The sequence below is a fragment of the Variovorax sp. YR216 genome (genome assembly GCF_900107745.1).
In the GTDB taxonomy this organism is placed as follows: domain Bacteria; phylum Pseudomonadota; class Gammaproteobacteria; order Burkholderiales; family Burkholderiaceae_C; genus Variovorax.
Map to the genome: position 1 here is coordinate 1 of NZ_FNRO01000007.1, position 110675 is coordinate 110675.

Below are 110675 nucleotides of genomic sequence, written 5' to 3' on the forward strand. Positions count from 1 at the left end.
ACGGCGAAGTCGGTCACCCCGGCCACGCATTGAACCGTCTGGGTGATCGCGAGGATGTTGCGGGTGCCCACCGAGCCGTCCGGGTTGCGAAAGCCCTCGAAGGTGAAGCCTTCCAGAGGTGGCATCTCCGGTGGTTTGACGGTGGAGATCGGCAGGCCTTCGAGCTCGCGCGCGGCGGGCATCTTCAAGAGGCGCTCGTGCACCCAGCTGCCGGCCGCGATGTGCTTGAGCGCGTAGCCGATGGTGACGTTGTAGCGGCGCACTTCGCCGCCTTCGGGGATGTCGACCAATGCGACCTTGTGGGCCTGGGGGACCTTCTCGCGCAGGGTCAGGCCCGAGGGAAAGACGGTGCCCGCGGGCAGGCCGCCGTCGTTGGCCACGATCGCGACGTTGTCGCGCTCGTGCATGGTGATGTACAGGGGCGGGCGGGAGAGCATTTCAGCCATGACTCGACATTCAGGCGCGCTTGCCGACTTCGGCTTCTTCGCGTGTCCAGCCTCTGGCCTGCTCACTCAGGCTCAACCCCAGGCCGGGGCGCGTTGGCACCAGCATGCGGCCGTTGCCGATCTCCAGTCGCTCGTTGAAGAGCGGCTCGAGCCAGTCGAAGTGCTCGACCCAGGGCTCGGTGGGATAGACGGCAGCAAGATGCACATGCAGCTCCATCGCGAAGTGCGGACCGAGGCTCAAGCCCGCATGCTCTGCCTGAGCCGCGATCTTCAGGAATGGCGTGATGCCGCCCACGCGCGGTGCATCGGGCATCAGGTAGTCGGCGGCGCGATGGCGGATCAGCTCGCCATGCTCCGCCGCGCTGGTCAGCATCTCGCCGGTGGCGATCGGGGTGTCGAACTGCGACGCGAGCGCGGCATGGCCTTCGAAGTCGTAGGCGTCGAGCGGCTCTTCGATCCAGACGAGGTTGAACTGCTCGAAGATGCGGCACATGCGCTGCGCGGTCGGGCGGTCCCACTGCTGGTTCGCATCGACCATGAGCGGCATGTCGTCGCCGAGGTGCTTGCGCACCGCTTCCACGCGCTTGATGTCCAGCGCGCGATCGGGTTGGCCCACCTTGAGCTTGATGCCGCCGATGCCGCGCTCGCGAGATGCCGCCGCGTTGACCAGCAACTGGTCGAGCGGCGTGTGAAGGAAGCCGCCCGAGGTGTTGTAGCACTGGACCGAATCGCGCTGCGAGCCAAGCAGCTTCGACAGCGACAACCCGGCGCGCCGCGCCTTGAGGTCATAGAGCGCCACGTCGAACGCGCCGATGGCCTGCACCGCCATGCCGCTGCGGCCGACCGATGCACCGGCCCAGCACAGCTTGGTCCACAGCTTGGAGATGTCGCTGGGGTCTTCGCCAATCAGCGCCGGAGCGATTTCCTTGGCATGCGCGAACTGGCCCGGACCGCCGGCCCGCTTGGAGTAGCTGAAGCCCAGGCCGCGATGGCCGTCCTTGGTTTCGATCTCGGCGAAGAGCATCGCGATCTCGGTCATCGGCTTCTGCCGGCCGGTGAGCACCTTGGCATCGCTGATCGGATTGGCAAGCGGCAAATAGCACGACGAGATGCGGACCCAGGTGATGCTGTCGCTGGCGGAGGAGGGTGTAGGGCTGGTCATGTGCAACTGCTTTCGATGTCGGTTTGCCCCTGGCTGAGAACCCGCGCGGCTGATTCCAGAAACCCCGCGGAACCGGCTTTGCCGGGCCGCCGGGGTTGCCCCCGGTGAGGGGGTGGAGAGCGACACGAAGTGCGCGAGCCTGGGGGAGAGTCAATCAATCGTTATCTTTCCGGTCTCGATCACCTTCTTCCAGCGCGCGTATTCCTTCTGCTGAAACTCGGCGAACTGCGCCGGCGTGTTGGCGACCATCTCGAAGCCGATCGAGGTGAACTGGTCCTTGACCTTCGGATCGTTGAGCGCCTCGACGAAGGCGGCATTGGCCTTGTCACGCAGCGCGGGCGGCAATCCCTTGGGCGCGACGATGGCCTGCCACGATGCGACCTCGACGTTCTTGACGCCCGCTTCGGCGAGGGTCGGCACGTCAGGCAGCACGGGCGAGCGCTTGGGGCTGGTGACGGCGAGCGCGCGCATCTTGCCGCTCTTGATGTACTGCATGACCGAGTTGATGTTCTGGAACGAGGCGTTGACCTGTCCGCCCATCAGGTCGGTGTGCGCCGGCGAGCCGCCCTTGTAGGGCACATGGATGCCGGTGGTGCCGGTCTGTTGCCAGAAAAGCTCGGCCGTCAGATGGTCGCTGGAGCCGTTGCCGGCTGATGCGAAGGTCATCTTGCCGGGGTTGGCCTTGAGGTAGGCGATCACGTCGGCCACGCTCTTGTGCGGCGAATCGGCCGGCACCACGAGGACGTTGGGCGAGGCCACGGCGACCGTGATGAGGTCGAAGTCCTTGAGCGGGTCGTACAGAAGTCCTTTCATCAGGTGCGGCACGATGACCAGGGGGCCGAGCGACGTCACGAGAAACGTTGCTCCGTCGGGTGGCGCGCGCTTGACGAAGGTGGCGCCAATGGTGCCTGTGGCGCCGGCCTTGTTGTCGACGAGGAACGATTGCTTGAGCTTTTCCGTGAGGCGCGGGCTGATGGCGCGTGCCACCTGGTCGGTCGAGCCGCCAGGCGGGAAGGGCACGACCAGCGTCACCGCTTTGTCGGGCCAGTTCTGGGCGCCGGCGGCGAACGCCGCGAGACCGAGGGCGATGGCGGCGAAGCATTTCTTCATGGGGTGTCTCCTTGGTTGGGGTGATTCTTAAGCAATTGATAACGTTGTCATTTTGGGATGCACTTCGTCGTCGCAAAAAGGCTGTTTGAAGGATTCATCCAGTTTGCGAGAATGATAGCGTTGTCATTTCTTATGGTCAACGGAGGAGTTCCCGCGGGTTTTCCCTCTGCACAGCGCTTCTGGTATCGTTGTCATGACCATCCGCCGCGCCCCGCATGAATCCCGCTTCCTCCCCCAAGCCGGCCACGCTGCACGACGTGGCGAAGGCCGCCGGTGTTTCGCTGATCACCGCCTCGCGCGCGCTCGGCAATCCTGGCGTGGTGTCCAAAGCGACCATCGAGAAGGTGCAAGCAGCGGTGGAGGCGACCGGCTACATCCCGAACCGCCTCGCGGGCGGCCTCAAGTCGAAGCGAAGCCTCATGGTGGGCGGCATCGTGCCGGCGCTGTCGGTGGCGCAGTTCCTGCCGACCCTGCAGGCGTTGACCACCGAACTCGCGGCGGCGGGCTATCAGTTGATCCTTGGGCAGACCTCCTACGACGCGGCGCAGGAAGAATCGGTGCTCGACGCAATGATCGGCCGGCAGCCTGACGGCATCTTCATGACCGGCCTGGTGCAGTCGCAGAAGGCGAGGGACCGGCTGCGGCGATCGGGCATCCCCGTCGTCGAATCGTGGGACCTGAGCGACCGCCCTGTGGACATGCTCGTGGGTTTCTCGCACGTCAAGGTCGGCAGCGCGGTCGGCGGCTACTTTCTCGGCAAGGGGTGGAAACGCATCGGCATCGCAAGCGGCGATGACCACCGCGCGCGCATGCGGCGCGACGGGTTCCAGACCACGCTCGGCCGCGAGGTGCCGACGGTTTTCGTGCCGGCGCCCAGCAGCCTCGAACTGGGCCGCCGCGCGCTTGGCGAACTTCTGAAGAAGGAGCCCAAACTTCAGGCGGTCTGCTGCAGTTCGGACCAACTCGCCCATGGGGTGATTGTCGAAGCGCTCGCGCGAGGCTTGCGCGTTCCTCGGGACCTTGCGGTCTGCGGCTTCGGCAATGCGGATTTCGGCGCGCACACCGTTCCGTCGATCTCCACGGTGCATGTGGATGGCGCCGAGATCGGTCGTCTCGCCGCCCGCCTGATCGTCGCTCGCTGCAAGGGGGAGGTGATCGATCAGCCGGTCATCGATGTCGGCTTCCGCATGATCGAGCGGCAATCGACCGCCACTTAGCTTCGACCGGGCTCCTGAGGCCCCTTGGAGGCACGCCGCCGTTCGCGGCCATTGACCAGGTGGCCGCGCATCGCGGCGCGGGCGGCTTCGACGTCTTGCTGCGCGATCGCGTCGTAGATTCCGAGGTGCTCGTGGCGCACCTGGTCGCCCAACGCTTCGCTAGCTCCCTCTTCGTTCCCGTCTGCCGTCTTGAGGAACGCGGTCGGAACACAGGTCGGCCCCAGCGCCTCCAGCACGGCCGCGAAATGCGGGCTGTGCGAGGCACGTGCGATTTCGAGATGGAACTGATAGTCGGGCAGGGCAGTATCCATGTCTTGGTCCATCGCGGCCTCGATGGCGTCGAGCGCGCTCTTGATGGCCGCGAGGTCGCTCGTGTCTCGACGCTGCGCCGCGAGCGCCGCCGCCTCGGTTTCGAGGCCGATGCGCAGTTCGATGAGCGCAATCGCCTGCGCGAGGCTGTCGTCCGGGCTGCTGTCCACGTGAAAGGGTTTCGCGCGCGACGCCCCAACCACGAAGGTGCCCACGCCGCGCTGCGGCCGCACCATGCCTGCGGCCTGCAACTTCGAGAGCGCTTCGCGCACCACGGTCCGACTCACGCCGAACTCCTGCATGATCGCCGCCTCGGTCGGCAGCTTGTCGCCCGGGCGCAGCGGGCCGATCCTCATCCGCTTGCTCAGTTCGTCGACGACATCGGCGCTCAGGCTGCGCGCCCGGCGCCGTTCAATGGTTTGCATAGGAAACTCCCGGTATCTCGATGGGGTGCGCATCGCTATTGAGCGGTCCGTACCGAACGCCTGCGAGACGGTGTCTTCGGCGTGTCGTTGCGATGGACTGGACGTGCAGCGACGTTGTGCGTTTGCACGACTGCGGTTTCTTCGTTCGTGTTTGGATTGACTCCCACATACCGACCTCTTGGTCGAATGACCTGCGGCGCGCTCAGTTGTTCGAGGCTGTGTGCCAGCAGTCCGATGCTTCGCGCAGTCGCTTGCAGGCCGAATGCCGAATCCTGAGGAAGCCGCATCCGCGCCACGAGTGCGGCAAGCGCCAGATCGATGTTTGGTTTCAATCCGGTGAGCGCCTGCGCCTTCTCGATGAAACGCGAGATCGCTTCTGGCGGTTCGAACATCGCAAACAGCGCCGCTGCCCTGGGGTCGCCTTCCGGGTATATGTGGTGACCGAAACCCGGAAGGGGCAGGCCGGTGGAGAGGTAGTGGCCCAGTACTGCGTCCTCTCCGAGGCGCTCCACTTCGCCAAAGAGGGCGCGCACTCTGCCGGACGCATCGCCGTGCAGCGGACCCGATAGCGTTGTCAGCCCAGCCAGAAGACAAGCCGCCAGCGAAGCGCCGGTCGATGCGGCGATTCGAGCCACGAAAGCCGAGCTTGTCAGCTCATGGTCGACCATCAACACCATGGCGACCCGCAGTACTTCCGCGACTCGCGCGGGCTGTCGCCAGCCCGTGGCGAAGCGCCGGTGCAAGGGCTGCGTGCCCGGCTGCGCGCCGAACGCGCAAGCGACATGCCCCACCAGGTCCTCGGCTTCTTCATGCAGCACGCGGGTCATGCGGCCGCTCGTCGAATGACTGACTGCGGCGAGCGCACCAAGTGAAGTGAACGCAGCGGACCGCCCGGCCTGCGGCGGGCGCGTGGCGCCGGCGGCGGTGAAGTCCACTGGCTTCTCGGCGGCCCAGAGCAGTTGAGCGGCTTCTTCGAGGGTGGCTGACTGCGCGAGTTGCACTGCATCGTGGCCTCGATAGAACACCCGACCCCGGTAGAAGGTGCTCAGGGCTGTGGGAATGCTGGGCTCAGTCCCGTAGAGCGTGTTCGTTGCCACCGTCTCGCGCTTGCGGCCAGCCTGCTTGCGCCTGGACAAGGCTTCGACATCCTCGGCGCGGTACAGGCTGCGTCGCGAGTCTGCCGGGTCAGGCATGACCTCCAACTTGCCTCGGCTCACGTAGGCGTAAAGCGTCTGGGGCCGCACATCCAGCTGGCGGCACGCGTCGTCCATCGAGATCCAGGTTGCCATCACGGGTTGAATTTAATTGAAATTATGTTGATTTTAATGATCAAGATTGTCATGTTGATCAACTAAACACACACTCCTGCTCGATGAAAGCCAAGATCCTTCAACTCAATCCAATATTGGTTCCGTCCGTCAACGAACGCCTGGCCACGCTGTACGACGTCCATCGACTCTTCGAGATCGATGACAAACAAGCCTGGCTCGATGCGAATGTCGACAGCATCGAGGCCGTCATCACCGGAGGGCACACAGGAGTCTCCAGGGCCATGCTGGAGAAGATGCCCGCGCTCAAGGTGGTGGCGATCAACGGCGTGGGAACCGACGCCGTGGACCTTGGGTACTGCAGAGCGCGCGGCCTGCCGGTCACGGCCACGTTGGGCGCGCTGACGGAAGATGTGGCCGATCTGGCGATCGGCCTGCTCATCGCGGCCTGCCGCAACCTGTGCGCGGGCGATCGCTTCGTGCGCGACGGGAACTGGCCCGCCAATCCGCAGCCGAGCGCGCTCCCTCTGGCACGTCGTTTCAGCGGCATGCGTGTGGGCATCGTCGGCATGGGCCGTGTTGGCCGTGCCGTGGCGCAGCGCGCCATCGCATTCGGCTGCACCATCAGCTACACCGATCTGCAGCGCATGGGCGATGTGCCACACCGCTTCCTGCCCGGGTTGATTGACCTGGCTCGAGAAGTGGATGCGCTGGTGCTCTGCGCTGCAGCAGACAAGGCTGAGAGCATCGTGAACGCAGCCGTGCTGGACGCCTTGGGTCCGCGCGGATTCCTTGTGAACGTGGCGCGGGGCCGCCTGGTCGATGAGGTTGCGCTTTCCCGCGTGGTCGCCGCAGGAGGCATTGCCGGCGCGGCCCTGGACGTCTTCGTCGATGAGCCGAACGTACCGCTCGAATTGCGTGAGTCCGGTCGCACCACGCTGCAGGCGCACCGAGCCAGCGCCACATGGGAGACGCGTACTGCGATGGCAGAGATGGTCCTCGACAGCTTGAGTCAGGCATTCAGTGGCGAAAGGCCGGCGATGAGCCTGACGACCTGAGCCGAGCGCGGCTCATCAGACGGATCGCGAAGCATTGGGCAATCGCCCATCCAAGAGAAACAGGAGACAAGACATGTTTGCAACCCGCATTGCGGCCGCATTGGCCGGACTGTTGATGACCTTCGCGCACGGCGTGGGTCTTGCCCAAACCTTCCCTTCGAAGCCGGTGACGCTGGTCGTTCCCTTTCCGCCCGGCGGCGGAACCGACACCGGTGCTCGGCTCATGGCCGAGCAACTGGGCAAGCGTTGGGGTCACCCGGTGGTCGTGGACAACAAGGGTGGTGCGGCCGGGCAGATTGGCGCTGACAGCGTGGCCAAGGCCCGGCCCGACGGCTACACGCTGCTGTTCGGCAACGTCGGAACGCAGTCGATCAACCCCTCTCTGTATCGCAAGCTTCCTTACGACCCGGACAAGGCATTTGCTCCAGTGTCGCTGGTCGCCGAGTTGCCCTTGGCCCTGATGGTCAATCCGGGCGTCCCTGCCAAGACACCGGGCGAGCTGATCGCGCTCGCCAAGGCGCAGCCGGGTCAGATGAGTTACAGCAGTTCGGGCGCAGGAAGCGCACCACACCTGGCTGCAGAACTCTTCAAGGACAGCACGGGCACCTTCATCCTGCACGTGCCATACCGCGGCGGCGGGCCGGCCATCACCGACCTGCTTGGTGGCCAAGTGCAAATGTCGTTCCTGACGGTTCTGGAGGCATCCGGTCATATCAAGGCCGGCAGGCTGCGGGCGCTCGCTGTGACGAGCGAGAAGCGGGTCCCGGCACTGCCTGACGTACCGACCCTCGCCGAAAGTGGCCTTCGCAACTTCAACGCGATCTCGTGGATTGGTCTGCTGGCGCCTGCGGGTACCCCGCCCGACATCGTGGAGCGCATCGCGGCCGACGTGCGCGCCGTGTTGTCCGATGATGCCGTGAAGGCCCGGTTTGCAGCGCTCGGCGGCGTTCCCCGCGCAAGCTCTCCCCAGGAGTTCGCCAAGCTCATCGCCGATGACCGTGGCCGCTACGGCCAGGTCATCCGCAGTCGCAACATCACCATCGACTGAGGACGTCCGGCAATGGACTACGTTTTTGCACCGACCGAACAGGTGGTGCTACCGGTGGCTGGCCGTAGCGATTCCTTCCCGGTCCAGCGCGTCTTCTGTATCGGCCGCAACTACCGCTGGCAGGCCAATGAGTCGGCGCCACGAAACATGCCGACCTGGTTCCTGAAACCACCGCAAGCCGTGGTTCCAGCACGGGGCACGTTGGCGTACCCATCGGACACTTCAGACTTCTGTCATGAGATCGAACTCGTCGTCGCCTTGGGCCGCGGTGGGAGCAATCTGGATCCCGCGCGGATCGAGACCGAACACGTTTGGGGCTACGCGGTCGGCATGGATCTCACGCGGCGCGATTTGCAGCAGCAGGCCAAGGCCGTGGGAGGTCCTTGGGCAGCGTCGAAGGCCTTTGACCAGTCCGCACCCTGCACGCCGGTTGTGCCGGTCGATGTTTGCGGCCATCCCAGGCACGGCGCCATCTGGCTGAGCGTGAATGGTCAAGAGCGGCAACGATCGGATGTGGGCGAACTGTTGTGGCCCGTTTCCGAGCTTGTGGCCATGTTGTCGCGCGCTGTCACGTTGCTGCCAGGTGATCTTGTCTTCACAGGCACCCCCGCAGGCGTTGGCCCCTTGCATCCGGGCGATGTCGTGCGGGGCGGAATCAGCGGGATCGGCGAGTTTTCCGTCACGGTTGATCCGGCCGGGGAGCGCCGAATCTCACACATCTTCGAGGAGACGAACCTATGACATCCAATGCCGAATCCAGGATCGCGCTCGTCACTGGCGCAGGCAGCGGCATCGGTCGCGCTACAGCCTTGGGTCTCCTGGGCGATGGCTTTGTCGTCGTCCTGGCGGGCCGCCGGGTCGAACCCCTGCAAGCACTGGCGGAGGAAGCCGCGGCACGCGGTCAGAAGGCACTGGCAGTGCCTACCGATGTCACCGACCCGGCGAGCGTACAGGCGCTGTTCGACACCATCGAACGCACATACGGGCGACTCGACGTGCTGTTCAACAACGCCGGAGTCAATGCTCCGGCAGTGCCCGTCGACGAACTGCCATTGGAGAAATGGTTCAACGCGATCAATACCAACGTCACGGGTGTATTCCTGTGCGCACGCGCCGCGTTCGGTCTGATGCGCCGGCAGTCACCGCAAGGCGGGCGAATCATCAACAACGGGTCGATCTCCGCCCACACACCGCGTCCTTTCACCGCCCCGTACACGGCCAGCAAGCACGCGGTCACCGGACTGACCAAGGCCCTTGCGCTGGACGGCCGAGCCTTCAACATCGTGGCCAGCCAGATCGACATCGGCAATGCCTTGACGGAGTTGTCCGAGCGCATGACGCGAGGCGTGCTCCAGGCCAACGGCACCGTGGCACCCGAGCCCATGATGCCCGCAGTGCACGTTGCCAATGCCGTGCGCCACATCGCGGCGCTTCCACTCGATGTGAATGTGCTCACGATGACTGTCATGGCCAGTTCCATGCCTTTCGTCGGTCGAGGCTGAACACGTCCGACCCTTTCCGTTCCCCCATCAGAGCCGAGGAGACATCCGTGCCACGTATCTCATTGTTCAAGCTTCTGGCCGTCGCGCTGACTGCCGTGGTGGCAACCAGTTCGGTTGCTGCGCAGAGCTATCCCAGCCGTCCGATCAAGATCATCGTGCCCGCGCCGCCGGGCGGGGCCATCGACATCCTCGCCCGCGTCGTCGGCAACAAGCTCTCCCTCTCGATGGGGCAGCCAGTGGTTATCGACAATCGGCCCGGCGCGTCGAACAACCTGGGCACGGAGGTTCTCGCCAAGGCAGTGCCGGACGGCTACACCATCGGTATCGTCGGTGGCAGCCACACCATCAACAAGTTCCTGTTCAAGAACCTGGGGTGGGATCCGGAGAAGAGCTTCGAGCCGATCGTCTACACGCACGAGGTCCCGCTCGTCTTCGCTGTCTATCCGCAGATCCCGGCCAGGACGTTGCCCGAACTCATTGCGTGGATGAAGGCCCATCCGGACCAGGCGAAGGTTGCGACTTCCGGTCGCGGCAGCGCCCAGGAGATGGCAGCGGAGTTGTTTCGGCTCGCCAGCGGAGTACCCATGCTGATGGTGCCGTACAAGGGCTCGTCTGCGGCGCAACCGGATCTACTGGCCGGCAGGACCATCCTGTACATCGACACCGTGAGTGCGATCCAGGCACAGGTGAAGGCCGGCTCCGTGCGTGGCGTCGCGGTGACCTCGCTCAAGCGGGCCGCTTCGCTGCCCGAGGTCCCCACCGCCGACGAACAGGGCCTCAAGGGCTACGAGGCCAATACGAATGGTGGCTTCCTGGCTCCGGCCGGGACACCGCAACCCTTCATCGCCAGGCTCAATGCAGAGATCAACGCGGCCCTCAGGCAGCCGGATGTGCGCGAGAAACTGGAAGCCGCCGGCATCGAGGTGCAGGGCGGCACGGCCCAGGAGTACGCGACGCGAATGAAGGCTGACCTCGGAAAGTGGGGCAAGGTCATCCGCGACGCTGGGATTCAACCTGAGTGAGGGGGGCCGGATCTTTCTCGACACCGTCTCGCGCCGTCGCAGCCGCGGTGCGGACTATTTTCTCGGCGCGTCGAGCTTCACCTTCACCGGACCGATCCCGGCGACATCCCCCCACGCCTTTGCGTCGAAGCGGAACTCGGCGACCGCGCATGTGGGCATGTCGATGATTTCTCTCGACAGCCGGTGCGCGAGGTCGGTGAACTCGGGGTTGTGGCCGAAGAGCATCACGCGGTCCAGCTTGTCATCCAGCGCGCAAACAACGGCAAGCAAGTCGTCCGGGCTGCTCGCGTAGAGCCGCTCATCGACAACGATGTTTTTGCGTGGGTAACCGATCTCGTCGGCGATCAGCTGTGCCGTCGTCAACGCGCGCAGAGCTGGGCTCGAGACGAGCAGGTCGGGCCTCACCCCGCGCTTTCCGAGGCGCTTGCCCATCGTCGGGGCGTCCTGGCGGCCGCGGTCATCCAACGGTCGCTCCCGGTCGGGCAATGACGGATCGTCGCGACTCGACTTGGCATGCCGCACAAGGATCAAGGTTTTCACGATCAGCTTTCGGTCGGCTTCAACTCTACACCCGCTACGAATGCGCTGGCACCGCTGAGGACCCGCGCCACGGTTTCGGCGAGATGCAGCCAATGGCGCCCGTCGTGGCCAGCACTGCTTGGGCGCTCGCAGATCGCGTTGCACAGTTCCGAAGGACAGTGATCGTGACCATGACCTTCGGTGGCTGACCGCCGAGACGGGAGCGTCCGCGAGATGATTGCTCAGTCGGCCTGTCTCGGCCGAGGAGGCAACGAATCGGGCCGCTCTGCGGCCCAACTCTTTTGGCGAAGCTGCTTCCCGATGGGTGTCTCTCCACCGAGCGTGACGGGTCTTGCGCACCGTTTTAACGTGGCTGGAGACCCATCAAGACTCAGTCTTATTGGGTACGTTGCGCGAGGCCTTTGCGAAGAGGCGAACGACGGACAAGATACGGCCGGCCAACTGAAGACGTTGGAGGCCACCACCCAACGAATAGGTCGCTAGCATGGATGCAGTTTGCAGGCACAGCCATGAATGAAGCTCTAGGGTCCGACCTTCCATCACTGGCAGTTCTCGCGGAACGCGTGGGTGCATCCTTGCGCAGGCGGCGAGAGTCGGTCGCGGTCGTTGAATCCTCTGCGGGAGGGCTCGTGTCCGCATCGCTTCTTGCGATACCCGGGGCCTCCGCCTTCTACTTCGGAGGTGCCGTCGTCTACTCAAGGCGAGCTGGTCGGGCGCTTCTAGGCTTGACCGCAGCCGACCTCAGAGGCATGCGTGGTGAAACCGAGCCCTATGCCCTGCTGGTCGCTGGGCGGGATGACCACTGCGCTGCTGGACCGCCTCACTAGAGTTATGCACAGTCGGCATCCACGATGCCGGCTTCCATCCCCAAGTCAAAGTTCAAACGGCGCCGACGAGAACGGTTGGCCGATGGCCGGGAGACCGACATCGATGACTGCTTCATCGCTGTGCGCCTCGCAGAAACTGCCCCAGCCGCCGATACCAGGGGGCATCGGGGTTCTGCAGCGCGGTGTGCGTGCCGAAATGGTCGAGTCCGGGTTCCATGAACTCCGAGCTCATGCCCGGTTGCTGCGCGAGGAGCGCGGCCAGGCGCTGGTTGGAGAGCCGCACGCGCGCGCTGTCGAATTCGCCGAAGCTCAGGCAGATGGGCACGGTGTTTCCCGAAGCCCAACAGAGCGGGCTCATGACCGCGTCTTCGCGGCCATCGCGTAGCACCATCGAGTAGATACGTTCCTCGAGACTCCCGGCCGCGGGCTGCGGATGGTGCAAGTCCATGATGCCGCTGATGGGAAGGCAGGCGCGAATGGCATCGTGGGGGATGCCGGCACGTTGCCGATCGGCCTGGCGCAGCGCGACCAGTGTCGCGAGATGCGCTCCGGCGGAATGGCCGGCAAGGTGGATGCGCCGCGCATCTGCGCCATAGGCTTCTGCGTGCTCGATGATGTGGCGCAACGCCGCAAGGCTGTCTTCGTAAGCAGCGGGGAGCTTGTCTGCCGGCGCCAGCCGGTACGACGGCGCAACGAGGACGCAGCCCAGCCGCGCAAGGTGCGGCGCCATGAAGCTGACATAGCTCCTGTAGCCGTTCGTCCAGCCGCCACCGTGCCAGAAGACGACCACGGGCGCGTTGCGAGCGCCTCGGGGGCCGAACACGTCATAGCGATGCAGCCGGTGCGATCCGTAGGCGACGTCGCGCCGCACGTCCAGGCTGTCCGTCGCCAGGTCGCGGGACCAGCGCATGACCTGGCGGGCGTAGTCCTCGGCTTCGGGAAAAGGCAGGCGCATCTGATGGTCGGGGTCCATCAAGTCGCGGTCTTCATCGTGCATGCGGTTTTCGTTGGAGGAAGAGGGCTCTCGCATCGCTCAGGTCCTCGCAGCGATGCACATAGGCGCGAAGTGCACAACCGAATCGGCGAGCGAGTACGCAGGGCGCCATCCCAGCTCTCGTTCGGCGAGGCCAATGTCCGATGCCGCCTCGCGAACATGAGGAAAGCCCGCGAAGCCGCCGGTCGCGGTAGTTCGCATCTCGGTGCGCAACGCCGGATGACAAAGGCGCACCGCGTCGGCGAAATCATCGAAGGTGCAGAGCCTGCCGAGGCCGATGTTGTAGACGCCCTGCGCGGGCTCTGGTGCGTCGAGCGCCGCGACGTTCGCGAGTGCGCAATCGCGTGCGTCGATGAATTCCTCACCACCACGCCAGACGACATACGGATCGTCGATCACCGACGCCTCACCGCGGGAGGCGGGGCCGGCGAGCGACGAGAGCACGCGGCCCGGCACCGAAGTGCCGGGGCCGTTCCATGCGCTGATGACGGCCGCATAGCGCAGCGACACCGTGCTCAGACCATGCAGATCGCGGTAGAGCAACGCCAGATGTTCGGGCATGACCTTTGTCGCGGCGTAGATCGAGCCGGGTCGATGCCGGATGGATCGCAGCGCGAAGTCTTCCGGCAAGGCGTCTCCCTCGAAGTCTCCGAAGACCGGGTAGCCCACCGTCGTGGAACTCGCGACGACAACGCGTTGGAGCCGATGGCGGCGAGCCGCTTCGAGCACATTGGCGGTGCCCATGACGTTGACTTCGATGCCCTTCAGCGCGTTCTCTCGTATCGCAGTCGACAGGAGCGCTGCGGTGTGAACGATGCGTCGCACGTCGTGGCGTGAGATCAGATCCGACAGTCCGCTGAAATCGGTCACGTCGGCCTGCACGACATGCACCGCGGGGCTGTCGACGATCGTCGAGATCGCCTCGCGCGCCGGGTGCCGGTCCACGAGCAGGACGTCCTCGCCGCGGCGTGCCAACACGCGCGCGGTGTGGCAACCGATGACACCCGCGCCAGTAATGAGTGTTGTCATGCGAGATCAGTTGGCCTGGATGCCGAATTCCTTGACGATCTGGCCGTAGCGTTGATAGTCGTTCTGCACCAGTTTGCTCATCGAGGCCGGGTCGCCGCCCGTGGGTGTGAGGGCGATCGTTTCCATGCGTGCGGCCACATCAGGCATCTTGAGGATCTCCTGCACATGCTGGTTGAGCAGCTTGACCAGCTCCGGCGGCATGCCCTTTGGTCCCATGAGCGCCTGCCATGCACCGACCTCCGCACCCTTGTAGCCCAATTCGGCCAGCGTGGGCACATCGGGCAGGAAAGGCGAGCGCTTCGAATCGGCGACCGCGAGCGGCACCAGCTTGCCGGCCTTGATGTGAGGCTGCACCGGGCCGAGCGTGGTGTACATCATCGGCACCTGGCCACCGACGAGGTCCGCCACGGCGGGCATGCTGCCGCGGTAAGGCACCTGCGTGATCTTGGTTCCGGCCGACCTGTCGAAGAGTTCGGCAAGGATGTGCATCGGCGATCCGGCGCCGGGGCTCGCGTACGTCTGGATCTTGCCGGCCTTCGCGCCCGCGACCAGGTCCTTCATGCTGGTGACGCCCGATGCGGTGGTCGCAACCACGAACAGCGATTGGCTGCCCAACTGCGAGATCGAGGTGAGGTCGCGCGTCGGATCGACTTGCGCACCGGCAACGCCCTTGAGCACGTGTGGAGTGATCGCGATCGTGTTGGGCGCCAGCAGCAGCGTGTAGCCGTCGGGTGCGGCCTTGGCGACGTAGGCCGTCCCGATCGTGCCGGCTGCGCCGGTCCGGTTGTCGACCACGACCGGTTGGCCGAGGCGTGTCTGGAGCTTCTCGGCGACCACGCGGGCGAGCACATCGGTGTCCCCGCCGGCCGGGTAGGCGACCACGATCGTGATGGGCTTGCTCGGATAGTGCTGCGTGTCGGCGCGGGCAGTGCCGAGCGTGCCGCCCATGGCGACGGCGAGGGCAGCGAGGGTCGCGAGCGCGCAGCGGCGGGTTTGGAGAGTCTTCATGGGTGAATCCTTGGATCTTCGAGGTTGGCAGCGAGAGCGCGAAAAAATTCGTCAGTACACATGGCGGATGCCGAGGTTGTAGGCGCGCGAGCCCAGGCCCTGCTCGGTTGCGTTGCCCACGCGGTAGAAGCCCGTCTTCGAGCCCGCCGGCGCGTTGTTGTCGATACGCGCGATGGAGGTATAGAAGTTCGTCCGCTTCGAAATGAAGTGCACGTAGCCGAAGGCGATCTGGTTCGCGTCGTAGTTCTGAGTCGTCCGGTCATCCTTGTGGATGTAGGAGGCCAGGAAGCGGCCCTGCCCATAAGGCACGGCGACGCCGACCATCACGTCGCGCGAATCGGCGTTGACGATGCCGAAGACGGCCGAGCCCTTGTTCACCACGTAGTTGAAGTGCGCGGTCGCGATTCCGAAATCGTATTTCGCGCCCAGGAACGTGAGCCAGCCCGGGACACCGTTGGCATCGTTGACGTTGTGATAGCCGATCTTCACGTAGGCCGGTCCCGAAACGTAGCCAAACGCGCCGCCGTACTGGCGCTTGTAGCTGGCGTGGTTCTCCACTTCTCCGAACCCGTAGACAACGTCGGCGGTGAAGCCGCTGCTGTGGGTGTATGCGTAGCGGACGGTGTTGTCCATGCGGTTGTTGCCACCCGCGCCACCCGCGCTGATCAGGTTGGCGGAATCGCCCGCCAGGCCGGTCCCGAACGGGTCGGTCTCGGTCTGGACAATCGCCACCGGCGTGTACTGCCGCCCCAGCGTCACGCTGCCCAGAACGCCCTGCAGGCCTACGACCGCCAAGCGGCCAAAACCCAGCCCGCCCTGTGCGAGCCCGCCGGTGTCGGCCAATGGACCCATCTCCAGCGTGTAGAAGGCGCCGAGTCCCCCACCCATGTCCTCCGTCCCCTTGAAGCCGAGGCGGGATCCGGATTGCACACCGCTCGTCAACTTGTTGGCACTGGCGCCCTTCGGACCGCCGCTTTCGCGGACAAAACCCAGATCCACCAAGCCGTAGACCGTCGCGGTGCTTTGCGCCCAACTCGGGGAGGCTGAGAGTGCCGCGAGCAGTGCGGCGGCCGTGGGCGAAAACTTGGACGCGCGGGAGCGTGCACTCATCAGGTGCAGGATGCGATAATTGTTGTGCATTGTCATGAATGATTGAATATTTCATGAAATGTATTTGTCTTCATGAATGCAAGCATGCGTGTGAGCACCTATATGCCAACAAACGAGTCTGTGTTAAGCGGAGCGGCCGACCCTGGATCGCGGACTGAGCGCGCCTATCAGCGCCTGCGCGCCGAAATCCTTCAGGGCGCACTCGCGCCGGGCGAGCGCCTGCGTGCGGCTGACCTCGACGCGCGCTATGACCTCGGACTGACGCCGATACGTGAGGCCCTGGTAAGGCTGGGCACAGAAGACCTCGTGCTCATGGAATCCAACCGCGGCGCCCGCGTGCGGGAAACCTCGCCCGAAGAGTTCGCTGATCTCATGAAGACGAGGCGCGAAATCGAGCGGCTTTGTCTTGCCGAAGCCATCCGCCTCGGCGATTCGAAGTGGGAAGCGGAGGTCATTGCCGCGCTGCACGTGCTGACGCGCACGCCGCTGCCAGACTTCACCGACCCTGTGCTTACCGCGAAATGGGAGGCGCACCACAGGCGTTTTCACGCAGCGCTCGTTAGCGCGTGCGGGTCCGAATGGCTGCTACGGTTCTGGAACCAGCTTGCAGATCATTCGGAGCGCTATCGCATGATCCGTCTGAAAGGGCCCCTGGAGGCGCGCAACGTACAGGCGGAGCACCAGGCCATCCTCGATGCGGTGCTTCGCCGCGATATGGAGGAAACGATCGCTCTGATGGATGCGCATTTGCGCGAAACCGAAGTCGCGGTGCAACTGGCAATGACCACTCCGGTTCAAGCCTGATTCTGAAAGACCGTGCCGTCGGCTATTTCGTCATGATGACGATCGTCATGTGAGCTGGGTCACGCTCGCGCGGAACGCGCGGGGCGAGCATCCGCAAGTGCGACTGAATACTCGGCTGAAGTGGGCGGGGTCATCGAAGCCAAGCAGCTCGCCGATCGCCGCCACGCTCGCCGTGGTGTAGGCGAGCAGCCGGCGGGCCTCACGCATTCGACGGGCATCCACCAGGCGCGAAACGGGCAAGCCCGTGGCGCTGCGAGCGACGCGGCTCAAATGCGTTGGCGTGACGCCCAGGGCTTTTGCGTAGTCGCGCACTCGCCATGCCGATGCGAACTTCTTCTCCAGCAGCGCTTCGAAATTGCGCAGTACCCGGGAGCTCGCGGAACCACCAACCGGCTCCGAAGCCTCTGCCAAAGCCTTTCCAGCCAGCCCAAGGACGGCTGTGCCCAAACCCAGTAGCACGAGAGAGCGTCCTGGAATGTCATCTTCCCCGTAGGCTGCCCAAAGCGAGGAGAACAGCGAAATCAACCCGGTCGCGAAGTCCCCTTTCAAAGGTATCGCGGCGGCACGTGCCAGCGTTTGACGCAGCCTCGGCTCGTTGGCCAGTTGCTGCGCCAATAGCTCATCGGGCAGGCTCAGGACCCAGCCCTGGGTGCCTGGCGAGAAGGAAAAGGCATGCACATCGCCGACGGGAATGTTGACCAAGGTGTGCCTGCCCAGTGCCATGGAGCCGGCTTCAAGCCACGCCATGCCGCGGCCTGTTCGCAAGAGCAGCAATTGATGCAGGCGCGAATGCCGGTGCGATGCCAGCTCCCAACTGTGCAGCATGGAGCGCGCAGCGATGGTCTCGCAATGCAGCACGTCGGGAAACGGGCTCGATTCGCCAAAGAGACTGTACGAGCGGATGGAGCTCGCCTGTGAACCCGGTGCGCGCATGATGTTCGAATCGTACAAGTAGTGGCTCGATCCAGCCATTCCTCCCGCCGCCTGTTGATCCTAACGTAGGGCCTGCGCTGCCGATCCCCGGCGCATTAAACCGCACATAGGAGACATCGCATGAAAACTCAGGTCTGCATCATTGGAGGCGGCCCGTCGGGTCTGCTCCTCTCTCAATTGCTGGATCTCAAGGGCATCTCGAACATCGTGCTGGAGAAGCACAGTCGCGAGTACGTGCTCGCTCGTATTCGGGCGGGCGTTCTCGAACATGGGTTCGCCGAGTTGATGCGGGAGGCCCAATGCGGTGAACGCATGGACCGCGAGGGAGAGATCCATCACGGCTTTCAGATTGCGCACGACGACCGGCTCGATCGCATCGACCTGCACAAGCACTCCGGCGGGCATTCGGTGATGGTCTACGGACAGACCGAGTTGACGCGCGACCTGTACGAGGCGCGGGACCGCGCGAAGGGCCAGGTCGTGCATGACGCGCAGGACGTCAAGCCGAACGACCTCGGCACCGACGCACCCTGGGTCAGCTATCGCAAAGGCGACGAACTCCTCCGCGTGGATTGCGACTTCGTGATCGGCGCGGATGGCTACCATGGCGTCAGCCGCAAGTCGATCCCCGCGGACGTGCTGCGCGAGTACGAGAAGGTCTATCCCTTTGGCTGGCTGGGCGTGCTCTCGCGGACCAAACCGGTATCCCCGGAACTGATCTACGCCAAGCATGAGCGCGGTTTCGCGCTGTGCTCGATGCGCTCCCAGGTTCTCAGCCGCTATTACATCCAGGTGCCGCTCTCCGACACGGTAGAGAACTGGTCGGACGATCTTTTCTGGGCTGAACTCAAGCGCCGCCTTCCTGCTGACGTGGCCGGGCATCTCATCACCGGCCCCTCGATCGAAAAGTCGATCGCACCGTTGCGCTCCTTCGTTGCGGAACCGATGCGCTGGGGACGCCTCTTCCTGGCCGGCGATGCGGCGCACATCGTGCCGCCCACAGGCGCTCGTGGCCTGAACACGGCCGCATCCGACATCTACTACCTCTACCACGCCATGGTGGACCACTATCTCAAGGGTGATTCCGCCGGACTGGACAACTACTCAGCCAAGGCGCTCGCCCGCGTGTGGAAAGCGCAGCGATTCTCATGGTGGATGACCACGATGCTGCACACGTTTCCGCAGAACAGCGGCTACGACAACGAGTTGCAGCAGACCGAACTCGACTACCTGCTGTCCTCCGATCGAGCCAAGGGTGTCCTTGCTGAGAACTATGTCGGATTGCCGTTCTGACGGGTCTTGGCACGCCTTCCCTTCGGGTTGCTCGGCCATAAGAAGTAGTGCGCCCAAGCCTGACTAACCACTAATATCAAGTCGTCATTCCCGGGGCCGCGCAAGCCATAGGACTCCTTTCAGCAGCGATTCCGCTGCGTGCCGACCAGGGGCTCGAATGAAAAGAAGAGCATTTCACTGCACGTTGGCGGCGATTCCGTTCTCGGTGGCGCTTGGCGCGACCACGCAGTTGAAGCAGCCCTTGCGCGTCGCCTTCGTATCCACTGAGCGCAAGGACCGTCCTTCACAGAACTTCGAGGCCTTTCGCTCCGGCATGCGTGAACTTGGCTACACCGAAGGGCGCGACCTGCACATAGATGCCTGGTGGGGCGAAGGCTCGCGCGACCAAGTCGAGAGATGGGTGCCGGACATTCTGCGTGCGCAGCCTGATGTGCTGCTCGCCTCTGGTGGTCTGGCGCTTGGAGCGCTGATCCGCACCGACGTCAAGCTGCCGATCGTGTTCAGTGTCAGCGCCGATCCCGTTGCGGCCGGTTTTGTCCAGAGCTTCTCACGCCCGGGTGGTCACATGACCGGTGTCAGCTTGTTCACTTTGGGGCTGATTGGCAAGCGGCTGGAATTCCTGAAGATGATTCTCCCGAGCGCGAACAAGGTCGCCCTGATCGCAAATCCGCAGCATCCGGGTGAGTCGCAGGAACTCGATACGACACGGAAGGCTGCGACCCGGCTCGGGATCGCCGTGCGCTACTTCCCGATGAAGGACGAAGCCGAACTCGACCTCGCTCTTGCGGACATTGCCCGGCACGGCGACGACGCGATCGTGGCCTTTGCCGACGGATTCACGATGAGTTTCGCCTCGCGCATCGCCGCGTTCTCGCTGCGGCAGCGTATCCCCGCCATCGACGGGTGGGCGGAGTTTGCACAAGAGGGCAACCTGATGATCTATGGCCCGGTCATCGAGGAGGTGTACCGTCGCCTGGCAGCCTTCGTCGACAAGATCGGGCGGGGTGCGAAGCCGGCAGACTTGCCGGTGGAACTGCCAACGAGAGTCGAGCTCGTCGTCAACCTGAAGACAGCGCGGGCGATCGGATTGGAGATACCCCGCGCGGTACTTCTGCGGGCTGACCGGGTCATCAGGTGACGCACCGGTACTCCCAGCGCGCACGGCCCAGCGCCTGCGCCCTCGCGGATGCCAGACGCGCGGCTGGCAGGTGGAGATGCGATCGGTACGTCCGCCGACACGAGCTTCAGCACCTGTGCCCGATGCTGAAATCGTTGCGACCGCTTCGGTCCACCCCACGCACGAGCCAGAGTGGACGGCGCGCGAAGTCGACGGGTACGCCGCTCTTGCCCTCCGCGGGCTTCAGCGAACGGTCGAACAGGGAAGTCGAGGGCATGTAGCGCAATGCCACGCCGGTGCGCCTTCGATTGGAAGTGTTGGCGCGTGCGCCGTGGATCATGTAGACGTCGTGCAGCGACATCTCTCCGGCCGCGAGTTCGACGTCCGCGGCCGTGCTCTCGTCGAAGGTGCCGGGCGCGAGCCGCTGCGTCAGCGTCAGGTCTGCGCGGTCTTCGTGGAGGTGGTCGTGCAGTCGCCGCTCCTTGTGCGAGCCGGGGATCACGCGCAGGCAGCCATTGCCGGCATCGGAGTCTTCCAGGGCGACCCAGACCGTGCATGTCGCGAGCGGGCGGATCGGCCAGTAGTGGCCGTCCTGGTGCCACGGTGTCTCGTAGCCGTCGCCCGCTGGCTTGCAGAACACGTGGCAGCCCCACAGGATGACATCGTCTCCGACGACGCCGGACACCAACTCCACCAACTCCGGATCGCGCGCCAGTTCCAGGAATGCCGCACTGCCGCGGACGCCTTCCCCGTTGTCACCCTCGATGTGTGCCGACACCAGCTTTTCGGGGCGCACGCCGGGATTGCACCGGATCAGGTCGTCCAGCGCCCCGCGCATGAATGTCGTTCGGTCGCCAGGCAGGCGGTACGCGGGCCGGACCCAGCCTTCGTCCCGGTAGGAGATGAGCTCGTCGGCAGTGAGTTGCGCCATTTCGTGACTCGATCCATCCGTGAAAAGGCGTTGGTATACACCGATGTTCTACATTCGAGAAATCGCCAGGCGTGGCGCGAAGAACCCGCAGATGACGCGGATCGTCGACGACATCTGCCGGCGCCTGCAGGTGCTCGGCAAGCGCTATGGCATGCCGGGGCCACTCGCGGAATTGCCGCAGTTCCGAGGCCGCGGCTGCACCTTCGTCTACTACGCGATGGACTGGCTCATCGAGGCCGGCATGCGCGAGTTGCACGGCGCGTTCGAGCCCGATTAGCGTTCGGCGGACGTCCCGCACAGGACGCACGGGCTCGGCGTTCGGCAGGCAGCTCGGACGGTATGCTCCGGAAGTTCACCGTCGCTTCCAGGAATCCAATGGACATCAAGCAGCTCCGTTACTTCGTCACCGTGGCCGAGGAGCTCAGTTTCAGCAAGGCCGCCACCAAGCTGCATATGTCCCAGCCGCCGCTTTCCCAGCAGATCAAGGCGCTGGAAGAAGAAATGGGTGTGTCCCTGTTCTTTCGCAATCGCAGGGAAGTGCGGCTCACGGACGCGGGCAAGGTGTTCCTCAGGGAAAGCCGCAGCCTGCTCGACCAGTTCCGGATCGCCGTCAATGCCGCCATCCAGGCCAAGGAGGCCAACGTCGGCACGGTGCGCATCGGCGTCGTCACGTCGGCGCTGTTCAGGGTCATGCCGACATTCCTCACGCTGATCCGGAACGAATTCCCGAGCATCGACGTGCGGGTGAGCGATCTGCAGTCCGACGAGCAGGTGCTGGCGGTCGGCCAGGGCTCGCTGGACATCGGCATCGTGCACGTGAGGCCGGAACGGGTGAACCTCGCGCGCAGGCAAATCCTGAGCGAGCCGTTGTCGGCCGTGTTGCCCGAAGGGCATCCGCTTGCGCGCACGCCGCTGTTGCGCATGGGCGATCTGGCGGACGAACCCATGGTTGCGCTTTCCCGGCCGCACGCGCCCACGGTGTTCGACGCCATCATTGCGGCATGCACCCGCGCAGGATTCAGTCCCAACATCAAGCACTCCGCGCGAAGCCCCTTCACCATCTTCCAGATGGTGAAGATGGGCTTCGGCATTGCGCTGGTGCCGCATTCCTACAGGCTGGGCGGCTACCCGGGCGTGGTGCTGCGCGACCTCGATGGCGTCGACGACGCCAGCGTGCGCATCGAACTGATCTGGAACGAGCGGCAGGCCTCCGAGCTGACCCGGAAAGTCATCGAGGCGCTGGCGCCGCGCCTGACTGAGATCCTTGCGGACGACGATCTGCCGCCGGACGATCCTTCGCTGCTCAAGCCGCCTTGATCGGCACGCGGCCGTCCACGAGCTGGATCAGCGCGGGGTGGTAGTTCTGCACGAAGCCCGCCGCCCTCGTCTTGCAGAGAAGGTCGTGGGTGTAGCGCGCAATGTGAGGCTCGAAGCCCGCCTGGTCCGCCAGCGCCAGCGCGAGGGACGCATCCTTGATCGCGTATTCGACCGGGAACACTTTCTCCGGGAACGTGTCCGGCACCAGCGACTTCATGCCGTGGTTGCGCAGCGCGAAGCTGTCCGCGGATCCCTTGGACAGCGCATCGAACAGCTCCTTGCCGTCCATGCCCGCACGGCGACCGATCGTCAGCACTTCGGACAGCGCGTTGACCGTCATGAACACCATGATGTTGTTCAGGATCTTGACCACCTGCCCGCAGCCCGTGTCGCCGCAATGAAGGACATCGCTGCCCATGTGCGCGAGCAGTGGCCGGACGATGTCGAAGAGCGCCTTCGTCGCGCCGACCGTGATGAACAGCGTGCCCTGGACGGCCGCTTCCTTGGTGCGTGCGACCGGCGCATCGACGAACAGCACGCCCGCATCGGCCAGCTTGCCCGCGAGCACGCGCGTGCGCGCCACTTCGCTGGTGCTCATGTCGACGATGAGCTTCGGCACGCGGGGCGCGCGCAGCAGCGCTTCGCAGACGCTTTCCACCTGCACGATGGAAGGCAGCGAAAGAAAGACGACATCGACTTTCGAGCCGAGGTCTTCGACGGATTTCTCGGCGATTCCGCCCGCTGCGACCAGCCGTTCCACCGCTTGCGGGTTTTGGTCGTACACATGCACCGGAATGCCTGCCTTGCGCACGAGGTTGGCGCTCATGGGTTCGCCCATCACGCCCAGGCCGACAAAGCCGATCGTCTCAATCTTCACCATCTCTGTTTCTCCTGATTTGCTCATTCATCGAGCCGGATGTTGGCCGCAGCCACCAGGCTCTTGTACATGTCCGACTCCCGCTTGATGAACTTCGCGAACTCCGCGGGCGACGTGACCGCAGGCTGGAAGAACATGGCCGACAGTCGTGTCACCACTTCGGGTGCCTGCATCGCGGAGCGGATCTCGGCATGAAGCTTGTCGATCACGTCCTGCGGTGTTCCGGCCGGGGCCCAGAATCCGTACCAGCTCGGCATGTTGAAGTCCGGGAAGCCGCCTTCTGCAACTGTCGGGAGATCGGGCAGGTCCGAAAGCCGCTTCGGCGTCGTGACCGCAAGGGCTCTCAGCCTGCCGCTCTTCACCTGGGGATAGGCCGAGGCCATCGGCTCGACCATGGAGGCGACCTGCCCACCGATCACATCGGTCAAAGCCGGACCGCCGCCCTTGTAGGGAATGACGGGCATGTCGACCTTCGCGCGGACCTTCAGCAGTTCGGATGCGAGATGCCCCGCGGAGCCGTAGGCGGCCGTGGCCCATTGCACACGACCGGGCCGCTTGCGCGCATCGGCCAGCAGATCGTCCACGGTGCGATACGGACTGCTCGCCGACACCACCACGAGCTGGGGTAGCGCACCGATGTAGGAGATCGGCGCGAAGTCCTTCTCCATGTCGTACCTGGCCGAACTCATGATGAGCGGATTGACCAGTTGAAGCGACGCATTCAGCAGGATCGTGTAGCCGTCCGCGGGCGATCGCTTGACCACTTCCGCCCCGAGCACGCTGCTCGCGCCGGGGCGATTCTCGACGACGACCGGCTGGTTCAGTTGCTGCTGGAGCTGCGGCTGCAGCGCACGCGCCACCGTGTCCACCGACCCGCCGGGCGGAAAGGGCACCACCAGCTTGATCGGTCGGCTCGGATAAGGCTGCGCAAGCGCCGGCAGGGCCAGGCTTCCGAGTGCGGCGCCCGCCGCCGCTTTCAGCAAGCCTCTGCGGCTGTGCATGGTTGTCTGCATTGTTTGTCTCCTGTCTCTCTTGCGTGTCAGTTCTTGATCGCAAACGGATCGCGCTCGGCGTCCGAAAAATCGATCATCACGTTCTTCGTCGTGAGGTATTCCAGCAAGCCCGCTTCACCGCGTTCCCGGCCGATGCCGGATTCCTTGAAGCCGCCGAATGGCGCCTGCGCCGCCAGTGCGCGGTAGGTGTTGACCCACACGCTGCCCGCCTGGACCGCGCGGCTTACGCGCAGCACCCGCGAGATGTCGTTCGACCAGATGCCCGCGGCCAGCCCGAAGCGGCTGTCATTCGCCATCGCGATCGCCTCGGCCTCGGTATCGAAGGGAATGATCGCCAGCACCGGGCCGAAGATTTCCTCCTGCGCAAGGCGGCTCTCGTTGCGTACATCCGCGAAGACGGTCGGCTCGATGAAGTAGCCCGATTCGAGGCCCGGCCCGGTCGCGCGCCGGCCCCCGGTTACAAGTCGCGCACCCGACGCCCTGGCCTCTTCGATGGCGGCGAGGATGCGGCGGAACTGCGGCTCGTTGGCAACCGTGCCCATCTCGGTGGCATGGTCCAGGGGGTTGCCCATCCGGATCTCCGCCGCGCGCCGGGACACGCGGGCGACGACCTCGTCGTACACCCCGCGCTGCACCAGCAGCCGCGAGCCCGCCACGCAGGTCTGCCCTGTGGCGCCGAAGATGCCGGCGAGCGCGCCGACCACTGCCTTGTCCAGGTTTGCATCGTCGAAGATGATGTTCGGCGACTTGCCGCCGAGCTCGAGCGTGACGGGCACCAGCCGGCGGCCTGCGGCGGCCGCGATCTCGCGCCCCACGCCCGGGCTGCCCGTGAAGCTCACCTTGGCCACGCCCTGTGCATCCACCAGCGCCCGACCGGCTTCCACGCCACCGGTCACCACGTTGAAGACACCCTTCGGGAATCCAGCCTCTTCGACCAGCGCGGCGAACTCCAGGGTGGACACCGACGCATGTTCCGACGGCTTAACCACCACGCAGTTGCCGGTCGCCAGCGCCGGCGCGAGCTTGTTGGCGAGCAACGCCAGCGGCGAGTTCCAGGCGGTGATCAGGCCCACGACGCCATAGGGCTCATGCACCACATAGTCCAGCGTGTCGCGCTGGTCCAGCGGAATGTGCTGGCCGAAGAGCTTGTCGGCATAGCCCGCGAAGAAGCGAAGCTGGCGGCCGACCCACTTCATCTGCGAATGGGTTTCGCGGACGATCTTGCCGTTGTCGCTGCTCTCGATCGTCGACATGCGGTCGGCCGACGATTCGATGAGCGATGCCAGCTTGAGCATCAGCGCGGCACGCGCGACGCCCGAGGTCTGGCTCCACGTCTCGCGATACGCGCGCCGCGCGGCTGCCACGGCCAGCTCGACATCCTCGGCGCCCGCATCGGGAACTTCCGCCCACACCTCCCCCGTGTAGGGGTTAACGCTTGGTAGCCTGCGGCCACTGAGCGGCTCCACATAGCGGCCGTCGATGTAAAGGCCATATTTACGAATCACTGTCTCTCCTTGGTCTTGCTGAAACGGTCTGCTTGCCGCTGCGCTCTTGTGTGCGGCTGCACTGTAGTGGCGCAGCGTGCGCGCAGTCCAATATGGAATTCGTCTTTCAAAGATTCGGGAACGGAATCAGCCGTTCGATACGCGGCCGGTCTGTTCCAGCCGGGCGGTGAGCTTCCGGGCCGCGCGCGTGAGCGCCTGTGGAACCGGCCCGTCCCAGTCCGGCGAAAGGCGCTCGGCCTCGCATGTGGTCGACAGCGCGAGCACCATGTTTCCGTTGCCATCGAACACCGGCGCGCTGAAGGCGTTCACTGTGACCTGGTGTCGTGCGGAGGGCCCGTGCCCGATCACGCGCGCCAGCCCATGCTCCCGCGCCTCCGCGACACGCGAAGCGAACTGCCCTTCATCGGGGAAACCCGCAACCGTCCGGGCTTTGAACTCGTCCTCGACCGCGCGAGCCGTTCGCGCCGGGTCCATGAATGCCGCGAAGGCCAAGCCTGTGGCGGACTGGGTCAGGCTCACCACCACACCCGTCTGCAGATGCGGACTCACTGGGTTCTTCGAAGGCTCCCAGCGAACGATCGTCGGGCCGAGGTTTCCCCACACTGCGATGCCCACCGTCCGCTGGCCGATCTCCTCGCAGATGTCCACGAGCGCGGCGCCTGCGAGCCGCACGGCTTCGATCGACATGTCGGGATGCGCATCCCCCGCGCCCACGTAGCCGCCCAGGTCGTGCGCGAAAGTCATCGCATAGCGCCCGTTGCCGAAGGCCAGCGAGCTGCGGCCCGTGCGCTCGTACTTCTCGATGAGCCCCACGAAGATCGTGTGGTCGCCGCCCGGATAGGCCGCCACCTTGCGGCATTCCAGGTGCGCCGCCGTGCGCTCGATCACCGGCAGGCCCCCGATGCCTTCACGTACCGCGATGCCGCTGAACTTGTCCGGTCCCGATTTCGCGAACTGGTTCGCCACTTGGATCTGATCGTCCGCCATGATGTTCACGACGAAGCGCTCCGAGTCCCTGAACGCGGCATGGCTGCTCGACGTGTTGGATTGGCTCCACAGGATCAGAGGCGGGTCCAGCGACACCGAACTGAAGGAGTTCGCCGTCACGCCGTACGGTTGCCCCTGTTCATCCTTCGTCGTCACCACGGTCACACCGGTCGGGAAGGCCCCGAGCACTTGGCGAAGATTTCTGGGGTCGAGCTTCATTTCGAGATTCCTCCACAAGTAGCGTGCGGCGCATTCGCGCGCCGCCAGTCGATCAGTTGGGCGATGGTGATGATTGCGAGACCATGCGAGCGTGCGAAGCGGAAGAGATCGGGCCTGCGCGCCATCTCGCCGTCCTCGTTCACGATCTCGCACAACACGCCTGCGGGCTCGCGGCCTGCGAGGCGCACGAGGTCCTGTGCGGCTTCCGTGTGACCGGGCCGGACCATCACGCCGCCCGACCTGGCGCGCAGAGGAAAGACATGCCCCGGCCTCACGAAGTCGGCCGCCACCGAATGCGGGTCGGCCAGCGCACGCAGCGTGGCCGCGCGATCGGACGCCGAAATGCCCGTGCTGACACCCGTGCGCTTGTCGACGCTCACCGTGAAGGCGGTCTGGAACGACTCCGAGTTCTGCGCGACCATCGGCGGCAGTTGCAGGCGATCGGCCACGTCACCGGATATTGATACGCAGATCAGGCCACTGGTATGGCGCAGCATGAAGCCGATGCCCTCCGGCGTGATCGCGTCGGCCGCGACGATCAGGTCCCCTTCGTTCTCGCGCGATTCGTCATCGACCACGACCACGAACTCTCCACGCCCGATGGCGGCGATGGCCGAGTCGACGCTGTCGAACGTGTCGCTCGATGCTCCTTCTCTGCGGGGTCTGGATACACACCCTGTCTCCACAACGGTCTCCTTGACTGACGATGAACGCAGTCTAGGAATCGCTCGCACTTGCCGCCAATCGGCAACTTAAATGGAGCTATCCGTCCGCTGAATGGATGGCGCGTCGTGCGCTCGATCTATTCGCGGCGCCTATAGCTTCATCAAGGTCCGGAAATTGCCGCGTGGCGCCCTGGCATGAATACTCGTCCGGACCCCTCCAGCAGGGCTATCAGACGCTTCAAAGGAAGAGACCCTCATGCAATCCAACCCCCGTCAGATGACGCTCATCGCCTTCATGCAGGCGCAAAACTGCACGAACTACGCAGGTTCGTGGCGCCACCCTTCGAGCATGACCGACTACCTGTCGCCCGAGTACTACCAGCGCGTCGCGCGGACACTCGAAGAAGGCAAGTTCGACATGGCCTTCTTCGACGACCGTCTCGCGATGCCGGACATCTACGGCAACAGTCATCGCGACACCGTCAAGTACGGCGTGCGCGCCATCAAGCTGGAGCCGACCTCGGTGCTCATGGCGATGGCGATGGTCACGTCGAAGCTCGGCCTGGGCGCCACCTACTCCACCACCTACTACGAGCCGTTCCATGTCGCGCGCCTCTTCGCGACGCTCGACCTCATGACGAAGGGCCGAGTCGCGTGGAACGTCGTCACCTCGATGAACGATTCCGAGGCGGCGAACTTCGGCAAGTCGGAGCACCTGGAGCACGACCTGCGCTACGACCGCGCCGACGAGTTCATGGAAGTCGTCATGGGTCACTGGGACACCTGGCAGGACGACGCCATCGTGGCCGACAAGATCGAAGGCATCTTCGCGGACCCCGACAAGGTTCGCCGCCTCGACCATGAAGGCCAATTCTTCAAGTCGCGCGGACCGCTGTCGGTGCCGCGTTCGGCGCAAGGGCATCCCGTGATCCTGCAGGCCGGTCAAAGCGGCCGTGGCCTGGCCTTCGCCTCACGGTGGGCGGAGCTGGTGTTTGCCAAATACCCGACGCTCGAAAATGGGCGCAAGCAGTACAGGGCATTGAAGGACGGCATCGCGAGCGCGGGTCGCGATCCGGCCAGCGTTCGCATCGCCCCGGAGCTGAAGATCATCGTCGCCGAGACCGAGAGCCAGGCGAAGGAGAAGCGCGACTTCATCGCCAGCATGTCGCGCCCCATCGACGGCCTGACCATGATCGGCGAGACGCTCAACATCGACTTCTCGACTCGCCCGTACGACCAGCCGTTCACCGATGAAGAGCTTGCAGCGGTGTCGTGGCAGAGCCTGCGCGACAAGGTCATCCAGGTCAGCGGCAAGAAGAACCCCTCGGTGCGCGACTTCGTCGAGGCCTCGGGACGCGGCACGCTCAACGACGGCCCGTGCTTCGTGGGGACGGGCAAGCAGGTGGCCGACCAGATGGAGGAGTGGTTCAAGACGGCGTGCGACGGCTTCGTCCTGTCGGGTACGACGGTTCCGGGCACCTACGAAGACATCGTGCGGCTGGTGATCCCCGAACTGCAGAAGCGCGGCCTCTTCCGCAAGGAATACGCGGGATCGACCCTTCGCGAGAACGTGGGCCTGGCCCGGCCTCGCGCCGGCGACTGGCGTCGGAGCGCCTGATGCAGAAGCAGAACCCGACACCCGCTGTGCGGATGATGTCCGCGAGCGGCATCCTCGGCTACGGATTTCCGGAGGCGTCCCTCAAGGCCGCGCTCGAACGCAAGCCGCACATGATCGGCGTGGATGGCGGCAGCTCCGATCCGGGGCCGCACTACCTCGGCTCCGGCAAGACGCTCAACTCGCGCATGGCGATGAAGCGCGATCTCTCGCTGCTGCTGCGCGGCGCCATCGAGAACGGCATCCCGATGATGGTGGGCACTTGCGGCGGCGCGGGCGGCGATCCGCATCTGGATGCGTGCGCGGACATCATTCGCGAGATCGCGCGCGAGCATGGCCTGAGTTTCAAGATGGCGCTCATCCGCGCCGAGCAGGACAAGGGCTTTCTTCTTGAACAGCTCGAAGGCGAAAAGATCTCCCCGCTCGGCAACGCGCCGGCCTTGCAGGCGAGCGACATCGAATCCGCCGAGCGCATCGTCGCGATGATGGGCCCCGAGCCCTATCGCCAGGCGCTGGCCGCGGGCGCGCAGGTGATCCTCGGCGGCCGGGGCACCGACCCTGCGCCATGGGTCGCGCTGGCCATGCACCACGGCTTGCCGCCGGCGCCCGCCTGGTACGCGGGCAAGATGCTCGAATGCGCATGCAACGCAGCGATCCCGAAGAAGCACGACTGTCTTCTGGTGACCGTCGGCGAAGACTATGTGGAGGCCGAACCGCTCAATCCGGAACTGCGCTGCACGCCGATGTCCGTGGCGGTGCAGGCGCTGCACGAGAACGCAAGCCCCGTCATCCGCTATGAACCCGGCGGCATCGTCGACACCACCCACTGCAAGCTCGAACCGGTCAGCGACCGCGTGGTGCGCATCACCGGCATGGCGTGGAAGCCCACGCCGTACACCGTCAAGCTCGAAGGCGCGCGGCGCGTGGGCTTCAGTGCCTTCACCATCGCCGCGACGCGCGACCCGGGGCTGATCGGGCAGTTCGACAGCTTCCTGGAATTCGTCCACGGCTCCACCGCCACGAAGGTGAAGGCGCTCGGGATCTCGCCCGACCAGTACCGCCTGGTGGTCCGCGTCTACGGACAGGACGGCGTCATGGGCAACTGGGAGCCGAACAAGGACGCCCTTCCGATCGAACTGCCGCTCATCGCCGAAGTCGTCGCCGACACGCAGGAGATCGCCAATGCGGTGCTCTCGCTCGCGCGGGTGACGCTGTTGCATTCGGACTTCCCGGGCCGGATGTGCAGGGAGGGCAACATGGCCTTTCCCTTCTCTCCCTCGGATGTCGAGCGCGGCGCGATCTACGAGTTCATGCTGCAGCATGTGCTCGCGACCGACGACCCGCTCGGCATGTTCCCGATCGCATACGAACAAGTCGGAGGTGCTGCATGACACGGCTGAAAGACATCGCCAAGGCCTGCAAGAGCAAGAATGCGGGGCCGTTCCACGTCACGCTGGACATCATGTTCGACGACGCACGGCTGTTCGAGCGTGTGCGCGCCACTGGCGTGATCCGGCCCGATCTGATCGCGACGCTGTACGGCGTCCCGGTGGAATCCGTACAGTTCACCGAGTACGCGCCGGCGCTCGCATGGAAAGCGACCATTCCGCGGCGCATCGCGTCCGGCGCGGTCGGCGACACCGATGTGTATGGCGCGCAGCAGCATGCGCCGCTGCTCGACATCGATGTGCCGATCTAATCTTCAGACACCCATCACCTTTGCATTCATGAACGCTGCTACATCCACCCCGGCCACGCAGGAGAACATCGCCGGCCAACTGGCCCGCTTTGCCGCGGGCCTTCGCGTGACGGACATCCCCGAGGCCGTCCAAACCAAGTCGGTGCATCACATCCTCGACGGCATCGGACTGGCTTTCGCGTCGCACCACTTTCCGTTCGCGGCGCCGGGCCTCGCCGGCATCGCCGCCGCGGGAGGCACCGGCGAGGCCAGCGTCATCGGCAGCGCGCTGCGGCTCTCCGCGCGCGATGCCGCGATGGCGAACGGCTACCTGCTTCACGGGCTCGACTTCGACGACACCCATCCGGCCAGCATCGTGCACCCCACGGTCGCCTGCCTCCCCGCCGCGCTGGCGGTGGCCGAAACGCAGAATGCCACCTGGGGTGAACTGATCGAAGCCTATGCGGCGGGCATGGAGACATGTATCCGCCTCGGCCAGGCGGTGCATGGCGGCTTCCACCACTCAGGCTTTCACGCCACCGGCCTCGTTTCGCATTTCAGTTCGGCGGTGGTGGCGGGCAAGCTCCTCGGCCTGTCGGCCGAGCAGATCGTCGGCGCGCAAGGCATTGCGGCCAGCACCTCGTCGGGTGTGCAGGTGTTCCTGGAGAACGGCGCGTGGACCAAGCGCATGCATCCAGGCTGGGGTGCGCTCGCCGGCATCACCGCGGCGTACCTGGCGCGCAACGGGTTCGCGGCGCCGGTGCGGCCTTACGAGGGCCGGTTCGGCTTCTTCGAAACGCACATGCAGGCCCATCTGGACGAGGTGGACTTCGCATCCATCGGCGAGGGCCTCGGCAGCCGCTGGGCCATGCTCGACACCTCCATCAAGCCCTACCCGGTCTGCCACTTCATTCATGGCTGCGCGGAGGCCGCGCTGCAACTCCACGCCGCGATCGGCCCCTCCGCGACGATCGCGCGCGTGACCTGCGAGCTGCCCGAGGCCACGATCCCCATCGTGGCGGAACCCGCGGCGGCCAAGGCGATTCCACGCAGCGACTACGAAGCGAAGTTCAGCGCGCCTTTCGTGGTCGCCGCCTGCCTGCTGCGCGGCCGCTTCGGTCTCGCGGAGCTGGAGGACGCGAGCCTGGCCGACCGTGCCACCTTGGACCTGACGCAACGCATCACCTGCATCGTGGAGAAGGACTCACAGTTCCCGAAGCACTTCTCGGGCGCAGTCACGGTGGAACTCGCATCGGGCGAGACCCTTACCCGCCGGGTGCCGGTCAACCTCGGCAGCGGCGAACGCGCCCTCGGCCGCGACGACATCATTGCCAAGTTCCACGGCACGGCCGGGATCGTGTTGCCTGAAGCCCGCCTCGGGAAGGTGCTCGACACGGTGTTGTCCGCATCGCCTTCGACCAAGGTTCGCACCATCACTGAAACGTTGCGGGGATAGCCCGGGGCCGGCGGCTCGCGAGCATGCCTTTTGGTATGCTCGCCGCCCGAGGCCACCTTGAGCAGACATCCCCAGCTACGTTTTCATTTGCCGGAACTCGAAACCTTTCTGGTGGTTCTCGAGGAAGGCAGCTTCAGTCGCGCCGCAGAGCGCCTGTGCATCTCCCAGCCCTCGGTGTCGAGCCGGGTCAAGCGTCTGGAAGAGGTGCTGCGCGTCAAGCTGATCGAGCGCAATCCGCGCAGCGTCAATGCCACCGAAGACGGCGAACTGTTGCGAACAGCGGCCCAGGAGGCGCTTTCAGGCCTGTATACCGTGCTGCGCCAGTTCCGCGAACGATCCGAAGCGGCGCGCAACCGTGTGGTGGTCGCCGCCACGCCCATGCTCGCGGCCACCTTTCTTCCCGGCATCATTCACTCGTACGCCCAGCGCTTTCCCGACGTGGACGTCGTGCTGAAGGACATGCCCTTCGAGGTCCTCCTGAAGACGATCGGCGACGGCGCAGCCGACATCGGCGTCACCGCCATGGATGGTGACTACGACAACCTGCAGTTCCAGGCGCTGGCTGCGGAGCCCGTGGTGCTCGTCGTGCCTGCCAAGCATCCGCTTGCGAATGAGGCACGCATCACCATCGATCAGATCCTCGGCCTTCGCCTGATCTTCCTCGACCGCTACACCACGATGCGCGAGCGGCTGGCCGGCGAGTTCGCGCGGCGCGGCGCGACGATGAACGCATCGACGGCTTCCACCTTGCCGACCCTCATGGGCATGCTCGACACCGGCAGCTGCGTCGCGTTCCTCCCGCGATCGATGGCCCAGGTCAACGCGCGCGAGTCGCGATCGATCGTCGAACTCGCGGACTTCGAGGCCGTGCGCAGCTACGGCAGCATCGTGGCGCGGCGCGTGGTGCCCACGGCGGCCGTCAAGAGTTTTCGCGATCACCTGCATCGCGAGTTCTCGCCGCTGATCTGACCCTCGCGGGGCGCAATGCCTCGAATGCATCGTCCGCAGCGGCCCATGTATTCGCCGCTGCAATAGATCCATCCACACTGTCAATTGTTCATCCCGTGCTCCCACGGAAAGAATCGACCGCGATTCCAAACTTTCCAGGAGACATGATGAATCGATTCACTCTCGGTGCACTCGCGGCAGTGCTGTCTGGCGTTACGCTGCACGCCTCTGCGCAGGAGACGCTCAAGCTCGGCGCACTGGTCACGTTGTCCGGTCCCGGCGCTGCATGGGGCCAGGCCATGAAGAATGCCGCCGAACTCGCGGCCGACAAGGTCAACGCGGCGGGCGGCCTGGAGGTCGGCGGCAAGAAGTACAAGGTCGAGATCGTCGCCTACGACGACAAGTACCAGGCAGGCGAGGCGGTGACGGTCGCGAACCGCCTGGTCTTCGAGGACAAGGTCAAGTACATGATCGGCCCCACGGGATCGGCACCGACGCTGGCCGTGCAGCCGATCACCGAGAAGAACGAGGTCATCACCTCCACGCTGGGCTTCACCAACAAGGCGCTCGGCACCGACAAGCCCTTCAGCTTCCGCCCGGTCATCACGACGCTGGAGTTCTCCGAGCCGCAGATCGCGTGGCTCGTCAAGCAGCACGGCGTGAAGAAGGTCGGCGGCCTGTTCCCGAACGACGAGTCCGGCCAGGTGATCGCGCGCGATCTCGAAGCGGCCTATCGCAAGGCCGGCGGCGACATGGTCGCCAAGGAATTCTTCGAGCGCGAGCGCGTCGACTTCGTGCCGCTGCTGACGCGCGTGCTCGCACGCGGCATCGACACGATCGAGCTCGACGGCAACGCGCCGGGCACGGCCGGCCTCATCGCCAAGCAGGCGCGCGAGCTGGGCTTCAAGGGCAAGATCGTGCGCACCGGCGGCCCGGCCACCGCGGAGATCCTGAACGTCGCGGGCAAGGAGGTCGTCGAAGGGATGATGGTCCACGCGGTGCTCGACCCCGCAGCACCTGCGACGCGCGGCTACATCGAAGGCTACGTCGCGAAGTACAAGACCGCGCCGAACGGCTTCAGCCCCTCGTACTACGACTTCACCAACATGCTGTTCGAGGCCATGCGCCGCGCCGGCACCGTGACTGACAGCGGCAAGGTGAGGCAGGAACTCGAGAAGCTCGGCAGCTACAACGGCGTGCTCGGCACGCTCAAGTGGACCGGCAAGGCCAACTACGGCGTCGATCACCAGCTCGCCGTGCCCTTCTACATCGCCGAGATCAAGAATGGCGTGGAAGTCGTGCGTGCCCGCTGCACGGTGGCGGACGGCTGCAACTGAAGCGCGACTCCCATGGACTGGCAAATACTCATCGGCCAGGCGACGATCAACGGCCTGGTCGTCGGCCTTCTGTACCTGCTGATGGCGGTGGGGTTCACCCTCGTCTTCGGCGTCATGCGCATGGTGAACTTCGCGCACGGCGAGTTCTACATGCTCGGCGCCTTCGCTGCCTATGCACTGGTGGTCAAGCTTTCCATGCCGTTCCTGCTCGCGGTGGCGATCAGCGTGGTGCTGGCCATCGTGTTCGGGAGCCTGATCGAATGGCTGATCCTCAAGCCGTTCCGCAAGGACGAGCTCAACGGGATGATCGTCACCATCGGGCTCGCGTTGATCCTGCAGAACGCAGCGCTGATGCTCTTCGGGGCGGATCCGCTGTCGATGCCCTCGATCGCTTCCGGGGCGACCACGGTCCTCGGCATCACAGTGGCCAACTCGCGGCTGGTGGTCGTGATGTTCGCGGTCGCGGTGCTGCTGGTGCTCTATGCGTTCCTGCGTCACTCACCGGCCGGGCGCGGACTGCGCGCGGTCGTGGAAGACGCGGAAATCGCGGCCATTCAAGGCGTCAAGCCCCGTCTCTACTATCCGCTCGGGTTCGGCATCGGCGTGGGCCTTGCCGCCATCGCCGGGGCCCTGATGGCGCCTCTGTTCTCGGTGTCGCCCTTCATGGGCCAGACGCCGCTCCTGAAGGCCTTCATGGTGGTGATCCTGGGTGGGCTCGGGAGCATTCCGGGCGCCGCCATCGCAGGCCTCTGCCTCGGCTTGCTCGAGAGCTATTCGACACTGTTCCTCAGCAGCAGTACCGCCGACATGCTCATCTTCGTGCTCGTCGTGGTCGGGATGCTGGTGTTTCCGCGCGGCCTGATCGGCCGGGGAGAAGCCTGAAATGAGTTCGTCATTCATCGAACGCACGCTCCCGGCGCCGGCAGGCGCTTTCGCGACGCGGAACCGCTGGGCGGTGCCCGTCGCCGTCACCGGACTCCTGCTGGCCGCATGGCCCTGGATCGCGGGCCAGTTCGTGCTGCACCTGGCGATCCTGGTGTGCATCAACATCGTGATCGTCAACGGCCTGTCGCTCATCGACCGGTGCGGACAACTCTCGTTCGGACACTCCGCGCCGGTTGCGCTCGGGGCCTACACCACGGTGCTGCTGTCGTCATCGCTGGGACTCGGTTCCGTGATGTCGGCGGTGCTCGCACTGCTGGTCGTCGGCGTCGTCACCGGCCTGCTGGGATGGGTGATCCTGCGTCTGCGCGGCGTCTATTTCGTGCTGGTGACGTTCGCCTTCGCGGAACTCGTACGACTGGTTCTGCTGGATGCCACGTCGATCACCGGCGGAGCGAGCGGCATCGCGGCCATTCCTCCGTTGCAGGTGGCAGGCATCGCATTCGACTCGCGCGAACGCTTCTACCTGCTGGCCCTCGCGCTCGCCGCCGGCTCGGTGATGCTGATGGTCTGGCTGTTCCGCAGGCCGTTGGGGCATGCAATGAACGCGGTGGCCGCGAATCCGCTGCTCGCCGAGGCCAGCGGGCTGAGCGTGCTGCGCACGCAGGTCGTCGCGTATGTGGGGGGGTCGATGCTCGCCGGCCTCGGCGGTGTGCTGACGGTACGGTACATCGGCTTCATCTCGCCGGAGTCGTTCAACACCGGCGTGTCTGTCGCGCTCATCACCATGCTTGTCATCGGCGGACGCAAGTCGCTCTATGGCCCCGTCCTCGGCGCGCTGGTGCTGACACCGCTGCCCGAGTTGTTCCGCGGCGCGGTGCAGACGCAGCACATGTTCTACGGCGCGGCTCTGATCGTGATCCTGCGTTTCCTGCCGGGCGGCATCGCCAGCGTGCTGCCGATCAAGCGAAAGAAGGGAGAGTCCCAATGAGCGGCCTTCTGGAAGTCAAGGGCCTGGCGAAGCACTTCGGCGGCCTGGCCGCAGTGAAGGACCTGTCGTTCTCGATCGGCAAGGGACAGATCGCCGGCCTCATCGGCCCCAACGGCGCGGGAAAGACCACGGCGTTCAACACGATCAGCGGCGCTCTGACGCCCACGCGCGGGCAGGTCCGGTTCAACGGCACGGACATCACCGGCCAACGTACCAGCGCCATCGTGGCGTGTGGTCTGGCTCGGACCTTCCAGTCGACGACCACCTTCGCGGAGGAAAGCGTCGAGCGAAACATCGAGTACGCGCTGCTCTCGCGCATCCGGGGCGCCGCGCCGCAGGTTCTCATGGGCCGCAAGACCGGACTCGTCTCGCCGGCCGAGGTGCGGGCGGAGATCGACCGGATCATCGCCATCGTCGACATGCAGAACTGGCGGCATGCGATCGCGGGCACCCTGCCGTACGGCCTGCAGAAGAAGCTGGGCATCGCCATCGGCCTGGCGACCCAGCCGCTCATGCTTCTCATGGACGAGCCCGCGGCGGGCCTCAATCACGAAGAGTGCAACGAGCTGACGCGCCTGCTGCGGCGCCTGCGCGACGAGCAGGGCCTGACCATCCTGCTGGTCGAACACCACATGGCGATCGTGATGGAGGTGTGCGAGCGCATCGTCGTGCTGGTGCACGGCGAGAAGATCGCCGAGGGTTCGCCGGATGAGTTGCGCGTCAACCCTGCAGTGATCGAAGCCTACCTGGGAGCCCCCGAATATGCCCACGCTTGAAGTACAGAAGCTCTGCGTTCACTACGGCCAGTTGCAGGCCGTGCGCTCGGTGGACTTCCAGGTCGGCAAGGGCGAGCTGGTCGCGCTGATCGGCTCCAATGGCGCAGGCAAGAGCAGCACGCTCAAGGCGGTGGCGGGTCTGGTCCATGCGACTGGCGGGACGATCCGGCTCGACGGTGAAGAGATCCAGCGCCTTTCGCCGGAGCAGCGCGTGCTGCGCGGCGTGTCGCTGTCGCCGGAAGGTCGTCGTCTGTTCGGCCGGATGACGGTGCTGGAGAACCTGCTGATCGGCGCGCATACGGTGAAGTCCGCCGCCAGGCGTTCGGAGACGCTGCATCTGGTGTATGAGCTCTTTCCGCGCGTGCACGAGCGCAGGTCCCAACTCGCCGGTTCGCTGTCCGGCGGCGAGCAGCAGATGGTGGCGATCGGTCGTGCGCTGATGGCGCAGCCCAAGTTGCTGATGCTCGACGAGCCTTCGCTCGGGATCGCACCCAAGGTCGTCGCGGAGATCGCGGATGCCATACGCCGGCTCAATCGCGATGGCATGTCCATCGTTCTCGTCGAGCAGAACGCCCGACTGGCGCTCAGGCTCGCCCACAACGCCTATGCGCTCGAACACGGCGAGGTCGTCATGTCCGGCAAGGGCGATGAACTGCTCGACGATCCCTTCGTGCGCAAGGCCTACCTTGGTGTCTAGTCGCATGGACGCAATCACCTCATCCCCCGAGCTTCGCCTCGTCCAGCATCGCCAGCCCGACGCGGAATGGCTCCTTGCCAGCCGCGAGGAGGCCATCGAGCCCGCGCTCGAAATCATCGACGCGCACCACCACTTCTCCGAGCACTGGGGCGGGTACATGCCGCAGGACTTGCTCGAAGACGGCGCGGGCCACAACTTCATCGCCACCGTCTACATCCAGTGCGGCTGGCAATACAGGGCCACGGGACCGGACGCATTGAAACCGGTGGGCGAGACGGAAGCCGTGGTCGAGGTCACGCGTGAGTGCGCCTGGCCTTCGGCGAGGACCCGCGTGGCGGCAGCCATCGTGGGCTATGCGGACTTGCGCCTCGGCGCCGCAGTCGATGAAGTCCTCGAAGCGCAGCGGGCGGCCGGGCAGGGCAGGTTCCGGGGCATCCGCAACAGCGGTGCATTCCACGCCGGGTTCAGGCATGGCGTGTTGCCGCGACCGATGCCGGGCCTCTACGCGGACCGGGCCTTTCGCGAGGGGTATGCGCGCCTGTCGAGGCACGGGCTCAGCTTCGACGCCTGGATCTATCACCCGCAGATCGACGAAGTGGTGGACCTGGCGCGCGCATTTCCCGATACACCCCTGGTCCTCGACCACATCGGCGGCATCCTCGGCGTCGCGGACTACGAGGGCCGGCCCGACCTGGCGTGGCGCGAGTGGCTGCCTTCGATGAAGCGGCTTGCGCAGTGTCCCAACGTGTCGGTCAAGATCGGTGGATTGGGCACGGCCGTCTTCGGGTTCGACTTCGCGTCGCGGCCCTCGCCGCCGGGTTCGCTCGAGCTCGCGAATGCGTGGCGGCCGATGGTGGAGACCACACTGGAACTGTTCGGGACCGAACGGTGCATTTTCGAGAGCAATTTCCCGGTCGACCGCAGCTCGGCGTCGTACGGGGTGGTCTGGAACGCGCTGAAGCGCCTCGCGGCGGGCTGCAGTGCGCAGGAGAAACGGATGCTGTTCCGGGACAACGCCGCGCGCATCTACGGGATCGAGCTCGTGCACTCGATTTGAAAGTGTCTCGCAGCGCAGACGATCAGTTGCTGCGAAAACAGCCGTCGCGCAATCACGCCCTCGGCAGGTGAGGGGCCCACGCGGAATCCGCGTCTCGGTCAGACCGCTACTTTGGGGATTGCCAGAATCGCCAGAAGGGCCGCTTGCGTGCAGCAAGCGGCTCCAGCGTCGCCCTCGTCGTGGTCCCGCTGCCGAAGCGTCGCCGCACTTCGCGTTCGTGATCGTGGGCGGGTCCCCGTGCGTCTCCATGACCGCGCAATGCCAACAGGCGGAGTTGGTGTGCGCGCTCGAGGAGGTCCTCGTCGGAAAGTTTTCCTGGCTCGGTCATCATGATGATGCGATTTTGCAGTGGTTGCCACGCCCGGATCCCTGCCGACATCGGCCCGATCGCGCCGCCCGTCGGGAAGCCGGCCGGTTCAATAGGCGCCTAGGATCAGGTTCGCCGGCCTGCCGGCGACGAAGCTTTCGATGTTGCCGATCAACTGATCGGCCAGCGCCTGCTGTGCCTCGTCGGACGCCCATGCCACATGCGGCGTGAGTATCACGTTGTGGCGCGAAGCCGCGCGCATCAGCGCGTTGTCGGGCGATGGTGGCTCACCGTCGACGACGTCGAAGCCCGCACCGCTGATGAGCCCCGCATCGAGGGCACGCACCAGGTCGGCTTCGTCGACGAGTCCGCCGCGCGCGGTGTTGACGATCAGCGGGCGGCGCTTCATGGCCTCGAACTCGGGCATCGCGATCATGCCGCGCGTGTCCTTCGTCAGCGGCGAATGCAGGGTGATGACGTCGCTGGTTTCCAGGACCTCTTGCCAGGGCGTGTACAACGGCCCCAGTCCGCTCTTGCCCTTGTGGGCGGCAAAGAGTGGCACCATGCTGAACGCGCGGGCCAGTTCGGCGACACGCTGGCCAAGCACGCCTTCGCCGATGATGCCCAGCCTCGCGCCCGCGAGGTCGCGGATCGGGTGGTCGAAGAAGCAGAACTGCCCCGACTCCTGCCAGCGGCCGCGGAGCACGGATTCGCGGAAGGCGACGAGGTTGCGCCGCAGTGCGAGGATGAGCGCAAAGGTGTGCTCCGGCACCGTGTTGATGGCGTAGCCGCGGATGTTGACGACCGCGACGCCGCGCGCCTGGCAGGCCGCCTTGTCGACGCAGTCGGTGCCGGTGGCCGCCACCGCGACGAGGCGCAGCGCGGGCAGGCGCTCCAGCGTGGCCGCGGTGATCGGCGCCTTGTTGGTGATGGCGATGCTCGCGCCCTCCAGGCGCTCGGCGACCTCGTCGGGCGTCGTGCAGGCGTGTTCCACGTACTGGTGCTCGAAGTTCGGCCGGCGCAGCTGGATCTGCGGCGCGATGGTCGCGCGGTCCAGGAAAACGATTCTTTGCATGTCGGTGTCTCGATTCAGTTGCTGGGTTGCAGGCAGCGCTTCGCCTCGGCGACCACCGCCGAGGGCACGATGCCGAAGTGCGCGTACAGCTCGTCGGCGGGCCCGGACGCGCCGAAGCCAGCCATGCCGATAAATCCGCCGCGCTCGCCCAGGTAGCGGTCCCATCCGAAGCGCACCGCAGCTTCGACGGCCACGCGGACGCCGCCCTGCGGCAGCACGGAAGCCCGGTAGGCGGCGTCCTGCGCATCGAAGAGCTCCCAGCAAGGCATCGATACCACTGCGGTGGGCACGCCCTGCGCCTGCAGCAGTTCGCGCGCCTGCAAGGCGATCGCCACCTCGGAGCCGGTGGACATGAGCGTCACCTGTCGCGGGCCGCCTTCGGCTTCGGCCAGCACGTAGCCGCCGCGGCGCGAGAGGTTCTCGGCCAGATGCGTGCGCCGCACGAGTGGCAGCGCCTGTCGCGCGAAGACCATCGTGACAGGACCGCTGCGGTGTTCCAGCGCAAGCTCCCAGCACTCGGCGGCCTCGACGGCATCCGCGGGACGCAGCACCAGCATGTTGGGCATGGCACGCAGCGAGGCCAGGATCTCCACCGGCTGGTGCGTCGGGCCGTTCTTGCCGACGCCGATGGAGTCATGGCTGAACACGAACTTCACCGGCAGGCCCATCAACGCCGCCATGCGCATGGCGGGTCGCTCGTAGTCCGAGAAGGCGAGGTAGGTGACGGCCAGCGGAATGACACCGCCATGCGCGGCCATGCCGTTGGCCATGGCACCCATCAGGTGTTCGCGCACGCCGCAGTGCACATACGCGCCGCTGCGATCGGCCGGAGTGAAGGCCGCGAGGCGACGTTTGTGGCTGGTCGGCGCCTCGAGGTCGGCGCAGCCCACCATGCGCTCGGGCAACACGTCCGTGAGCAGGTCGTTGATCTCCGCCGAGATCATGATGCCGGCGGTCGAATCATTGCGCTGCGTGGCTTGCCGCTTGTAGGCGAGCAGTGTCTCGCGCCAGCCGTCGGGCAGTTCGCCGGCAATGACGCGATCGAACTCTGCGCGCTCGGCGGGCGAGAGCGCAGCGTGCCGTGCCTTCCACGCCGCGTGCTTTTCTGCGCTCCGGCAGCCGGCATCGCGCCAGGGCTGCAGCACCGACGCCGGCACCTCGAACGGCGCATGAGGCCAGTCGAGTTCCTTGCGGGCGATGTCCGCGTCTTCGGGATGCAGCCGCCCGCTGTGGCCGCCGCGCTGGCCCTGCAGCCGCGCAAGGCCGCGTGCGATCACTGTGCGGCAAGCAATCATCGACGGGCGAGGGTCGAGCTTCGCGGCAGCCAATGCGGCCGAAACCGCTTCGAGATCGTGGCCGTCAACTTCGATCACGTGCCAGTCCGCCACGCGAAAGCGCTCTGCCACGTTCTCGCTGATGGACAAGGCCGTGCTGCCGTCATCGGTGATGCGGTTGTCGTCCCACAGCAGCACCAGCTTGCCCAGGCGCAGATGTCCGGCCAGCGAGATCATTTCCTGGCCGATGCCCTCCTGCAGGCAGCCGTCGCCGACGAAGGCGTAGGTGTGGTGGTCGACCAGCCCGCTGCCGAAGCGCGCGTTGAGGTAGGCCTCTGCCACCGCCATGCCGAAGGCGTTCGCGATGCCCTGGCCCAAGGGGCCGGTGGTCACCTCGATGCCATGCTCGGGTGCGATCTCGGGGTGGCCTTCGCAGCGCGAGCCCATCTCGCGAAAGCGCTGCACCTGGTCTATCGAGATCGCCTCGTAGCCCGTCAGGTAGAGCAGCGCGTAGAGCAGCATCGATCCGTGGCCGTTCGAGAGAACGACGCGGTCGCGATCAGCCCACGTCGGGTCTGACGGCAGGAACTTCAGGTGACGCGTGTACAGCGCGGTGGCGATCTCGGCCATGCCGAGCGGCACGCCTTGGTGCCCTTCGCCCGCACGCACGATGGCATCGATCGCGAGAAAGCGGATCGCGTTGGCAAGCTGTGACAACGCAGGCTTGGCCACAGCGTCGGCACTCGGGGCAAGCACCGCACTCATGCGAGCGACCCTGCACTTTCTTCAAGCAGCTTCCATGCATCTTCGCCAAACTTGCCGCGCCAGTCCTTGTAGAAGGTGGTCTTGGCGAGCGTGGCCTTGAACGCCTTCTTGTCGGGCTCGATGAACTGGAGGCCCTTGGCCTGCAGATCGCCGCGCAGCGACTTGCTGAGCGCGGCGATGTCGGCGCGCTCGTCATCGGCGGACTTGTCGAACTCGCGGAAGACGATCTCCTGGATGTCCTTGGGCAGGCGGTCCACGGCCTTGCGATTGCCGAGGATCCAGTACGCGTCCCACACATGGTTGCTCAGGCTGCAGTACTTCTGCACTTCGTACAGGCGCGCCGTGGCGATGATCGCCAGCGGGTTCTCCTGGCCTTCGACCAGCTTGGTCTGCAGCGCCGAATACACCTCGTTGAAGTTGATCGGCGTCGGGCTGGCGCCCAGCGCGGTGAACAGCGTCGAGAGCATCGGGGCCGAGGGCACCCGCAACTTCAGGCCCTTCAGGTCGTCGGGGGTGTTGATGGGCTTGGTGGACGTCGTGATCTGGCGGAAGCCGTTGTCCCAGGGCTTGGACATGGTGAGCAGGCCCACCTTCTCGATCTGGCCGCGCACATACTTGCCGAGTGGGCCGTCCATCGCCTTCCACACCTGGTCGTAGTCGGTGAAGGCGAAGCCGGTGTTGACGATGCCGGCCGCCGGTACCAGCGTCGACAGGACCGAGCTGGCCTGGTTGAAGAACTCCACGCCCCCGTTGCGCACCTGCGCCAGCAGGTCCGTGTCCGAACCCAGCTGGTTGGCCGGGAACAGGCGGATCTCCAGGCGCCCCTTGGTCGCTTCCTTGATGCGCTCGATGGCTTCCTGCGCGCGCTTGTTGACGGGGTGGCTGGGGTCCTGTCCGGTGGCCAGCTTGTAGGTGAATTCGGCCGCATGCGCGCGCCGCGGCAGCATGGCGACGAGGGGCAGGGCGGCGGCGCCGGCCAGGCATTGCCGACGGGTCAGACTCACTCGCGAGGTTTCGGGCTTGGTCATCGTTTGTCTCCGTAGGGGTTGTGTGAAGCAGCCGATCAGTGGATCAACATGCCGCCGTTGACGTCCAGGGTGATGCCGGTGCAGTACTTGGAAAGCGGGCTCGCCAGGAAGACCACGCAGCCGGCGACGTCGGCCGGTTCGCCGATGCGGTTCAGCGGGATCTGGTCCAGGATGCCCTGCTTGCGGTCGTCGGGGATCAGGCCCTTGTTGATGTCGGTTGCGATGAGGCCCGGCGTGATGCAGTTGACGCGGATGCCATCGATGCCGAATTCGCGGGCCATCGCACGCGCCAGGCCCAGCACGCCGGCTTTGGCCGCCGAGTAGTGCGGGCCGCCCAGAATGCCGCCGCCGCGCTGCGCCGACACCGACGAGATGCAGACGATGGAGCCGGTCTTGGCCGCGCGCATCGCCGGCAGCACGGCCTGCGACATGTAGAGCGTGCCGCGCAGGCTCACGTCGAGCACCGCGTCGTAGTCCGCGCCGGTGATGTCGGCCGTCTTGCGCGGCTGGGTGATGCCGGCGTTGTTGACCAGGATGTCGATGCGGCCGCATTGCTCCACGGCTGCCTTGGCGGCGCGTTCGCAAGAGGCCTTGTCCGTGACATCGGCCACCAGGCCCACATGCTGCGGACCGAGCTTGGCGGCGGCGCCCGCCGGGTCGGCGCGTTCGAGGTCGAGGATCACGACGCGGGCGCCTTGCGCCGCCAGCATGCGTGCGGTGGCGAAGCCGAGTCCGTTGAGGCCGGCGCCGCCGGTGATGAGGGCTACTTTGTCTGCGAGAAGCATGTCGATCTCCAATGAAGGGTTGTGGTGTGTTGAATGAAAGGGTCCGGCCGGGGCTTCAGCCCAGCCACTTGCGGATGCGGTCGGCGAGCGCCTCGCGGCTGATGCCGTAGCGCTCGTGCAGGGTGGGCAAAGCGCCCGCGTCGAGGAAGGCATCGGGCAACCCGGCGAGCTCGAAGCCGGCCGGCTGCACCCGATGCCGCAGCAGCGCGCTGGCGACGGATTCGCCCAGTCCGCCGATGACGGAGTGGTTCTCCGCGACGACCACGAGGCGATGCTTGTAGCGGACGGCTTCGACGATGGCGGCCTCGTCGAGCGGCTTGATGGTGGGGCAGTGCAGCACGGCCACGCCGACGTTGTCGGCAGCCAGGTCCTGCGCGACTTCGAGCGCACGCATCGTCATGAAGCCGCTGGAGATGACCAGGACGTCATTGCCGTCGCGCAGCATCTTGGCCTTGCCGAGCTCGAACTTGTAGTCGTACTCGTCGAGCACCAGCGGCACGTTGCCGCGCAAGAGGCGCATGTAGACAGGCCCCTTGTGGGCTGCGATCTGCGGCACCGCCTGCTCGATGTCGAGCGCATCGCAAGGATCGACGATCGTCAGCCCCGGAATGCCGCGCATCATCGCGATGTCCTCGGTCGCCTGGTGGCTGGGGCCGTAGCCGGTGGTCAGGCCGGGCAGCGCGAAGCACATCTTGACGTTGAGGTTCTCCTCGGCGATGACCTGGTGGATGAAGTCATACGCGCGCCGCGTTCCGAACACCGCGTAGGTGGTCGCAAAGGGCACCAGGCCTTCCTTGGCCATGCCGCCAGCTGCGGCGAGCAACAGTTGCTCGGCCATGCCCATCTGGTGAAAGCGGTCCGGGTAGGCCTGCGCGAACAGGTGCAGGTCGGTGTACTTGGCCAGGTCGGCGGTCATGCCGACGATGTCCGGACGCTGCGCGCCCAACTCGACCAGTGCCTTGCCGAAGGGCGCGGCCTTGACGCGCTGCCCTTCGGAGGCGATCGAGGCGATCATCGCCGAGGTGGTGAGGCGCGGCTTCTTTTCCGCAACGACGGTGTTCATGCGAGTGCTCCTTCGGTTTGTTGGGCGGCCGACCAGCTGTCGTCCAGGATCTGCAGCGCTTGCTGCCACTCGGGTGGGTCGACGCGGATGAAGTGGTTCTTCTCGCGCTGCTCGAGAAAGGGCACGCCCTTGCCCATCAGGGTGTCGAACAGGATCACGCGCGGCTTCGCCTCGGGCAGGTCGCGTGCGTTGCCGAAAGCCTTCAGCACCGCCTGCATGTCGTTGCCGTCCACGCGTTGCACGTCCCATCCGAAGGCCGCCCATTTGTCGGCCAGCGGCTCGAAGCCGAGCACCTTGCTGGAGGGGCCGTCGGCCTGCTGGTTGTTGATGTCGACCAGGCAGATGAGGTTCGACAGCCGGTGATGCGCAGCGCCCATGGCGGCTTCCCACACCGAGCCCTCGTCGAGCTCGCCGTCGGACATCGAGACGTAGACGAAGGCCGGGTTCTTCTTCTGGCGCAGGCCGAGCGCCATGCCCACCGCGATCGGCAGGCCCTGGCCGAGCGAGCCGCCCGACATCTCCATGCCCGGGGTGTAGGTGGCCATGCCCGACATCGGCAGGCGGCTGTCGTCGCTGCCGTAGGTCTCGAGTTCGCTCTCCTGGATGATCCCGCCTTCGATCAGCGCCGCGTAGAAGGCGATGGCGTAGTGGCCATGCGAGAGCAGGAAGCGATCGCGGCCTTCCCACTCGGGCTCGTCGGCACGGTAGTTGAGCGCATGGCCATAGGCCACGGCCAGCACATCCGCCCACCCGAGCGCCTGGCCGATGTAGCCCTGGCCCTGGACCTCGCCCATGCGCAGGGCAAAGCGGCGGATGCGGTAAGCCCGCTCGCGAAGATTCGTCGTCAGATCAGACATGGGAGTCCTTGTGTTGAAAGTCGGTGAGGGGAGGGGCTCAGAGCAGCCCGATGGAGAACCAGGGCACGAAGGCCACGATGAGCAGGCCGATCAGCAGCGCGCCGAGATACGGCCAGATGCGGCGCAGGGCGACGTCGGGGTTGGCGCGGCCGATCGTGCAGGCGGCGTAGTAGCCCAGGCCGAAGGGCGGCGCGAAGAGGCCGATGCCCATGGCCAGGATGATCACCATCGCGTAGTGCACTTCATGCACGCCGATCGCCTTGGCGACCGGGAACAGCAGCGGCGCGAAGAGGACCATCGCGGGGATGCCTTCGAGCACGCTGCCAAGCACGATGAAGGCCGCGATCGACACCAGCAGGAAGCCGTACTTGCCGCCCGGCACGCTGGTCATGAGGTCTGCCAGGCTGTGCGAGAAGCCCGATTGCGTCAGTGCCCACGACATGCCTGTTGCGGTGCCGATGATGAAGAGGATCGCGCCGGACAGGGCCGCCGTATCGACCAGCATCGGATAGAGACGGCGCCAGTCGAAGCGGCGATAGATGAACAGGCCCGCGACGACGGCGTAGGCAATGCCGATGGTCGACACCTCCGTGGCGGTCGCCACGCCTTCGACCACGGCGGTGCGGATCAGCACCGGCAGCAACAGCGCCGGCAACGAGATCAGCAGCGTGCGGCCGATGACGCTGAAGGGCGCGCGCTTCAGGCCGTGCGCAATTTCTGCGCTGCGATAGCGGGCCAGCAAGGCCAGCATCACCGCCAGTACCACGCCCGGCAGCAGGCCGCCGGTGAATAGCGCGCCGATCGAGATGCCCGCGACCGAGCCGATGGTGATCAACACCAGCGAAGGCGGCACGGTCTCGGCCATGGCGCCGGATGCAGCGAGCAGCGAAATCAGTTCGCCTTCGTCGTTGCCGCGCTTCTTCATCTCCGGCAGCAGCACAGGGGCCACGGCGGCCATGTCGGCCGTCTTGGCACCCGAGATTCCGGACACCAGCAGCATCGCCCCGAGCAGCACGTAGTTCAGGCCGCCCCGCACATGGCCCAGCAGCGAAGCCAGGAAGTCGACCATCGCCTTGGCCATGCCGGTCATTTCGACCAGGTGCCCGAGCAGGATGAACAACGGCACCGCCAGCAGGATCAGCGAGCTCATGCCCTCGTCGATGCGGCCGCTGACCACTGCCAGTGGCGTGGACGTCACGCAGAGCAGGAAGGCCACCGTCGCCATGCCGAAGCAGAACGCGATCGGCACGCCGAGCAATACGCCGGCGCCCAGCAGCAGCGCGAAGAAGATGACGAGGTTCCAGTTGCCGACCGACTGCAACCAGCCCGAGCCGAAGTAGAGCGCGATGGCGAGCGCCGCGATCGTGGCCGCCACGCCGACGAGATCGGCGATGCCGACGCGGGTCAGGCGCAGCAGGCCGAGGGCAATCATCAGTGCGGCGCCGGCAGGCACCGCCGCGGCGCGGATCGTGTTCGGCCACGACAGGGCCGGCGTCTGCACGATCCATTCGTCGGCTGCGTACTCGGTCATCGGACCGATCAGGATCACGAGCATCAGGCAAGGCACCGCGATCGCCAGGGTTTCCGCCCAGGCCCTGGCCCGAGGGCCCCAGCGCGACACCAGCGCGGTGGTGCGCATGTGCGAGCCGCGGCGCAAAGCGACGGCCGCGCCCAGGTTGGCAAGCCAGAGGAACAGGATCGACGCGAGTTCGTCGGCCCAGGGAATCGGGCTGTTGAAGATGAAGCGCATGATCACGCCCGCCAGCAGCACCACCACTTCGCCGACGACCAGCGCGGCGGCGGGAATCTCGATGGCGTGGCCGAGCCACGATTCGGCGCGCGCCAGCAGGGAATCGTCCGGGTGCACGGGGTGTGCTTCGAGCAGCGCGGTGCTCACTTCAGGCTCCCGACACGGGCTTGCGGCATGGCGCGACCTTGGGCCGCATGGGTGGCATGGTTCGGCATCTCGCTTGTCTCCTTGAACTTGTGGATCGGTACGGATCGATGTTCGGCGCGCAGGCACTTGACGACAAGCGAAGAGTTGTCAGCCTAAGATGACAGGAATTCATCTGACCTGAGGGTTCCCCCGATGGCTTCCATTCCTCCCTTCGTAAACCTCCAGGCTTTCGAGGCCGTGGCCCGTCGCCGCAGCTTTGCGCTCGCTGCTGCCGAGTTGCACCTCACCGCTTCCGCGATCAGTCATCAGGTTGCGCGGCTCGAATCGCAACTGGGCGTGCGCCTGTTCGAACGCAGCGCGCACGGCGTGCGTCTGAGTGCAGCGGGCGAGCAATACCTCTCGCGCGTGAGCGGCGCGCTGCACGCGATCGGCGCGGCGAGCGACGACCTGCGCCTGGGTGTGCGCAACAGCCTCTATGTGCACTCCACGCCCAGCTTCGCGAGCCTGTGGCTGCTGCCGCGCCTGCCCGCCTTTGCGCAGGCGTACCCCGACATCGCGCTCAACCTGTCGGCCGCGCACACCCACAGCGACTTCGCACTCGGGCAGGCGGACATCGACATTCGCTACGGCGTGCCGCAGTGGCCCGACCTCGTGATCGAACCACTGTTCGAGGAACAGATCGTGCCGCTGGCGAGTCCCGCCTTCATTCGCCAGCACCGCCTCAAGCGGCCGGAGCAGCTGCTGGAGGTTCCGCTGATCCAGAGCAACGTCAGCGTGGTGCAGTGGTCGGACTGGTTCAAGGCCCACACCAACAAGCGCGCACCCGAACGCTTCGCCCTTCGCTTCGACCGCGCGATGATGTCGCTCGACGCCGCTGCGCAGGGCCTGGGCGTGGCCCTGGAGAGCTACACGATTGCGGGACGGCACATGGCCGAGGGAAAGCTCAAGCCCATCCTGAGCCTGGACAAGGCCGTGCGCGTCAAGGCGCACTTCGTCGTGTACCCGGCGCGCCATGCGAAGCGCGCGCCGGTCGAGGCGTTCCTGTCATGGCTCCACGGCGAGGCTGCAAGCACAGGGCCGCGCCCTGCAGCCTGAAGATCACGGAAAGGCAACGTCCTCGAGCGTCGAGAAAAGAACCTGGAAGATCTCCCTCGTCGTGACCGAACCCTGCGCGTCCTTGCGGAGCTGGATGAGTTGCTGCGCGTCGGGCAGGCCGGCGGGTATCACCATCGTGCCGCCCGGCTTCAACTGGTAGATCAGCGCCGGCGGAATCAGCTCGGGAGCGGCCGTCACCATGATCTTGTCGAATGGCGCATGTTCGGGCCAGCCATGGCAACCGTTCCCGACCCTGATCTCGACGTTGTCGCACCCCTGGTCGGCCAGTCGATGCGCGGCCTGCTCGGCCAGTTCTTCGATGATCTCGACAGTGAAGACGCGGTGCGCGAGTTCCGACAGGATGGCCGACTGGTAGCCCAGTCCCGTACCGATCTCGAGCACCGTGTCGGTCGGCTGCACGCCGAGCAGGTCGGTCATCACGGCGACGATGAAGGGTTGCGAGATCGTCTTGCCATAGCCGATTGGCAAAGGTGTATCGACGTAGGCATAGGGCCGCAGTTCGAGCGGCACGAACGCGTGGCGCGGCACCGTGGCCACGGCGTTCATGACCCTCGGATCCAGCGCCGCCTTGTCCAGATACGTGGTCGAGAACACCGTCTTGGCGGCGATCTCGGCCAGCATGCGCTGCCGCAGCATCGTGAAGTCGGGTTCGCTCATGGTGCCTTCCGGCATGCCGGGACGGGCCTATTCGCTCGGCGTGCGAATGTTGGGGAACGCGTGAGCCATCTCCTTGCGTTGCATATCGGCGTCGTACCAGCAGAGCGCGCCTTCCTGTTCATCGCGCGTCAGCTTGTGCGTGCCGTCGCAGAAGGGCTGGCTCGCCGACAGGCCGCAGCCGCAGATGAATTTCGTCTCGCCGCCGATGTCGACCGGATAGGGCTTGCTGCGCGTGCGCATGACCAGTCTCGCCATGATTGCCTCCACAAGGTTGGACGCGGCGAAGACGCGTTCAACCGGCAATTTGAGCAAAGCGCGCCGGCAACTTCAACCCGGAGACCCTGATGGGCAAGGAGGCACTCGGCCGGGCCGGGCCTCCGGCTCATTCCAGCGTGACATTCGCCTTCTTCACCAGCCTGGCATAGCGTTCCTGCTCGGACTTGAGGAACTTGCCGGCTTCTTCCGGTGTGTTCAGGATCAGGACGTCGTCGCGTTTTGCAAAGCCGGCCTTGACGTCGGGATCGTTGAATGCGGTGGCAAATGCATCGTGGAGGCGCTTGACCTGTGCCGGCGGCAGGCCCTTGGGGCCGATGACTGCAAACCAGCCGGCGACATCGACGCCCGGGAACCCCTGTTCGGCGATGGTGGGCACGTCGGGCAGCGATGGCACGCGTTCCTTGCCCATCACGCCGATGGGCCGCAGGGCGCCGGACTTGATCTGACCCTGCACGGCGGCGACAGCGCCCACGCCCATCTCGACCTGGCCGCCCACGATGTCGGTGATCATGGGTCCCATCCCCTTGTAGGGGATATGGCGCGCCTTCACGCCCGCTTCATCGACGAACATCTCGCCGGCGAGGTGAATGATCGTTCCGTTGCCCGAGGACCCGTAGTTGAATTCGCCCGGCCTGGCCTTCATCAGGGCCTGGAGTTCCTTCGCATTTTTGGCGCTCACCTTGTTCGGGTTGACGACCAGCACGAACGGCGAGCCGCCCACGATGGTGATGGGCGTGATATCCGCGAGGCTGTCGTAAGGCAGCTTCTTGAAGACGCTCGGATTGACCGAGTGATTGTTGGAGACGACGGAGATCGTGTTGCCGTCCGGCGCCGCCTTGACCAGGTTCTGCGTCCCCGTGATCCCACCGGCACCGGGCTGGTTCTCGATGACCACCGGCTGCCCGTCGAGCGCCTTCGTGAGCGCGACCTGCGCGGAGCGGACGATGACGTCCACGCCCGATCCGGCGCTGACGGGCAGGATCACGCGCAAGGGCATGGAGGGCTGGGCGGCTGCAGTGCCGGCGAAGCTGGCGGCCAGCGCTGCGGCGCCGAGCGCGAGCAGCGAGCGGCGGCCAATGGTCTTGAAATGCATGTCTGTCTCCTTCTGATGGGTATGGAACGAATGGCGGAACTGGCGCGTCACGCCGCCTTCTTCAGCCGGGCGAGCACCTCTTCGGTGTGTTCGCCGATCCTGGGCAGCGGCATGCGAACGCCGGGGCGACGGCCGCCCATCGTCAGGGGCAGCAACACCACCTCGGTGCTTCCGCCGTCGTCCGTCGTCATCGGGACGAGACCACCGCTCTGCTTGAGATGGGGGTCGTTCACCAGTTGCTCGGGCCGGGAGATCGGGGCGTAAGGGATGCCTGCGGCCTCCAGCTTCGAGGTCAGCTCGCCGACACGATGGTTGGCCAGGATGGCGCCAAGTTCCTCCAGCAGTTGAGGACGCACGGCCACGCGCGCCGCGTTGTCGGCGTACTCCGGACGGGCCGGCAGGTCGGTGCGTTCCAGCACGCGGCACAGCGTGTTGAACTGCTTGTCGCTCACCGCGCCGATGAACAGTTGATCGCCATCCGCGAGCGAGAACACGTCGTAGACGCTCCACGCCGACACGCGCGAAGGCATCGGCGGCGGCGGCTCGCCGGTCATGAGGAACTGCTGCATGTGCTGCGAAGACAGGAACACGCAGTTCTCGAACAGCGCGCTCTGCACCTCCTGCCCGCGGCCGGTGCGATCGCGCTCGCGCAGCGCCGCGAGCACGCCGATGGCGCCGAACATGCCGCCCATGATGTCGTTGACGCTGGTGCCGGCGCGAAGTGGTCGACCCACCGGCCCCGTCATGTACGAGAGCCCGCCCATCATCTGCACCACTTCATCGAGCGCCAGCCGCTTTTCGTAGGGGCCGGGCAGGAAGCCCTTGTGGCTCACGCAGATCAGGCGCGGGTACTTCTTCGACAGCGTCTCGTAGTCGAGGCCGAGTTCGCTCATGAGGCCGGGACGGAAGTTCTCGAGCACCACGTCGCAGCTTCCGGCCAGTTCGGCAGCGGTCTGGCGGCCGGCTTCGCTGGTGATGTCCAGCACCACGCTCTTCTTGTTGCGATTGAAGCTGCGGAAGAAGCCGATGCCCAGGCCCGGCAGCTTGCGCGTCTTGTCGCCGCCCGGAGGCTCGACCTTGATGACCTCGGCGCCGAGGTCCGCGAGGATCATCCCGCAGGTGGGGCCCATCACCATGTGGGTGAATTCGAGGACGCGGATGCCGGCGAGCGGCAGGGTGTTGTCTTGGTTCATGGTGTGGAGGGAGGTCAGGCGGTTGCAGGGGTCGCGAAAGTCCGGGGCAGCCCGGCGCGCCAGAGCGTGCCGTGCGTCGGCTCGCCTTCGAGCCAGCCAGCCACCTTGGCGCGCAGCGTCAGCAGCGCGGGAATGTCCAGGCCGGTATCGATGCCCATGGCTTCCAGCATGAACGCGAGGTCTTCGGTGGACGCGTTGCCGCTCGCGCCCGGCGCGTGCGGGCAGCCGCCGATGCCGGCGAGCGAAGCGTCGAAGCGGCCGACACCCAGTTGCAGCGCGGCGTGCACATTGACCAGCGCCAGGCCGCGCGTGTCGTGGAAGTGCCCGCAACAGAAGCGGTCGCCCGCGATCTTCAGCGCCTTCTCGAACAGACGGCTGACCGAGGCCGGATCGGCATAGCCGACGGTGTCCGCCAGACTCACGCGGTCGGCGCCCGCGTCCAGCAGCGCCTGCATCAGGCGAAGGACTTCGGTCTCTTCGACGTGCCCCTGGATCGTGCAGCCGAACGCGGTGCCGACCCCGCCTTCGATCAGCGTCTTCCTGCCCGCGGCATCGCGCGCGGCGCGGATGCGGCCCAGTTCGGCGACCACGTCGTCCGGCGTCTTGTGCAGATTGGCGAGGCTGTGGGCGTGACTCGCCGAGAGCGGCAGGATCATCAGGTCGGCGTCGCCGTCGAGGGCGCGTTCGGCGCCGCGCAGATTCGGAACGAGCACGGATGCGAACAGGCCCGGCAGCGTCTTCGCATAGGCAAGGACTTTCTCGGTGTCGGCGAGCTGGGGCATCAGCTTGGCCGGCACGAAGGATCCAACCTCGATCTCTGTTTGACCGGCTTGCACGGCGTCACGAAGCCATTCGCGCTTGTGTTCGGTCGAGACGACGGTGGCAATGCTCTGCAGGCCGTCGCGAAGACCGACTTCGCGAATGACGACCTTTCGGGGCAGGGAAGCGAGGGGGGCTGTCATGAGGCGTGTCTCCGGTGGTCCAGCTGTTTGCCGAACTTTAGAGTTGCCCGTGTCGCTGGTGAAGCGATAAATTGTCGAGTTTGTATTTCCAATCGGGAAAGTCTGACCATGCGCGACCTGGACCTCACGACATTGCGGCTGTTCGTGGCCGCCTGCGATCACCGCAACATCGCCCGGGCGGGGGAGCAGGAACACATCGGCTCGTCGGCGATCAGCAAGCGGCTGGCCCAGTTGGAAGCGCAGGTGCATGCGCCGCTTTTCGAGCGTCACCGCCGCGGCGTGGTGCCGACGGCCGCAGGCGAAATCCTTCTCGAACACGCACGCGCCATGCTGGCCACCGCGGACAGGGTCGCGCGGGACATGGCTGCCTACCGGCATGGCATCAAGGGGCAGGTTCGCATGCTCGCGTCCGTGTCATCGATCACCGAGTCGCTGCCCGATGACATCGCCACCTTCCTGCAGCGGCCCGAGCATGCGCAGATCCGCGTGGACATCGAGGAACGCAACAGCGGCGAGTTGGTCAGCGCGCTTCGCGAAGGCCTGGCGCCCGTGGGCGTGTGCTGGGACGCCGCGGACCTGGAGGGACTGCAGACCCGGCCCTATCGGGGCGACGAGCTTGGCATCGTGGTGCACGCGGACCATCCCCTGGCCAGGCTCAAGGCCTGCACCTTTGCCCAGACACTGGACCACGACCACGTGGGCCTGCCGGCCAACACGGCAGTGCATACGATGCTCGCCCGTGCCGCTGCGATCATCGGCAAGCCGATCTTCTATCGGGCCGTCGTCTCGACATTCGATGCGTCGCTGCGTTGTGTTGCAGCCGGACTGGGCCTTGCGGTGGTTCCCAAGCAGATCGCGGAGATGTCGCGGGACCCTGCGCGAACCAAGGTGGTCACGCTCAAGGAGGCGTGGGCGAAAAGGCGATTCGCCATCTGCTACCGGGACTTCGATCAGCTCTCTCCTGCGGCGAGACTGCTGGTGGATCACCTGAGCGCGTCGCCGGTACCCACTTCAGGTCTACCCAGACTGGTGGATGCGCGCAAGCGGCGTGGGTCCTAGCCTGTCCTCTTCAACGATCATTGGAGAAGCGCCATGGCATTGAGCGACGAGGCCAGGAAGGAGGGCATCGCACTCGCCCTGTCCGGTGGGGGATTCCGCGCCGTGCTGTTTCATGTCGGGGTGCTCCGGCGCCTCAACGAACTGGGTGTGCTGGCCAGGCTCGCGCGCATCTCCAGCGTGTCCGGCGGGTCGATCACCGCGGGCGTTCTCGCGCTGCACTGGTCGCGTCTGCGCTTCGACGCCAACGCACAGGCCTCGAACTTCATCGACGAGGTCGAGGCGCCACTCCGGGATTTCTGCTCCCGGAACATCGACGTCGGCTCGGTCATTTCCGGCGCGCTCAATCCTTTCCGGTCCGCGGGCGAGGAGGTGGCGAACGCGTACCGCAAGTACCTGGGCATGGGCGCGTCGCTGCAGGATCTGCCGGACGCGCCGCGCTTCGTGTTCAACGCCACCAACTATGCGACCGGCGTGAGTTTCCGATTCTCGAAGCCCTTTGCCGGCGACTACCGCATCGGGCTGATCCGCCAGCCCCAGTTCGACGTCGCGACGGCGGTCGCCTGCTCCAGCGCCTTTCCGCCGGTGCTCGCGCCGATCGAGCTGGACGTGGACCCGGGGCTGTTCGAGAAGACCGATGGGGCCGACCTGTGGCCGCAGGAGGATTTCCGCCGCCGCCTGCTGCTTGCAGACGGCGGGGTCTACGACAACCTCGGGCTCGAGACCGTGTGGGGTCGCTACACCACCGTGCTGGCGAGCGACGCGGGCAAGCCGTTCGAACTCGATGCGGGCATGGCAAGCCTTGCACCCAAGCAGATCTTCAGGGTCATGGACATCGGGCTGAACCAGGCGCTGGCGTTGCGCAAGCGCATGCTGATCCGGGAGTACGAGCGCAAGACGGTCGCTGGGGCGTTCTGGGCCATCAATACGCCCATCGGGGACTTCGAGGCACCGGGCGCGCTACCCGTTGCTGCGGAGAAGATCACCGATCTCAGCAGCATCCGTACGCGCCTGGACCGGTTCACGGAGCAGGAGCAATGCGAGCTGATCAACTGGGGCTATGCGGTCAGCGACGCGGCAGTCCGCGCCCGGGCGCCGGAGATCGTCACGCACCCGCTGCCCGCGGCGCTGCCGTATGCGCGCTTCCCGCTTCAATGACGTGGGCGCCGTTCCTAGCCGACGATCTTCTGCACGCTCGAGCCGCGAAGCAGCTCCGTCCCACCCGACTCGATGGCGCCATCGACGAACACCAACGAGTTCGTCGCCCTCGTGACCCGGGCGCGGGCTTCGAGGAACTGCCCTTCGCGCGCCGCAGCGAGGAACTGCGTGTTGAGCTGCACCGTCACGCATGCGCGCCTGCCGACGGCCTCCCAGGCGACGGCGCTGACGACGTGATCGAAGAGCGCGCAGAACCCGCCTCCATGTACGAAGCCCGCCGGATTCAGATGTTCTGGCGTGGCAAGAATGCCGTAGGCCCAGCCGTCGTTCTCTTTTCGGGTCCAGATGGGGCCGATGCGGTCTGCGAAGCCACCCAGCGAGCGTTGCTTCCAGCCGGCTGCTTGCAGTGCTTCCATTCGCTCAGGCAAATCGTTCATGTCCGCTTTCAAACGTGGTTCGCCGTCACTGCGCGAGGCCCGCAGCCTCCTCCTGCATGTCCGTCGCCAGGGCTTGCACTTTTGACGCAGTCAACGTGTCCGCCACACCCAGCGCGGCAATCGCGTGCGTCACGCGGCGATGCGCATCGAGGATCGGAACGGCCAGAACCGAGATGCCGCTGATGTAGTTGCCACGATCGATGGCGAACCCCTTGCGCTGGACCGCTTTCACTTCCTTCAGCCAGGTCTCGAACAAAGGCGGGTTCTCCCAGTGCAGCGACTTGAACTGGCGGGCGAGCTCGCTATCGCTCAAGCCCGCGTAGTGGGCGACGATCCGCCCGGTCGCGCTGGTGAGGGCGGGCACCCTGCTGCCCACTTCCACATACAGGCGGAACGGCCCTCGTGACCGCGCCAGGGCCAGCACCACGAGGTCGTCGAGGCCGGAGACCTTCATCCCGATCGTGGTGACGTTCCACCGCTCGGCAATGCGGTCGAGCGCGCTCTGCACACGCATGGGGAAGGGGTTGTTCTCCACCACGCTGCGCGCGAGGGACAGCACGCCGACATCGAGGCTGTATCGCTTCGTCCCGGCCTCGACCTTGACCATTCCTTCTTCGACCAGAACGCGAAGGATGTGAAGGCAGGTGCTCGTCACCAGATCGAGCTCCTCCGAGATCGCCTTGAGCGTCATCGGCTCGGCGTTCGCGGCCAGCAACCGAAGGATGGCGAGCGCGCGGGAAACCGCAGGCACGGGGCGAACGCGAGGGCCTTTGACGGGCGGAGATGCAGGTGCTGCGACAGGCATGGGAATGGCGGATCACGAGGTTGGCGAAGCATACGACGCTTTGTTGCGCGCACCCCTCCGTGACGCGCTGCACCGCCCTGGCTGCCTGACCCAGTCTTTTCAATAATTGTCTATAGACAATTCATAGACGCTATTGACAATTAAAACGCGGGCGAGCAAAGTCTCTCCATCACGAGCAACGAGAGACAGCGATGACGAGACTGACGCAGTTCACCTCCTACGCGGACGCGCAAGCGCACTGCAGCACCGCAGGCCTATGGGAGCTTTTCGACGGCGATGCGACGCGCATGAACATTGCGCACGAGTGCATCGATCGCCATGTGGATGGAGACAACGAGGCCGTGGTCCTCGTGCGTGCCAACGGGGAAGACGAGGCGCTGAGCTTCCGGCAGATCTCGGAGGGTTCGTCGCGATTCGCTCACTTCCTCGCGGAGGAGGGCATCCGGGCGGGCGACCGCGTGGCCGTGATGCTCGAGCCCTCGCTGGCCTTCTACGTGGCGATCTTCGGCGCGATCAAGCTGGGTGCGATCGCGGTTCCGCTGTTCACGCTGTTCGGCCCGGACGGCATCCGCCTGCGCGTGCAGGACTGCAAGCCCAGGCTGCTCGTGACGAACCCCGAGAAGGCGGAGGTCGTGCCGGCGTCCGACGATCTGAAGGTGGTGGTCGCCGACGAGGCCTTCATCGGCTCGCTCGATCGCTTCTCTCCACGCTTCGAAGTCAACACCCGGGCGGATGATCTCGCGATCTTCCAGTACACCTCCGGCACCACGCGGGAGCTGCCGGATGCGGTCAAGCACACGCACCGGGCCATCGTCACGCTGATGCTCGCCGCGTTGTACGGCACCGGCGTGCGACCGGGCGACCGCTTCATGTGCCCTTCATCGCCGGCCTGGGGGCATGGGCTCTGGCACGGCACGCTGGCGCCACTCGCCATGGGTGTGACGATCGGCGCCTACGCAGGCAAGTTCAATGGCGAGCGGTTGCTGCAGGCGCTGGCGTCGCACCGGTTCAACAACCTGTCGGCGGCCGCAACCCACTACCGGATGATGCGCAACTCGGGCGCGGCGTCGAAGTATGCGTACGCCCTCGACAAGGTGTCGTTCACCGGCGAGCCGATCGACAGCGAGACCGCTGCGTTCATCGAGGCGACCTTCGGCCACAAGGCCTGCAGCATGTACGGCACCACCGAGATCGGCGTGTGTCTGGTGTCCTATCCCGGCGCACCGGATTTCCCGGTCAAGTCGGGATCGCTCGGGAAGCCGATCCCCGGTCTTCGAGTGCAGGTGCAAGACGTCAATGGCAAGCCTTGCGCGCCCGGTGTGACCGGCGAGCTGAAGCTCTGGCGCCGTGGCGAATGGGTCGCGACGAAGGATCTTGGGCGTGTCGACGAAGACGGCTACTTCTGGCACGGCGGCCGCGCGGACGACGTGATCATCTCGGCCGGCTGGACCATCGGCGCGGTGGAGGTCGAGGACGCGATCCTCAAGCACCCCGACGTCAAGGAGGCCGCGGCCATCGGCGTGCCCGACGCGCTGCGCGGACTGGTCGTCAAGGCCTTCGTGGTCTCGGACCGCCCCGCGGGCGAGCAATTCATCGAGGAAATCCAGGACGCGGTCCGCACGCGCCTGAGCCAGCACGAGTACCCGCGGCAGGTGGCATTCGTCGCCGAGCTGCCGAAGACGCCCGCCGGAAAGATTCACCGGAAAAAGCTGCGCGAGCAGGAAGCCGCCGGCGCAACCGCCCATTCGTAATCCCCCATTTATTCAACAGGAGACGGCATGTCCACCACCACCACCACCAACGAAAGAACCTTCCCGAAGATCACCGACAACGGCCTGGACGAGCTGCGAGAGCGCATCGGACAGAAGATTGGCGCAACGGCCGAGCCGTGGTGCTACGAAGCGACGCGCGACAACATCCGCCACTACGCGCACGGTATCGGCGACGACAACCCCCTGTGGTGTGAACCGGACTATGCCGCGAAGACGAAGTACGGCGGCATCATCGCGCTGCCGAGCTTCCTGTTCTCGACGAGCCGGATCGTCTCGGGCTATGTGGGCGGCCTGCCAGGTGTCCACGCCATGTGGTCGGGCGCCGACTGGGAATGGCACAAGCCGGTCCATCGCAACGACACCATCCGGACCGAGGCCTACCTCAAGGACCTGATCGAGCACCAGACCCGCTTTGCCGGCCGCGCGGTGCAGCAGATCTATCACGTCGACTTCTTCAACCAGGAAGGCGACAAGGTGGCCGAGGCGGACAGCTGGTGCTTCCGCACCGAGCGCGACCATGCGCGCGAGCAGGGCAGCAAGTACAAGGAAGTGCGTGCACGTGCGCCGCGCCGCTATTCGACCGAGGAGATCCAGGAGGCCTACAAGCTCTACGCCAAGGAAGAAGTCCGCGGCAGCACGCCCCGCTACTGGGAAGACGTGAAGGAAGGCGAAGCGCTCCCGGTGATGTTCAAGGGCCCGATGACCGTGACCGGCTTCATCGCCTATGCGCAAGGCTGGGGCGGTCTCTACATTCGCGCCAACAAGCTGGCGTGGAAGCTCATCGACGCGCACCCCGGCGTCGGCATCACGAACCGCTTCGGCATTCCGGACGTGCCGGAGCGCGTGCACTGGGAAGAGGACTTTGCCCTGGAGGTCGGCGCACCGGGCGCCTACGACTACGGCCCGGAACGCACCTCGTGGCTCACGCACCACCTGACCAACTGGATGGGCGACGACGGGTTCCTGCGCAAGGCGCATTGCAAGATCCGCCGCCACAACCCCGAGGGCGACATGCTGTTCATCAAGGGCTACGTCAAGCGCAAGTTCATCGAGAACGGACGTCATCTCGTGGAGATCTCCCAGGAGGCCCACAACCAGGACGACGAGCTGTCGGTCATCGGATCAGGCGTCGTGGAGCTCCCCACGCGCGGCTGAGTCGCCTCGCCCCGGCCGGGGCGAAGGCAGGATCGCAAACCGGATGGCCCGGCAGGCCGGCTCGCGCCGACTGCCGCGGCAATCCCTATCGGATCTGTTATGCCAAATACTTCAAGGCGCGGTGCCGATGGGCACGGGGCGCTCGCGGGGCTGCGGGTCATCGACCTGTCCAGGGTCCTTGCCGGCCCCTTGTGCACCCAGATCCTTTCCGATCACGGCGCCGACGTGATCAAGATCGAGCCGCCGAACGGCGACGAGACCCGCACGCTCGGACCGCCCTTCAATGACGACGGCGACGCGGCCTACTTCACGGCGGTCAACCGGGGCAAGCGCGCCTTGGCGCTGAACCTCGCGCACCCCGAAGGCCGTGAAACGCTGCTGCGTCTTCTGCAGGACGCCGATGTGCTCGTCGAGAACTTCATCCCGGGCACGATGCAGCGCTGGGGGCTGGATTTCGAGGACGAACTGAAGCCGCGCTTTCCCGGCCTCATCTACTGCGCGATCTCGGGCTTCGGCGCGGATGGACCGCTGGGCGGCCTGCCGGGCTACGACGCCGTGCTGCAGGCCATGTGCGGGCTCATGAGCGTCAATGGCGATCCTGCCTCGGGCCCGACGCGCATGGGCATTCCGATCGTCGACCACCTGACCGGCTACACCGCGCTGACGGGCATCCTGCTGGCGCTGCACCACCGCGATCGCACGGGCCTCGGCCAGCGCGTGGAGGCGACGCTGTTCGACACCGCGTTGAGCCTGCTGGTGCCGCATGGCGCGAACTGGATGCACTCGGACCAGGTTCCCGGCCTGCTCGGCAGCGCGCATCCGAACATCGCGCCCTACGACAAGTTCCAGTGCGAAGACGGACAGGTGTTTCTCGGAATCCTCAACGACCGCCAGTTCGCGAAGTTCTGCGCCGTCATGGATCTCCAGGGACTGCCGGGCGATCCGCGCTTCGCGACCAATGCGGCGCGCCTGCAGCATCGCGATGAACTGCGGCGACGGATCGAAGGCGTGCTGCAAGGCTGGAAGCGCGAGTCGGTGTGCAGCGCGCTGATGCGAAGCGGCGTGCCGGTCGGGCCGGTGCACACCGTGCCGGAGGCCTTTGCACAGGCGCATGCAGCGCATCGCGGCATGAGCGTGAGCATCGATGGCTACCGGGGCATCGGTGTGCCCGTGCGCCTTTCGCGAACACCGGGCCGGCCGGGCCAGCCTCCTCCGCGCTTTGGCCAGCACGCGCAGGAGGTGCTCGGTGAAGCGGGATTCGACCAGGGACAGATCAGCCATCTGCAGGCCATCGACATCTGTCCGGAAGCGGTGCCCTGAACAAGGGTGATCGCGGAAACAACCAACAAAGGAGACACTGCAATGAAACGGATCGTCAGCATCTTGGTTGCGCTCGTCGCGCTCTTGGGTTCTTCCTTCGTGGTGGCGCAGGCCTATCCTACGAAGCCGATACGCATCATCGTTCCCTACCAGGCGGGGCAGGGGACTGATGTCGCGACCCGCTATCTGGCCGAGCACCTGGGGCGTGCACTGGGCCAGCCCCTGGTGATCGACAACCGGGCGGGCGCCGGCGGAAACATCGGTGCCGCCGAGGTCGCGCGGGCCGCTCCCGATGGCTACACGCTGCTCATGGGGACCAACGGCACCCATGTGCTCAACCAGTTTCTCTATCCATCGATGCCGTTCGATCCCGAAAAGGACTTCGAGGCGGTGGCGCTGGTCAGCACCTTTCCGATGGTGATCCTCGCGAATCCGAACGCGCCCTACAAGAACCTGGCGGACCTGCTCGCGGCCGCGAAGGCGCGGCCCGACGCCGTCGACGTGGGTCTGCCGAGCACGACGTCGCGCCTGGTGCTCGAGCTTATCCAGAAGCAGGGCGGCGTCGTGATGCGGTCCGTCCCCTACAAGGGCTCCGGCACCTCCATGACCGATCTGATGGGTGGGCAGGTGCTGGTCGGCATCGACACGGCCAGCGCGGCGCGGCCCTTCATCGCGAACGGCAAGCTCAAGGCGCTGGCAGTGACGTCGCTCAATGACTCGGCGCTCCTGCCGGGGACGAAGCCGGCGGCCAGCCAGGGGCTGGAGGGATTCCAGGTCGTCGCGTGGAATGGGCTCTACGCACCGCGCGGGACACCGGCGGCGATCGTCCAGAAGCTCAATGCGGAGATCGCAAAGATCCTGGCGCAGCCCGAAGCGCGGCAGCGTCTGCTGGATCTCGGCCACGAGCCGGCCGGCGGGACGCCCGAGAGCCTCGACCGCTTCGCGCGCAGCGAACGCGAGAAGTGGGGGCCGCTCATCCGAAGCGCCGGGATGAAGCTGGAGTAGGCGGCGGCGTCACAACGCCTCTTCCTCGTGCCAGCGGTCCTTGGCCAGCATCACTTCGTGATGTCCCGCGCCCGCAGGAATCATCGGAAAGCAGTTCTCCTGCGGCGCGACCTGCACATCGAGGAAGAACGGGCCGTCGAAGGCCAGGCATTCGGCGAGCGCGTCGTCCAACTCGCGCGGATCCGCGACACGGCGTGCGCCCCAGCCGAAGGCCTTCGCCAGCGCCACGAAGTCCGGCAGCGCGGCGTTCCAGCTGTGCGACAGCCGGTTGCCATGGTTCAGCTCCTGCCACTGGCGCACCATGCCCATGTAGCCGTTGTTGCTGAGCACCAGCTTGACGGGCGTTGCGTGCTGCACCGCGGTCGAGAGCTCCTGGATGTTCATCAGCACGGAGGCATCGCCGCTCACGCAGACCACCAGCGCATCCGGATGCGCCACCTGCGCGCCGATCGCGGCCGGGAGGCCATAGCCCATGGTGCCCGCGCCGCCGGAGGTCAGCCAGCGCGCGGGCCGCTCGAAGCGCAGGTACTGCGCGGCCCACATCTGGTGCTGGCCCACGTCGGTGGAGACGATGGCATCGCGACCTTGCAACCGCGACTGCAGCGCGGCCATGAGCTGCTGCGGCACGATCTCGTCCGGGCGCGTGGCGAAGTCCAGGCAGCGCGCATCGCGCCAGCGCGCGATGCGCTCCCACCATGGCGCGAGCCGTTCGGACGCGAGGCCGTGCAGCTCTGGCAGATCGAGCAGGCCGCCCAGCACCTGTCCGCAGTCGCCCACGATCGGCACATCGGCGCGCACCGTGTCTTGTGGATGCTGCTCGGGTCGATGTCGATATGGATCTTGCGCGCGTGCGGGCAGAACTCGTCGAGCTTGCCGGTGACACGGTCGTCGAAGCGCGCGCCGACATTGACGACCAGATCGGCTTCGTGCATGGCGAGGTTCGCTTCGAGCGTGCCGTGCATGCCGAGCATGCCGAGCCACTGTGGATCGGAAGCGGGGAATGCGCCCAGCCCCATCAGCGTGAGCGTGCAAGGCGCGCCGGTGGCGCGCACCAGTCGCGTGAAGGCGGCGCACGCTTCGGGGCCTGAATTCACGAGCCCGCCGCCGCCGTAGAACACCGGACGCCGAGCGGTCGAGATCAGGTCGGCCGCACGTTGCAGGCTGCCGCGCGGCACGGCGGGCTGCGAAGGCGTGGCGCGTGCGCGCGGCACGTCGGGGGTCGGCAGGCCATCTGCACGGGCCAACTGGACATCCTTCGGCACGTCGAGCAGCACCGGGCCGGGCCGCCCGCTCTTCGCGATGGCGAGCGCCTCGCGCACCGCCTGCGAAACCTGCGCGGCAGAGCGCACCTGGAAGTTCCACTTGGTGACGGGGCGCGACATGCCCAGCGCATCGCTCTCCTGGAAGGCGTTGGTGCCGATCACGCTCGTCGCCACCTGGCCGCTGATGCACAGCACCGGCACTGAGTCGCTCATGGCGTCGAGCAGGCCGGTGATGGTGTTGCTCACGCCGGGGCCGGAAGTCACCAGCACCACGCCGACCTTGCCGGTGGTGCGTGCATAGCCCTCGGCGGCATGCACGGCCGCCTGCTCGTGGCGCACGAGGATGTGGCGCAGCCGGGGCTCTCCGTGCAGCGCGTCGTAGAGCGGCAATGCGGCGCCGCCGGGGTAGCCGAACAGGGTGTCGACGCCGCCTTCGACCAGCGCATCGAGCAGCCGTTCGGCGCCGTTGCGAAGGGAGGCGGGGGCTTCTTCAGTGCCGGTCGGTGCCGGGTCTTTCGTGGTGATTTCCATCCCGTAATTCTTCTGGCTTTGCCTCAGAATGTGCTTCGGAAATTCGACGAGAAAGGAGAATTACTTGAAGATTCAAAGGAAGAATCAAAAATCCGACGAAGAATTTTTCGACAAGATCGACTTGGCCATCCTGCGCATCCTGCTGCAGGACTCGCGCCGCTCGCTGCAGGACATCGGCACCGAGGTCGGACTCTCGGCCACCAGCTGCTGGAGCCGCATCAAGCGCCTCGAAGCCGAAGGCGTGATCCGGCGCTACACGGTCGACGTCGATCCCGCGAGCCTCGGCTACCGCGATTCGGTGATCGTGCAGCTCACGCTCGAAAGCCACACGGACGAAACGCTCTACGAGTTCGGGCGCGTGCTCGCGACCATCCCGGAGATCCTGGAGGCCTACCTCGTCTCGGGCGACTACGACTACTACATCCGCATCGCGGTGCGCGACACGCGCGACTACGAGCGGCTGCTGCGCGAGAAGCTCTACAAGATTCCCGGCATCCGCCACAGCAAGTCGCACTTCGTGCTGCGGGTGCTGAAGGAGGCCAGCGTGCCGATCGACTGAGGCTTCATCGTGTCTTCGCGCCGCGATTGTTTCGATCCCGGCAACAGGGTTGTGATGATTTACTAGGGTTTTTACCTAGTGTTTGGGTGCAAACTTCTCCCCACGGGGCAGACATCAGCTGCTCTGGAATGAACGGAGACCCGTTCGAGATCAGCCAAATTCACCCAACGAAGGAAACCAAATGAAGACATCGATGATCATCGCCGCTGCTGCTGTATCGCTCTTTGCCGTTGCCGGCGCGCAAGCTGAAAGCTATGACGGTGTGCAACCGCTGGTGTCGGCCAACAGCCGTGCCGACGTACGGGCCGGGGCCGTGGTCGCCGCGCGCAGCGACAACCCCTATGGCGATGCTGTCTCGTCGCACGTGGCGTCGCTGCCGACCTCGTCGGTCGCCCGCGCAACGGTGCGCAACGATGCAGTCGCCGCAGCGCACAGCGCGAACCCCTATGCGGAAGGCTTCGGGCAAGGCGTTGCCACGGCGTCGGGTAGCGTGGACCGCGCTTCCGTGCGCGCGCAGGCCCTTGCAGCGGCCCACGGCCAGCAACTGCCGCTATGAACTGGCGCTACGCCGATCCAAGAAGAAACCGGGCATGTCCCGGTTTTTTTTGAGGTGCGGTTTGACGTCCATGTCGCAAATGGTGCACACAGTCGTCAATCGTGACATGAACTATCGCAGCGCCATGGTGACGCTGGGCGCCGCGAATTCGCGGCCGACCATGGCGCTGGCGAAGAGGTAGTTGCTGCGACCGCGCTCGGACAACGATTCGAGATTCACGTGGCCGCTGGCATCGCAAGGAAACGCAAAGCCGCGGCCCTCGCGAAACAGCGACCGGAACCGGACCTCGAAACGGGCACCGGACGCGGCGTGACTCGGCTGGGACATGGTGACGATCTCCGACGGACTGCGATGCTTCAAATCTAGTCCTGCGTGCCGCCCTTAAAAAGCCGTTGCGGATGAACACGGTGTTCCGTTCCACGAAATAGTCCGCAATGCCGCAGCTTTGTGCGAACTGCGCCGACGACATCAAGCGCTTCGCCGCCGAGTTCGTGCGACCGTCGAGGCCGCCATGTCAGATGGCTAGCGCAGTGCCGGGCGCCAACCCGCCTGACCGCTCGCCTGCAGTTCGGGATTTGCCTCCGAAAGGCGCGTCATGGCCTCGTTTGACGTGCTGCCGGCCACGGCCGCCGGCACCGGCATCGGCAGGCGCAAGCGCAGGCGGGTCTCCCCGGGCCGCGACTTCAGCATGAGCATGCCTCCCAAGGCAGCGGCGCGAGCACGCATGTTCGCCAGCCCTCTGCCGCGCAACACGCCACTCGTATCGAAGCCACGGCCGTTGTCACATAGTTCGATCTCGATGACTTCACCCTCCGCACCATCCGCACCCCCGGGGGGCAACACGCGCGCAATCAGCGAGGCCTGCGTTGCCGCCGAGTGCGTCATCAGGTTGGAGAACGCCTCGAACAGCAGCATCTGCATCTGGTGAGATTCCCGCACGCTCCAGCCTGTCATCGCCGGCAGCGGACTCACGTCCCAGCGCAGATCGATACCAGCAGCCTGCAGGCGAGGCCCCAGCCGGTAGCGCACGGCGCCCAGGGCCGAGGCCACATCGCCATCGCCGTCATGCATCGCGTCCACTGTCAGCTTCAGCTGGTCCACCGCGTCGCGCAGATGCAATGCGACATCGTCGCGGGCCGCGCCCGGCTGCTGGGCCATTCTCAGGAGTCCCACGAGTTGCGCCCCGAGGCCATCATGCAGGTCCTGCATCACGCGCTGGCGTTCCTCGAGTGCGCCGCGCGCCTTCTCTCCCTCCCGTTCGCGGGTGAAGGCGGCCTCCAGGGCTGCGTTGCGCTTGGCGAGCTCTGCTTCGAGCGAGGCGTTCATCTGCGCCATCGCGCGAGCGTCCTTGCGCATGCGCTCGGCAATCACCCAGGCCAGCGAGATGGCGAAGCCAACCCAGGCGAAGCGGATCCAGGGCACCACGTCGTAGGCCTGGGGCGAGTAGCGCATGACCCACATGTCGCGCGCACCGGCCAGCACGACCAGCACCACGGCCAGGCCGAGCACGCGGTGCTCGAGCACGGAGCTGCGCAGCGCCACGCGCAGCACCGTGACCATCATCGCCAGCCCGACCACGAGGTTCAGCCCCTGCCACAGCGACGTCAGCCACAGCCACGGAACCATGATGCCGAGCGCGGCCGCGACCGGCGCCAACCAAGCCATCGCGCCCAGGAAGCGCGCCAGGCGGGTATCGTCCCGTCCCACCACGGCCAGCGCGAAGCGACACAGCAGCGGAATCGCCGCCTGGAAAGCTGCCAGCGGCAGAACGCCCCACCAAGGCCAGGGCAGCGGCGCATGCGTGAAGAGCACGCGTGCCGTCTGCACGGACCACAACAGCTCGCCCAGCCCGTAGTAGAGATAGATGGATTCGCGCTGGCGCAGCCACACCAGCAGCGACAGCGCGCCCAGCACGCCACTCACGATGGCAATGAAGCGGCCACCGCTGATATGCCAGAACTCGGCACGTTCATGGAGCGGACGAATCTCCTCGACGGTGCCTGCCACGATCGGCGACAGCCCGCCCTGGCGAGCCGCTTGCGCCGCGATGGTGACCTCCACGCGCCGCGACGATGCCGAGCGAGACGCTGGCAGCTCGACATACTGCGGCGCAAAGGAAGCATCGTCGTAGGGCCCCGGCGGGAAGGCGCCAAACCGGGCCAGTTCCTGGTCGTCCACGGATACACGAAAGCTGTTGCCCAGACGCGGCACGAACAGCGCCATCGGAGCGTCGGCCTGGGCTACCGGTACCTCGAACGTGAACCGCGCCTCACCATCGACCGCGCCTTGTCGCTGATCCCAGTGAAAGGGCAGGGTCACGGTCTGCGGCTTCTCGGCATGGGCCCGCGCCTGGCCGTGCAAGGTCAGCGTGAGCTCCGCTTCCTCGATCAGCGTCAGGGCATGTGCCGAGACGCTCCACGAGAAGCCCAGGACCGCGAATACCAGTGCTATCAGGCGCCACCGCAGCGCTTCGTTTTGTCGACCCATTTCGCTATCAACTTTAGCAACAATTGTTGCCAATTGTGGAAACTGTGCCGCGCCCGAGGACTGTAGCTGCTCGAAATCCTGATGCCCGCGCAGCACGAGACGTCAACCATCCGTAGGGACTTGCCGCGCGTTCCTCAGGCCTACGACCGCTTCGTCGCAATCAGCGCCGGGTCGATGTCGGTCCGGCACGCTGTTCCGTCACTTGCCGGAACACGTTCGCGCCCAGCGCCGTGCCGTGCACCGCCAGATGGGATCCCAGCTGGATGGCCTGCAGGAGCTCGGCCGGCGCGAGGCCCTGTGAAAGAGCCACGGGCACGATCCGCCGTATCGCATCGGGATTGAAGGCAGTAAAGCACGCATGCAGCGCCAACTGAACCAGGCTGCGCTCGCCCGGGCTGAGCCCGGTGCCCGGCCGGCCCTGCTCGATGAAATCGAGCAGCACATCGGCATAGCCAGGGTCCATCCTCGCCACTGCCGCAAGGGAGAGCGCGTGTGCGGCGCCGAGCGCTTCGATCCGTGCCCGAAGCTCCCCGTCAACCACAGCGGCTTCATCCGCGCCGGTGAACTCGGCCAGGATATCGGCGGCCTGGCACGCATTCACGGCGCCTTGCACGGCCACGAGGTGCAGCACGTCGAAGATGTCCGCCTGTGTCGCGCCCACCTCGAGTGCCCGCTTCATGTGGGTCTGCAGGCCCGATTCGAAGAGGTGGGACGAGGAGCTGTCGAGCGCGACGTAGATGAGTTCCACCATGCGCTCCGTCAGCGGCCCCGTGCGTGCGGGATAGCCGGCGTAGCGTGCGTACTGCTCGACGAAACCGGGGCACGCCTGCAGCATGGTCTCGGTCCAGGGCCGCCAGTAGCCCCGTTCGGCGATGAAGTATTCCTTGATCCGTGCGGACTCTGCATCCGCCGTGTCGGCCGGCTTCGGGTTCACGGCGATGCTCCCGGTGCGGTGCCGCGGCAAGCGAGCGTCTGTCCGGTCAGGTACTGCGCGGCAGGCCCGCAGACGAAGCGCAGCAGCGGGTGCAGCGACTGCGGATCGAACGCGTCCGGCACTTCCAGCGCGTTGACGCGCAGTGCGCGGCCACCCCATTCGCAGGCGAGGGTCGACACCAGCATGCGCGCGGCGGCGCTGTCGCCCGCGTCCTGCCAGCGGCCGGCACGGGAAGCGGGCAGGAGGACGGTCAGGCTGGCCTGCTGTGCGTAACGGGCGGAAAAACGCGCAGCCGCCGCATGCACCGCGTGCAGCAGGCCCGGCCCCTCACAGGACAGCGGCGACAGGTCGAGGCATGCGTCATAGCAGGGCTGCGCGGATGGCGCCTGCGCCAATGCTTGCCAGGGCGTGCCATCGCCGCCGCAGACTTCGAGCCGCATCGGCATGTCGAGCGGCAGCAGATCCAATGCGGCCGGCTCGAAGCGCTGGCTTCCGCCGAAGATGGAAGAACCGCCGTTGAATGCCAGCACCTGTCCCCGCAGAGGCGCAGCGCCAGGACTTGCGAGAAAGAACAGCGCCTGCGCCATCTCGGCGGGCGAAGCCATGCGGCCGAGGGGAATCTTGCCCACGGCGTTCTCGGGCTTGATCCGGCCGGCCTGGATCAAGCCGTCCACCAGGTCGGTTCGCACGAATCCGGGCGCGAGCACCGACACGCACCATTCGGGTCGTGCCTGGGCCAGGGCCCGCGTCTGGGCGATGAGTCCGGCCTTGCTCGGGCTGTAGGCGCCGCGCCATGGAATGGCGTGCAGGCCGGCGCCGGACGCGACATTCACGATGCGCGCGCCAGGCTTGAGCAGGTGCGTGCATGCATCGACCACGGCCGCCGGCGCGGCCAGGTTCAGCGCGAGCAGCCGGGCCATCTGCGCGGGAGACTGCTCGGCCAACGGCGTGTTGGATGCATCCGACATCCCGGCGTTGTTGAGGATGGCGTCCAGTGCCGGCGTGCCGTCGCGAAGCGATGCGATCTGCCCGGTATCGGTCAGGTCGACCGTGCGCAGCACATGCGCTGCGGAAGGGGGGGAGGGCAGTGTTCGGCCCAACGCATGCAATGCCTGCTCGTTGTTGTCGACCAGCACGCATTGCCAGCCGGCAGCGGCAAACAGTCGCGCCGCGTCGCGGCCGATGCCCGAAGCGGCACCGGTGATCAGAACCGTCTGCATCTGCGCTTCCGTCGCTTCAGATGTTGGTCAGCGTGATGCCGCCGTCCACCGTCAGGGCCTGCGCCGTGATGAAGCCCGCGTCGTCGCTGGCCAGGAAGCAGATGGCGCGGGCGATGTCTTCCACCGTGCCCAGCCGGCCCAGCGGTGTGCGCGCGATGCGGTTGGCATCGCGCTCGGCATTGCGGTTGCGCTGCGTGCCTTCGGTGGGAACGGCCGAGGGGCACACCGCATTGACGCGGATGTTGCGCGCGCCGAGTTCCGCCGCCGCCGCGCGCGTGATGCCGAGGATGCCCGCCTTGATGCCCGAATAGACCACCGAGCTCGCGGCCGAGCGCAGGGCCGCCACCGAGGCCACGTTCACGATCGAGCCGCCGCGCTGCGGGTCCATCACCGCCATCGCTTCCTGCAGGCCCCAGACGACGGACTTGAAGCCCACGTCCAGCATGCGGTCCATCGTCTCCAGCATGATTTCCGGGATGGCCTGGTAGCGCACCCAGGCCGCGTTGTTGACCAGGATGTCGAAGCGCCCGCCCAACTCGAACGAGCGGCGGATCGCGTCGCGGATGCCTTCGCGGCTGGCGATGTTCATCGGGACCGCGAAGGCTTTTCCGCCGCGGTCCTTGATGGTGTCGACGACCGGGATGACCAGTTCTTCCTTGATGTCGTTCACGCAGACAACGGCGCCGCGGGCGGCCATCTGCAATGCGGTTTCGCGGCCGATGCCGGCGCCCGCACCGGTGATGAGGGCCACGCGGCCGAGCAGATCCTGATTCATTCGAACTCCTTGATTCATACGGACTGGATGAAGTCCAGGCCGGCTTTCCGCGCGAGCGATCCCGAGCCGAACGCCGCATCGAACTTGCGCACCTCGCGCAAGGCGTAGTGCAGGGGCACTTCCCAGGTGAAGCCCATGCCGCCATGCAGGTGGATCGACTTCTCGAGCACGAACGCCGCATTCGCGAGCGCGTTGGCCAGCACCGGCCCGGTGCTGCGCACGCGGCCGTCTTCGTCGGTGCGGAGCACGCGCTGGATGCCCGCATTCGAGGCCTCCTGCACGAGGCGCATCCGCGCCAGCAGATGACGCACGGCCTGCTTGGCCGAGAGGGGGCGTCCGAACTGCACGCGGGTGGACATGTATGCGGCCGTTGCGGCGAGCGCACCTTCGGCGGCGCCGTTGACGAAACCGGCGATCAGGATCTCGCTGTCGCGCTGGAGTGCGGTGAAGGTGGACGCGTCCACTTCCGCGAGCACCCTGGCTCCGCCCAGCGTCAGCCACGATTGGGGATGCTCCGGGTCGAGCGCGGCATCGTCCTGGATCTCGACCGATGCGAGGTCGAGCAGCGCACCGCCGCCCTGACCGTTCGCGACGAGCACCCAGTCGCAGTCGCGTGCGTAGCGGGCGTGGCCCGCGAAGCCGTCCTGCAGGCTGCCTTGCAGCGCCCAGGTGGCGACGCGCTGGCCGCCGGCCAGTTCCGCGGCCAGCGGGGAATCACCCAGCGCCTTGGCGATCAGGATGGTTTCGAGCAAGGGCCATTGCAAACGCAGCTTGCCCGCTTCGGCCGCGATGGGCAGGGCGAATTCGATGCCCAGCGCGAGCCCGCCGGCATCTTCATTGGCACAGACGCCGCAAAGGCCGGCGCTGGCCAGCACCGTGGCGGCCTCGCGGAAGCCGCGTGCCTGCGCATCGGCGATCGCATCGGCCGCAGCCTGTGCGAACTCTTCGGGTTGGAGATCGTTGTCCGATGCGCTCATTTCTGCGACTCCTGGAGGTCCTTGGGCAAGTCCATGATGCGTTGGGCAATGATGTCCAACTGCACTTCGGTGGTGCCCGCATAGATGGTTTCGGCACGGGCATAGAGGTAAGCCGTGGTGAAGTGCTTGCGAGCACGTTGCGCCAGCGCGCTCGATCGCGGGGTCACCTTCGACACCACCGACAGCGCCAGGCCCATGAAGGCCTGGTGGCACTCGGACCAGTACAGCTTGGTCAGCGAGCCGCGTGCACCGATCCGGTCGCCCGCCGCGAGCTGGTCCACCGTGCGTTCGACAAGGCCCTTGAGTGCGGCGATCTCGCCCACGACATCGCCGATGCGCCGCTGGTAGTAGCCGTCATCGAGCAGCTTCGACAGCTCGGGGTCGGATTTGCAGGCGGCGACGATCTGGCGCAGCTCGCATTCGAAGCGCCATGCGCGGTACATGCGGTTGGTCGCACGCTCGATCGAGAGCACGCGGATTGCCGCGTTCCATCCCTCGTCCGGCGCGCCGAGTCGCGCGCTGTCGGGCACCACCACGTTGTCGAAGAACACTTCGGCGAACGAGTCCTTGCCGTCGATCGACTTGATGGGCACCACGCGGATGCCGGGCGTGTCCATGGGGACGGCGAACATCAGCAGGCCGCGGTGCTTGTCGGCCACCGTGCCGGTGCGCGTCAGCAACAGGCAGTAGTGCGCCTTGGCCGCGCCGCTGGTCCAGATCTTCTGGCCGTTGATGCGCCAGGTGTCGCCCTCCTGCACTGCCTTGGTCCGCAGGCGCGCGAGGTCGGAGCCCGCGTCGGGCTCGGAGAAGCCCTGGCACCAGTAGTTGCGCATCGAGAGAATGCGCGGCAGGAAGAACTGCTTCTGTTCTTCCGTCCCCACGGTCTGGATGATCGGCCCCGCCAGTTCCTTGCCGATCGAGCTCACGCTCTCGGGCATGGCGAGCGCGCCCACTTCCTTGTTGACGGCGAGGTGTTCGCGCAGCGTCAGCCCCAGCCCGCCATAGGCCTTGGGCCAGGTCATGCCGGCCAGGCCCGCGTCGTACATCGACGCTTCCCAGTCGCGGCACTCGTCCAGCGTGGGCGTGCGGTACGCGAGGCTGTCGGCACGCATGTGTTCGGGCAGGTTGGCGCGCAGCCACTCGCGCGCGTACTGGCGGTAGACGGCCGGGCCCGCCGAGGCGTCCGGAATGGCCGGGTGCTTGTCCATGTGCATGTGAGCCTTCAATGTCCAGGGGTTGAAGATGGGGTCGGGACCATCAGGGCATCGAGGACGAGCGCGCCCTCGCCCTCGGGCCTGACCAGAATCGGGTTCATGTCGATCTCGGCCACGTCGCCGGCGTGACGGCATGCGAATTCCGACAGCCGTGCCACCGTGCGCGCCGCCGCGGCCACGTCGGCCCTGGCCTGGCCGCGTACGCCGTCGAGCAGGGGGAACATCCGCAGGCTGCGGATCATCCGGGTCGCTTCTTCCTCGGACACGGGCGCGACCTGCACCGCGACATCCTTGAGCACTTCGGCGTAGATGCCGCCCATGCCCACCATGACCACCGGTCCGAAGACAGGGTCGCGCGAGACGCCGGCAATCAGCTCGACGCCGCCGCGCACCATCGGCGCCACCAGCACGCCGTCCAGGCGCGCTTCGGGCGCGTGCTGCCTCGCGTTGGCCATGAGGCGGTCGTAGGCCTGCCGCACGGCGTCGTCATCCTTCAGGTCCAGCGCCACGCCACCGATCTCGGTCTTGTGGGCAATGTCTTCCGATGCGATCTTGAGCACCACCGGATAGCCCGTCGCCTGCGCGCTGCGGACGGCGTCGTCCGCCGAGGCGACCACCTCTTCGCGCGGCACGCTGATGCCCGCGGCCGCCAGCGCCTTCTTGGCATGGAACTCGTTGCGGAACACCGCGGCGTCCACCTTCTCGACGGGTCCGTTGTAGGCAGCGGCGGGCGGCAGGCCGGCAAGCTGCCCGAGGCGCACGAGGCCGGCCAGTCCGCTGGCCGCCGCAGGGATGCTCGGGAACACCGGGATGCCCAGCGCATTGATCTCGGCCACCGCATCCGCCGGGCCGCGGCTGATGATCACCAGCAACCGGTCGGGATGGCTGGCGCGGATCTTCGACAGGGCCTCCAGGTACACGCCGCGCAGTCGCGGGTTGTAGAGCGACAGCGCCAGAAGCAGCACCAGCGTGCTGCCGTTTGCATCGTTCTGCAGCGCGGTCAGCATCTTGAGCAGGATGTCGGGCCGTGCCGACATCTGGGCCGATGCGTCCACCGGATTGTTGGTGCCGGCGGTGGGCACCGCCTCGCGGATCAGGGCCTTGGTCGTGTCGGCGAGCTGGGGCAGTTCCATGCCGGCCTGCACCATCGCATCGGCCATCATGATGCCGAAGCCGCCGGATGCGGCGACCAGCGTCACCGCGCGCGTGGTGGGCAGGCGCTGCGCGCCCAGCAGGACGGCCGCGTGACCCACGTCGAGCAGTTCCTCGAACGAGTGCACGCGCAGCACGCCATAGCGGCGGAAGACGGCGTCGAACACCGCGTCGGAGCCCATCAGCGCGCCGGTGTGCGAGGCGGCGGCGGCCTGGCCCTGCTCGGTGGCACCGATCTTGAGGACGATCACCGGCTTGCGCTGCCGGCGCGCCATGTCCAGCGCCAGGGTCAGGCGGCCGGCGTCGCGGCAGGTCTCCATGCAGCACAGGATGATGCGCGTGGCCGGGTCGTTCGCCAGCGCGGCGATGCCGTCGGCCACGTCCACGTCGGCCTCGTTGCCGGTGGCGATGAAGCGGCTCACGCCCAGGCCGCGATCGGCCATGCAGCGCATGGTGAAGCTGCCGATGTTGCCGGACTGCGAGACGATGCCCACCTGGCCGGCGGGCGGCATGCTTTCTTCCAGGGCGATGGAGAACGAGGCCACCAGGTTGTCGACCACGTTCACGGCGCCGAGGCAGTTCGGCCCCAGCAGGCGCATGCCATGGTTGCGCGCCACGCCGACCAGTTCGGCCTGCAGTTGCGCGCCCTCGGGGCCGGCTTCGGCAAAGCCGGTGGACAGCACGACCACGCCGCGCACGCCACGGCTCGCGCAGTCGCGCACCGCTTGCAGCGTCGCCTGCGCAGGCACCGCCACGACGGCCAGGTCGGGCGCGGTCGGCGTGTCCAGGATCGATGCGTAGCCTGTCAGTCCCTGGATGGTTCCACCCTTGGGGTTGACCGGATAGATCGCGCCCGCGTAGCCGTACTTGCGCAGCAGCTGCACGGGACGGCCGCCGATCTTGGTGATGTCGTCGGAGGCGCCGATCACCGCGACGCTGGCGGCGCTGAAGAAGGCGTCGAGCCCGGTGCCCGGCGTGGCCTGAACTTGCTTCAACATGCTCAGCGACCCTTGAAGACCGGTGCGCGCTTCTCGAGGAAGGCCATGCGTGCTTCGCGCGCGTCCTCGGTCTTCGACAGCGCCACGGTGAACTCCTGCTCGAAGCGATAGGCGTCGCGCTGCGGCATCAGGTCGACCATGTTGGCCGCGCGCTTCGCATAGACCACCGCCAGCGGCGCCTTCGATGCGATCTCGCGGGCCAGCGCCATGGTGACGGGCAGCAGGTCTTTCTCGGCGACCACTTCCTCGATCACGTTGCGCCTGAACAGCTCCTGTGCGGTCAGGCGCTGGCCGGTGAAGAACATGCGGCGCAGCGTGGATCGGCCGAACAGCGTCTTGAGCATCGAGGCGCCGCCGGCCAGGCCGACGTTGATCTCGGGCATCCCGACGGTGACGTTCTCCGAGGCGTAGAGGATGTCGCAGGAGGCCGCCAGGCCGAGGCCCGCGCCGAGGGCCGTGCCGTTGATGGCCGCGATCACCGGCTTGGTGCATTCGCGGATGGCGTTGCCGGTTTCGCGCGTGATGCGGTTGTGGTCGAGGAAGTCGCCGGGGACCGTGCTGTCGGGCCGGTCCTTGAGATCGGCGCCGGCGCAGAAGACGCTGCCGGTGCCGGTCAGCACCGCGCAGCGGATGTCCTCGCGCTCGGAGATCGCATCGAAGGTCGCCACCAGATGGCGACGCATCTCGCGGTTCAGTGCATTGACCGGCTTGCGGTCCATCGTGACCAGCGCGACGCCCTCGGACACTTCCAAACGAACCCATTCATTACTCATACATCACCTCTAGAAAAGACCTACTTCGCCGCCTTGCCGTCTTCGGCCGCGGCGGCTTCGAATTCCTTGAGCACGCGCGCCTGGTCGCGCCGATAGTCCAGGGCGCTGCCGGCGTACGGCTCCAGAAAGAGTTGCCGGCGTGCGGTCTTCATGGCCTCGGATGCGAGGGCCTGCTGCACGGCGCGCGAGAGCTGTTCCTTGATCGGGGCCGGCGTGTCGCTGCGCACGTTCAGGCTGTAGCTGCTGCTGAACACCATGTTGGGCAGGCCGAGCTCCTGGAAGGTCTTCACGCCGGGCAGGAAGTTGTTGCCGCCGGGCAGGCCGGTGGTGGCCAGCACCTTGACCTTGGGACTGTCCTTGACGGCCTGCGTGGTGCCGATGGTCGTGAAGTAGGCGTCGATCTGGCCCGCGAGGATCGCGGTGAGTCCCTCGGCGCCGCCCTTGAACGGAATGGTGCGATAGCGGATGCCGAGGTCCCTGGCCATCCGGGCGGCGAGCGTGGAGTACACGCCCACGCCGAGGTCGAGGCTGCCCACGTCGATTTCGCGGCGCGCGTTCTTCAGGTCGTCGAGCCGCTTCCAGCCGCGGTCGGCCGCCACGATGAAGGCGTAGCTGCTCTGGGCCAGCGGCGCGAGGATCTCGAAATCGGAGAACTCGTAGGGCAGGCTGGGCGTGGCGAGCTTGGCGCTGTAGAAGCCCTCGGCGCGCACCAGCAGGGTGTAGCCGTCGGCGGGCTGGCCTTTCGCGGCGATGATGCCGAGCGACGAGCCACCGCCGGGCCGGTTCTCCACGATCACCGGCTGGCCCACGACCTTCGCGAGCTCCTGGCCGAAGGCGCGTGCGATGTTGTCGGTCGCGGCGCCCGGCGGGTAGGGGACGATCAGCTTGAGCGGCTTCGAGGGGTAGTGCGGCGCCTGCGCCGTCGCGGGCAGCGACACGATGGCGGCGCAAAGAACGGCCAGGCCGAACAGCGCGCGACGGCCCCTGGACGTCCTGGCAGTCTGCTTCGCACGAATCCGTTCATTGCTCATACATCACCTGGAGGACGGGCGCCGGCTCGTGCGGCATCCATCTGAATAAAAAGGCGGCTTTGGTGGCAGAGGAAAGCACCGCTGTCGCCGGTTTGTCTCGTGCAAAAAATTATAGGAACGACCCCCGAAATCATTTGCCGGTCATCTTGAAGGAGAGTCCTGCAGAAAATGCAGCATTCCCCGGCTGCGGGGCTGCTAGGATGCCCCGGCGCCTGGATCCGGAGACTTGTGGAATTCATCCGAATTCCAATCTCAATTCCTCTTTGTGTGAATTGAGAAATAGAAATCGAGCGCCGAAAGAAATCAATGAATATTCAGCGCCTCGGCGATTTGAAACTGGCATTGGGCGAATGCCCGATATGGCATGAAGGCCGCCTCTGGCTGCTGGACTGCCGGCAGGGACTGATCCTCGCGCTCGACCCGGACAGCGGCGAGGTGACCGCGCGGCACGAGGCGCCGGCCCCCCTCGGCTCCTTCGCGTTCAATGGCGACGGCTGCATCGTGCTGTCGCTCAAGGAAGAGATCGCCGCGCTGAATCTGCGGGACGGATCGCTGCGCTCGCTGGCGCGCATCGAAGCCAGCCACCCCCATCTGCGGCTCAACGACGGCACCGCCCTGGCCGACGGCAGCTTCGTGGCCGGCACCATGCATGTGTTCCGCGAGCCCGGCGAGGCGCCGCTGGGCGGGCTGTACCGCCTGGACACGGGCCTGCGCCTGCACAAGCTGGACGAAGGGCTCGGCATCGTGAACGGGCCGTGCGTCAATCCGGTCAACGGGCGCCTGCATGTGGCGGACAGCGCGGAGCGGGTCATCTACTCGTATGCGATCGCAGCGGATGGAACGCTCGCGGACAAACAAGTGTTCCTCCGCACCGACGCCTACGACTCCGGGCCCGATGGCTGCACCTTCGACAGCGAGGGCGGGCTGTGGACCGCGCTGGTGCGCACCGGCGCCATCGCGCGCTTCGACATGCAGGGCGGCCTCACGCGATGGATCGATGTGCCGGTGGCGCACCCGAGCGCACTGTGCTTCGGCGGGCCGGAGATGGCCGATCTCTTCGTCACCAGCATCAGCGACAGCGGGCGCCTGCACGCCTCGGGACCGCTCGACGGCGCCGTGCTCAAGCTGACCGGCGTGGGCTTCCGGGGCAGCGCGCGGCCGGTGTGCCGGCTGGCGCTCTAGGTGGTCGCGGGCGGCGCGGGGTCGAGTCCGGCCGCCTTGCCGTGCGCGAGAAAGCGCAGCTCAGGCCCGGCCACTCTTTCGGCCACGAAGTCGAGGAACAGGCGGATCTTGGCCGGCACGATCGGGGTGTCGAGGATGGTGGCGTACATGCCTTCGTCGAAGCCCTTGTTGCTGATCCTGTAGTCGCCGAGCACCCGCACCAGCCGCCCCTGGCGGATGTCGTTGTGAACGGTGTAGTCGTCGAGCAGCGCGAGGCCTTCGCCGAGGCGGGCCAGTTCCAGCAGTGCGATCCCGCTGTTGGTGATGTGGCGCGGCCGGAACGCGATCGGCTTGAGCTGATCCTGTTGCTTGAACAGCCAGGTGTATTCGTCGCCGGGCAGCTGGTAGGCCAGGCAGTCGTGGGCCAGGATGCTCTCGGGCTCGTCGAGCCCGGGCTTGCCCGCGAGGTAGGCCGGCGAGGCGACGAGGTAGCGTTCGCTCTGGAACAGCATGCGCCGCTTGACCCCGGCTTCGACCGGCGGCGAGATGCGAAAGTCGACGTCGAACTGGTTGCGCCGCAGGTCCACGGCCGCTTCGCCGAGCGTGAGCTCGATGTGGATCTCGGGGTAGAGCTTGCGAAAGCCGGCGATCAGCTGCGGCAGCACGCCCAGGCCGAACATCATGCGCGAATGCACCCGGAGCGAACCTTGCGGCGCGGTGCTGATGGCGGTGATGTTGCTTTGCAGCTCGTTGATGCGCCAGAGAATGCCTTCGAGCTGGCGCGCGTATTCCTGGCCCGATTCGGTCAGCGCGATCTGGCGCGTGGAGCGCAGCAGCAGCTTGACCTTCAGCTCCTCCTCGATGTCCGTGATCATGCGCGACACCCCGGTCGCCGAGATGCCGAAGCGTCGTGCCGTTTCGGAAAAGTTGCGTGTCTGGGAGATCGACAGGAACAGTTCCATGGCGCGCAACCTATCCATGAATCCTCCAGTTGATGCAGTTCTGATCTGCAGTTTCAGCCATAGCCGTTGCGGTGCGTCTCTCTAGAATTTCTGAATACATGCGGGCGCCATTTTCCCGCGGAGACAACCTTGGAATTCGGCGTATTCATTCTCGCGCAGCAGCGCAGCTACGAGCAGACTTCGCAGCAGGTCATCCATCACTCGATCGAGCAGACCGTTGCTGCCGAGCAGGCTGGATTTCACAGCGCCTGGTACGCGGAGCACCATTTCAACAACTATTCGCTTTCGCCGTCGCCGCTGATGATGGTGGCCCACATGGCGGCAAAGACCCGGCGCATTCGCCTGGGCACTGCCGTCTGCATCCTGCCACTCTATCAGCCGGCCCGCTTTCTGGCGGAGGTCGGTTTTGCCGATACGGTCTCGAATGGCCGGCTCGATCTGGGCGTGGGTTCGGGCTACCAGCAATTCGAATTCGAGCGTTTCGGCATCGACATTGCCAACTCGGGCGCGATCTACAACGAATTCCTCGACATCCTGCCCAAGGGGCTCACGCAGAAGATCTTTTCGTACGAGGGCCAGTTCCTGAAGGTGCCGCCGAGCTCGATCGCGGTGCGCTGCGTGCAGAGCCCGATGCCGCCGGTCTGGGTCACGTCGGGCAATCCGGTCACGCTCGGGCGCGGGGTGCGCGAGAACCACAACCTGTTCGTCACCGCGCTGCTCAACGGCACCGAAGCCATCCGGGGCCTGCGCGACCGGCTCGAGCGCGTGGCGGACGACAACGGCAAGGACCTCGACCGTGACGTGAAGTTCGGCTTCCTGCGCTGCGCCTACGCCTCGGACAGCAAGGCCGAGATCGATGCGTACCTGCAGTGCGCGCTGTTCCAGCGCCGCATTTCCGAGAGCCTCAAGTACCGCCGCTCGCAGTCCGACGACGGCTACATGATCAAGGAAGTGCCCTACGACACCGACCCGAGCATCGAGCAGTTGCGCAGCAACCTGCCGGTGGGCTCGGTCAACCAGGTCATCGACCGGATGCTCGAAGAGATCAGCATCCTCAAGCCCAAGCACATCGCGATCCAGACCCAGCTGGGCGACTTCGACCAGAACACGATGCTCAGGCAGATCGAGCTCTGGGGCGAAAGGATCATCCCGGCGATCCAGAAGGAACTGGGCACCCCTCAAAGACAGGAGACTTGAATGAACGAGACATCGATCAACCGGCGCACCTTGCTGCTCGGCGGCATGCTGCTGGGCAGCGGCGCCAGCGCCTTCGCCAACACGAACACCAGCACGGGCAACTGGCCTTCGCGCCCGATCCGCATGGTGGTCGCCGGCTCGTCCGGCGCCGGCGGCGACATCTTCGCCCGCCTCATCGCCGCGCCGCTGTCCGAAGCGCTCAAGCAGCCGGTGGTGGTCGACCCCAAGGCGGGCGCCAACGGGCTGATCGCCTGCGACGCGGTCGCCAAGTCGCCGGGCGACGGCTACACGCTGCTGTTCGCGCCGTCCTCCGCGATCCTCATCAACCCGGTCATCCATCCCAAGATGCCGTATGACGCGGAGAAGGACCTGCTCCCGATCGCGCAGGTGGGCGCAGCGGGCATCCTGCTGGTGGCCAATCCCAGCACAGGCTTCAAGAACCTCGCGGACATGGTGGCCTATGCCAAGAAGCATCCCGGCAAGCTGGCCTACGGCTCGTGGGGCACCGGCTCCTCGGGCCACCTGGCAATGGAAGGCATCAAGGCGCGCTATGGCCTGGATATGCCGCATGCGCCGTACAAGACGCTGATGTCCGAAGTGACCGACCTGATCGGCAACAACATCAGCGTCGGCTTCACCGACATCGCATCGCCGATTCCGCACATGAAGGCCGGCCGCCTGGTCGGGCTCGGCCAGACGGGCTCGCAGCGCTGGCCTGCCACCAAGGACCTGCCGACGCTGTCGGAGCAGGGCTACAAGTTCGAGGCAGACGGCTGGTACGGCGTGTTCGCACCGGCCGGCACGCCACCGGAAATCATCGACCGGCTCAATGCCGAGATCAACCGCATCCAGCAGACCCCCGCGGTGCGCGAGAAGATCGAAGGGCAGAACATGATCGTGCCCGCGAGCGCCTCAGCGCAGCAGTACGCGGCCTCCATCAAGCGTGACGCCGCGATCTGGCAGGGCCTGGCGCGAACGACCGACCTGAAGGAGAAGTAGGCCGCGCAGCCTTTCTTGCCTCGATGCGCAAGCGGACCGGAGCCACAAGCTCCGGTCTTTTTTTTGCGCCTTCGCAACGCGCATCCTGCATTTTCTGCAGGACTGATCCACGTTCCTTTCGTATTCACGAGCGCGGGGTGGATCAAGAGAATTCCCTTCATTGCACACCACCCTTCGGAAGGCGGACTTCATGGAATTCGGCGTATTCATCCTGGCCCAGCAGCGCGGCTATCACCAGACCTCGCAGCAGGTCATCAACAACTCGATCGAGCAGACCGTGGTCGCCGAGCAGGCGGGCTTCAACACGGCCTGGTATGCGGAGCATCACTTCAACAACTACTCGCTCTCGCCTTCGCCGCTGATGATGATCGCGCACATGGCCGCCAAGACGCAGCGCATTCGCCTGGGCTCCGCGGTGTGCATCCTGCCGCTCTATCACCCGGCGCGCTTCCTGGCCGAGGTGGGCTTTGCCGACACCGTGTCCAACGGCCGCCTCGAACTGGGCATCGGCTCGGGCTACCAGGAGTTCGAGTTCGAGCGCTTCGGCGTGAAGATCGAGGAATCGGGCGCGATCTACAACGAGTTCCTCGACATCATCCCCAAGGGCCTGACGCAGAAGATCGTCTCCTACGACGGCAAGTTCCTCAAGCTGCCGCCGAGCTCGATCGCGGTGCGCCCGGTGCAGTCGCCGATGCCGCCGCTGTGGATCACCTCGGGCAATCCGGTCACGCTCGGCCGTGGCGTGCGCGAAGGCCACAACCTGTTCGTCACCGCACTGCTCAATGGCACCGAAGCGATCGTCGCGCTGCGCGAGCGCCTCGACAAGGTGGCACAGGACAACGGCGCGGACCTCGACGAGGACGTGAAGTTCGGCTTCCTGCGCTGCGCCTTCGCATCGGACAACCAGGCCGAGATCGACAACTACCTGGACAACGCGCGCTTCCAGCGCCGCATCTCCGAAAGCCTGAAGTTCCGCCGCGCGCAGTCCGACGACGGCTACATGGTCAAGGAAGTCCCGTCGCCCACCGACCCGACCTTCGAGCAGCTGCGCAAGAACCTGCCGGTGGGCTCGGTCAACCAGGTGATCGACAAGATGCTTGAGGAAATCAGCATCCTGCGTCCCAAGCACATCGCGCTGCAGACCCAGCTGGGCGACTGCGACCAGAAGACCATGCTGCGCCAGATCGAACTCTGGGGCGAGAAGATCATCCCGGCGATCCGCAAGGAGGTCGCTTCGATGAACACGGTCTCCGCCTGAAGCGCGCGTGTCGGCGATGGCTTCTCAAACCGCTTTCGACAGCCAGGCCCTGAAGGGGCGGGTGGCCGTGGTCACCGGCGCCTCCGGGGGGCTGGGGCTTGCGATCTGCGAACACCTGCGCGCGGCGGGCGCCTCGGTGGTGCAGCTCGACATCAGCTACCCGGCTGAACCCACCGAAAGCGAAGGCGCGCTGATCCTGCACTGCGACATCGGCGAGCCCGCATCCGTCGCCGCGATGGCCGAGCGCGTTCGCTCGCGCTTCGGCCGCTGCGACGTGCTGGTGAACAACGCCGGCATCAGCGGGTCGCCGGTGGGCCTGCACGATTTGCCGATCGACCTCTGGGACCGCGTCTTTCGCGTCAACCTGCGCGGCGCGCTGCTGTGCGCGCAGGCGCTGGTGCCGTTGATGTTCGACCAGCAGGCGGGCAGCATCGTCAACGTGGCCTCGATCGCCGCACAGGCGCCGACGCGGTTCGGCGCCTACGGGCCGACCAAGGCGGCCCTGCGCGCGCTGACGCACCAGATGGCCGTGGAGTGGGGTCCGCGCGGCATCCGTGCGAACTCGGTCAGTCCGGGAATGATCCGCACGCCGCTGTCGGAGCCGCACTACCGCAATGAGGCGGTCCTGCAGAACCGCACCTCGAGCATCCCGGCGCGCCGCATCGGCCGGCCGGAGGACATCGGCTCGGTCGTCGCCTTCCTGGCCAGCGATGCCTCGGCCTATGTCAACGGACAGGACATCGTGGTCGACGGTGGCTTCCTGAAGGCGACGTTGACCAACATCCAAAGCAAGTGAGAGACAGAACCATGGAATCGCCCAAGCGCCTGCAGAACGTGTTCGTGGTGGCCGAACGGCCGGCCGAGCTTCATTCCTTCTACGAGTCCGCACTCGGCCTCCAACTCAAGTTCCGCGACAAGGATCGCTGGATCCAGTACGGCGTCGGCAACACGAGCTTCGCGCTGGCGTGCCGCGAGGAAGCGGCGCCTGCGACCTCGGGTGTCGTGATGGTCTTCGAGGTGGAAGACTTCGACACCGCCGCCGAACGTGTCGCGGCGTCGGGCGGCCAGGTCCTCGGCATGCGCGACATGGGGGCGCACGGCGCGGTGCTGTCGCTGCGCGATCCCGAGGGCAACATCGTTCAACTCTTCAAGCGCCAGTCGGCGCCGGCATCATGAACGCCGCAGTGACGCAGATCGACGCCATCGATCCCAAGCTGTTTCGCCAGCTCCTCGGCTGCTTTCCGACCGGGGTGGCGATCGTCACCACCAACGACGCGGACGGCCGGCCCGTGGGGCTGACCTGCAACTCGTTCAGCTCGGTTTCGCTGGAGCCGCCGCTGGTGCTGTTCAGCCTGCGCAAGGCGAGCAGCCTGCTGCCGACCTTCACCCAGGCCGGCAGCTTCGCGATCAACATCCTGTCGCAGAGCCAGGATGTGCTGTCGGGCCGCTTTGCATCGAGCAAGATCGCCGACAAGTTCGAGGGCGTGGCCTGGCGCCGCGGTCCGCTCGGCACGCCCCTGATCGACGACTGCCTTGCCAGCTTCGAGTGCAGCGTCCATGCCCGCCACGAGGCGGGTGACCACGAGATCTTTATCGGCGAGGTCAGGCACATGGCGCCCGGCGCTCCGGACCATGCGCTGGTGTTCTACAAGGGCGCCTACATGATGCTGGCCGAGTCGCTGCGCAAGCTGGTGCTCGAAGGACAGCTCGGCACCGACGACATCGACGAGGCCTACCGGGCGCTCTACGGGACCCTGCTGCGGCTGGCCTGTGCGCGCGCTTCCGACTCGGAAGTCGACGCGATCGAAGAGGCCGTGGACCAGATCGAACAGAACCAGGGCGAGAAGGCGCTGCCGCAGCGCATCGAGGCCATGGCGAGCTTCTTCTCGTCGATCGCGCTGGCGGGCCACAACGAGGCGCTTCAGCTCATGGCGCGGACGATGACCGCGGTGCTGCGCGAGCGCATGGCGCTCGTCATTCCGGCGCATCCAAGGCCGGACGTGTTCCCGCTTCGCCGCAAGGTGGTGGAGCGCCTGAGAGCCCGCGACGCCGATGGCGCTGCGGGCGCACTGGACGAATTCATCACGGCGCTGCGCGCAGGCGCGACCGTGGAGAGCTGAAAACGATCGACATCCGAATGAGCAGTTCCCTTCTCCAGCCGCTTGCCGGCATCCGCGTCCTCGATCTTTCGCGAGTGCTGGCCGGCCCGATGTGCGCGATGGCGCTGGCCGACCTCGGCGCAGACGTCATCAAGGTCGAGCACCCCGAGCGCGGCGACGACACCCGCGACTGGGGCGTGCGCATCGGTCGAAGCAACACGACCTACTTCAATGCCTGCAACCGCAACAAGCGCTCGATCTGCGTCGACCTGCAGGACGAAGCCGGCCAGAAGCTGGTGCGCGACATCGCGGCCCGCAGCGACATCGTCATCCAGAACTTCAAGCACGGCGGGGCCGACAAGCTCGGGCTGGGCTACGACGACCTGCGCGCCGCGAACCCGAAGCTCATCTACTGCTCGATCTCCGGCTATTCGGCGCTCGGCAACGAGAAGGACCGCCCGGGCTACGACCTGGTCATCCAGGGCGAGACCGGCCTGATGGCGATGAACGGCGAGGAAGGGCAGGGCCCCCTCAAGTTCGGCATCGCCGCGGTCGACATGTTCACCGGCATGTATGCGGCGCAGGCGATCCTCGCGGTGCTGCACGAGCGCGCGCGAACCGGGCAGGGCCGGCACATCCAGATGTCCCTCTACGACAGCGGCATGATGATCAGCTCCTACTACGGGCTGACAGCGTGGCTCAACCAGGAAGACCCCGCGAAGTTCGGCAACTCGCATCCCTCGATCGTTCCCTACGGCGTGTTCGACGCCGGGGACGGGCCGCTGGTGATCGCGGTGGGCAACAACGGCCAGTTCCGCAAGCTCTGCGAGTCGGTGATCGACTGCCCGGCGCTCGCGGATGACCCGCGCTTTGCCAAGAACACCGAGCGATCCCGCAATCGCCAGGTGCTCCTGCCCATCCTCCAGGAGAAGTTCAGGTCCCTTTCACGCGCGGAACTCATCGAACGCATGCAGCGTGTCGGCATTCCCTGCGGCGAGGTGCTGGGTCTCTACGATGCCATTCGCTCCGAGCGCACCGCCGAAGCGAAAGTCTGGTGCGAGTTCGAGGATTCGGAAGCAGGTACGCAGGCGGTTCACGCGCCGCCCTACGTCCTTGATGGGCAGCGCGCGGGGCTGCGGCGCCAGCCGCCCCATCTGGGCGAGCACACCCACGAGGTGCTGCGCGAGCTGCTCGACGTCAGCGATGCGCAGTTGCAGTCGCTCAGCGAGAAGCGCGTGATCGGGTGACGGTTCGACGGGGCGTCTTCGCGGCGCCACGATCACTCTAGGTTCCGATTTGGGTCAGCGCTCTATCGTGAACGGTCAGGAGCGACCCCCTGCTTCGAAGCTCAGAGCCGAGACTACGATAGAACTCTGCGCTCTCCGGATCGGCAGCCTGCCCGAGGACCTCTGTCAGGCGGCCGAGCGCCCTCCGGGCCGCCTTCTCGTTTCCTGCTTGCGAGAAATGGTCGACCCCTTCATTGAAGTGTTCGGCCGCAGTCCCCCATTCGCCCAGCTTGAGTGCCGCCTCCCCCAAGATGCAGTGAGCCGATCCTGCCTCCGCCGTGGCCCCGGCAGCCCGAGCGATCTGCAAGGCAGCAAGGCCCTTGGTTTGCGCCTGTGCGTATTCCCCAAGGCGGTAGTAGCTCTCTGCGCTCAGATTCAAGATCCGCAGTGTTTCGGCCGCGTCGCCACCCTGCCCGAGCGCCGCTTCGAAAAGGCTGATTGCCTCTCGGTGCTGGCCGGCGTTCTGAAGTTCGAACCCTTTTTGCACCATCTGCACAAGGGGTGGGGCATGGGGTTCGATGGGCTGCACTTCCTTGGGCTCGCAGGCCGGCAAGTGAGACGACTTGCGGCCCGCCTGACCCCACACGTGAAACCCGAACCAGATTGCCCCTCCGATGAGGACCGTGCCGACGACAGCCATGCCGATGCTCAGGAAATAGACGTTGCCCGGGGACATGGGGGCCTCCTTCCTGGTGAGTCGCTCCTCGACTCAATCCACCGTGAAACGAATGCCGGTCACCGAGCCTCCGATGTGCTCGATCAACGTGACTCCGTCTGCCGCGTATTGGTCAATCGTGAAAGTGCCCTCGTAACTGTCTCCCAATGGGCTGAGCGTCACCGTCTCCTGCAAGACCCCAGGGCCCACGAATGCGGCGGGTACGGCAGGCGGGTTGGAGTCGCTGCTGGCATATGCGAGGGCCAGATGCTTGAGCCTGTAGGTCGCGCTTCCGGTCTGCTCCCACACACCCATGCAGACGTCGCCCGTACTCGGCGCGCGGCCGCCGGAGATCAGGAATTCGGTTCCGTCGCTGTGCCACTGTGCGGTGCCGAAATCAAGTGGTACCCCAGCCGGGATGATGGCCGGGTAGGCCGTGCCGTCGGACACGAGACTGACCTTCCACATTCCAACGATGCTGGTGCGCTTCGACGGCTTCGCCGGGTTCTTCTCCTGCTGCGTCCAACTCGGTGGTGCCACGCCGTGCCCGGGAAACATGCTGCAGCCCGCAGCAGCCTGGCCTGTCGCAGTTGCGCCTGCGACGCCGAGACCCAGCACGATCAGGTAACCGCCGAGTGAATGCCGAAGGGCTGCTCTTTCGTTCATGGTGAACTCCTTGGATGAGCGGACAGGTAGAAAGGAAATGCGACATCCATGACTCCCCATCAGATCCGACGCAGCAGCCAGGCGAGAGCGAAAGCGCCGCCTGCGCTCGCTGCGAGCGTCATCGTCAGATCGGGATCGCGTTCACTCCGGGGAGTGGATGCGAGGGGTGGACGTTTCTGCTTGGCGGGTGCGCCGTTTGAGTACGGGCTGTAGATCGCCGATCCGAGGAGTTCAGCTTCGGTCTCCGCGCCCTTGGCCGATGTCGACACGCTGAACCCGGCGATGCTGCTCTGGGTCCGTGCGCTCGCGGGGAAGCAGGCGAAGATGACCAGGGCGATTGCCATGGCACCTGTTCGACAGCACGGCGATTCCATACAGGGCTCCTCACAAGGCGGCGCGGCCTTGACCTAGGAAAATCTCTGAAGGGAACTATGGGCTGCTGCTCGACAGAGCGGCGGACTATGCGACCAAACGCAGGAATCGCGGTACCAAGGCACCGAAAGCAGGGGTGAATTCACTTCACGCGGCGCTCACGCAAGGGCGCCATGCAAGTGTTCGGCCATCCGGATTCGCCGGGGGTTAGCACCCTAAAGCGACCATTTCGTCGGATGCGGCTGGTACTGCCGCTACGACCCGCATAACCTGCTCAGGTGCGCCGCGGGCCTTGACAGTGGGCGTCGATGGTGTCAAACCGCGCGTGGGCCGCAGCCTGCGCCCACACAGCGCGGGAGACGAACGCCCCGCAAGGACTCCGGGTTCGATGCTCGCATGTGAGATCGGTCGATAAGCACAGGAACAAGGGCAATTGTCATGGCCGGTGTCCCTTTTCAACGCCATCGCGCATGGTTCGAGAGCGCCGGGATCTGGCTGACGGCATGCGCCGCCTGCGCGCTGATGCTCGCATCGTTCGAAAGCCTGTGGTTCTTCTTCACGGACTCCTTTTCGGACGCGTGGCGCGAGTTCGCCTGGTGCTTTCTTCGCGCCCTTGTGGCGGTGGCCGCATTGTTTTTTGTCCTGGCCGTCGGCACCGCATGGTTGCCAGAACGACGGGCGCTGCGCTGGCCGGCGTTGGCGTTGGTGATCGTCGCGGCCGCGGCACTGGGTTGGTTCGCCGAGGACGGCCTGACTCTTTTGCTGAGCGGCGAGCCCATCTCGGACGGCGAGCGACCCTACATGCTTCACACGATGTTCGTGCTGGCGCTGCTGGTGGGCGTGCTCGGTGAATACCGTTGGGCAAGCCTTCGCGCGGCGGCGCTGCTGCATGAAGCCGAGCTGAATCGCGTCCGGCTGGAAGGCGAGCTGGCGGCGGGGCGGCTGCAGGTGCTGCAGGCGCAGATCGAGCCGCACTTCCTCTTCAATTCCCTCGCCAACGTTCGCCGGCTGTTGCGCACCGACGGCGGGGCGGGCCATGCAATGCTCGTCGACTTGATGCTCTACCTCGAAAGCGCGCTGCCCCGCATGCGCGATGACAGCTCGACGCTCGCGCGCGAGGCCGAACTGATCCGGGCGTTCCTTGCCGTGCACCAGGTACGCATGGGCGCGCGGCTTCAGTTCCGCATCGACGTTCCCGAGGCTCTCGGCCGGCGCGTCGTGCCGCCGATGATGCTGCTGACGCTGATCGAGAACGCGCTGAAGCACGGGCTCGGTCCGCTTCCCGAGGGCGGATCGATCAGCGTCGCGGCCACGGAAGCCAACGACAGGCTCGTGCTGGAGGTGGCCGATACCGGTCGCGGTCTCGTGGCGGGATCGGGCGGGGGCACTGGCCTGGCCAACATCCGTGCGCGCCTGAGGGCGATGTACGGTGCGGCGGCGGGCCTGTCGCTGCGACACAACGAGCCACGCGGGATCGTGGCGCAAATCCACCTGCCGGTGCATGTAGCGTGAACGTGCTCGCACACGAGATTCTCACGACGCCGCGCTGGCGCCTCGGCGCGTGGGCGGCGCGAGCCTGGCGTCGGATGGGTTGGAGGCACGTGCTGCTGGCGCTCCTGATCGCCATCCTGCGTGACGCGATCAATCCGCTCGGGGGGATTTTCTTTCCGCCGGTGGAGCTGATTCATCCCTTGATTCCTTTTCTCGACGGCAGTTGGGCGGTCGGCAATATCCCCCTCATCTTTGCCGTGCTGATGGCCGACGAGGCTTTCGATGATGGCGTCCCCCCGTTGCGTGCGTACGGGTTGGCCGTCATCGCGATGGTCGCTTTCCTTCCGGTCACGACCCGGCTGTACGGGCTTTTCATCGCATCCCGGCTGCGATCCGACGAACCGGGTCCAGGCCACCCCATCACGGGGATCGAGGACGGCGCGGCGCAACTCGTGTGGTGGATGCTCGTCACTCTGTACGAATGCGGCTTTGGCATGTCCATCTACGCCCACTGGCGCGTCACGCAACGGGCGATGCGCCGGGCCCAGGCTGCCGAAACCGAACGCGTGCGCAGTGAGCAGCGGGTGCAGACGGCTCGATTGCTCGCTCTTCAGTCGCGAGTCGAGCCGCAGCTGCTGTTCGATGCGCTGCGGCGGGTTGGCGACCTGCACGATCGCGCACCACAGGCGGCAGACGCGTTGCTGGCCGAACTGATCACGCTGCTGCGCTCCATGCAGCCTAACGCGAGGGCGGACACCTCCACCGTCGAAAGAGAGTTCGCGCTCGTCGAGGCCTGGCTGCGCGTGTCGAGGAGTGCGGGGCACGCACGTGCCCAGATTCAACTGCACATGACTCCCGGCAGCGCCAAGGTCGGCATTGCACCCATGCTGGTCCTGCCGCTGCTGCGCGACGTACTGGCCGTGCCGCGCACCATTCAGATCGAGTGGTGCTTGAGCGCCGCACTCGTCCGGCAGCGCCTGCTCGTCACGCTGCAGCCGGATGCCGCTGACGAGACCGATGCCGCCGCCTTGCTGGCACAGGCCAACCTCGCGCCGCTGCACGAGCAGCTCTCGCGGCTATTCGGACAGACCGCCCGCTTGGCAGTCTCTGCATCGCCGCCGTGCCTGACGCTCGATCTGCCGCTTCTGCTCGGAGACCACGATGACCACGGCATTGATCGCTGAAGACGAACCGGTACTGGCCGCGGAGATCCGCGAAGAACTGCAGCACCTGTGGCCCGGGCTGGTCATCTGCGCCACGGTCCATGATGGCAACGAGGCGCTGCGCGAGATCGAGCGGCATCGCCCGCAGGTGCTGTTCCTGGACGTCAAGATGCCGGGCCTCACCGGGATCGAGGTCGCGCGTGCCATGGGTACGCGCGCCCACGTGGTCTTCATCACGGCCTTCGACCAATACGCCGTGCAGGCCTTCGAGGAAGGCGCAGTCGACTATCTGCTCAAGCCGCTCGACCCGGCCCGGCTGGCGCGGGCGCTGCGCCGAGTGCAGGAGCGCCTGGCCATGCCGCCTGCGGACATGAGCGGCCTGCTCGATCAACTGCAGCGTCGAGCCACCAGCGATCGGTTGCGCTGGATCACCGTCCTGCGCGGCGCCGACATCCACCTGATCACCGTGGAGGACGTCTGCTACTTCCGGGCCGACAACAAGTACATCGCCGTCGTCACGGCCGACAGCGAATCGCTGATCACGACGCCGCTCAAAGAGCTGGCCGAGCGGCTGGACCCGGGGATGTTCTGGCAGATCCACCGTGGCGTGATCGTCAACATCAACGCAATCAAGAGCGTGCGGCGCGCGCTGGGGGGGCATCTCGAACTGCGGCTGAAGCAGCGTCCAGAGACGCTGCGGGTCAGCGCGGCATACGCGCATCTGTTCAAGCACATGTAGCTGCATTCGTCCGCACCTGTGGCCGTTCGTCCCGGAATCCCGGGTATTCGTCGGAAGAGGCCGCCGCAGTGGGCGGTGATGCCTATGCTGGCACTGCGCGGCTGGGTCGCTTGACCGTCGACGATCCTCAAGGCAAGGTGTAGAGTGCCCGATACGCCTGTCAAAGCAGTCCGCGGCCCGTATGTTCTAGGAGAACAGCGATGAATGCCTCCAGAAGGAAGACATCGGCAGCCCTGGTCGTCACCCTCTGCGCCGCCGCATCGCAGGCCCACGCCTGTGGCGAAGTCATGCTGCGCGCGCTCGGGACGATGCGCTACCACGCGTTCGTGACCCGCAATCCAGCGGCCATCCTGCTGTACTCGGACGACCCGACAGGCAACGCCAAGCGCCCTGCGGCCACCGATCCCAGGCTCCATGACAACCTGGAGAAGGTGGGCCACAAGGTCAGCATGGCGCGAGGCACGGGTGAGCTGGCGCATGCGCTTGCCGAACATCGCTACGACGTGATCGTCGCCTATGCCGACGACATGCTGGGAGCGACCGACCAATTCACGAAGGCCACTCCCGAGCCCAAGCTGATTCCGGTGCTCGACAAGGAGTCGAACGAGCGCGAAATGCGGGAGCACTTCCCGCGGCTCGTGACCGGGAACTTCAAAGACCTGCTCAAGGCCATCGAGCAGGCCATGAGTGCCTAGCGAAACCACCGTGTGCTCGAAGCACGAACGAGCGCACCCCGCGCGTCGCGCAGGGCTGCGTGTGGGAGGGGGCTTGCTGTCAGGCTTGCTGGCCACCATCGGCGCGGTCTTCGCAATGCCGTGCGCCGCCCAGACCGTGCGCGGCATCGGCAATGCCTTCGTGGTGCCCGCGCTCGATCTGACCGACGAAGAGAGCACCGCCAAGGGCCACGGCTGGATGTCCATCGGCTACCAGAACACCTACATCGACGGTTTCTTCGTGCCGGTGCCCGGCGGAAAAGCGCCGATCGGTGCGGTGCGGGTGCAAAGCATCTCGCTCGACCTGGATTACTTCTTTGCCGACCGCTGGTCAGGGCACCTGGGCATTCCGTTCGTCGAAAGCCGCTACGGCGGCGACTCGCCGCACTGCGTCTCGCAGATGCCGCCGCAATGCCGGGGCGCGGTGGTGCCTGCGCAGCCGCACCCCGAATCGAAGTTCCTCGACGATGGCCACTACCACGGCACGTGGCAGGACTGGAACATCGGAGCGGCCTATCACACCAATATCGGCGACTATCTGATCACGCCGTCGGTCACGGCGTACATACCCAGCCACAACTACACCTTCTTCGCACAAGCGGCGCCCGGCCAGGATTTGCGGAAACTGGAAGTCGCGGTGGATCTCGCGCATCAATTCGAGTTGAGCAATCTCTACTACCGGGTGCACCTGGGTCACGTCTTCGCGGAGAAGACGCTGGGCCAGAACATCGACCACAACCGGCTGGACGTGGAGGTGGGCTACTTTCTGAACGACACGTGGACGGTCAAGGCGTTCGCTACCGGCAAGAAGGGCAATGGCTACACCGGGCCCTATGACCAGACCACCGAGCTCTGGTACCACCACGACCAGCGCGCCATGCACAACTACGCCAATGTCGGCGCCGGCTTCGACTACCGCCTCGACGACAAGTACACGCTGTCCGCGACGGTGCAAAGGCTCGTCTGGGGACAATTCGTCTTCGACTTCAAGTATTCGGTTGACGTCCGCCTCACGCGCGAATTCTGAGGTGATGCGGTGTCGGCGTTGTCCAGGAAGCGGGCCGACGCCAACTCCATGAGGCGGCGCTGCACGAACGATTGGTGCACGGCACCGGCGAGCTCCACGTCCGGTACTGCTGCCAAGGGGTCCTGCGTGTGCGTACCGAATGGCCCGAAGCAGAGGATGGCGATTCGCACGATGGCGAAGAGTCCGCTGCGTGTCATGTTGACTCTCCTGAGATGGCCTGAGACTCAAGGTACTTCAGCCCATCTCGAGCGGCGAGCCCGATCCGATGAATGCGGTCCGGCCTAGGACGAATCGAGACCTGCGTGGATCGAGCCGGGCCACAGTCGCGATAGGTGGGACATCGTTTCTGAATGCGCGACGGAATCAGGACCTTCTGCGCACTTCAGCCGCAACGCTGCGCGGCACCGGGACGGTCATGTCCAGCAGCATCTGCCCCCTGCCCTTGCCCAGCGGATCCAAGCGCATGGAGGAGGGGCCTCCGCCGTCGAGCGCTTCATGCAGCAGCAGGTTCATCGACGCCGTGCCCGGCAGATAGAAGCGTTCGACCTTTCCGTGGACGAGGTGCGCGAAATACGCGTGCACGCGCTCGGGCGTGACCCGGCTCCAGAGCAGCGGCAGCCATTCGGCCTTGCGCGCCACCAGGCCGATGTTCGAGAGATTGCCCTTGTCGCCGCTGCGTGACCACGCCAGCGCGATGAGCCGTACCTCTTCCTGGTCCTCTCCGGATTCGGCACAGGCCGGCGGCCTTCGCGCAGCCAGTCCGCGCAAGACCGTACGCCCGGCTGCGGATAGCCTTCGCGGCAAGAAGGAGACACCATGGAATTCCTGGACGCGCCGCCGCTGCCGATCTATTTCACGCCCGACCACGAGCAGTTCCGCAAGAGCCTGCGCGAGTTCGTCTCGCGCGAGATCACACCCTACGCCGCCGAATGGGATGAGGCGGAGACCTTTCCCCGTGCGCTGTACGAGCGGGCCGCCGAACTCGGCGTACAAGGCCTTGGCTACCCGGAAGCCTATGGCGGCACGCCGGCCGATGTGTTCTATCAGATCGTCGTCGCCGAGGAGTTCGCACGCAGCGGCTGTGGCGGAGTGCAGGCCTCGCTCAATTCGCACAGCATCGGCCTGCCGCCCATCCTGCATGCGGGCAGCGAGGCACTCAAGCAGCGAATCATCCCGCCGGTGCTGGCCGGCCGGAAGATCTCGGCGCTGGCCGTGACCGAGCCCTCGGGCGGCTCCGACGTCGCGGCGCTGAAGACCACCGCGATCCGCGACGGCGACCACTACGTGGTGAACGGCGAGAAGACCTTCATCACCTCCGGCATGCGCGCGGACTTCATCACCACCGCCGTGCGCACGGACCCTGCCAACAAGGGCGCGGGCGGGATCTCGGTACTGGTGATCGATGGCGACACGCCGGGCCTCACCCGGACGCCGCTCAAGAAGATGGGGTGGTGGAGTTCCGACACCGCGCACCTGCGCTTCGACGACTGCCGCGTGCCGGTGGCCAACCTCGTCGGGGTCGAGAACAAGGGCTTCAAGACCTTCATGAACAACTTCAACACCGAGCGGCTGTTCATGTCCGCTCTGGCCTGCAGCTTCGCGGAGGTGTGTCTCGAAGAGGCCGTCGACTGGGCCCGCCAGCGCAGCACCTTCGGCGTTCCGCTCGCCGAGCGGCAGGTCGTGCGCCACAAGCTCATGGACATGACGCTGCGCATCGATGCCGCGCGCACGCTGGTCTACGACCTGGCCTACCGCGTGGAGCACAAGCTGGCCGATCCGGCCAAGCTGGTCGCGCGCATCTGCCTGGCCAAGGTGCAGGCCACGCAGGCGATGCAGTTCTGTGCGGACCAGGCCGTGCAGTTGCTCGGCGGCATGGGATTCATGCGCGGCACGCGCACCGAGCGCATCTACCGCGAGGTCAAGGTCATGATGATCGGCGGTGGCTCCGAGGAGATCATGAAGGACCTCGCCGCGCGGCAGTTGGGCCTTTGAAGCGCAAGGGCAACGCACGATGAAAGACACCGCCGACGACCTCCGCGCCGAGTACCGCGAACTCGCCGACCTCTGCCGCACGCTCACGCCCGGACAGTGGAACTTCGCAGCGAGTTCTACGGCTGGACGCCGTGGGATGAGATCGCCCACCTCTGCATCTTCGACGAGACCGCGCTGCTGGCCGCCACCGATGCGGAGGCTTTTGCCCGCGACACTGCGGCCCTGAATGCCGTGCTGGAAACGGGCAAGGAGATCAGCGCCATTGCGCGCGAAAAGTACGGCCACCAGGACGGCGCGGTTCCCAAGCTGCGGGTGCGGTTGCGCGGCTGAGTCCACGCACATCAGCCAGTTCGCGCAAGACCGCGCGGAACCCGCTGCCTAAAGTTCCTGCAACACACACATCGCAAGAACATGGCAACCATCGAATCGACCATCTCCCCGGCCGGTGAGGCCTTCAAGGCCAATCGCGAAGGCATGCTGGCGCTCATCGAGCGCGTTCACCGCTACGAGCAGCGCACCGTCAACACCTCGGCAAAATCGCGCGAACGATTCGAGAAGCGGGGCCAGCTGCTGCCTCGCGAGCGCCTGTCGCTGTTGCTCGATCCGGGGACGCCGTTCCTCGAGATCTCCTCGCTCGCAGGGCTGGGCCTGGACAACCCCGACATGGAGAAGAGCGTGCCCGGCGGCGGGGTCATCGGTGGCATCGGCTGGGTCTCGGGCGTGCGCGTGATGGTCAATGCCTCCGACTCCGGCATCGATGCCGGCGCGCTGCAGCCCATGGGCATTCCGAAGCAGATGCGCATGCAGGAGCTGGCGCTCGAGAACAAGCTGCCCTACGTCCAGCTCGTGGAAAGCGCCGGCGCCAACCTCATGACCTACAAGGTCGAGGAGTTCGTGACCGGCGGCAACCTGTTCCGCAACCTCGCGCTGATGTCGGCGGCGGGGCTTCCGGTGATCACCGTCACGCACGGCTCCTCGACGGCCGGTGGGGCCTACCAGACGGGCCTGTCGGACCACATCGTGATGGTGCGCGGGCGCTCCCGGGCCTTCCTCGCGGGGCCGCCGCTCCTGAAGGCCGCCACGGGCGAGATCGCGACGGAAGAAGAGCTCGGCGGCGCGGTGATGCATACCTCCATCTCCGGCCTCGGCGACTACCTGGCCGAAGACGACCGCGATGCGATCCGGATCGCGCGCGAAATCCTTGCCCACATCGACTGGAACCGCGACATGCCGCAGGAGGCGCCGCGCCGCTTCAAGCCGCCGCGCTACGACACCGAGGAGCTGCTCGGCATCATGCCGATGGACCACAAGCGCCCGGTCGACATGAAGCAGGTGATTGTGCGCATCGGCGACGATTCGGAGTTCCTCGAGTTCGGCGAGAACTACGGCAGCGCCACCGTCTGCGGCCACATCAAGATCGAAGGGCTGCCGCTGGGCCTCATCACCAACAACGGCCCGATCGATCCGGCCGGCGCCACCAAGGCCACGCACTTCATCCAGGCCTGCTGCCAGGCGAAGACGCCGATCCTCTACCTCAACAACACGACCGGCTTCATGGTCGGGAAGGACTACGAGGAGGCCGGCATCATCAAGCACGGCTCGAAGATGATCCAGGCGGTGACCAATGCCACCGTGCCGCAGATCACCATCTACTGCGGCGCCTCGTTCGGTGCGGGCAACTACGGCATGTGCGGGCGCGGCTTCCATCCGCGCTTCTGCTTCTCGTGGCCCAACGCCAAGACGGCGGTGATGGGTGGCGAGCAGGCCGCGCAGACCATGGTCAACGTGACCGAGGCCGCGATGAAGCGCAAGGGCGGCGAGGTCGACCGCGAGAAGCTGCAGGAGATGGAGCGCCGCATCATCGACCGCTTCGACAGCCAGATGAGCGTCTTCACGACCAGCGCGCACGTGCTCGACGACGGCGTGATCGATCCGCGCGACACCCGGGCGGTGCTCGCCAAGGTGCTGTCGATCTGCCGCGACGCGGAGTTGCGCCAGCCGCAGAAGATGCAGTTCTCGGTCGCCCGGCCCTGAACGCGTCATGGAAGCACCTTTCATAGTGACAGGCGCAACGACATTCACACGGACCCGATTCATGACCGTCCCCACACAGCACGCGACGCCTTTCCACAAGATCCTGATCGCCAACCGCGGTGAGATCGCCCTGCGCGTGATTCGCAGCGCACGCGCGCTCGGCTACCGCACGGTGGCCGTGTATTCGACCGCCGACGCCGGTGCCCGCCACGTGCAGGAGGCCGACCAGGCCGTCTGCATCGGCGAGCCGCTGCCGGCGCAGTCGTACCTGCGCATCCCGGCCATCATCGAGGCGGCGAAGCTCACCGGCGCCGACGCGGTGCATCCGGGCTACGGCTTCCTGGCCGAGAACGAGGACTTCGCGCAGGCCTGCAAGGACGCCGGCCTCGTCTTCATCGGTCCTTCGGCCGAGGCCATCGTCTCGATGGGCAACAAGGCCGGCGCCAAGTCGCTGATGCAGGCGGCGGACGTGCCCTGCATTCCGGGCTACCAGGGCGAGGACCAGAGCGAGGAGCGGCTCGCGCAGGAGGCCGCGCGCATCGGCTTCCCGGTGATGATCAAGGCCACGGCCGGCGGCGGCGGACGCGGCATGCGGCTCGTGCCGACCGCCAAGGAATTCGCGGACCTGCTGCGCAGCGCGCGCTCCGAGGCGCAGAGTGCGTTCGGCGACCCCGAAGTGATCCTCGAGCGCGCGATCGTCGAGCCCCGCCACATCGAGATCCAGATCTTCGCGGACCGCTACGGCAACGCGATCCACCTCGGCGAGCGCGACTGCTCGGTGCAGCGGCGGCACCAGAAGGTGGTCGAGGAAGCGCCTTCGCCCGCGGTCGATGCCGAACTGCGCGCACGCATGGGCGCGACCGCGGTGGCCGCCGTCAAGGCGATCCGCTACGAGGGTGCAGGCACGCTCGAATTCCTGCTCGACCGCGAGGGCAATTTCTATTTCATGGAGATGAACACGCGCCTGCAGGTGGAGCACCCGGTCACCGAGGCGATCACGGGGCTCGATCTCGTGGAGCTGCAGTTGCGTGTCGCCGCCGGCGAGCCTTTGCCGCTGTCGCAGGAGGATGTCCGCTTATCGGGCCACGCGATCGAGGTGCGCCTTTGCGCCGAGGATGCCGACAAGGGCTTCATGCCGCAGAGCGGCACCGTGGCGCTCTGGAAGATGCCCGCGCAGTTGCGCGTGGAGGACGCGTTGCATTCCGGCGGCGAGGTGCCGCCGTTCTACGACTCGATGATCGCGAAGCTCATCAGCCACGGCCGCACGCGCGATGAAGCGCGCCGCAAGCTGGCCTCCGGCCTCGAAGATGCGGTCGCGCTCGGCGTGACGACGAACCAGGCCTTTTTGCGCAGCTGCCTGCTGCACCCCGTGTTTGCGGCGGGCGGGGCCACCACGGCGTTCATCGGGCAGCACCAGGATGCGCTGCTCGCGCCAGACCCGGCCACCCGCGAAAGGGCGATCGCGCTGGCGGCGGTCCTGCTGCACGAGACCGCGAATGGCCGCCGGCATGGGCCGCCGGGCCGGCGCATGCCGCACAAGCTGCCGATCTCGCTGCGCTTCGACCTTGGTGGTGTGACGCACAACGCGAGCCTCGTGCTGGGCAGCCACCGGCATTTCGAGGTCGCGGAGGGCGGCAGGACCTTCGTCATCGAGATCGCCGCGCTCACGGACGACAGTGCACGTTTCGTCTGCGATGGCGTGCTCGAATCTGCCGCCTGGCATCGCGATGGCGCGACGCTGCTGATGCAATACCGCGGGCTCTCGCTGCGGGTCGAGGACAAGACACGCGCCGCCTCGGCGCGGCAGGGCGAGAGCGGCGGCGACGGCAAGCTGCGGGCTTCGATGAACGGCCGCGTGGTCGCGGTGCTCGCCGAGGTCGGCCAGATCGTTCAGGCCGGCCAGCCGATCGTCACGCTGGAGGCGATGAAGATGGAGCATGTCCACACTGCGCCGCTGCGCGGCAAGTTGACCGCGGTCCATGTCGCGACCGGCGAACAGGTCGCGGCGAGCCGCGTCGTGGCCGAGATCGAAGCGATCGCGGAAGACGGAGGTGCGAAGTGACGAGCGAAGCCATGAACGACGCCGTATTGCTCGACAGGCGTGACCGTGCCTTCTGGATCACGATCAACAGGCCCGACAAGCGCAATGCGATCAACAAGGACGTGATCGCCGGCATCCGCGAAGGCTACCGGCGCGCGCATGCGGACCCCGAGGTGCGCGTGATCGTGCTCACCGCCGCGGGTGACAAGGCCTTCTGCGCGGGTGGCGACCTCCAGCCCGGGGTGGGATTCGCCTTCGACCTCTCGCGCCCCAACATCGACTACGCCGACATGCTGCGCGAAGCGCAGAACGCGACCTTGCCGACCATTGCGCGCATCAACGGCGTTTGCATGGCGGGCGGCATCGGCCTCCTGTGCATGACCGACCTGGCGGTCGCGGCGGACCATGCGCTGTTCGGCCTGCCCGAAGTCAAGATCGGCCTGTTCCCGATGCAGGTGCTGAGCCTCCTGCAGCGCATCGCGCCGCGCCGCACGGTGCGCGAGTGGTGCCTCGGCGGCGAGCCCTTCAGCGCGGCGGAAGCGAAGGAGGGCGGATTGCTCAACTACGTCGTTCCGACCGCGGAGCTCGACGACAAGACGCAATGGCTCATCGACCGCTTGGCCGGCAAGTCGCCCACCGCGATCCGGCGTGGCAAGTACGCGATGCGCGCGCTCGAAGCGATGTCCTTCGACGAAGGCATCGCCTACACCGAGAGCCAGATCGCGGTGCTCGCCATGACCGAGGACGCCAGGGAGGGCCTCGCTTCCTTCAACGAAAAGCGCAAGCCGACATGGACCGGCCGCTGAAAACCGACCCCACGGCGCACGGCGCGCACGCGGTCGGCCTGCATGAATGGCTGTCCCGCCGCGCCGCGCGCGTGCCCCGCCAGCCGGCATTGAGCTGCGACGACACGCGCAGGGACTACGCCGAGTCGACCCGATGTTCGTGGTCGTGATGTTCGCATCCACACGCTGGTCACCGGCGAGGAGCACGTCGCGGTGATCGACAGCGTGCGCGGCAAGCTCGCCTGCCGGATGCGGCTCTTCTCGATTCCAGATGAGGGCGCTCTCGAAACGATGCTTTTGCTGCCCGCACGCGCTGGACAGAATGCCTGTCCTATGACCACCGCCGACCCTATCGCCAAGTTCGACCACTCCAGAGCCACAGAGTACGAGACGCAAAGCCGGATTGCGCTCGCCGGCTACGACGCCTGCCACGAACTGTCCTCATGCCTCCTGTCCGCTTCCCTCGGGTCCGGGCCCAAGCACGTTCTGGTTGCTGGAGCCGGAGGAACTGGCCAGGAATTTCTCGTCATGGGCAAGCTCGAGCCTCGGTGGACCTTCGTTGCGGCGGACCCGTCCGTCCCGATGCTCGAACAGGCGATGGAACGCGTGAAGGGAGCAGGGCTTTCGAATCGCGTCGAGCGGTTCGACGGGGCCGTTGAATCGCTGCCCATGACGCGCATGTTTGATGCCGCAACGCTCATCGGGGTCCTGCACCACGTTCCCAGCGATGAAGGAAAGAACAGCCTTCTGCGCGACCTGTCCGCGCGTCTTCATCCGGGCGCACCGCTTGTCGTCGCGTGCAATCGCTGCATCTATGAGTCGCAGCCCTTGTTCCTGGAGGCATGGGCCCGGCGCTGGCGCATGGCCGGCGCGAGCGAGGAAGAAGTCGCTGCAAAGCTGGCCAAGATTCGCTTGGGCGCGGTCCCTCCGGCCTCGGAGGCTGAAGTCGAGGCGAAGCTCGCCGCGGCAGGCTTCGATCGACCGCTTCGGTTCTTCTCCAGCCTTTTCTGGAGCGCATGGATTGCGTTCAAGAGCGTCGATCCGTCGACGAGTGGCTCCTCTCGATAACGCGCAATCTCCGGCCGATGCCTTCCTCGCGGAGATGGCGATATTCAAGGCCGGCTACCAGTTTTCGGTGATGGCGCGATGGGCACAGAACGAACACACGTTCGGAACGTTTCGTGCAATTCGTTTCATCAGGGAAGTTCACTCATGTCGGCGCCAGTCCTTCGAGATCGCGCTCGCATGCGACCTGATCGCCGCGCAGATCGACGCCAACGCGCCGCTCGCCGTGGCGGCCAGCAAGCGGATCGTCGATGCATCGCGCACCTGGCGCGACGGCGTTTGCGCAGAAGCGGGCGCCGGTGTGGCAGGGGCGGTGATCAGCTGAACATCCGCGGATCGAACACGAAGGGATTGCGCTCGATGTTCACCGCGATCCGGCGGTAGTGCGGATGGTCCGGGTTGATGACGAGGTTGCGATCCCCGGGCTCGACCGCCGACGGCACCCACAGACCCAGCGTTTTGCCGGCCATGCGCCACTGCAGGCCGAGCGCTTGCGTCATCGCCTGGTTCCTCGGCCAGTTTGCCGGCAGGTCGGAGACGAGGATCTCGTCGAACTTCGCCTCGGCGGGGAGATCGAGACGCATCAGCGCCATGTTCTTCGGCGCGATGCCGTTGCTGTGCACGCGCTTTTCAAGCTGGCAGATCGAACGGCTCGAACCGGCATAGACAACAGGCTTGCCGGTCGGCGGCATCGGGTGCCAGCGCCCGGCCGCGAGCGTGGAGCCGATCCACATCGCGTCGAGCGTGAGACTTCGGGTGCTCGCGATGCGCCACACCGAGAGCGTCAAACGACGCCCCCGTACTCGATGGCGTTGAGGATCTCGCGCACGCGCTCGGCACCGAATTCGTTGGATGCGAACTCGAGTGGCGTCTTGCCGTCGAGCACCGGATGCGGCTTGGTCATCCAGGCCGGACCGTCTTCGCCGAAGACTTCGGCGGCGCGCACCAGCAGGTCGGAGTGGCGCAGCATGCGTTCGGTCACGCTGGCATCGAGGTCCTTGTCGCCGCTGCCCTTGCGCGACAGCATCGAGGGCGTGAGGTTGAGCGCGATCTGCAGATCCTTGCGGCGTTCGAGCCCGGAGGCCGCGAACCATTCGTCGATGACCCGCGCCTGCACGGGATGGCTCGCGAGCTCTGCCGCCTGGCCGCGGTCGAAGAGCAGGGCGGCATGCCCCGCGCCCTTGTCATCGGAGAAAACCACCCAGAGCCGTCGTTGCGCCTCCGCGCCGTAGGCCGACTCGAATACGCGCTGGAACTTGGCCGCCTGGCCGTGCGCGGCGACGTCCTCGGCCGCCACGGCAACGATGGCGCTGCCGGCGGGACCGGGGTACTGCCGCGCCTTGGCAGGTCGACGTTTGCTGGGGGCGGGACTGGCTGTCATGGTCAGAGGGGAAAAGCGTTCGATATTTGCAAATGCAATGGTCATCTATTGCATTTGATGCGTCAAGAGCCTTGATGCAAGGCCCCAAAAGGAACGTGCAGTTCCGCCCATGCGGTGAATACACGCCTTCTGGCTGCCAGCTGGGGCGTATCTCACTCCAATTTGATGCAAGTCAACCTCCCCGCATTCTTGGCTCCGAATGACGCAGAACCCCTCTGGCGCCTTGGCGGCTTTGTGGCTTTAATCATTTTCGTTCCAGTAATGATTCATTGATTCATTGGTGGATCAAATGAGCCATCAACCACAGCTTGAAAGGGACCCGCCATGAGCACCGCCACCGCCGAAGCCCCCAGTTTCCGTCCGCCCGCCGGGATGGACCTCGCCCAATGGATGAAGAGCCGCCTGGCCACCCGCGCCTCCCGCCGCTACGACTGGAACGCGCTGAAGTTCCAGGCCGACCTGGACCCCAAGTACCGCCGCGCGCAGATGCGCTACATCGGCACGGGCGCCACCGGCGTGGCGAGCGACTCGAACACGGTGCCTTCCGAGCACTTCACCTTCTCCACGATGATCCTGCCCGTCGGCGCGGAGGGGCCGCTGCACATCCACACCGACGCGGAAGAAGTGTTCTTCGTGCTGCGCGGCCGCGTGAAGCTCATCGCCGAACTGAATGGCGAAACCTGGGAAGCCGAGGCCGGCGAGCGCGATCTGATCTCCTGGCCCGTGGGCGTGTATCGCGGCGTGATCAACGTCGGTGACGAGGAGGCGCTGATGTGCGTCATCGTCGGATCGTCCAAGCCGGTCACGCCGACTTATCCGCCCAGCCATCCGCTGTTCAAGGTCAAGCGCTGAGCACACGGCCATGAAGGTCACGGGCATTGAAGAGATCACCTTCGCCAGCCGCGAAGTGGCGCATTGCCGCCGGTTCTTTCTCGACTGGGGACTGCGCCTCGTCCAAGAGACGCCCCTGGAACTGCTGTTCGAGTCGCTCAATGGCTGCCGGGTGCGCGTGGCGCACAGCGACACGCCCGGGCTGCCGCCGGGCTTGGAACCCGACCCCACGCTGCGGGAAGTCGTCTGGGGCGTCGACGGCGCGGAAGCGCTTGCCCAGGCGCGCGAGCGCCTGCACGGCCAGCCGGGCTGGTTCGACGGCGGCGCGCGCATCGGCTGCACCGATCCCAACGGGCTGGCCGTGCGGCTGCAGGTCACGCGCAAGCGCGCGCTGAAGCTGTCGTGCGCGCGCACCAACACGTGGGGCGAGCGTCCCCGCGTCAACCAGCCGGGGCCGGCCTACGAACGCGCCGAGCCGATCGAGGTCGGCCACGTCGTGTTCTTCGTGAAGGACCTGCAGGCCACGAGCGCGTTCTACGAGGACACGCTGGGCTTCGTCGTGTCCGACCGCTACCCGGGCCGCGGCCACTTCATGCGCTGCGCGCCCGAAGGCGGCCACCACGACATGTTCCTGCTCCAGCCGCCCGAGCCGCGCGCGGGCCTCAACCACGTCGCCTTCACCGTGCGCGACGTGCACGAGGTCTTCGGCGGCGGCATGCACATGGCGCGGCAGGGCTGGAGCACCGAACTCGGCCCGGGCCGGCATCCGATTTCCTCGGCCATCTTCTGGTACTTCGACAGCCCCGCCGGCGCGCTGGTCGAGTACTACACCGACGAGGACGAACTGACCGCCGACTGGCAGCCGCGCGACTTCTCGCCCGGGCCCACCGTCTTCGCCGAATGGGCGATCAAGGGCGGCATCGATGGCCACACGCGGCGGCAGAAAGACGCTCCCGCCCCCGGCGCGCAGTTCCTGACCGCGCGTTCCGCCCCCTGATTTGCACAAGGAGACTCCCATGAAGAAACCCCTCTACAACGAAACCTTCCAGAACCGCGAGGCCGCGCCCACGGCCTACGAGAGCCTGCTGGGCGACGCCATCGAACGCGCCTACGCCCAGGGCCTGCACGACCTGGAGGGCCTGGTGAACTACCTCAACCAAACCGGCCCGATCGCCCCAAGCGGCCAACCCTGGACCGTCGACGGCTATGCCCGGGAAATGGCCCGCCTGGGTGCCTGACCTTCCACACGAATCGAGATCACGATGGACACCATTGCGACCCCCCTCCATGCCGCCGACCCTGTCGATTCCGCGCTCGAAATCGGCCTCAAGGACCTCTGGTTCCCCATCTGCCCGTCGGGCTTCGTCAAGAACGACCCGGTCTCGCTGTACCGGCTCGGCCGCAAGCTCGCGCTGTGGCGCGACGCGACCGGCAAGGTCCATGCGCTCGAAGACCATTGCCCCCACCGCGGCGCGCCGCTGTCGCTGGGCGTGATCCTGGGCGACCGCATCGCGTGCCCTTATCACGGCGTCGAAGTGCGGTGCGACGGCACCGTCATGCGCGTGCCCGGCAGCCCGGGATGCAAGCTCGAAGGCTCGCGTCCGACGCGCGCCTTCCACATCGAGGAGGCGAACGGCGCCATCTTCCTGTTCAACGCCAGCGAGAACATCGACACGCCGCCGCCGCTGGTGCTGCCCGAGCAGCTCACGTCGCCCGATTGGTCGTCCTTCCTGTGCTACGTCGAATGGGGTTGCGACTACCGCTACGTGGTCGACAACGTGATGGACCCCATGCACGGCGCCTACCTGCACAAGCAGTCGCACACCATGAGCGAGGGCGACATGACCGCCGAGTTCCGCATCCGCGACCTGGAGCAAGGCTTCATCTTCGAGAAAGTCGGACAGCGCGATGTCAACTTCGATTGGTCCGAATGGAACGAGGCTGGAAACATCCACACCATGCGGCTCGAGATCCCGTATCCGAAGACCGGCGGGCCGGGCGGCAACTTCACCATCGTCGGCGCCTGTGCGCCCGGGCCGGAGAACACCACCAGCGTGTTCTTCTGGCGCTGCCGAAAGGTCAGTGGGTGGCAGCGCGACACCTGGCGCTTTCTCTACAAGAACCGGTTGGAGGAGCGCCACTGGAAGGTGCTGGAGCAGGACCGCGTCGCAGTCGAAGCCATGGAGCGCGACGCGAACCGGCGCGAGATGCTCTATTCGCACGACATGGGCCTGGTGCGATTGCGCCGCCGGCTGAGGAAGCTGGCCGAAGCGCAGCTGGAGCGCGCAGCGGCACGTTCCTGAGCAAGGCATGAACCGATGATGTGGCTCAACACCGACCGGGTGCTGGCGGGGAGGGCGTGCGCGTCAACTCGATCTCGCCCGGGCCGATCGATGGCACCGAGGGGTTTCGCAAGCTGATGGCACCTTCCGAAAGTGCGCGCGAAGCGGCACGCAATGCGGTGCCGCTCAAGCGATTCGGAAGCCTCGACGACATCGCGAACCTCGCGCTGTTCTCGCGTCGCCACCGCAGCGACCGGACAAGGTCATCACGCGGCTTGATGCCGCCCTCGACCTGCCGCCCTACAGGTCCAGGACGAGCAGAGGCGACCTGGACCGGGAGCAACATGGCGTGAAGCAATCATTGGCCGCGTGCTCATCCGGCATCAGGTAGGAATCGCGATGGTCCGGCGTTCCTTCGAGGACCGGCGTGACACAGGTTCCGCAGATCCCCTGCTCGCAGGATGTGGGCACGTCGACACCGGCCTCGGCCAGCGCCTGGGTCACCGTCCGGTCGGCAGGGATCGCCACGATGCGGCCGGAGCGCGCCAGGCGGACTTCGAATGGCGCGTCGCCTTCCAGGTGGACCGGATCCGCGCGAAAGAACTCGTAGTGCACGCGGTCGTCCGGCCAGCCGGATTTCTTCGCGGCATCGAGCACGGCGTCCATGAAACCCTTGGGGCCGCACACGTACAAGTGCGTGGCAGGGTCCTGGCGCTGCAGCAACGCGTCGATATCCAGCCGCTGCGAAGCGGGACCGTCATCGAAATGGAGATGCACGGAGCCGGCCAGGTCTGCGGCGTACAGCCGCTCCAGGAACGCGGCGCGATCGCGTGATCGCGTGCAGTAGTGAAGGCTGAATGCCCGTTCGCGCCGCGCGAGCGCCTGGGCCATGCACAGGATCGGCGTGATGCCGATCCCACCGGCCAGAAGCAGGCTCGACCCGGCCGACTCATTCAAGGCGAACTGATTGCGGGGTGCGCTGACCTGCAGGAGCGTCCCTATCTCGACCGCTTCATGCATGGCGCGGGATCCGCCACGCCCGTTGGGCTCCTTGAGAACGCCGATCCGGTAGATGCCCTGCTCTGTCGGATCATTCCACAGCGAATACTGACGCACCAATCCGCCGGGGACGTGCACATCGACGTGAGCCCCTGGCGAGAAGCCAGGCAGCGCTGCTGCGCCGGCCGCAACGAGATCGAACGAACAGATGTCCTGGGCTTCCTGCCGTCTTGCGGCAACACGAACCTGCAGCAGTGTCATCTCAGCCTTCCTGCGCTGCCTTTGACTCGTCGGCGATCAGCTGCTTGAGCACGCGCCGCGCGCGCACCGGGCCGCCGTCCGTTGCGAGCATCACCGGACGCAGCGAATCGAGATCGGTCGTTCCCATGTTGCGCTGCACGGCCTCGATCATGGGCTTGTCCTGCGTGTCGAAGGCCTTGCGCAAGGAGTCCAGCCGCAGGGCATCCATCGCAGGATCCCGCTCGCCCCAGTTGCGCCCTTGCGCCCAGTAGTAGTGGGTCGTGGTCTCTGTTGCCGGCGTCATCAGGTGGCAGCCCTGGCTTTCGCGCGCGTTCTCGTGCGGCTCACCTTCAGGCAGGACGCCCACGGTGAGCTTCATCACGCCGGCAGGATCCCAGCGGACGTTGAGCCAGCGTTGCACGCGCCGATCGCCGGCCTCGTACCACTTCTGCAGCACCGGGGGCAGCACCTCGTTGCTGGTCAGGCGATTCGAGCGAACGGTGCTGCCGTCCTGGACGATCTCCGTCTGGGCGCGGCGCACCGCATCGCTTCCGAGCAATCCGGGATGCAGGAACTCGATGTGGCCGAGGTCCATGATGTTGTCCGTCATGAGCTCGTAGTGGCCTTCCGCCAGCGTGTAGCCCTTGACGTTCTGGAAGCTTGGATCGATCAGGAACTCGAACTCGGGGATGGCGCCTGCGTCTGCTTTTGCCGCGTCGCCCATCCAGATCCAGAGGAGGTTGTAGCGCTCGACCAGCGGGTAGCTTCGCACCACCGCTTTCGGCGGGATGTTGCCGTTGCCGTGAGGATTGAGGGTGCATGCGCCGCTGCAGTCGAATCGCAGGCCGTGATAGGCGCACTCGATCTGGTCGTCGACAAGGCGCCCCATGTGCAGCGGTGCAAACCGGTGCGGGCAGCGATCTTCGAGTGCCACCGCGACGCCATCGCTGCGCCGGTACATCACGACGGGTTTGCCGAGCAACTGCTTCGCCAGCATGCTCGCGCTCAGCTCGTCCGCCCATGCTGCGACGTACCAGGCGTTCATCAGGAATGCCATGTCGGGTGCTCCTGATTTCTATTCGGGAAGGATCTCGAGGTCCGCGGTGAGCTTGGCCCAGCGGGAATGCTCGGCGGCAAGGAAGGCCGCCATCTGGTCCACGGTGCCCGCGCCTTCGGTTATGGGGCCGATGTCGAGCAGGCGCGCCGCCATGTCCTTGTCGCTCAGCACTGCATCGAGATCGCGGTTGAAGCGCTGGACGGCTGCGGCCGGCGTGCGGGCGGGTGCGACGATGCCGATCCAGCCGGCGTAGTCGAAGCCGGGGAGGCTTTCCGCCAGTGCCGGAACGCTCTCCCAGCCGGCGATGCGCTTTGCCGTGGTCACTGCGAGCGGGCGCAGCCTTCCGGCCTTGACCATCTGGGCGATCGAGGGCACGTCGCTCACGATCACCTCGGTCTGCCCGCCGACCGTGTCCGTCACGCCGGCGGACACCGATGCATAGGGCACCGAGTTCACCTGGATGCCGAGTTGTGCGGCAATGAGGCGCGTCATCATGCCGCTGAAGGTCTTGGGACCCTCGTTGGCGACCGCCAGCCGATCGGGGTTGGCCTTGGCGTAGGCGACGAGATCGGACAGCGTCTTGATCTTCGAGTTCGCATTGACGGAGATGGCAAAGGGCACCTTGCCCACCATGCCCACGGGAACGAAGTCCTTCCTGGGGTCGTAGGGCAAGTTCTTGAAGAGGTAGACGTTGGTGACGAGCGCTGCGGCCGTGGCGAAGTAGAAGGTGTAGCCGTCGGGGGCGGCACGGGTCACCGCCTGGGCGCCGATGGCGTTCTGGCCACCCGGCTTGTTCTCCACGATGATCGGCTGGTTCCACTTCTTCGACAGCTGGTCGCTGATCATTCGCGCCATGGCATCGGCACCCGAGCCGGCCGGCTGCGACAGCACCAGCTTGACCGGCTTGTCGGGCCAGCTCTGTGCTGAGGCGGCGAAGCTGGCGGAGTAAAGCGCCGCCGCGCTGACCGAAAGGGTGAATTGACGTCGATTCATTTCATGTCTCCTGAGTGGGTAGGTCTTGTTCCTGTGGGTCGCCGTCACGCGGGGCACGCCAGCGCGACACCGAGCGTTGCCGCGGCTTCTTCGATCAGATCGGCGGCTGCGCGGGCATCGGCAGCCACGCCGAAGACGTAGTTGTCGGGCCGCACCAGTGCCGCGCCGCATTCGTTGCGCTTGAACCAGTTCGCCGTGACGCCTTCCACTTCAGGCGTCGATGCGAGGTCGACGATCTCGAGTCCGGGCGGCGCGTTCGTGGGTCCGCGGTAGGTCGCCGCATCGGCCAGCACGAGTCGCCAGCCATGGCCGAATGCCGAATCCATGCGCTGCTTGCCCGTGCGTGTGTGGAGCCAGGGCTGCGGAAAGAGCGTTCCCCGGGCGGCATGCGCCTGCTTCGACAGGAGGCCATCTTCGAGCCGGGGCAGGACGTCCTGGCGCGGCGTGTCGCGGACCTGCCCGCCGCATTCGGCCAGCATGCGCGCGTCGCGCTCTCGCGCCTTCCCGGCATCGCGCTCGCAGATCACCGCGCCGATGCCCTTGATCCGGCTCGTGAGTTCACGCACGTGCGCCTTGCGTTCGGTGCCGTAGCTGTCGAGCAGTGCGTCGGCCGCCGCACCGTGCACCTCGCCTGCGAGGACCGCGCCGAGCTTCCACGTCAGATTGGCGACATCGCGCACGCCCTGGCACATGCCCTGGCCGAGGAAGGGCGGCTGCATGTGCGCCGCATCGCCCGCCAGGAAGACCCGGCCCCGGCGCCACTCCGCCGCGACCAGGGCGTGGAAGCGATAGCTGGCCTGGCGCCACAGCTGTCCATCCTCGGGCGTCAGCCAACGCGCGAGCAGCTTCCAGGTTTCCTCGGCCTTCTCGACCTCGCGCGGATCCTCGCCGGGCTTCAGCGAAATCTCCCAGCGCCGATGGTTCTTCGGACCGATCACGATCGTGCAGGGCCGCTCGGGTTCGCAGTACTGGACGCTTACCGGGGGGAGCTTGGCGAGGCCGCGCTCGTTGACAAGAACGTCCACCACGAGCCACGGCTCATCGAAGTCGAGGTCCTCGAGCGGCATGTCGAGCTGCGTGCGCACCGTGCTCGACCCGCCGTCGCACGCGATCGCGTAGCGGGCACGAACGGTCTTCGTGCCCTTGCCGGGGCTGTCGATCGACAGCGAGACGCCATTCGCGTCGGGGTCGATGCGCAGCATCTCGACGCCGAGGTCGACTTCGACGTTCGGCATCCTCGCCACCCGTGCGCGCAGGGTGCGCTCGACCGCCGGCTGCGTGAACACCATCGACGGCGTGTACCCCTGGGGGTACGGCGGATCGATCATGGTCATGCGCCGGATGAGCTGGCCATCGACCCCGAAGTACTCCGAGTTGGTAAAAGGCTCGCAGAAGGGCTGCACGGCCTCGGCGACGCCCAGTTGCTGGAACACGCGCATGATCTCGTGGTCCAGCGCGATCGCGCGGGGGATCTGGTAGACGTCGGTCAGGCGCTCGCAAACATAGACACGCAGTCCACGCTGGCCCAGCAGCCCTGCAGCGACCTGGCCGGCCGGCCCGTAGCCGACGATCGCGACGTCGAAGGCGGCCTCGCTCATGCGGCCTCGTTCACGATCGGGTTGGACAGCACGCCGATGCGCTCGATCTCGACTTCGTAGGTGTCGCCGGCCTTCATCCACACCGGCGGCGTGCGGGCCTGGCCCACGCCCGCGGGCGTGCCCATCACGATCACGTCGCCGGGCTCCAGCGTGAGCACATCGGCCAGGAGAGCGATGGTCTCCGCCACGTTGAAGATCATGTCGGTGGTGTTCGCGTCCTGCATCACCTCGCCGTTGAGTCGGCCCTGGATCTTCAGGCCCACGGCGCCGGGCGGCAGCTCATCGGCCGTGACCAGCACGGGGCCGAAGCCGCCGGTGCCGTCGAAGTTCTTGCCGATGGTCCATTGCGGCGTGCGCTTCTGGTAGTCGCGCACGCTCATGTCGTTGAAGCAGCTGTAGCCGAAGACGTATTGCAGCGCGTCGGCTTCCTTGGTGTGGCGCGGCACCTTGCGGCCGATGATCACGGCCAGTTCGGCTTCGTAGTCGAATTTCGATGACACGCTGGGCACCACGCCCGCATCGCCATGCGCGATCAGCGAGCTTGCGCCGCGGAAGAAGAACCACGGGTAGTCCGGCTTCTCGCGGCCACCTTCCTTGGCGTGATCGAAGTAGTTGAGGCCCAGGCAGACCGTCTTTCCGGGTTCGGGCACGAGCGGAGCAAGGCGCGTGTCGGCCAGCTTCGCCCTGGACTTCGGGTTCGCGAGCGCGGCGCGGCCGGCGGCATGCAGGTCGACGCCCGCCTGGAGCGCGCGGCGCAGATCGCCCGGTACCTGGGGTTGCGCGTCGTTCAGGTCAACGAGGGTGTCGCCATCGACGACGGCCAGGCGGGGCGCGCCGTCGCGCAGGTAGGTGGTGAATTTCATGGAGAGGGGTGGTTGGGTTGGAGATCAG

111 protein-coding genes and 1 pseudogene (1 of these 112 running past the window's edge) are annotated in these 110675 nt (G+C 66.1%); 57 read left to right on the plus strand and 55 right to left on the minus strand.

The window, feature by feature from the left end:
* The 3 genes from BLW05_RS18875 to BLW05_RS18885 form a co-directional block, all read right to left on the minus strand.
* The coding region (locus BLW05_RS18875) for a UxaA family hydrolase (protein WP_218135196.1) at window positions 1–437 on the minus strand (437 nt) is incomplete at its 3' end.
* 19 nt (window positions 438–456) lie between these two features.
* Entirely contained in the window at window positions 457–1608 is a 1152-nt protein-coding gene (locus BLW05_RS18880) for an L-talarate/galactarate dehydratase (RefSeq protein ID WP_093164996.1), read from the minus strand.
* A 150-nt stretch (window positions 1609–1758) separates the two neighbouring features.
* On the minus strand, window positions 1759–2718 hold the full coding sequence (locus BLW05_RS18885; RefSeq protein ID WP_093164998.1) for a Bug family tripartite tricarboxylate transporter substrate binding protein: 960 nt from the start codon (window positions 2716–2718) through the stop codon (window positions 1759–1761).
* 215 nt (window positions 2719–2933) lie between these two features.
* Here BLW05_RS18885 and BLW05_RS18890 point away from each other — a divergent pair, with 215 nt between their 5' ends.
* A complete protein-coding gene (locus BLW05_RS18890; protein ID WP_093164999.1) occupies window positions 2934–3935 on the plus strand; it encodes a LacI family DNA-binding transcriptional regulator in 1002 nt (333 codons plus the stop codon).
* Here the strand turns inward: BLW05_RS18890 and BLW05_RS18895 are convergent.
* The gene (locus BLW05_RS18895; protein WP_093165001.1) at window positions 3932–4669 is read right to left on the minus strand and encodes a FadR/GntR family transcriptional regulator; all 738 of its coding nucleotides are present in this window, start codon (window positions 4667–4669) and stop codon (window positions 3932–3934) included. The genes BLW05_RS18890 and BLW05_RS18895 overlap by 4 nt on opposite strands.
* A 35-nt stretch (window positions 4670–4704) precedes the next feature.
* Window positions 4705–5940, minus strand: a complete 1236-nt coding sequence (locus tag BLW05_RS18900; protein WP_256330379.1) for a citrate synthase — start codon at window positions 5938–5940, stop codon at window positions 4705–4707.
* Between the two features lie 101 nt (window positions 5941–6041).
* On the opposite strand from BLW05_RS18900, the gene BLW05_RS18905 reads away from it, so the two are divergent.
* The 5 genes from BLW05_RS18905 (at window position 6042) to BLW05_RS18925 (ending at window position 10567) form a co-directional block, all read left to right on the plus strand.
* Entirely contained in the window at window positions 6042–6995 is a 954-nt protein-coding gene (locus BLW05_RS18905; protein WP_093165003.1) for a 2-hydroxyacid dehydrogenase, read from the plus strand.
* A gap of 115 nt (window positions 6996–7110) precedes the next feature.
* A complete protein-coding gene (locus tag BLW05_RS18910; RefSeq protein WP_256330380.1) occupies window positions 7111–8043 on the plus strand; it encodes a Bug family tripartite tricarboxylate transporter substrate binding protein in 933 nt (310 codons plus the stop codon).
* A 12-nt stretch (window positions 8044–8055) separates the two neighbouring features.
* Entirely contained in the window at window positions 8056–8784 is a 729-nt protein-coding gene (locus BLW05_RS18915) for a fumarylacetoacetate hydrolase family protein (RefSeq protein WP_093165006.1), read from the plus strand.
* Window positions 8781–9545 (plus strand): SDR family oxidoreductase, encoded by a 765-nt coding sequence (locus tag BLW05_RS18920; RefSeq protein WP_093165007.1) that lies wholly within the window; start codon window positions 8781–8783, stop codon window positions 9543–9545. Before BLW05_RS18915 ends, BLW05_RS18920 begins: the two co-directional genes overlap by 4 nt.
* A 47-nt stretch (window positions 9546–9592) precedes the next feature.
* Window positions 9593–10567, plus strand: a complete 975-nt coding sequence (locus BLW05_RS18925) for a Bug family tripartite tricarboxylate transporter substrate binding protein (RefSeq protein ID WP_093165009.1) — start codon at window positions 9593–9595, stop codon at window positions 10565–10567.
* A gap of 54 nt (window positions 10568–10621) precedes the next feature.
* On the opposite strand, the gene BLW05_RS18930 is transcribed toward BLW05_RS18925, so the two are convergent.
* Entirely contained in the window at window positions 10622–11107 is a 486-nt protein-coding gene (locus BLW05_RS18930) for a SixA phosphatase family protein (RefSeq protein WP_093165011.1), read from the minus strand.
* Between the two features lie 509 nt (window positions 11108–11616).
* Between BLW05_RS18930 and BLW05_RS18935 the strand changes: the two genes are divergently transcribed.
* Window positions 11617–11934 carry a CinA family protein gene (locus BLW05_RS18935; RefSeq protein WP_093165323.1) on the plus strand — a complete coding sequence of 106 codons (318 nt, stop codon included), beginning with the start codon at window positions 11617–11619 and terminating at the stop codon, window positions 11932–11934.
* Window positions 11935–12046: 112 nt separating this feature from the next.
* On the opposite strand, the gene BLW05_RS18940 is transcribed toward BLW05_RS18935, so the two are convergent.
* From BLW05_RS18940 to BLW05_RS18955, 4 genes are read right to left on the minus strand one after another with little or no spacing between them, the layout of a single operon-like run.
* Window positions 12047–12931 (minus strand): alpha/beta hydrolase, encoded by an 885-nt coding sequence (locus tag BLW05_RS18940; protein ID WP_177142721.1) that lies wholly within the window; start codon window positions 12929–12931, stop codon window positions 12047–12049.
* A gap of 36 nt (window positions 12932–12967) precedes the next feature.
* Window positions 12968–13957 carry an NAD-dependent epimerase/dehydratase family protein gene (locus tag BLW05_RS18945; protein WP_093165014.1) on the minus strand — a complete coding sequence of 330 codons (990 nt, stop codon included), beginning with the start codon at window positions 13955–13957 and terminating at the stop codon, window positions 12968–12970.
* Between the two features lie 6 nt (window positions 13958–13963).
* Window positions 13964–14965, minus strand: a complete 1002-nt coding sequence (locus BLW05_RS18950; protein ID WP_093165016.1) for a Bug family tripartite tricarboxylate transporter substrate binding protein — start codon at window positions 14963–14965, stop codon at window positions 13964–13966.
* A 51-nt stretch (window positions 14966–15016) separates the two neighbouring features.
* A complete protein-coding gene (locus BLW05_RS18955) occupies window positions 15017–16111 on the minus strand; it encodes a porin (protein WP_256330381.1) in 1095 nt (364 codons plus the stop codon).
* Between the two features lie 48 nt (window positions 16112–16159).
* Here BLW05_RS18955 and BLW05_RS18960 point away from each other — a divergent pair, with 48 nt between their 5' ends.
* Window positions 16160–16879, plus strand: coding sequence for a GntR family transcriptional regulator (locus tag BLW05_RS18960; protein WP_256330382.1), 720 nt, complete (start codon window positions 16160–16162; stop codon window positions 16877–16879).
* 45 nt (window positions 16880–16924) lie between these two features.
* Here the strand turns inward: BLW05_RS18960 and BLW05_RS18965 are convergent, their stop codons facing one another.
* A complete protein-coding gene (locus BLW05_RS18965) occupies window positions 16925–17830 on the minus strand; it encodes a helix-turn-helix domain-containing protein (RefSeq protein WP_256330383.1) in 906 nt (301 codons plus the stop codon).
* A 102-nt stretch (window positions 17831–17932) separates the two neighbouring features.
* On the opposite strand from BLW05_RS18965, the gene pobA reads away from it, so the two are divergent.
* Together pobA and BLW05_RS18975 are read left to right on the plus strand one after the other, a co-directional pair.
* A complete protein-coding gene (pobA, locus tag BLW05_RS18970; RefSeq protein WP_093165020.1) occupies window positions 17933–19105 on the plus strand; it encodes a 4-hydroxybenzoate 3-monooxygenase in 1173 nt (390 codons plus the stop codon).
* Window positions 19106–19262: 157 nt separating this feature from the next.
* Window positions 19263–20243: an ABC transporter substrate-binding protein gene (locus BLW05_RS18975; protein WP_093165022.1), complete on the plus strand. Its 981-nt coding sequence runs from the start codon at window positions 19263–19265 to the stop codon at window positions 20241–20243.
* Between the two features lie 106 nt (window positions 20244–20349).
* On the opposite strand, the gene BLW05_RS18980 is transcribed toward BLW05_RS18975, so the two are convergent.
* Window positions 20350–21153 (minus strand): phytanoyl-CoA dioxygenase family protein, encoded by an 804-nt coding sequence (locus BLW05_RS18980; protein WP_093165023.1) that lies wholly within the window; start codon window positions 21151–21153, stop codon window positions 20350–20352.
* A gap of 43 nt (window positions 21154–21196) precedes the next feature.
* Here BLW05_RS18980 and BLW05_RS18985 point away from each other — a divergent pair, with 43 nt between their 5' ends.
* Both BLW05_RS18985 and BLW05_RS18990 read left to right on the plus strand, forming a co-directional pair.
* Window positions 21197–21430: a hypothetical protein gene (locus BLW05_RS18985; protein ID WP_093165025.1), complete on the plus strand. Its 234-nt coding sequence runs from the start codon at window positions 21197–21199 to the stop codon at window positions 21428–21430.
* A 98-nt stretch (window positions 21431–21528) separates the two neighbouring features.
* On the plus strand, window positions 21529–22470 hold the full coding sequence (locus BLW05_RS18990; protein WP_093165027.1) for a LysR substrate-binding domain-containing protein: 942 nt from the start codon (window positions 21529–21531) through the stop codon (window positions 22468–22470).
* Here the strand turns inward: BLW05_RS18990 and BLW05_RS18995 are convergent.
* From BLW05_RS18995 to ribB, 5 genes are all read right to left on the minus strand, one after another.
* The gene (locus tag BLW05_RS18995; protein WP_093165029.1) at window positions 22457–23350 is read right to left on the minus strand and encodes an NAD(P)-dependent oxidoreductase; all 894 of its coding nucleotides are present in this window, start codon (window positions 23348–23350) and stop codon (window positions 22457–22459) included. The genes BLW05_RS18990 and BLW05_RS18995 overlap by 14 nt on opposite strands.
* 20 nt (window positions 23351–23370) lie before the next feature.
* Window positions 23371–24360: a Bug family tripartite tricarboxylate transporter substrate binding protein gene (locus tag BLW05_RS19000; protein WP_093165031.1), complete on the minus strand. Its 990-nt coding sequence runs from the start codon at window positions 24358–24360 to the stop codon at window positions 23371–23373.
* Window positions 24361–24386: 26 nt separating this feature from the next.
* Entirely contained in the window at window positions 24387–25865 is a 1479-nt protein-coding gene (locus BLW05_RS19005) for an aldehyde dehydrogenase (RefSeq protein WP_093165033.1), read from the minus strand.
* Window positions 25866–25991: 126 nt separating this feature from the next.
* Window positions 25992–27071 (minus strand): flavin reductase, encoded by a 1080-nt coding sequence (locus BLW05_RS19010; RefSeq protein ID WP_093165035.1) that lies wholly within the window; start codon window positions 27069–27071, stop codon window positions 25992–25994.
* Window positions 27068–27757: a 3,4-dihydroxy-2-butanone-4-phosphate synthase gene (gene ribB, locus BLW05_RS19015; RefSeq protein ID WP_093165036.1), complete on the minus strand. Its 690-nt coding sequence runs from the start codon at window positions 27755–27757 to the stop codon at window positions 27068–27070. Before ribB ends, BLW05_RS19010 begins: the two co-directional genes overlap by 4 nt.
* Window positions 27758–27992: 235 nt before the next feature.
* Between ribB and BLW05_RS19020 the strand changes: the two genes are divergently transcribed.
* The 11 genes from BLW05_RS19020 to BLW05_RS19070 all read left to right on the plus strand — a co-directional run bounded on the left by BLW05_RS19020 (window position 27993) and on the right by BLW05_RS19070 (window position 39173).
* Window positions 27993–29354, plus strand: coding sequence for an LLM class flavin-dependent oxidoreductase (locus BLW05_RS19020; RefSeq protein WP_093165038.1), 1362 nt, complete (start codon window positions 27993–27995; stop codon window positions 29352–29354).
* Window positions 29354–30742, plus strand: coding sequence for an acyclic terpene utilization AtuA family protein (locus BLW05_RS19025; RefSeq protein ID WP_256330384.1), 1389 nt, complete (start codon window positions 29354–29356; stop codon window positions 30740–30742). The genes BLW05_RS19020 and BLW05_RS19025 overlap by 1 nt, the downstream gene beginning before the upstream one ends.
* Window positions 30739–31050 carry a DUF4387 domain-containing protein gene (locus tag BLW05_RS19030; RefSeq protein ID WP_093165040.1) on the plus strand — a complete coding sequence of 104 codons (312 nt, stop codon included), beginning with the start codon at window positions 30739–30741 and terminating at the stop codon, window positions 31048–31050. The genes BLW05_RS19025 and BLW05_RS19030 overlap by 4 nt, the downstream gene beginning before the upstream one ends.
* Before the next feature lie 28 nt (window positions 31051–31078).
* The gene (locus tag BLW05_RS19035; protein ID WP_093165042.1) at window positions 31079–32485 is read left to right on the plus strand and encodes an MmgE/PrpD family protein; all 1407 of its coding nucleotides are present in this window, start codon (window positions 31079–31081) and stop codon (window positions 32483–32485) included.
* Between the two features lie 57 nt (window positions 32486–32542).
* The gene (locus BLW05_RS19040) at window positions 32543–33454 is read left to right on the plus strand and encodes a LysR family transcriptional regulator (protein WP_093165044.1); all 912 of its coding nucleotides are present in this window, start codon (window positions 32543–32545) and stop codon (window positions 33452–33454) included.
* A gap of 146 nt (window positions 33455–33600) precedes the next feature.
* On the plus strand, window positions 33601–34770 hold the full coding sequence (locus BLW05_RS19045) for an ABC transporter substrate-binding protein (RefSeq protein ID WP_093165327.1): 1170 nt from the start codon (window positions 33601–33603) through the stop codon (window positions 34768–34770).
* Window positions 34771–34782: 12 nt separating this feature from the next.
* On the plus strand, window positions 34783–35652 hold the full coding sequence (locus BLW05_RS19050) for a branched-chain amino acid ABC transporter permease (protein ID WP_093165046.1): 870 nt from the start codon (window positions 34783–34785) through the stop codon (window positions 35650–35652).
* Window position 35653: 1 nt separating this feature from the next.
* Window positions 35654–36643 carry a branched-chain amino acid ABC transporter permease gene (locus BLW05_RS19055; RefSeq protein ID WP_093165047.1) on the plus strand — a complete coding sequence of 330 codons (990 nt, stop codon included), beginning with the start codon at window positions 35654–35656 and terminating at the stop codon, window positions 36641–36643.
* Window positions 36640–37419 (plus strand): ABC transporter ATP-binding protein, encoded by a 780-nt coding sequence (locus tag BLW05_RS19060; protein ID WP_093165049.1) that lies wholly within the window; start codon window positions 36640–36642, stop codon window positions 37417–37419. The genes BLW05_RS19055 and BLW05_RS19060 overlap by 4 nt, the downstream gene beginning before the upstream one ends.
* A complete protein-coding gene (locus BLW05_RS19065) occupies window positions 37406–38116 on the plus strand; it encodes an ABC transporter ATP-binding protein (protein ID WP_093165050.1) in 711 nt (236 codons plus the stop codon). Before BLW05_RS19060 ends, BLW05_RS19065 begins: the two co-directional genes overlap by 14 nt.
* A gap of 4 nt (window positions 38117–38120) precedes the next feature.
* Window positions 38121–39173 (plus strand): amidohydrolase family protein, encoded by a 1053-nt coding sequence (locus BLW05_RS19070; protein WP_093165052.1) that lies wholly within the window; start codon window positions 38121–38123, stop codon window positions 39171–39173.
* Window positions 39174–39589: 416 nt separating this feature from the next.
* Here BLW05_RS19070 and BLW05_RS19075 read toward each other — a convergent pair whose 3' ends face one another.
* Genes BLW05_RS19075 through BLW05_RS19105 form a run of 7 tightly spaced genes read right to left on the minus strand, consistent with a single transcriptional unit; the run spans window position 39590 to window position 48224 of the window.
* A complete protein-coding gene (locus BLW05_RS19075) occupies window positions 39590–40555 on the minus strand; it encodes a D-2-hydroxyacid dehydrogenase (protein ID WP_093165053.1) in 966 nt (321 codons plus the stop codon).
* 14 nt (window positions 40556–40569) lie between these two features.
* Window positions 40570–42594 carry a transketolase gene (gene tkt / locus BLW05_RS19080; protein WP_093165055.1) on the minus strand — a complete coding sequence of 675 codons (2025 nt, stop codon included), beginning with the start codon at window positions 42592–42594 and terminating at the stop codon, window positions 40570–40572.
* Window positions 42591–43622: a TRAP transporter substrate-binding protein gene (locus BLW05_RS19085; protein ID WP_093165056.1), complete on the minus strand. Its 1032-nt coding sequence runs from the start codon at window positions 43620–43622 to the stop codon at window positions 42591–42593. Before BLW05_RS19085 ends, tkt begins: the two co-directional genes overlap by 4 nt.
* Before the next feature lie 35 nt (window positions 43623–43657).
* Window positions 43658–44407: an SDR family NAD(P)-dependent oxidoreductase gene (locus BLW05_RS19090; protein WP_093165058.1), complete on the minus strand. Its 750-nt coding sequence runs from the start codon at window positions 44405–44407 to the stop codon at window positions 43658–43660.
* A gap of 55 nt (window positions 44408–44462) precedes the next feature.
* Complete coding sequence (locus tag BLW05_RS19095) at window positions 44463–45470, minus strand: transketolase family protein (protein WP_093165059.1); 1008 nt, start codon at window positions 45468–45470, stop codon at window positions 44463–44465.
* Window positions 45467–46327 carry a transketolase gene (locus tag BLW05_RS19100; RefSeq protein WP_093165061.1) on the minus strand — a complete coding sequence of 287 codons (861 nt, stop codon included), beginning with the start codon at window positions 46325–46327 and terminating at the stop codon, window positions 45467–45469. The genes BLW05_RS19095 and BLW05_RS19100 overlap by 4 nt, the downstream gene beginning before the upstream one ends.
* Window positions 46328–46364: 37 nt before the next feature.
* Window positions 46365–48224 (minus strand): TRAP transporter large permease, encoded by a 1860-nt coding sequence (locus BLW05_RS19105; RefSeq protein WP_256330385.1) that lies wholly within the window; start codon window positions 48222–48224, stop codon window positions 46365–46367.
* Window positions 48225–48416: 192 nt separating this feature from the next.
* On the opposite strand from BLW05_RS19105, the gene BLW05_RS19110 reads away from it, so the two are divergent.
* Window positions 48417–49319 carry a LysR substrate-binding domain-containing protein gene (locus tag BLW05_RS19110; protein WP_093165062.1) on the plus strand — a complete coding sequence of 301 codons (903 nt, stop codon included), beginning with the start codon at window positions 48417–48419 and terminating at the stop codon, window positions 49317–49319.
* A 3-nt stretch (window positions 49320–49322) separates the two neighbouring features.
* Here BLW05_RS19110 and BLW05_RS19115 read toward each other — a convergent pair whose 3' ends face one another.
* From BLW05_RS19115 to BLW05_RS19135, 5 genes are all read right to left on the minus strand, one after another.
* Complete coding sequence (locus BLW05_RS19115) at window positions 49323–49997, minus strand: protein-L-isoaspartate(D-aspartate) O-methyltransferase (protein ID WP_177142722.1); 675 nt, start codon at window positions 49995–49997, stop codon at window positions 49323–49325.
* A 27-nt stretch (window positions 49998–50024) separates the two neighbouring features.
* Window positions 50025–50252 carry a CDGSH iron-sulfur domain-containing protein gene (locus BLW05_RS19120; RefSeq protein WP_093165065.1) on the minus strand — a complete coding sequence of 76 codons (228 nt, stop codon included), beginning with the start codon at window positions 50250–50252 and terminating at the stop codon, window positions 50025–50027.
* Window positions 50253–50379: 127 nt separating this feature from the next.
* Window positions 50380–51366 (minus strand): tripartite tricarboxylate transporter substrate binding protein, encoded by a 987-nt coding sequence (locus BLW05_RS19125; RefSeq protein ID WP_093165067.1) that lies wholly within the window; start codon window positions 51364–51366, stop codon window positions 50380–50382.
* 47 nt (window positions 51367–51413) lie between these two features.
* Window positions 51414–52559: a CaiB/BaiF CoA transferase family protein gene (locus BLW05_RS19130; protein ID WP_093165069.1), complete on the minus strand. Its 1146-nt coding sequence runs from the start codon at window positions 52557–52559 to the stop codon at window positions 51414–51416.
* A gap of 14 nt (window positions 52560–52573) precedes the next feature.
* The gene (locus BLW05_RS19135) at window positions 52574–53521 is read right to left on the minus strand and encodes a hydroxymethylglutaryl-CoA lyase (protein ID WP_093165070.1); all 948 of its coding nucleotides are present in this window, start codon (window positions 53519–53521) and stop codon (window positions 52574–52576) included.
* A 108-nt stretch (window positions 53522–53629) separates the two neighbouring features.
* Between BLW05_RS19135 and BLW05_RS19140 the strand changes: the two genes are divergently transcribed.
* Window positions 53630–54580, plus strand: coding sequence for a LysR family transcriptional regulator (locus BLW05_RS19140; protein ID WP_093165072.1), 951 nt, complete (start codon window positions 53630–53632; stop codon window positions 54578–54580).
* 33 nt (window positions 54581–54613) lie between these two features.
* Window positions 54614–55735 carry a patatin-like phospholipase family protein gene (locus tag BLW05_RS19145; RefSeq protein WP_093165073.1) on the plus strand — a complete coding sequence of 374 codons (1122 nt, stop codon included), beginning with the start codon at window positions 54614–54616 and terminating at the stop codon, window positions 55733–55735.
* A 14-nt stretch (window positions 55736–55749) separates the two neighbouring features.
* On the opposite strand, the gene BLW05_RS19150 is transcribed toward BLW05_RS19145, so the two are convergent.
* Together BLW05_RS19150 and BLW05_RS19155 are read right to left on the minus strand one after the other, a co-directional pair.
* A complete protein-coding gene (locus BLW05_RS19150; protein ID WP_256330386.1) occupies window positions 55750–56172 on the minus strand; it encodes a PaaI family thioesterase in 423 nt (140 codons plus the stop codon).
* A gap of 25 nt (window positions 56173–56197) precedes the next feature.
* Window positions 56198–56923, minus strand: a complete 726-nt coding sequence (locus BLW05_RS19155) for an IclR family transcriptional regulator (protein ID WP_256330387.1) — start codon at window positions 56921–56923, stop codon at window positions 56198–56200.
* Window positions 56924–57168: 245 nt separating this feature from the next.
* Here BLW05_RS19155 and BLW05_RS19160 point away from each other — a divergent pair, with 245 nt between their 5' ends.
* From BLW05_RS19160 to BLW05_RS19175, 4 genes are all read left to right on the plus strand, one after another.
* Complete coding sequence (locus BLW05_RS19160) at window positions 57169–58728, plus strand: acetate--CoA ligase (RefSeq protein WP_093165078.1); 1560 nt, start codon at window positions 57169–57171, stop codon at window positions 58726–58728.
* Window positions 58729–58755: 27 nt separating this feature from the next.
* Entirely contained in the window at window positions 58756–59904 is a 1149-nt protein-coding gene (locus BLW05_RS19165; RefSeq protein WP_093165079.1) for an FAS1-like dehydratase domain-containing protein, read from the plus strand.
* Window positions 59905–60003: 99 nt separating this feature from the next.
* Window positions 60004–61224, plus strand: coding sequence for a CaiB/BaiF CoA transferase family protein (locus BLW05_RS19170; RefSeq protein WP_093165081.1), 1221 nt, complete (start codon window positions 60004–60006; stop codon window positions 61222–61224).
* 42 nt (window positions 61225–61266) lie between these two features.
* Entirely contained in the window at window positions 61267–62229 is a 963-nt protein-coding gene (locus BLW05_RS19175) for a Bug family tripartite tricarboxylate transporter substrate binding protein (protein ID WP_093165082.1), read from the plus strand.
* Window positions 62230–62238: 9 nt separating this feature from the next.
* On the opposite strand, the pseudogene ilvB reads toward BLW05_RS19175, so the two are convergent.
* Window positions 62239–64022 (minus strand): annotated as a pseudogene (ilvB, locus tag BLW05_RS19180) (biosynthetic-type acetolactate synthase large subunit).
* Between the two features lie 64 nt (window positions 64023–64086).
* Here ilvB and BLW05_RS19185 point away from each other — a divergent pair.
* Together BLW05_RS19185 and BLW05_RS19190 are read left to right on the plus strand one after the other, a co-directional pair.
* The gene (locus BLW05_RS19185) at window positions 64087–64581 is read left to right on the plus strand and encodes an Lrp/AsnC family transcriptional regulator (protein ID WP_256330388.1); all 495 of its coding nucleotides are present in this window, start codon (window positions 64087–64089) and stop codon (window positions 64579–64581) included.
* 181 nt (window positions 64582–64762) lie between these two features.
* On the plus strand, window positions 64763–65137 hold the full coding sequence (locus BLW05_RS19190) for a helicase SNF2 (RefSeq protein WP_093165084.1): 375 nt from the start codon (window positions 64763–64765) through the stop codon (window positions 65135–65137).
* Window positions 65138–65248: 111 nt separating this feature from the next.
* Here the strand turns inward: BLW05_RS19190 and BLW05_RS19195 are convergent, their stop codons facing one another.
* From BLW05_RS19195 to BLW05_RS19240, 10 genes are all read right to left on the minus strand, one after another.
* The gene (locus tag BLW05_RS19195; RefSeq protein ID WP_093165330.1) at window positions 65249–65464 is read right to left on the minus strand and encodes a hypothetical protein; all 216 of its coding nucleotides are present in this window, start codon (window positions 65462–65464) and stop codon (window positions 65249–65251) included.
* A gap of 195 nt (window positions 65465–65659) precedes the next feature.
* Window positions 65660–67720: a sensor histidine kinase gene (locus BLW05_RS19200; protein WP_143044860.1), complete on the minus strand. Its 2061-nt coding sequence runs from the start codon at window positions 67718–67720 to the stop codon at window positions 65660–65662.
* A gap of 64 nt (window positions 67721–67784) precedes the next feature.
* On the minus strand, window positions 67785–68558 hold the full coding sequence (locus BLW05_RS19205) for a carboxymuconolactone decarboxylase family protein (protein ID WP_256330389.1): 774 nt from the start codon (window positions 68556–68558) through the stop codon (window positions 67785–67787).
* Window positions 68555–69778: an SDR family NAD(P)-dependent oxidoreductase gene (locus tag BLW05_RS19210; protein WP_093165087.1), complete on the minus strand. Its 1224-nt coding sequence runs from the start codon at window positions 69776–69778 to the stop codon at window positions 68555–68557. Before BLW05_RS19210 ends, BLW05_RS19205 begins: the two co-directional genes overlap by 4 nt.
* Before the next feature lie 16 nt (window positions 69779–69794).
* A complete protein-coding gene (locus tag BLW05_RS19215) occupies window positions 69795–70553 on the minus strand; it encodes an SDR family NAD(P)-dependent oxidoreductase (protein ID WP_093165088.1) in 759 nt (252 codons plus the stop codon).
* A 14-nt stretch (window positions 70554–70567) separates the two neighbouring features.
* Window positions 70568–71530 carry an acyl-CoA dehydrogenase family protein gene (locus tag BLW05_RS19220; RefSeq protein ID WP_093165090.1) on the minus strand — a complete coding sequence of 321 codons (963 nt, stop codon included), beginning with the start codon at window positions 71528–71530 and terminating at the stop codon, window positions 70568–70570.
* Complete coding sequence (locus BLW05_RS19225) at window positions 71527–72744, minus strand: acyl-CoA dehydrogenase family protein (protein ID WP_093165091.1); 1218 nt, start codon at window positions 72742–72744, stop codon at window positions 71527–71529. The genes BLW05_RS19220 and BLW05_RS19225 overlap by 4 nt, the downstream gene beginning before the upstream one ends.
* Window positions 72745–72752: 8 nt before the next feature.
* Entirely contained in the window at window positions 72753–74894 is a 2142-nt protein-coding gene (locus tag BLW05_RS19230; RefSeq protein ID WP_093165093.1) for an acetate--CoA ligase family protein, read from the minus strand.
* A 2-nt stretch (window positions 74895–74896) separates the two neighbouring features.
* Window positions 74897–75667 (minus strand): enoyl-CoA hydratase/isomerase family protein, encoded by a 771-nt coding sequence (locus BLW05_RS19235; RefSeq protein WP_093165094.1) that lies wholly within the window; start codon window positions 75665–75667, stop codon window positions 74897–74899.
* Window positions 75668–75687: 20 nt separating this feature from the next.
* Entirely contained in the window at window positions 75688–76698 is a 1011-nt protein-coding gene (locus BLW05_RS19240) for a tripartite tricarboxylate transporter substrate binding protein (protein WP_093165096.1), read from the minus strand.
* A 306-nt stretch (window positions 76699–77004) separates the two neighbouring features.
* Here BLW05_RS19240 and BLW05_RS19245 point away from each other — a divergent pair, with 306 nt between their 5' ends.
* Complete coding sequence (locus tag BLW05_RS19245; protein ID WP_093165097.1) at window positions 77005–77880, plus strand: SMP-30/gluconolactonase/LRE family protein; 876 nt, start codon at window positions 77005–77007, stop codon at window positions 77878–77880.
* Here the strand turns inward: BLW05_RS19245 and BLW05_RS19250 are convergent.
* The gene (locus BLW05_RS19250; RefSeq protein WP_093165099.1) at window positions 77877–78839 is read right to left on the minus strand and encodes a LysR family transcriptional regulator; all 963 of its coding nucleotides are present in this window, start codon (window positions 78837–78839) and stop codon (window positions 77877–77879) included. The two genes, BLW05_RS19245 and BLW05_RS19250, sit on opposite strands and share 4 nt — an antisense overlap.
* Window positions 78840–78950: 111 nt before the next feature.
* On the opposite strand from BLW05_RS19250, the gene BLW05_RS19255 reads away from it, so the two are divergent.
* The 7 genes from BLW05_RS19255 to BLW05_RS19285 all read left to right on the plus strand — a co-directional run bounded on the left by BLW05_RS19255 (window position 78951) and on the right by BLW05_RS19285 (window position 85621).
* A complete protein-coding gene (locus BLW05_RS19255; protein ID WP_093165100.1) occupies window positions 78951–80018 on the plus strand; it encodes an LLM class flavin-dependent oxidoreductase in 1068 nt (355 codons plus the stop codon).
* Entirely contained in the window at window positions 80019–81017 is a 999-nt protein-coding gene (locus BLW05_RS19260; protein WP_093165102.1) for a Bug family tripartite tricarboxylate transporter substrate binding protein, read from the plus strand.
* Between the two features lie 190 nt (window positions 81018–81207).
* The gene (locus tag BLW05_RS19265; RefSeq protein WP_093165104.1) at window positions 81208–82275 is read left to right on the plus strand and encodes an LLM class flavin-dependent oxidoreductase; all 1068 of its coding nucleotides are present in this window, start codon (window positions 81208–81210) and stop codon (window positions 82273–82275) included.
* A gap of 16 nt (window positions 82276–82291) precedes the next feature.
* A complete protein-coding gene (locus BLW05_RS19270) occupies window positions 82292–83071 on the plus strand; it encodes an SDR family NAD(P)-dependent oxidoreductase (protein ID WP_093165105.1) in 780 nt (259 codons plus the stop codon).
* Between the two features lie 11 nt (window positions 83072–83082).
* The gene (locus tag BLW05_RS19275; RefSeq protein WP_093165107.1) at window positions 83083–83451 is read left to right on the plus strand and encodes a VOC family protein; all 369 of its coding nucleotides are present in this window, start codon (window positions 83083–83085) and stop codon (window positions 83449–83451) included.
* Window positions 83448–84395: a flavin reductase gene (locus BLW05_RS19280; RefSeq protein ID WP_093165108.1), complete on the plus strand. Its 948-nt coding sequence runs from the start codon at window positions 83448–83450 to the stop codon at window positions 84393–84395. The genes BLW05_RS19275 and BLW05_RS19280 overlap by 4 nt, the downstream gene beginning before the upstream one ends.
* Before the next feature lie 17 nt (window positions 84396–84412).
* Window positions 84413–85621 carry a CaiB/BaiF CoA transferase family protein gene (locus BLW05_RS19285; protein WP_093165110.1) on the plus strand — a complete coding sequence of 403 codons (1209 nt, stop codon included), beginning with the start codon at window positions 84413–84415 and terminating at the stop codon, window positions 85619–85621.
* 37 nt (window positions 85622–85658) lie between these two features.
* Here the strand turns inward: BLW05_RS19285 and BLW05_RS19290 are convergent, their stop codons facing one another.
* Genes BLW05_RS19290 through BLW05_RS19300 form a run of 3 tightly spaced genes read right to left on the minus strand, consistent with a single transcriptional unit; the run spans window position 85659 to window position 87325 of the window.
* A complete protein-coding gene (locus BLW05_RS19290; RefSeq protein WP_093165111.1) occupies window positions 85659–86336 on the minus strand; it encodes a tetratricopeptide repeat protein in 678 nt (225 codons plus the stop codon).
* Between the two features lie 33 nt (window positions 86337–86369).
* Window positions 86370–86981: a hypothetical protein gene (locus BLW05_RS19295; protein ID WP_093165113.1), complete on the minus strand. Its 612-nt coding sequence runs from the start codon at window positions 86979–86981 to the stop codon at window positions 86370–86372.
* Between the two features lie 59 nt (window positions 86982–87040).
* A complete protein-coding gene (locus BLW05_RS19300) occupies window positions 87041–87325 on the minus strand; it encodes a hypothetical protein (RefSeq protein WP_093165114.1) in 285 nt (94 codons plus the stop codon).
* Window positions 87326–87968: 643 nt separating this feature from the next.
* Between BLW05_RS19300 and BLW05_RS19305 the strand changes: the two genes are divergently transcribed.
* From BLW05_RS19305 to BLW05_RS19325, 5 genes are all read left to right on the plus strand, one after another.
* Window positions 87969–88865 carry a sensor histidine kinase gene (locus tag BLW05_RS19305; protein ID WP_177142724.1) on the plus strand — a complete coding sequence of 299 codons (897 nt, stop codon included), beginning with the start codon at window positions 87969–87971 and terminating at the stop codon, window positions 88863–88865.
* Window positions 88862–90028: a sensor histidine kinase gene (locus BLW05_RS19310; RefSeq protein ID WP_093165117.1), complete on the plus strand. Its 1167-nt coding sequence runs from the start codon at window positions 88862–88864 to the stop codon at window positions 90026–90028. Before BLW05_RS19305 ends, BLW05_RS19310 begins: the two co-directional genes overlap by 4 nt.
* Window positions 90006–90746 (plus strand): LytR/AlgR family response regulator transcription factor, encoded by a 741-nt coding sequence (locus BLW05_RS19315; RefSeq protein ID WP_093165119.1) that lies wholly within the window; start codon window positions 90006–90008, stop codon window positions 90744–90746. The genes BLW05_RS19310 and BLW05_RS19315 overlap by 23 nt, the downstream gene beginning before the upstream one ends.
* 200 nt (window positions 90747–90946) lie before the next feature.
* Window positions 90947–91441: a response regulator gene (locus BLW05_RS19320; RefSeq protein WP_093165120.1), complete on the plus strand. Its 495-nt coding sequence runs from the start codon at window positions 90947–90949 to the stop codon at window positions 91439–91441.
* Window positions 91442–91514: 73 nt separating this feature from the next.
* Entirely contained in the window at window positions 91515–92486 is a 972-nt protein-coding gene (locus BLW05_RS19325) for a hypothetical protein (RefSeq protein WP_143044861.1), read from the plus strand.
* Between the two features lie 363 nt (window positions 92487–92849).
* Here BLW05_RS19325 and BLW05_RS19330 read toward each other — a convergent pair whose 3' ends face one another.
* On the minus strand, window positions 92850–93254 hold the full coding sequence (locus BLW05_RS19330) for an AtuA-related protein (RefSeq protein ID WP_093165124.1): 405 nt from the start codon (window positions 93252–93254) through the stop codon (window positions 92850–92852).
* Window positions 93255–93302: 48 nt separating this feature from the next.
* Here BLW05_RS19330 and BLW05_RS19335 point away from each other — a divergent pair, with 48 nt between their 5' ends.
* From BLW05_RS19335 to BLW05_RS19365, 7 genes are all read left to right on the plus strand, one after another.
* A complete protein-coding gene (locus BLW05_RS19335) occupies window positions 93303–94478 on the plus strand; it encodes an acyl-CoA dehydrogenase family protein (protein ID WP_093165125.1) in 1176 nt (391 codons plus the stop codon).
* A gap of 96 nt (window positions 94479–94574) precedes the next feature.
* Complete coding sequence (locus BLW05_RS19340) at window positions 94575–94808, plus strand: hypothetical protein (protein WP_093165127.1); 234 nt, start codon at window positions 94575–94577, stop codon at window positions 94806–94808.
* An 81-nt stretch (window positions 94809–94889) separates the two neighbouring features.
* On the plus strand, window positions 94890–96512 hold the full coding sequence (locus BLW05_RS19345; RefSeq protein ID WP_093165128.1) for an acyl-CoA carboxylase subunit beta: 1623 nt from the start codon (window positions 94890–94892) through the stop codon (window positions 96510–96512).
* Between the two features lie 61 nt (window positions 96513–96573).
* Window positions 96574–98574, plus strand: coding sequence for an acetyl/propionyl/methylcrotonyl-CoA carboxylase subunit alpha (locus BLW05_RS19350; protein ID WP_093165130.1), 2001 nt, complete (start codon window positions 96574–96576; stop codon window positions 98572–98574).
* 11 nt (window positions 98575–98585) lie between these two features.
* On the plus strand, window positions 98586–99359 hold the full coding sequence (locus tag BLW05_RS19355) for an enoyl-CoA hydratase/isomerase family protein (protein ID WP_093165332.1): 774 nt from the start codon (window positions 98586–98588) through the stop codon (window positions 99357–99359).
* Window positions 99360–99671: 312 nt separating this feature from the next.
* Window positions 99672–100406, plus strand: coding sequence for a class I SAM-dependent methyltransferase (locus BLW05_RS19360; protein WP_093165333.1), 735 nt, complete (start codon window positions 99672–99674; stop codon window positions 100404–100406).
* 34 nt (window positions 100407–100440) lie between these two features.
* Complete coding sequence (locus tag BLW05_RS19365; RefSeq protein WP_093165131.1) at window positions 100441–100728, plus strand: hypothetical protein; 288 nt, start codon at window positions 100441–100443, stop codon at window positions 100726–100728.
* On the opposite strand, the gene BLW05_RS19370 is transcribed toward BLW05_RS19365, so the two are convergent.
* Entirely contained in the window at window positions 100721–101191 is a 471-nt protein-coding gene (locus BLW05_RS19370) for an RES family NAD+ phosphorylase (RefSeq protein ID WP_093165133.1), read from the minus strand. The genes BLW05_RS19365 and BLW05_RS19370 overlap by 8 nt on opposite strands.
* Entirely contained in the window at window positions 101188–101829 is a 642-nt protein-coding gene (locus BLW05_RS19375) for an antitoxin Xre/MbcA/ParS toxin-binding domain-containing protein (RefSeq protein WP_093165134.1), read from the minus strand. The genes BLW05_RS19370 and BLW05_RS19375 overlap by 4 nt, the downstream gene beginning before the upstream one ends.
* A 279-nt stretch (window positions 101830–102108) precedes the next feature.
* On the opposite strand from BLW05_RS19375, the gene BLW05_RS19380 reads away from it, so the two are divergent.
* Genes BLW05_RS19380 through BLW05_RS19400 form a run of 5 tightly spaced genes read left to right on the plus strand, consistent with a single transcriptional unit; the run spans window position 102109 to window position 105250 of the window.
* Window positions 102109–102636, plus strand: a complete 528-nt coding sequence (locus BLW05_RS19380) for a cupin domain-containing protein (protein WP_093165136.1) — start codon at window positions 102109–102111, stop codon at window positions 102634–102636.
* 10 nt (window positions 102637–102646) lie between these two features.
* Complete coding sequence (locus BLW05_RS19385; protein ID WP_093165137.1) at window positions 102647–103612, plus strand: VOC family protein; 966 nt, start codon at window positions 102647–102649, stop codon at window positions 103610–103612.
* Window positions 103613–103631: 19 nt separating this feature from the next.
* Window positions 103632–103853, plus strand: a complete 222-nt coding sequence (locus BLW05_RS19390) for a recombinase-like helix-turn-helix domain-containing protein (RefSeq protein ID WP_093165139.1) — start codon at window positions 103632–103634, stop codon at window positions 103851–103853.
* Window positions 103854–103877: 24 nt separating this feature from the next.
* A complete protein-coding gene (locus BLW05_RS19395; protein ID WP_093165140.1) occupies window positions 103878–104918 on the plus strand; it encodes an aromatic ring-hydroxylating oxygenase subunit alpha in 1041 nt (346 codons plus the stop codon).
* 56 nt (window positions 104919–104974) lie between these two features.
* Window positions 104975–105250: an SDR family oxidoreductase gene (locus BLW05_RS19400; protein ID WP_256330406.1), complete on the plus strand. Its 276-nt coding sequence runs from the start codon at window positions 104975–104977 to the stop codon at window positions 105248–105250.
* Here the strand turns inward: BLW05_RS19400 and BLW05_RS19405 are convergent.
* The 6 genes in view from BLW05_RS19405 to BLW05_RS19430 are tightly spaced (at most 44 nt apart) and all read right to left on the minus strand, a layout consistent with a single transcriptional unit that may run on beyond the window.
* Entirely contained in the window at window positions 105198–106157 is a 960-nt protein-coding gene (locus BLW05_RS19405; RefSeq protein WP_093165143.1) for a PDR/VanB family oxidoreductase, read from the minus strand. The genes BLW05_RS19400 and BLW05_RS19405 overlap by 53 nt on opposite strands.
* A 1-nt stretch (window position 106158) precedes the next feature.
* Window positions 106159–107193, minus strand: a complete 1035-nt coding sequence (locus BLW05_RS19410; RefSeq protein ID WP_093165145.1) for an aromatic ring-hydroxylating oxygenase subunit alpha — start codon at window positions 107191–107193, stop codon at window positions 106159–106161.
* A gap of 18 nt (window positions 107194–107211) precedes the next feature.
* Window positions 107212–108186: a Bug family tripartite tricarboxylate transporter substrate binding protein gene (locus tag BLW05_RS19415; RefSeq protein WP_177142727.1), complete on the minus strand. Its 975-nt coding sequence runs from the start codon at window positions 108184–108186 to the stop codon at window positions 107212–107214.
* A gap of 44 nt (window positions 108187–108230) precedes the next feature.
* Window positions 108231–109784, minus strand: a complete 1554-nt coding sequence (locus BLW05_RS19420) for a bifunctional 3-(3-hydroxy-phenyl)propionate/3-hydroxycinnamic acid hydroxylase (protein ID WP_093165148.1) — start codon at window positions 109782–109784, stop codon at window positions 108231–108233.
* Complete coding sequence (locus BLW05_RS19425; RefSeq protein ID WP_093165150.1) at window positions 109781–110647, minus strand: fumarylacetoacetate hydrolase family protein; 867 nt, start codon at window positions 110645–110647, stop codon at window positions 109781–109783. Before BLW05_RS19425 ends, BLW05_RS19420 begins: the two co-directional genes overlap by 4 nt.
* A gap of 24 nt (window positions 110648–110671) precedes the next feature.
* Window positions 110672–110675, minus strand: partial view of a VOC family protein gene (locus tag BLW05_RS19430; RefSeq protein WP_093165151.1) — the end only. Its footprint extends 902 nt past the window's final position; only the last 4 of its 906 coding nucleotides appear in the window; the start codon falls outside the window, past its right edge — the gene reads right to left on this strand; its stop codon occupies window positions 110672–110674.

Excerpts from the sequence above, each read along its gene's own strand:
- BLW05_RS18935 (WP_093165323.1), top strand. The coding sequence starts at position 11,617 with ATGAATGAAGCTCTAGGGTCCGACCTTCCATCACTGGCAGTTCTCGCG.
- BLW05_RS19380 (WP_093165136.1), top strand. The coding sequence starts at position 102,109 with ATGAGCACCGCCACCGCCGAAGCCCCCAGTTTCCGTCCGCCCGCCGGG.
- BLW05_RS18975 (WP_093165022.1), top strand. The coding sequence starts at position 19,263 with ATGAAAAGAAGAGCATTTCACTGCACGTTGGCGGCGATTCCGTTCTCG.
- BLW05_RS19090 (WP_093165058.1), bottom strand. The coding sequence starts at position 44,407 with ATGCTTCTCGCAGACAAAGTAGCCCTCATCACCGGCGGCGCCGGCCTC.
- BLW05_RS18945 (WP_093165014.1), bottom strand. The coding sequence starts at position 13,957 with ATGACAACACTCATTACTGGCGCGGGTGTCATCGGTTGCCACACCGCG.
- BLW05_RS19025 (WP_256330384.1), top strand. The coding sequence starts at position 29,354 with ATGCAGAAGCAGAACCCGACACCCGCTGTGCGGATGATGTCCGCGAGC.
- BLW05_RS19125 (WP_093165067.1), bottom strand. The coding sequence starts at position 51,366 with ATGCATTTCAAGACCATTGGCCGCCGCTCGCTGCTCGCGCTCGGCGCC.
- BLW05_RS19170 (WP_093165081.1), top strand. The coding sequence starts at position 60,004 with ATGCCAAATACTTCAAGGCGCGGTGCCGATGGGCACGGGGCGCTCGCG.
- BLW05_RS19035 (WP_093165042.1), top strand. The coding sequence starts at position 31,079 with ATGAACGCTGCTACATCCACCCCGGCCACGCAGGAGAACATCGCCGGC.
- BLW05_RS18885 (WP_093164998.1), bottom strand. The coding sequence starts at position 2,718 with ATGAAGAAATGCTTCGCCGCCATCGCCCTCGGTCTCGCGGCGTTCGCC.
- BLW05_RS19115 (WP_177142722.1), bottom strand. The coding sequence starts at position 49,997 with ATGAGCGAACCCGACTTCACGATGCTGCGGCAGCGCATGCTGGCCGAG.
- BLW05_RS19410 (WP_093165145.1), bottom strand. The coding sequence starts at position 107,193 with ATGGCATTCCTGATGAACGCCTGGTACGTCGCAGCATGGGCGGACGAG.
- BLW05_RS19210 (WP_093165087.1), bottom strand. The coding sequence starts at position 69,778 with ATGCAGACGGTTCTGATCACCGGTGCCGCTTCGGGCATCGGCCGCGAC.
- BLW05_RS18895 (WP_093165001.1), bottom strand. The coding sequence starts at position 4,669 with ATGCAAACCATTGAACGGCGCCGGGCGCGCAGCCTGAGCGCCGATGTC.
- BLW05_RS19010 (WP_093165035.1), bottom strand. The coding sequence starts at position 27,071 with ATGAAGCTCGACCCCAGAAATCTTCGCCAAGTGCTCGGGGCCTTCCCG.
- BLW05_RS19285 (WP_093165110.1), top strand. The coding sequence starts at position 84,413 with ATGAGCAGTTCCCTTCTCCAGCCGCTTGCCGGCATCCGCGTCCTCGAT.
- BLW05_RS19265 (WP_093165104.1), top strand. The coding sequence starts at position 81,208 with ATGGAATTCGGCGTATTCATCCTGGCCCAGCAGCGCGGCTATCACCAG.
- BLW05_RS19300 (WP_093165114.1), bottom strand. The coding sequence starts at position 87,325 with ATGGCAATCGCCCTGGTCATCTTCGCCTGCTTCCCCGCGAGCGCACGG.
- BLW05_RS18990 (WP_093165027.1), top strand. The coding sequence starts at position 21,529 with ATGGACATCAAGCAGCTCCGTTACTTCGTCACCGTGGCCGAGGAGCTC.
- BLW05_RS19120 (WP_093165065.1), bottom strand. The coding sequence starts at position 50,252 with ATGGCGAGACTGGTCATGCGCACGCGCAGCAAGCCCTATCCGGTCGAC.
- BLW05_RS18910 (WP_256330380.1), top strand. The coding sequence starts at position 7,111 with ATGACCTTCGCGCACGGCGTGGGTCTTGCCCAAACCTTCCCTTCGAAG.
- BLW05_RS18880 (WP_093164996.1), bottom strand. The coding sequence starts at position 1,608 with ATGACCAGCCCTACACCCTCCTCCGCCAGCGACAGCATCACCTGGGTC.
- BLW05_RS19360 (WP_093165333.1), top strand. The coding sequence starts at position 99,672 with ATGACCACCGCCGACCCTATCGCCAAGTTCGACCACTCCAGAGCCACA.
- BLW05_RS18900 (WP_256330379.1), bottom strand. The coding sequence starts at position 5,940 with ATGGACGACGCGTGCCGCCAGCTGGATGTGCGGCCCCAGACGCTTTAC.
- BLW05_RS18890 (WP_093164999.1), top strand. The coding sequence starts at position 2,934 with ATGAATCCCGCTTCCTCCCCCAAGCCGGCCACGCTGCACGACGTGGCG.
- BLW05_RS18985 (WP_093165025.1), top strand. The coding sequence starts at position 21,197 with ATGTTCTACATTCGAGAAATCGCCAGGCGTGGCGCGAAGAACCCGCAG.
- BLW05_RS19045 (WP_093165327.1), top strand. The coding sequence starts at position 33,601 with ATGAATCGATTCACTCTCGGTGCACTCGCGGCAGTGCTGTCTGGCGTT.
- BLW05_RS18980 (WP_093165023.1), bottom strand. The coding sequence starts at position 21,153 with ATGGCGCAACTCACTGCCGACGAGCTCATCTCCTACCGGGACGAAGGC.
- BLW05_RS19320 (WP_093165120.1), top strand. The coding sequence starts at position 90,947 with ATGAATGCCTCCAGAAGGAAGACATCGGCAGCCCTGGTCGTCACCCTC.
- BLW05_RS19130 (WP_093165069.1), bottom strand. The coding sequence starts at position 52,559 with ATGAACCAAGACAACACCCTGCCGCTCGCCGGCATCCGCGTCCTCGAA.
- BLW05_RS19085 (WP_093165056.1), bottom strand. The coding sequence starts at position 43,622 with ATGACCAAGCCCGAAACCTCGCGAGTGAGTCTGACCCGTCGGCAATGC.
- BLW05_RS18950 (WP_093165016.1), bottom strand. The coding sequence starts at position 14,965 with ATGAAGACTCTCCAAACCCGCCGCTGCGCGCTCGCGACCCTCGCTGCC.
- BLW05_RS19365 (WP_093165131.1), top strand. The coding sequence starts at position 100,441 with ATGGCGATATTCAAGGCCGGCTACCAGTTTTCGGTGATGGCGCGATGG.
- BLW05_RS19190 (WP_093165084.1), top strand. The coding sequence starts at position 64,763 with ATGAAGACATCGATGATCATCGCCGCTGCTGCTGTATCGCTCTTTGCC.
- BLW05_RS19060 (WP_093165049.1), top strand. The coding sequence starts at position 36,640 with ATGAGCGGCCTTCTGGAAGTCAAGGGCCTGGCGAAGCACTTCGGCGGC.
- BLW05_RS19230 (WP_093165093.1), bottom strand. The coding sequence starts at position 74,894 with ATGTTGAAGCAAGTTCAGGCCACGCCGGGCACCGGGCTCGACGCCTTC.
- BLW05_RS19055 (WP_093165047.1), top strand. The coding sequence starts at position 35,654 with ATGAGTTCGTCATTCATCGAACGCACGCTCCCGGCGCCGGCAGGCGCT.
- BLW05_RS19135 (WP_093165070.1), bottom strand. The coding sequence starts at position 53,521 with ATGACAGCCCCCCTCGCTTCCCTGCCCCGAAAGGTCGTCATTCGCGAA.
- BLW05_RS19345 (WP_093165128.1), top strand. The coding sequence starts at position 94,890 with ATGGCAACCATCGAATCGACCATCTCCCCGGCCGGTGAGGCCTTCAAG.
- BLW05_RS18905 (WP_093165003.1), top strand. The coding sequence starts at position 6,042 with ATGAAAGCCAAGATCCTTCAACTCAATCCAATATTGGTTCCGTCCGTC.
- BLW05_RS18920 (WP_093165007.1), top strand. The coding sequence starts at position 8,781 with ATGACATCCAATGCCGAATCCAGGATCGCGCTCGTCACTGGCGCAGGC.
- BLW05_RS19110 (WP_093165062.1), top strand. The coding sequence starts at position 48,417 with ATGGCTTCCATTCCTCCCTTCGTAAACCTCCAGGCTTTCGAGGCCGTG.
- BLW05_RS19295 (WP_093165113.1), bottom strand. The coding sequence starts at position 86,981 with ATGAACGAAAGAGCAGCCCTTCGGCATTCACTCGGCGGTTACCTGATC.
- BLW05_RS19385 (WP_093165137.1), top strand. The coding sequence starts at position 102,647 with ATGAAGGTCACGGGCATTGAAGAGATCACCTTCGCCAGCCGCGAAGTG.
- BLW05_RS18940 (WP_177142721.1), bottom strand. The coding sequence starts at position 12,931 with ATGCACGATGAAGACCGCGACTTGATGGACCCCGACCATCAGATGCGC.
- BLW05_RS19215 (WP_093165088.1), bottom strand. The coding sequence starts at position 70,553 with ATGAATCAGGATCTGCTCGGCCGCGTGGCCCTCATCACCGGTGCGGGC.
- BLW05_RS19250 (WP_093165099.1), bottom strand. The coding sequence starts at position 78,839 with ATGGATAGGTTGCGCGCCATGGAACTGTTCCTGTCGATCTCCCAGACA.
- BLW05_RS19065 (WP_093165050.1), top strand. The coding sequence starts at position 37,406 with ATGCCCACGCTTGAAGTACAGAAGCTCTGCGTTCACTACGGCCAGTTG.
- BLW05_RS18955 (WP_256330381.1), bottom strand. The coding sequence starts at position 16,111 with ATGACAATGCACAACAATTATCGCATCCTGCACCTGATGAGTGCACGC.
- BLW05_RS19350 (WP_093165130.1), top strand. The coding sequence starts at position 96,574 with ATGACCGTCCCCACACAGCACGCGACGCCTTTCCACAAGATCCTGATC.
- BLW05_RS19150 (WP_256330386.1), bottom strand. The coding sequence starts at position 56,172 with ATGAACGATTTGCCTGAGCGAATGGAAGCACTGCAAGCAGCCGGCTGG.
- BLW05_RS19335 (WP_093165125.1), top strand. The coding sequence starts at position 93,303 with ATGGAATTCCTGGACGCGCCGCCGCTGCCGATCTATTTCACGCCCGAC.
- BLW05_RS19070 (WP_093165052.1), top strand. The coding sequence starts at position 38,121 with ATGGACGCAATCACCTCATCCCCCGAGCTTCGCCTCGTCCAGCATCGC.
- BLW05_RS19145 (WP_093165073.1), top strand. The coding sequence starts at position 54,614 with ATGGCATTGAGCGACGAGGCCAGGAAGGAGGGCATCGCACTCGCCCTG.
- BLW05_RS19195 (WP_093165330.1), bottom strand. The coding sequence starts at position 65,464 with ATGTCCCAGCCGAGTCACGCCGCGTCCGGTGCCCGTTTCGAGGTCCGG.
- BLW05_RS19390 (WP_093165139.1), top strand. The coding sequence starts at position 103,632 with ATGAAGAAACCCCTCTACAACGAAACCTTCCAGAACCGCGAGGCCGCG.
- BLW05_RS19355 (WP_093165332.1), top strand. The coding sequence starts at position 98,586 with ATGAACGACGCCGTATTGCTCGACAGGCGTGACCGTGCCTTCTGGATC.
- BLW05_RS19075 (WP_093165053.1), bottom strand. The coding sequence starts at position 40,555 with ATGCAAAGAATCGTTTTCCTGGACCGCGCGACCATCGCGCCGCAGATC.
- BLW05_RS19020 (WP_093165038.1), top strand. The coding sequence starts at position 27,993 with ATGCAATCCAACCCCCGTCAGATGACGCTCATCGCCTTCATGCAGGCG.
- BLW05_RS19245 (WP_093165097.1), top strand. The coding sequence starts at position 77,005 with ATGAATATTCAGCGCCTCGGCGATTTGAAACTGGCATTGGGCGAATGC.
- BLW05_RS19240 (WP_093165096.1), bottom strand. The coding sequence starts at position 76,698 with ATGAGCAATGAACGGATTCGTGCGAAGCAGACTGCCAGGACGTCCAGG.
- pobA (WP_093165020.1), top strand. The coding sequence starts at position 17,933 with ATGAAAACTCAGGTCTGCATCATTGGAGGCGGCCCGTCGGGTCTGCTC.
- BLW05_RS19420 (WP_093165148.1), bottom strand. The coding sequence starts at position 109,784 with ATGAGCGAGGCCGCCTTCGACGTCGCGATCGTCGGCTACGGGCCGGCC.
- BLW05_RS19395 (WP_093165140.1), top strand. The coding sequence starts at position 103,878 with ATGGACACCATTGCGACCCCCCTCCATGCCGCCGACCCTGTCGATTCC.
- BLW05_RS19175 (WP_093165082.1), top strand. The coding sequence starts at position 61,267 with ATGAAACGGATCGTCAGCATCTTGGTTGCGCTCGTCGCGCTCTTGGGT.
- BLW05_RS19270 (WP_093165105.1), top strand. The coding sequence starts at position 82,292 with ATGGCTTCTCAAACCGCTTTCGACAGCCAGGCCCTGAAGGGGCGGGTG.
- BLW05_RS19140 (WP_093165072.1), top strand. The coding sequence starts at position 53,630 with ATGCGCGACCTGGACCTCACGACATTGCGGCTGTTCGTGGCCGCCTGC.
- BLW05_RS19290 (WP_093165111.1), bottom strand. The coding sequence starts at position 86,336 with ATGTCCCCGGGCAACGTCTATTTCCTGAGCATCGGCATGGCTGTCGTC.
- BLW05_RS19260 (WP_093165102.1), top strand. The coding sequence starts at position 80,019 with ATGAACGAGACATCGATCAACCGGCGCACCTTGCTGCTCGGCGGCATG.
- BLW05_RS19405 (WP_093165143.1), bottom strand. The coding sequence starts at position 106,157 with ATGACACTGCTGCAGGTTCGTGTTGCCGCAAGACGGCAGGAAGCCCAG.
- BLW05_RS19030 (WP_093165040.1), top strand. The coding sequence starts at position 30,739 with ATGACACGGCTGAAAGACATCGCCAAGGCCTGCAAGAGCAAGAATGCG.
- BLW05_RS18960 (WP_256330382.1), top strand. The coding sequence starts at position 16,160 with ATGCGTGTGAGCACCTATATGCCAACAAACGAGTCTGTGTTAAGCGGA.
- BLW05_RS19235 (WP_093165094.1), bottom strand. The coding sequence starts at position 75,667 with ATGAGTAATGAATGGGTTCGTTTGGAAGTGTCCGAGGGCGTCGCGCTG.
- BLW05_RS18995 (WP_093165029.1), bottom strand. The coding sequence starts at position 23,350 with ATGGTGAAGATTGAGACGATCGGCTTTGTCGGCCTGGGCGTGATGGGC.
- BLW05_RS19050 (WP_093165046.1), top strand. The coding sequence starts at position 34,783 with ATGGACTGGCAAATACTCATCGGCCAGGCGACGATCAACGGCCTGGTC.
- tkt (WP_093165055.1), bottom strand. The coding sequence starts at position 42,594 with ATGAGTGCGGTGCTTGCCCCGAGTGCCGACGCTGTGGCCAAGCCTGCG.
- BLW05_RS19415 (WP_177142727.1), bottom strand. The coding sequence starts at position 108,186 with ATGAATCGACGTCAATTCACCCTTTCGGTCAGCGCGGCGGCGCTTTAC.
- BLW05_RS19280 (WP_093165108.1), top strand. The coding sequence starts at position 83,448 with ATGAACGCCGCAGTGACGCAGATCGACGCCATCGATCCCAAGCTGTTT.
- BLW05_RS19425 (WP_093165150.1), bottom strand. The coding sequence starts at position 110,647 with ATGAAATTCACCACCTACCTGCGCGACGGCGCGCCCCGCCTGGCCGTC.
- BLW05_RS19315 (WP_093165119.1), top strand. The coding sequence starts at position 90,006 with ATGACCACGGCATTGATCGCTGAAGACGAACCGGTACTGGCCGCGGAG.
- BLW05_RS19225 (WP_093165091.1), bottom strand. The coding sequence starts at position 72,744 with ATGCACATGGACAAGCACCCGGCCATTCCGGACGCCTCGGCGGGCCCG.
- BLW05_RS18915 (WP_093165006.1), top strand. The coding sequence starts at position 8,056 with ATGGACTACGTTTTTGCACCGACCGAACAGGTGGTGCTACCGGTGGCT.
- BLW05_RS19375 (WP_093165134.1), bottom strand. The coding sequence starts at position 101,829 with ATGACCATTGCATTTGCAAATATCGAACGCTTTTCCCCTCTGACCATG.
- BLW05_RS19275 (WP_093165107.1), top strand. The coding sequence starts at position 83,083 with ATGGAATCGCCCAAGCGCCTGCAGAACGTGTTCGTGGTGGCCGAACGG.
- BLW05_RS19100 (WP_093165061.1), bottom strand. The coding sequence starts at position 46,327 with ATGTCTGATCTGACGACGAATCTTCGCGAGCGGGCTTACCGCATCCGC.
- BLW05_RS19160 (WP_093165078.1), top strand. The coding sequence starts at position 57,169 with ATGACGAGACTGACGCAGTTCACCTCCTACGCGGACGCGCAAGCGCAC.
- BLW05_RS19000 (WP_093165031.1), bottom strand. The coding sequence starts at position 24,360 with ATGCAGACAACCATGCACAGCCGCAGAGGCTTGCTGAAAGCGGCGGCG.
- BLW05_RS19095 (WP_093165059.1), bottom strand. The coding sequence starts at position 45,470 with ATGAACACCGTCGTTGCGGAAAAGAAGCCGCGCCTCACCACCTCGGCG.
- BLW05_RS19165 (WP_093165079.1), top strand. The coding sequence starts at position 58,756 with ATGTCCACCACCACCACCACCAACGAAAGAACCTTCCCGAAGATCACC.
- BLW05_RS19220 (WP_093165090.1), bottom strand. The coding sequence starts at position 71,530 with ATGAGCGCATCGGACAACGATCTCCAACCCGAAGAGTTCGCACAGGCT.